Annotated in this window: 107 protein-coding genes, 3 tRNA genes, 1 other RNA gene and 2 pseudogenes (2 of these 113 only partly in view); 78 read left to right on the forward strand and 35 right to left on the reverse strand. The window is 60.6% G+C overall.

Features of this window, described 5'->3' with window-relative positions; all coding sequences use genetic code 11:
* The 3 genes in view from ACLF6L_RS06820 to ACLF6L_RS06830 are tightly spaced (each overlapping or abutting the next) and all read left to right on the forward strand, a layout consistent with a single transcriptional unit that may run on beyond the window.
* Positions 1 to 957: the 3' portion of an RNA-guided endonuclease InsQ/TnpB family protein gene (locus ACLF6L_RS06820; protein ID WP_412852634.1), read on the forward strand. The gene continues 186 nt to the left of window position 1, outside the view; only the last 957 of its 1143 coding nucleotides appear in the window; its start codon lies beyond the left edge, outside the window; it ends in the stop codon at positions 955 to 957.
* Positions 938 to 1327: a carboxymuconolactone decarboxylase family protein gene (locus ACLF6L_RS06825; RefSeq protein WP_412852635.1), complete on the forward strand. Its 390-nt coding sequence runs from the start codon at positions 938 to 940 to the stop codon at positions 1325 to 1327. The genes ACLF6L_RS06820 and ACLF6L_RS06825 overlap by 20 nt, the downstream gene beginning before the upstream one ends.
* On the forward strand, positions 1324 to 1518 hold the full coding sequence (locus tag ACLF6L_RS06830; RefSeq protein WP_412852636.1) for a hypothetical protein: 195 nt from the start codon (positions 1324 to 1326) through the stop codon (positions 1516 to 1518). The genes ACLF6L_RS06825 and ACLF6L_RS06830 overlap by 4 nt, the downstream gene beginning before the upstream one ends.
* A gap of 45 nt (positions 1519 to 1563) precedes the next feature.
* Here the strand turns inward: ACLF6L_RS06830 and ACLF6L_RS06835 are convergent, their stop codons facing one another.
* The 4 genes and pseudogenes from ACLF6L_RS06835 to ACLF6L_RS06850 form a co-directional block, all read right to left on the reverse strand.
* On the reverse strand, positions 1564 to 2793 hold the full coding sequence (locus tag ACLF6L_RS06835; RefSeq protein ID WP_412852637.1) for an NnrS family protein: 1230 nt from the start codon (positions 2791 to 2793) through the stop codon (positions 1564 to 1566).
* Between the two features lie 31 nt (positions 2794 to 2824).
* Entirely contained in the window at positions 2825 to 3199 is a 375-nt protein-coding gene (locus ACLF6L_RS06840; protein WP_238618246.1) for a SirB2 family protein, read from the reverse strand.
* A gap of 166 nt (positions 3200 to 3365) precedes the next feature.
* Positions 3366 to 3461 (reverse strand): annotated as a pseudogene (locus ACLF6L_RS06845) (hypothetical protein); the annotation flags it as partial.
* Positions 3462 to 3533: 72 nt separating this feature from the next.
* On the reverse strand, positions 3534 to 3659 hold the full coding sequence (locus ACLF6L_RS06850) for a hypothetical protein (protein WP_276315724.1): 126 nt from the start codon (positions 3657 to 3659) through the stop codon (positions 3534 to 3536).
* 264 nt (positions 3660 to 3923) lie between these two features.
* Here ACLF6L_RS06850 and ACLF6L_RS06855 point away from each other — a divergent pair, with 264 nt between their 5' ends.
* Positions 3924 to 4889, forward strand: a complete 966-nt coding sequence (locus tag ACLF6L_RS06855; RefSeq protein WP_412852638.1) for an Rpn family recombination-promoting nuclease/putative transposase — start codon at positions 3924 to 3926, stop codon at positions 4887 to 4889.
* A gap of 188 nt (positions 4890 to 5077) precedes the next feature.
* Here ACLF6L_RS06855 and ACLF6L_RS06860 read toward each other — a convergent pair.
* Positions 5078 to 5152, reverse strand: a tRNA-Val gene (locus tag ACLF6L_RS06860).
* A gap of 65 nt (positions 5153 to 5217) precedes the next feature.
* Positions 5218 to 6132 (reverse strand): LysR substrate-binding domain-containing protein, encoded by a 915-nt coding sequence (locus tag ACLF6L_RS06865; protein WP_412852639.1) that lies wholly within the window; start codon positions 6130 to 6132, stop codon positions 5218 to 5220.
* A gap of 169 nt (positions 6133 to 6301) precedes the next feature.
* Between ACLF6L_RS06865 and ACLF6L_RS06870 the strand changes: the two genes are divergently transcribed.
* Positions 6302 to 7777, forward strand: coding sequence for a carboxysome shell carbonic anhydrase (locus ACLF6L_RS06870; protein ID WP_412852640.1), 1476 nt, complete (start codon positions 6302 to 6304; stop codon positions 7775 to 7777).
* On the opposite strand, the gene motB is transcribed toward ACLF6L_RS06870, so the two are convergent.
* Together motB and motA are read right to left on the reverse strand one after the other, a co-directional pair.
* Positions 7767 to 8627, reverse strand: a complete 861-nt coding sequence (gene motB / locus ACLF6L_RS06875; RefSeq protein WP_412852641.1) for a flagellar motor protein MotB — start codon at positions 8625 to 8627, stop codon at positions 7767 to 7769. The genes ACLF6L_RS06870 and motB overlap by 11 nt on opposite strands.
* Before the next feature lie 5 nt (positions 8628 to 8632).
* The gene (motA, locus tag ACLF6L_RS06880) at positions 8633 to 9490 is read right to left on the reverse strand and encodes a flagellar motor stator protein MotA (RefSeq protein WP_238618251.1); all 858 of its coding nucleotides are present in this window, start codon (positions 9488 to 9490) and stop codon (positions 8633 to 8635) included.
* Positions 9491 to 9605: 115 nt separating this feature from the next.
* Here motA and ACLF6L_RS06885 point away from each other — a divergent pair, with 115 nt between their 5' ends.
* Positions 9606 to 11084, forward strand: coding sequence for an HDOD domain-containing protein (locus ACLF6L_RS06885; RefSeq protein WP_238618252.1), 1479 nt, complete (start codon positions 9606 to 9608; stop codon positions 11082 to 11084).
* Here ACLF6L_RS06885 and ispG read toward each other — a convergent pair whose 3' ends face one another.
* Positions 11085 to 12317 carry a flavodoxin-dependent (E)-4-hydroxy-3-methylbut-2-enyl-diphosphate synthase gene (gene ispG, locus ACLF6L_RS06890; RefSeq protein WP_238618253.1) on the reverse strand — a complete coding sequence of 411 codons (1233 nt, stop codon included), beginning with the start codon at positions 12315 to 12317 and terminating at the stop codon, positions 11085 to 11087.
* Positions 12318 to 12460: 143 nt separating this feature from the next.
* On the opposite strand from ispG, the gene ffs reads away from it, so the two are divergent.
* The 3 genes from ffs (at position 12461) to purU (ending at position 14327) form a co-directional block, all read left to right on the forward strand.
* Positions 12461 to 12557: signal recognition particle sRNA small type (gene ffs, locus ACLF6L_RS06895), an RNA gene on the forward strand.
* Positions 12558 to 12671: 114 nt separating this feature from the next.
* Positions 12672 to 13448: an FKBP-type peptidyl-prolyl cis-trans isomerase gene (locus tag ACLF6L_RS06900; protein ID WP_412852642.1), complete on the forward strand. Its 777-nt coding sequence runs from the start codon at positions 12672 to 12674 to the stop codon at positions 13446 to 13448.
* A 21-nt stretch (positions 13449 to 13469) separates the two neighbouring features.
* Complete coding sequence (gene purU / locus ACLF6L_RS06905) at positions 13470 to 14327, forward strand: formyltetrahydrofolate deformylase (RefSeq protein ID WP_238618255.1); 858 nt, start codon at positions 13470 to 13472, stop codon at positions 14325 to 14327.
* A gap of 57 nt (positions 14328 to 14384) precedes the next feature.
* On the opposite strand, the gene ACLF6L_RS06910 is transcribed toward purU, so the two are convergent.
* The 4 genes from ACLF6L_RS06910 to ACLF6L_RS06925 all read right to left on the reverse strand — a co-directional run bounded on the left by ACLF6L_RS06910 (position 14385) and on the right by ACLF6L_RS06925 (position 17049).
* Positions 14385 to 14475: transfer RNA gene (locus ACLF6L_RS06910), tRNA-Ser, on the reverse strand.
* A gap of 118 nt (positions 14476 to 14593) precedes the next feature.
* On the reverse strand, positions 14594 to 14938 hold the full coding sequence (locus ACLF6L_RS06915; protein ID WP_008932988.1) for a DUF1820 family protein: 345 nt from the start codon (positions 14936 to 14938) through the stop codon (positions 14594 to 14596).
* A gap of 225 nt (positions 14939 to 15163) precedes the next feature.
* Entirely contained in the window at positions 15164 to 16600 is a 1437-nt protein-coding gene (locus tag ACLF6L_RS06920) for a sodium:solute symporter family protein (protein WP_238618256.1), read from the reverse strand.
* On the reverse strand, positions 16597 to 17049 hold the full coding sequence (locus ACLF6L_RS06925) for a hypothetical protein (RefSeq protein WP_412852643.1): 453 nt from the start codon (positions 17047 to 17049) through the stop codon (positions 16597 to 16599). Before ACLF6L_RS06925 ends, ACLF6L_RS06920 begins: the two co-directional genes overlap by 4 nt.
* Before the next feature lie 163 nt (positions 17050 to 17212).
* Between ACLF6L_RS06925 and ACLF6L_RS06930 the strand changes: the two genes are divergently transcribed.
* The 10 genes from ACLF6L_RS06930 to ACLF6L_RS06975 all read left to right on the forward strand — a co-directional run bounded on the left by ACLF6L_RS06930 (position 17213) and on the right by ACLF6L_RS06975 (position 29058).
* Positions 17213 to 18664 carry a TrkH family potassium uptake protein gene (locus ACLF6L_RS06930; protein ID WP_238618258.1) on the forward strand — a complete coding sequence of 484 codons (1452 nt, stop codon included), beginning with the start codon at positions 17213 to 17215 and terminating at the stop codon, positions 18662 to 18664.
* 18 nt (positions 18665 to 18682) lie between these two features.
* A complete protein-coding gene (gene hypF, locus ACLF6L_RS06935) occupies positions 18683 to 20998 on the forward strand; it encodes a carbamoyltransferase HypF (protein WP_412852644.1) in 2316 nt (771 codons plus the stop codon).
* Between the two features lie 44 nt (positions 20999 to 21042).
* On the forward strand, positions 21043 to 21795 hold the full coding sequence (locus ACLF6L_RS06940; RefSeq protein WP_412852645.1) for a lysophospholipid acyltransferase family protein: 753 nt from the start codon (positions 21043 to 21045) through the stop codon (positions 21793 to 21795).
* An 87-nt stretch (positions 21796 to 21882) separates the two neighbouring features.
* Positions 21883 to 22587 (forward strand): metal-dependent hydrolase, encoded by a 705-nt coding sequence (locus ACLF6L_RS06945; protein ID WP_238618261.1) that lies wholly within the window; start codon positions 21883 to 21885, stop codon positions 22585 to 22587.
* Between the two features lie 106 nt (positions 22588 to 22693).
* Positions 22694 to 23878, forward strand: a complete 1185-nt coding sequence (locus ACLF6L_RS06950; RefSeq protein ID WP_238618262.1) for a substrate-binding domain-containing protein — start codon at positions 22694 to 22696, stop codon at positions 23876 to 23878.
* 17 nt (positions 23879 to 23895) lie between these two features.
* Positions 23896 to 26664 carry a putative bifunctional diguanylate cyclase/phosphodiesterase gene (locus ACLF6L_RS06955; protein ID WP_412852646.1) on the forward strand — a complete coding sequence of 923 codons (2769 nt, stop codon included), beginning with the start codon at positions 23896 to 23898 and terminating at the stop codon, positions 26662 to 26664.
* 366 nt (positions 26665 to 27030) lie between these two features.
* A complete protein-coding gene (locus ACLF6L_RS06960; protein ID WP_238618264.1) occupies positions 27031 to 27465 on the forward strand; it encodes a DUF3617 domain-containing protein in 435 nt (144 codons plus the stop codon).
* A 102-nt stretch (positions 27466 to 27567) separates the two neighbouring features.
* Entirely contained in the window at positions 27568 to 27924 is a 357-nt protein-coding gene (locus ACLF6L_RS06965) for a CidA/LrgA family protein (RefSeq protein ID WP_238618265.1), read from the forward strand.
* The gene (locus ACLF6L_RS06970; RefSeq protein ID WP_238618266.1) at positions 27921 to 28640 is read left to right on the forward strand and encodes an LrgB family protein; all 720 of its coding nucleotides are present in this window, start codon (positions 27921 to 27923) and stop codon (positions 28638 to 28640) included. Before ACLF6L_RS06965 ends, ACLF6L_RS06970 begins: the two co-directional genes overlap by 4 nt.
* Before the next feature lie 49 nt (positions 28641 to 28689).
* Positions 28690 to 29058, forward strand: a complete 369-nt coding sequence (locus ACLF6L_RS06975) for a hypothetical protein (RefSeq protein ID WP_238618267.1) — start codon at positions 28690 to 28692, stop codon at positions 29056 to 29058.
* 124 nt (positions 29059 to 29182) lie between these two features.
* Here ACLF6L_RS06975 and pufB read toward each other — a convergent pair whose 3' ends face one another.
* Both pufB and pufA read right to left on the reverse strand, forming a co-directional pair.
* Positions 29183 to 29320 (reverse strand): light-harvesting antenna LH1, beta subunit, encoded by a 138-nt coding sequence (gene pufB, locus ACLF6L_RS06980; protein ID WP_238618268.1) that lies wholly within the window; start codon positions 29318 to 29320, stop codon positions 29183 to 29185.
* 15 nt (positions 29321 to 29335) lie between these two features.
* Positions 29336 to 29521 carry a light-harvesting antenna LH1, alpha subunit gene (gene pufA, locus ACLF6L_RS06985; protein ID WP_238618269.1) on the reverse strand — a complete coding sequence of 62 codons (186 nt, stop codon included), beginning with the start codon at positions 29519 to 29521 and terminating at the stop codon, positions 29336 to 29338.
* Between the two features lie 450 nt (positions 29522 to 29971).
* Between pufA and ACLF6L_RS06990 the strand changes: the two genes are divergently transcribed.
* Complete coding sequence (locus ACLF6L_RS06990; RefSeq protein WP_412852647.1) at positions 29972 to 32296, forward strand: Tex family protein; 2325 nt, start codon at positions 29972 to 29974, stop codon at positions 32294 to 32296.
* A gap of 46 nt (positions 32297 to 32342) precedes the next feature.
* Here the strand turns inward: ACLF6L_RS06990 and metK are convergent, their stop codons facing one another.
* The 4 genes from metK to ACLF6L_RS07010 all read right to left on the reverse strand — a co-directional run bounded on the left by metK (position 32343) and on the right by ACLF6L_RS07010 (position 35814).
* Positions 32343 to 33500, reverse strand: coding sequence for a methionine adenosyltransferase (gene metK / locus ACLF6L_RS06995; protein WP_238618271.1), 1158 nt, complete (start codon positions 33498 to 33500; stop codon positions 32343 to 32345).
* Between the two features lie 44 nt (positions 33501 to 33544).
* Positions 33545 to 34381: an SAM-dependent methyltransferase gene (locus tag ACLF6L_RS07000; RefSeq protein WP_412852648.1), complete on the reverse strand. Its 837-nt coding sequence runs from the start codon at positions 34379 to 34381 to the stop codon at positions 33545 to 33547.
* Positions 34378 to 35190: a class I SAM-dependent methyltransferase gene (locus ACLF6L_RS07005; RefSeq protein ID WP_238618273.1), complete on the reverse strand. Its 813-nt coding sequence runs from the start codon at positions 35188 to 35190 to the stop codon at positions 34378 to 34380. Before ACLF6L_RS07005 ends, ACLF6L_RS07000 begins: the two co-directional genes overlap by 4 nt.
* 429 nt (positions 35191 to 35619) lie before the next feature.
* Positions 35620 to 35814 (reverse strand): hypothetical protein, encoded by a 195-nt coding sequence (locus ACLF6L_RS07010; RefSeq protein ID WP_238618274.1) that lies wholly within the window; start codon positions 35812 to 35814, stop codon positions 35620 to 35622.
* Between the two features lie 51 nt (positions 35815 to 35865).
* Between ACLF6L_RS07010 and ACLF6L_RS07015 the strand changes: the two genes are divergently transcribed.
* The 11 genes from ACLF6L_RS07015 to ispF all read left to right on the forward strand — a co-directional run bounded on the left by ACLF6L_RS07015 (position 35866) and on the right by ispF (position 44524).
* On the forward strand, positions 35866 to 36408 hold the full coding sequence (locus ACLF6L_RS07015) for a flavodoxin (RefSeq protein ID WP_238618275.1): 543 nt from the start codon (positions 35866 to 35868) through the stop codon (positions 36406 to 36408).
* A gap of 284 nt (positions 36409 to 36692) precedes the next feature.
* Entirely contained in the window at positions 36693 to 37388 is a 696-nt protein-coding gene (locus ACLF6L_RS07020; protein WP_412852757.1) for a MotA/TolQ/ExbB proton channel family protein, read from the forward strand.
* Positions 37378 to 37773, forward strand: coding sequence for an ExbD/TolR family protein (locus tag ACLF6L_RS07025; protein WP_238618277.1), 396 nt, complete (start codon positions 37378 to 37380; stop codon positions 37771 to 37773). Before ACLF6L_RS07020 ends, ACLF6L_RS07025 begins: the two co-directional genes overlap by 11 nt.
* A 6-nt stretch (positions 37774 to 37779) precedes the next feature.
* Positions 37780 to 38205 (forward strand): ExbD/TolR family protein, encoded by a 426-nt coding sequence (locus ACLF6L_RS07030; protein ID WP_008933026.1) that lies wholly within the window; start codon positions 37780 to 37782, stop codon positions 38203 to 38205.
* Positions 38205 to 38948 (forward strand): energy transducer TonB, encoded by a 744-nt coding sequence (locus tag ACLF6L_RS07035; RefSeq protein ID WP_412852649.1) that lies wholly within the window; start codon positions 38205 to 38207, stop codon positions 38946 to 38948. Before ACLF6L_RS07030 ends, ACLF6L_RS07035 begins: the two co-directional genes overlap by 1 nt.
* A gap of 116 nt (positions 38949 to 39064) precedes the next feature.
* Complete coding sequence (locus tag ACLF6L_RS07040; RefSeq protein WP_238618280.1) at positions 39065 to 40717, forward strand: CTP synthase; 1653 nt, start codon at positions 39065 to 39067, stop codon at positions 40715 to 40717.
* Positions 40714 to 41553, forward strand: a complete 840-nt coding sequence (kdsA, locus tag ACLF6L_RS07045) for a 3-deoxy-8-phosphooctulonate synthase (protein ID WP_412852650.1) — start codon at positions 40714 to 40716, stop codon at positions 41551 to 41553. The genes ACLF6L_RS07040 and kdsA overlap by 4 nt, the downstream gene beginning before the upstream one ends.
* Before the next feature lie 20 nt (positions 41554 to 41573).
* Positions 41574 to 42854, forward strand: a complete 1281-nt coding sequence (gene eno / locus ACLF6L_RS07050) for a phosphopyruvate hydratase (protein ID WP_412852651.1) — start codon at positions 41574 to 41576, stop codon at positions 42852 to 42854.
* A 101-nt stretch (positions 42855 to 42955) separates the two neighbouring features.
* Positions 42956 to 43249: a cell division protein FtsB gene (gene ftsB / locus ACLF6L_RS07055; protein ID WP_238618283.1), complete on the forward strand. Its 294-nt coding sequence runs from the start codon at positions 42956 to 42958 to the stop codon at positions 43247 to 43249.
* On the forward strand, positions 43246 to 43944 hold the full coding sequence (gene ispD, locus ACLF6L_RS07060) for a 2-C-methyl-D-erythritol 4-phosphate cytidylyltransferase (RefSeq protein WP_040405936.1): 699 nt from the start codon (positions 43246 to 43248) through the stop codon (positions 43942 to 43944). The genes ftsB and ispD overlap by 4 nt, the downstream gene beginning before the upstream one ends.
* Before the next feature lie 100 nt (positions 43945 to 44044).
* The gene (gene ispF, locus ACLF6L_RS07065; RefSeq protein WP_200176694.1) at positions 44045 to 44524 is read left to right on the forward strand and encodes a 2-C-methyl-D-erythritol 2,4-cyclodiphosphate synthase; all 480 of its coding nucleotides are present in this window, start codon (positions 44045 to 44047) and stop codon (positions 44522 to 44524) included.
* Positions 44525 to 44538: 14 nt separating this feature from the next.
* On the opposite strand, the gene fdxA is transcribed toward ispF, so the two are convergent.
* Both fdxA and mutS read right to left on the reverse strand, forming a co-directional pair.
* The gene (fdxA, locus tag ACLF6L_RS07070; protein WP_238618284.1) at positions 44539 to 44862 is read right to left on the reverse strand and encodes a ferredoxin FdxA; all 324 of its coding nucleotides are present in this window, start codon (positions 44860 to 44862) and stop codon (positions 44539 to 44541) included.
* Between the two features lie 101 nt (positions 44863 to 44963).
* Entirely contained in the window at positions 44964 to 47573 is a 2610-nt protein-coding gene (mutS, locus tag ACLF6L_RS07075; RefSeq protein ID WP_238618285.1) for a DNA mismatch repair protein MutS, read from the reverse strand.
* 179 nt (positions 47574 to 47752) lie between these two features.
* Between mutS and ACLF6L_RS07080 the strand changes: the two genes are divergently transcribed.
* On the forward strand, positions 47753 to 48187 hold the full coding sequence (locus tag ACLF6L_RS07080) for a host attachment protein (protein ID WP_238618286.1): 435 nt from the start codon (positions 47753 to 47755) through the stop codon (positions 48185 to 48187).
* 24 nt (positions 48188 to 48211) lie between these two features.
* Here the strand turns inward: ACLF6L_RS07080 and ACLF6L_RS07085 are convergent, their stop codons facing one another.
* Positions 48212 to 48901 (reverse strand): protein-L-isoaspartate(D-aspartate) O-methyltransferase, encoded by a 690-nt coding sequence (locus ACLF6L_RS07085; protein WP_412852652.1) that lies wholly within the window; start codon positions 48899 to 48901, stop codon positions 48212 to 48214.
* A gap of 149 nt (positions 48902 to 49050) precedes the next feature.
* Here ACLF6L_RS07085 and ACLF6L_RS07090 point away from each other — a divergent pair, with 149 nt between their 5' ends.
* The 9 genes from ACLF6L_RS07090 to ACLF6L_RS07130 all read left to right on the forward strand — a co-directional run bounded on the left by ACLF6L_RS07090 (position 49051) and on the right by ACLF6L_RS07130 (position 57793).
* Positions 49051 to 49347 carry a PilZ domain-containing protein gene (locus ACLF6L_RS07090; RefSeq protein ID WP_238618288.1) on the forward strand — a complete coding sequence of 99 codons (297 nt, stop codon included), beginning with the start codon at positions 49051 to 49053 and terminating at the stop codon, positions 49345 to 49347.
* Positions 49347 to 49841: a CinA family protein gene (locus tag ACLF6L_RS07095; RefSeq protein WP_412852653.1), complete on the forward strand. Its 495-nt coding sequence runs from the start codon at positions 49347 to 49349 to the stop codon at positions 49839 to 49841. The genes ACLF6L_RS07090 and ACLF6L_RS07095 overlap by 1 nt, the downstream gene beginning before the upstream one ends.
* A gap of 132 nt (positions 49842 to 49973) precedes the next feature.
* Positions 49974 to 51008 carry a recombinase RecA gene (gene recA, locus ACLF6L_RS07100; RefSeq protein WP_238618290.1) on the forward strand — a complete coding sequence of 345 codons (1035 nt, stop codon included), beginning with the start codon at positions 49974 to 49976 and terminating at the stop codon, positions 51006 to 51008.
* On the forward strand, positions 50980 to 51453 hold the full coding sequence (locus ACLF6L_RS07105) for a regulatory protein RecX (protein ID WP_412852654.1): 474 nt from the start codon (positions 50980 to 50982) through the stop codon (positions 51451 to 51453). Before recA ends, ACLF6L_RS07105 begins: the two co-directional genes overlap by 29 nt.
* The gene (alaS, locus tag ACLF6L_RS07110) at positions 51450 to 54068 is read left to right on the forward strand and encodes an alanine--tRNA ligase (RefSeq protein WP_412852655.1); all 2619 of its coding nucleotides are present in this window, start codon (positions 51450 to 51452) and stop codon (positions 54066 to 54068) included. The genes ACLF6L_RS07105 and alaS overlap by 4 nt, the downstream gene beginning before the upstream one ends.
* Positions 54069 to 54160: 92 nt before the next feature.
* Positions 54161 to 55390: an aspartate kinase gene (locus ACLF6L_RS07115; RefSeq protein ID WP_238618293.1), complete on the forward strand. Its 1230-nt coding sequence runs from the start codon at positions 54161 to 54163 to the stop codon at positions 55388 to 55390.
* 157 nt (positions 55391 to 55547) lie between these two features.
* Positions 55548 to 55733 carry a carbon storage regulator CsrA gene (csrA, locus tag ACLF6L_RS07120; protein WP_040405939.1) on the forward strand — a complete coding sequence of 62 codons (186 nt, stop codon included), beginning with the start codon at positions 55548 to 55550 and terminating at the stop codon, positions 55731 to 55733.
* Between the two features lie 114 nt (positions 55734 to 55847).
* Positions 55848 to 55938, forward strand: a tRNA-Ser gene (locus ACLF6L_RS07125).
* 232 nt (positions 55939 to 56170) lie between these two features.
* Positions 56171 to 57793, forward strand: a complete 1623-nt coding sequence (locus ACLF6L_RS07130; protein ID WP_412852656.1) for a methyl-accepting chemotaxis protein — start codon at positions 56171 to 56173, stop codon at positions 57791 to 57793.
* A gap of 248 nt (positions 57794 to 58041) precedes the next feature.
* On the opposite strand, the gene ACLF6L_RS07135 is transcribed toward ACLF6L_RS07130, so the two are convergent.
* On the reverse strand, positions 58042 to 58788 hold the full coding sequence (locus tag ACLF6L_RS07135; RefSeq protein WP_412852657.1) for a transposase: 747 nt from the start codon (positions 58786 to 58788) through the stop codon (positions 58042 to 58044).
* Between the two features lie 92 nt (positions 58789 to 58880).
* Between ACLF6L_RS07135 and tnpA (ACLF6L_RS07140) the strand changes: the two genes are divergently transcribed.
* The 3 genes from tnpA (ACLF6L_RS07140) to tnpC (ACLF6L_RS07150) are packed head-to-tail and all read left to right on the forward strand — an operon-like array spanning position 58881 to position 61320.
* Positions 58881 to 59261 carry an IS66 family insertion sequence element accessory protein TnpA gene (tnpA, locus tag ACLF6L_RS07140; RefSeq protein ID WP_412851408.1) on the forward strand — a complete coding sequence of 127 codons (381 nt, stop codon included), beginning with the start codon at positions 58881 to 58883 and terminating at the stop codon, positions 59259 to 59261.
* Entirely contained in the window at positions 59258 to 59620 is a 363-nt protein-coding gene (gene tnpB, locus ACLF6L_RS07145) for an IS66 family insertion sequence element accessory protein TnpB (RefSeq protein WP_090209625.1), read from the forward strand. Before tnpA (ACLF6L_RS07140) ends, tnpB (ACLF6L_RS07145) begins: the two co-directional genes overlap by 4 nt.
* 59 nt (positions 59621 to 59679) lie before the next feature.
* Positions 59680 to 61320 carry an IS66 family transposase gene (tnpC, locus tag ACLF6L_RS07150; protein ID WP_412851407.1) on the forward strand — a complete coding sequence of 547 codons (1641 nt, stop codon included), beginning with the start codon at positions 59680 to 59682 and terminating at the stop codon, positions 61318 to 61320.
* A gap of 32 nt (positions 61321 to 61352) precedes the next feature.
* Here tnpC (ACLF6L_RS07150) and ACLF6L_RS07155 read toward each other — a convergent pair.
* Positions 61353 to 61727, reverse strand: a pseudogene (locus tag ACLF6L_RS07155) (hypothetical protein); the annotation flags it as partial.
* 161 nt (positions 61728 to 61888) lie between these two features.
* Here ACLF6L_RS07155 and ACLF6L_RS07160 point away from each other — a divergent pair.
* The 26 genes from ACLF6L_RS07160 (at position 61889) to ACLF6L_RS07285 (ending at position 97478) form a co-directional block, all read left to right on the forward strand.
* Positions 61889 to 63451: an ATP-binding protein gene (locus ACLF6L_RS07160; protein ID WP_412852658.1), complete on the forward strand. Its 1563-nt coding sequence runs from the start codon at positions 61889 to 61891 to the stop codon at positions 63449 to 63451.
* A gap of 575 nt (positions 63452 to 64026) precedes the next feature.
* Complete coding sequence (locus ACLF6L_RS07165; RefSeq protein WP_412852659.1) at positions 64027 to 65589, forward strand: ATP-binding protein; 1563 nt, start codon at positions 64027 to 64029, stop codon at positions 65587 to 65589.
* Between the two features lie 575 nt (positions 65590 to 66164).
* Complete coding sequence (locus tag ACLF6L_RS07170) at positions 66165 to 67721, forward strand: ATP-binding protein (RefSeq protein WP_412852660.1); 1557 nt, start codon at positions 66165 to 66167, stop codon at positions 67719 to 67721.
* 492 nt (positions 67722 to 68213) lie between these two features.
* Positions 68214 to 69767 (forward strand): ATP-binding protein, encoded by a 1554-nt coding sequence (locus ACLF6L_RS07175; RefSeq protein ID WP_412852661.1) that lies wholly within the window; start codon positions 68214 to 68216, stop codon positions 69765 to 69767.
* Between the two features lie 565 nt (positions 69768 to 70332).
* Entirely contained in the window at positions 70333 to 71892 is a 1560-nt protein-coding gene (locus ACLF6L_RS07180; protein ID WP_412852662.1) for an ATP-binding protein, read from the forward strand.
* Positions 71893 to 72457: 565 nt separating this feature from the next.
* On the forward strand, positions 72458 to 74017 hold the full coding sequence (locus ACLF6L_RS07185; RefSeq protein WP_412852663.1) for an ATP-binding protein: 1560 nt from the start codon (positions 72458 to 72460) through the stop codon (positions 74015 to 74017).
* A 547-nt stretch (positions 74018 to 74564) separates the two neighbouring features.
* Positions 74565 to 76121, forward strand: a complete 1557-nt coding sequence (locus ACLF6L_RS07190; protein WP_412852664.1) for an ATP-binding protein — start codon at positions 74565 to 74567, stop codon at positions 76119 to 76121.
* Between the two features lie 124 nt (positions 76122 to 76245).
* Positions 76246 to 77247: an Rpn family recombination-promoting nuclease/putative transposase gene (locus ACLF6L_RS07195; RefSeq protein ID WP_412852665.1), complete on the forward strand. Its 1002-nt coding sequence runs from the start codon at positions 76246 to 76248 to the stop codon at positions 77245 to 77247.
* Between the two features lie 326 nt (positions 77248 to 77573).
* On the forward strand, positions 77574 to 79130 hold the full coding sequence (locus tag ACLF6L_RS07200) for an ATP-binding protein (RefSeq protein WP_412852666.1): 1557 nt from the start codon (positions 77574 to 77576) through the stop codon (positions 79128 to 79130).
* 292 nt (positions 79131 to 79422) lie between these two features.
* Complete coding sequence (locus ACLF6L_RS07205; RefSeq protein WP_412852667.1) at positions 79423 to 80979, forward strand: ATP-binding protein; 1557 nt, start codon at positions 79423 to 79425, stop codon at positions 80977 to 80979.
* A 124-nt stretch (positions 80980 to 81103) separates the two neighbouring features.
* Complete coding sequence (locus ACLF6L_RS07210) at positions 81104 to 82093, forward strand: Rpn family recombination-promoting nuclease/putative transposase (protein ID WP_412852668.1); 990 nt, start codon at positions 81104 to 81106, stop codon at positions 82091 to 82093.
* A 326-nt stretch (positions 82094 to 82419) separates the two neighbouring features.
* Positions 82420 to 83976 carry an ATP-binding protein gene (locus ACLF6L_RS07215; RefSeq protein WP_412852669.1) on the forward strand — a complete coding sequence of 519 codons (1557 nt, stop codon included), beginning with the start codon at positions 82420 to 82422 and terminating at the stop codon, positions 83974 to 83976.
* A gap of 197 nt (positions 83977 to 84173) precedes the next feature.
* A complete protein-coding gene (gene pseB, locus ACLF6L_RS07220) occupies positions 84174 to 85172 on the forward strand; it encodes a UDP-N-acetylglucosamine 4,6-dehydratase (inverting) (protein WP_412852670.1) in 999 nt (332 codons plus the stop codon).
* A complete protein-coding gene (gene pseC / locus ACLF6L_RS07225) occupies positions 85172 to 86332 on the forward strand; it encodes a UDP-4-amino-4,6-dideoxy-N-acetyl-beta-L-altrosamine transaminase (RefSeq protein WP_412852758.1) in 1161 nt (386 codons plus the stop codon). Before pseB ends, pseC begins: the two co-directional genes overlap by 1 nt.
* Positions 86329 to 87189 carry an aldo/keto reductase gene (locus tag ACLF6L_RS07230; RefSeq protein WP_412852671.1) on the forward strand — a complete coding sequence of 287 codons (861 nt, stop codon included), beginning with the start codon at positions 86329 to 86331 and terminating at the stop codon, positions 87187 to 87189. Before pseC ends, ACLF6L_RS07230 begins: the two co-directional genes overlap by 4 nt.
* A complete protein-coding gene (locus ACLF6L_RS07235; RefSeq protein ID WP_412852672.1) occupies positions 87186 to 88091 on the forward strand; it encodes a Gfo/Idh/MocA family protein in 906 nt (301 codons plus the stop codon). The genes ACLF6L_RS07230 and ACLF6L_RS07235 overlap by 4 nt, the downstream gene beginning before the upstream one ends.
* Positions 88088 to 88843, forward strand: coding sequence for an SDR family oxidoreductase (locus ACLF6L_RS07240; protein WP_412852673.1), 756 nt, complete (start codon positions 88088 to 88090; stop codon positions 88841 to 88843). The genes ACLF6L_RS07235 and ACLF6L_RS07240 overlap by 4 nt, the downstream gene beginning before the upstream one ends.
* Positions 88837 to 89532, forward strand: a complete 696-nt coding sequence (locus ACLF6L_RS07245) for a cytidylyltransferase domain-containing protein (protein WP_412852674.1) — start codon at positions 88837 to 88839, stop codon at positions 89530 to 89532. Before ACLF6L_RS07240 ends, ACLF6L_RS07245 begins: the two co-directional genes overlap by 7 nt.
* A gap of 20 nt (positions 89533 to 89552) precedes the next feature.
* Complete coding sequence (gene pseG / locus ACLF6L_RS07250) at positions 89553 to 90653, forward strand: UDP-2,4-diacetamido-2,4,6-trideoxy-beta-L-altropyranose hydrolase (RefSeq protein WP_412852675.1); 1101 nt, start codon at positions 89553 to 89555, stop codon at positions 90651 to 90653.
* Between the two features lie 29 nt (positions 90654 to 90682).
* Complete coding sequence (pseH, locus tag ACLF6L_RS07255; protein ID WP_412852676.1) at positions 90683 to 91183, forward strand: UDP-4-amino-4,6-dideoxy-N-acetyl-beta-L-altrosamine N-acetyltransferase; 501 nt, start codon at positions 90683 to 90685, stop codon at positions 91181 to 91183.
* A complete protein-coding gene (locus ACLF6L_RS07260; RefSeq protein ID WP_412852677.1) occupies positions 91173 to 91910 on the forward strand; it encodes a hypothetical protein in 738 nt (245 codons plus the stop codon). Before pseH ends, ACLF6L_RS07260 begins: the two co-directional genes overlap by 11 nt.
* Positions 91907 to 92953 (forward strand): pseudaminic acid synthase, encoded by a 1047-nt coding sequence (pseI, locus tag ACLF6L_RS07265; RefSeq protein WP_412852678.1) that lies wholly within the window; start codon positions 91907 to 91909, stop codon positions 92951 to 92953. The genes ACLF6L_RS07260 and pseI overlap by 4 nt, the downstream gene beginning before the upstream one ends.
* Complete coding sequence (locus ACLF6L_RS07270) at positions 92946 to 93617, forward strand: PIG-L deacetylase family protein (protein ID WP_412852679.1); 672 nt, start codon at positions 92946 to 92948, stop codon at positions 93615 to 93617. Before pseI ends, ACLF6L_RS07270 begins: the two co-directional genes overlap by 8 nt.
* 542 nt (positions 93618 to 94159) lie before the next feature.
* Positions 94160 to 94975: a flagellin gene (locus ACLF6L_RS07275; RefSeq protein ID WP_412852680.1), complete on the forward strand. Its 816-nt coding sequence runs from the start codon at positions 94160 to 94162 to the stop codon at positions 94973 to 94975.
* A gap of 197 nt (positions 94976 to 95172) precedes the next feature.
* Positions 95173 to 95574, forward strand: coding sequence for a hypothetical protein (locus ACLF6L_RS07280; protein WP_412852681.1), 402 nt, complete (start codon positions 95173 to 95175; stop codon positions 95572 to 95574).
* A gap of 11 nt (positions 95575 to 95585) precedes the next feature.
* The gene (locus tag ACLF6L_RS07285) at positions 95586 to 97478 is read left to right on the forward strand and encodes a 6-hydroxymethylpterin diphosphokinase MptE-like protein (RefSeq protein ID WP_412852682.1); all 1893 of its coding nucleotides are present in this window, start codon (positions 95586 to 95588) and stop codon (positions 97476 to 97478) included.
* A 113-nt stretch (positions 97479 to 97591) separates the two neighbouring features.
* Here the strand turns inward: ACLF6L_RS07285 and ACLF6L_RS07290 are convergent, their stop codons facing one another.
* From ACLF6L_RS07290 to tnpA (ACLF6L_RS07310), 5 genes are all read right to left on the reverse strand, one after another.
* On the reverse strand, positions 97592 to 98107 hold the full coding sequence (locus tag ACLF6L_RS07290) for an IS66 family transposase (RefSeq protein ID WP_412852683.1): 516 nt from the start codon (positions 98105 to 98107) through the stop codon (positions 97592 to 97594).
* A gap of 72 nt (positions 98108 to 98179) precedes the next feature.
* The gene (locus ACLF6L_RS07295; RefSeq protein ID WP_412852684.1) at positions 98180 to 99376 is read right to left on the reverse strand and encodes an IS4 family transposase; all 1197 of its coding nucleotides are present in this window, start codon (positions 99374 to 99376) and stop codon (positions 98180 to 98182) included.
* Positions 99377 to 99468: 92 nt separating this feature from the next.
* Positions 99469 to 100590: an IS66 family transposase gene (gene tnpC, locus ACLF6L_RS07300; protein WP_412852685.1), complete on the reverse strand. Its 1122-nt coding sequence runs from the start codon at positions 100588 to 100590 to the stop codon at positions 99469 to 99471.
* Between the two features lie 59 nt (positions 100591 to 100649).
* Entirely contained in the window at positions 100650 to 101015 is a 366-nt protein-coding gene (gene tnpB, locus ACLF6L_RS07305; RefSeq protein ID WP_412852686.1) for an IS66 family insertion sequence element accessory protein TnpB, read from the reverse strand.
* Complete coding sequence (gene tnpA, locus ACLF6L_RS07310; RefSeq protein WP_412852687.1) at positions 101012 to 101392, reverse strand: IS66 family insertion sequence element accessory protein TnpA; 381 nt, start codon at positions 101390 to 101392, stop codon at positions 101012 to 101014. Before tnpA (ACLF6L_RS07310) ends, tnpB (ACLF6L_RS07305) begins: the two co-directional genes overlap by 4 nt.
* Before the next feature lie 544 nt (positions 101393 to 101936).
* Between tnpA (ACLF6L_RS07310) and ACLF6L_RS07315 the strand changes: the two genes are divergently transcribed.
* The 5 genes from ACLF6L_RS07315 to ACLF6L_RS07335 all read left to right on the forward strand — a co-directional run bounded on the left by ACLF6L_RS07315 (position 101937) and on the right by ACLF6L_RS07335 (position 105668).
* Complete coding sequence (locus ACLF6L_RS07315; RefSeq protein ID WP_412852688.1) at positions 101937 to 102746, forward strand: flagellin; 810 nt, start codon at positions 101937 to 101939, stop codon at positions 102744 to 102746.
* Positions 102747 to 102835: 89 nt separating this feature from the next.
* Positions 102836 to 103252, forward strand: a complete 417-nt coding sequence (locus ACLF6L_RS07320; RefSeq protein WP_412852689.1) for a flagellar protein FlaG — start codon at positions 102836 to 102838, stop codon at positions 103250 to 103252.
* 132 nt (positions 103253 to 103384) lie between these two features.
* Entirely contained in the window at positions 103385 to 104797 is a 1413-nt protein-coding gene (gene fliD / locus ACLF6L_RS07325; RefSeq protein ID WP_412852690.1) for a flagellar filament capping protein FliD, read from the forward strand.
* A gap of 110 nt (positions 104798 to 104907) precedes the next feature.
* On the forward strand, positions 104908 to 105330 hold the full coding sequence (gene fliS / locus ACLF6L_RS07330) for a flagellar export chaperone FliS (RefSeq protein WP_412852691.1): 423 nt from the start codon (positions 104908 to 104910) through the stop codon (positions 105328 to 105330).
* Positions 105330 to 105668, forward strand: a complete 339-nt coding sequence (locus ACLF6L_RS07335) for a flagellar protein FliT (RefSeq protein ID WP_412852692.1) — start codon at positions 105330 to 105332, stop codon at positions 105666 to 105668. The genes fliS and ACLF6L_RS07335 overlap by 1 nt, the downstream gene beginning before the upstream one ends.
* Before the next feature lie 129 nt (positions 105669 to 105797).
* Here ACLF6L_RS07335 and ACLF6L_RS07340 read toward each other — a convergent pair whose 3' ends face one another.
* From ACLF6L_RS07340 to dusA, 4 genes are read right to left on the reverse strand one after another with little or no spacing between them, the layout of a single operon-like run.
* Positions 105798 to 107240: an NAD(P)H-binding protein gene (locus ACLF6L_RS07340; RefSeq protein WP_412852693.1), complete on the reverse strand. Its 1443-nt coding sequence runs from the start codon at positions 107238 to 107240 to the stop codon at positions 105798 to 105800.
* Between the two features lie 6 nt (positions 107241 to 107246).
* Positions 107247 to 107741, reverse strand: a complete 495-nt coding sequence (locus tag ACLF6L_RS07345; protein WP_412852759.1) for a hypothetical protein — start codon at positions 107739 to 107741, stop codon at positions 107247 to 107249.
* A gap of 2 nt (positions 107742 to 107743) precedes the next feature.
* On the reverse strand, positions 107744 to 108043 hold the full coding sequence (locus tag ACLF6L_RS07350; RefSeq protein ID WP_238629784.1) for a nucleotidyltransferase domain-containing protein: 300 nt from the start codon (positions 108041 to 108043) through the stop codon (positions 107744 to 107746).
* Positions 108044 to 108103: 60 nt separating this feature from the next.
* Positions 108104 to 109045, reverse strand: coding sequence for a tRNA dihydrouridine(20/20a) synthase DusA (gene dusA, locus ACLF6L_RS07355; RefSeq protein ID WP_412852694.1), 942 nt, complete (start codon positions 109043 to 109045; stop codon positions 108104 to 108106).
* 535 nt (positions 109046 to 109580) lie between these two features.
* Here dusA and ACLF6L_RS07360 point away from each other — a divergent pair.
* On the forward strand, positions 109581 to 109850 hold the full coding sequence (locus tag ACLF6L_RS07360) for a BrnT family toxin (RefSeq protein ID WP_200176555.1): 270 nt from the start codon (positions 109581 to 109583) through the stop codon (positions 109848 to 109850).
* Positions 109834 to 110115 carry a BrnA antitoxin family protein gene (locus tag ACLF6L_RS07365; protein ID WP_200176556.1) on the forward strand — a complete coding sequence of 94 codons (282 nt, stop codon included), beginning with the start codon at positions 109834 to 109836 and terminating at the stop codon, positions 110113 to 110115. The genes ACLF6L_RS07360 and ACLF6L_RS07365 overlap by 17 nt, the downstream gene beginning before the upstream one ends.
* Before the next feature lie 103 nt (positions 110116 to 110218).
* Here the strand turns inward: ACLF6L_RS07365 and tnpA (ACLF6L_RS07370) are convergent, their stop codons facing one another.
* Positions 110219 to 110659 (reverse strand): IS200/IS605 family transposase, encoded by a 441-nt coding sequence (gene tnpA / locus ACLF6L_RS07370; RefSeq protein ID WP_338031799.1) that lies wholly within the window; start codon positions 110657 to 110659, stop codon positions 110219 to 110221.
* On the opposite strand from tnpA (ACLF6L_RS07370), the gene ACLF6L_RS07375 reads away from it, so the two are divergent.
* Positions 110658 to 111932 carry an RNA-guided endonuclease InsQ/TnpB family protein gene (locus ACLF6L_RS07375; RefSeq protein ID WP_200176557.1) on the forward strand — a complete coding sequence of 425 codons (1275 nt, stop codon included), beginning with the start codon at positions 110658 to 110660 and terminating at the stop codon, positions 111930 to 111932. The genes tnpA (ACLF6L_RS07370) and ACLF6L_RS07375 overlap by 2 nt on opposite strands.
* 61 nt (positions 111933 to 111993) lie before the next feature.
* On the opposite strand, the gene purB is transcribed toward ACLF6L_RS07375, so the two are convergent.
* A protein-coding gene (gene purB / locus ACLF6L_RS07380; protein WP_412852695.1) for an adenylosuccinate lyase crosses the window boundary here: on the reverse strand, positions 111994 to 113094 show its 3' portion. Its footprint extends 267 nt past the window's final position; the window shows 1101 of its 1368 coding nt (coding positions 268–1368); its start codon lies off the right edge, out of view; the stop codon is at positions 111994 to 111996.

Genomic DNA, 113094 nt, shown 5'->3' on the forward strand with positions numbered 1-113094 from the left:
GGCAGCCAGATGTGCTGCAACGTCATCTTCTCGGTGTGCAAGGCCTACAAGGCGCAAAAGGAACTCGGGCGCATCAGGAAAGATGAGCCGATCCCGGAAATCCGCTTCGACCGCCCCAGCGTGCACTTCGACAAACGCACCTACACCCTCAAGAACGATGCTGTCACGCTCTACACGCTTGATGGCCGTATCAAGGTCGCAATGCGTCCCGGCGAACATCAGCGCCGCATCCTTAAATCCGGCCAGCCGAAGGAGGCGGAGCTGGTATTGCGCAAAGGGCAGTGGTTTTTCAACCTTGTCGTCGAGTCCTGCGACGCGGAACCTGTGGCATCCGGCCCTGTGATGGGTGTGGATGTCGGAGAAAACAACCTCGCCGCCCATAGCTTGGGCAAGGTCTTCGGCGGCGAGCCACTGCGCGATAAGCGCGACCGTTACCTTGCCCTGCGCCGTCGCCTCCAGTCCAACGGCAGTCAGAGCGCCAAACAAAAGCTCCGGCAGGTCTCCGGCAAGGAGGCGCGGCGTGTGAAGCACATCAATCACGAAACGAGCAAGGCCATCGTCCAGACAGCCATCCAGGCTGGTGTCGCCAAGATCACGATGGAAGACCTGACGCACATTCGCTCCCGCATCAAGGCGGGCAAGCGCATGCGTGGCCGCCTGCACCGCTGGGCATGGCGGCAGCTTCAGAGCTTCGTCGAATACAAGGCGAAAGCGGCGGGTATTGCGGTCGAATACGTGAACCCGGCCTATACCAGCCAGACCTGCTCCGACTGCGGAAGCATCGGCAAGCGCAGCAAACATCGTTTCGTGTGCGAACACTGTGGTCTCCGGGCGCACAGCGACTTGAATGCGAGTCGAAATCTTGCCCGGATCGGCAGCGGTGCCCCGCTGTCGAGGGCGGCTGTAAATACGCCTGATGTTGGAAATGGGATCAACCATGCTCTCGTTTCACAATAAAGCCTTCGACTTCAGTCGAGGGTTATTTACTCGCTGGTTTCTGGGCCGTCAGCGGCGGGTGCACGGCGCTGTGCTGGCCCCATCCTGGCTATGGGGCCGTCTGCCCGGCGCCTTTATCGGCATGCTGGTGTTGCTGGCGGCGTTTCAGCGCCGGTCCTATCCGATAGACACCGCGTTGCGTTCCCTGGTCTCGATTCGCATTGCCCAGCTCAACGGCTGTCGGTTCTGCGTGGATCTCAACGCGCACAACTTCCTGAAGGCGCGCGGGGAGGAATCGAAGGCAAACGCAGTGGCGCAGTGGCGCAGTGGCGCGACAGCGAATTGTTTTCCGCTCGCGAACGGGCCGCGCTTGGCTGGGCAGAAGCGGTGACCCTGACCTGCGCCGACATCGAAAGCGACGCGGTTGACCGGCTCCGCGACGAATTCAGCGAGAACGAGATCACGGCGCTGACCGCCTGGATCGGTTTTCAGAACATGAGCGCGAAGTTCAATGCTGCGCTGGGCGCCGAGGAGCACGGCTTCTGCGCGCTACCTGGGAAGGACGATCAGCAGGGCGCGTGACACGCACCCGACTTGCGGTCATGTGTCCCACCCGTCCGACACCGCTCAAGGCCCTGTCCTGCCATCAACGCGGGGGCGCCAGAGCATGGGGCCGTAGTAGAGCACCCAGGGGGTGATGAAGGCCAGCCAGATCAGTGCGGTGGTCAGGTTCAATGGTCCCGTGTATCCCCCCGGCAGCCAGGGCACATCGGCCGCCACACGGGTGAGGGTGGCTCCCGAGAGGGACAGGAAGCAGGCCCAGGTGAATCCGTTGACCTGAAGGGCACGTCCCGAGTGCCCCAGCGTGACCCGGGTGGCCATGCCCAGGGTCATGGTGGTGATGAAGCCCAGGGCAAGGACGTGCTGAGGTGCGTGTGCGAACCACCAGTGTCCGGTCGTCATCAGGATCAGGCTCTGCACCCCGTGCAGGAGCATGCCTGCGGCAAACCAGGCCCAGGCGATGTGCAGCACGGCCAGCAGACGGTGGGCGAGGGCGCGGCGAAAACCCCAGTGCCAGGCGTGATGCAGCGCCAGGAAAGCGAGGGCAAAGTCGGCGATGAATAGCCATTGCCAATGCCCCGTCAAGGACAGCACCACATGACCGGTCACGGCGACCGCCATCAGTGGTATCGACCAGCGTGGTTGCACCAGGGTGTAGGGGCGAAGCACGCAACTGGAGAAGAACGGGATCATCCGGTGAGCGACGATCACCAGCACCGGGATCAGGAACAACCAGAATCCGGCCTTCAGGGAGAAGGCATACCAGAAGGTGGGGGCGCCCAGGCGCCACCCCAGCCAGGCAGCCGCCCCCAGCCATCCCATCACCAGGACTGTGTTGAGCCAGGTTTCGTAGTAACGGTCGGCGGCGGGGGCGCCACGATACACCGCCCACAGCGCCGCCAGCGCCCAGGCCCAGCCGGCCAGAAACAGCACAAGCCCCAGGATGACCCAGATGGGCTGACTGAACAGGCCTATGTAGAACAGCCCCATGCCGACGGTGAGGCCGACCCAGGCCGGCACATAGCGGGACCGGGGGATCTCGGTCGTGTTCATCCAGCGGGGATAGGTGGTCATGAGAAATCCGAACATGAAGAACGGAAAGACCCCATAGAGCATCAGGAATGGATGAAGGGCAAAGCCCGGTACGTTCAGCGAGAGAGGAGACCATAGGGTGGTGTACCGCCCCGTCAGTTCGATGCCCCAGTAGATCACGACCAGCAGCAGCTGGATCATGCCGGGAAGGAACATGAGTCGATGGGGCGCGGCGCTGTACTGATTCCAGGTCTTTGTTGCCAAGTTGAGCATAGGGGCACCGTGGGCGGGGAAATCAGAAGGGGACGGCCTGTTTGGTATGAGCCACCAGTAGCATGTAGCCGAACGCGAGGATGGCCAGCAACCAGGCGGCGGCCCGGCCGGCATCATGTCGGGCGAAGCGGAAGGCGATCATTCCCAGCACGATATATGCCAGCAGGGCGGTGAGCTTGGCCACCAGCCAGGGCTGAAGCACCACGTGCATCTGCCACACCCAGGCCAGCCACAGCCCGGTGAGCAGAAGACAGGTGTCCACCACATGAGGGGCAACGCGCACGAAACGGTGCCTGACCCTGGGTGAGTGGCACAGGTGCAGCAGGCCGCGGACGATGAACCCGGAGATGGAGATCAGTGCCAGCGTAACGTGAAGGTGTTTGATGGTCAGGTACATGGGGGGATTGTCGCGAGTGTGCGACCAGTGGCCCCTTGATCTTGATCAAGCGGTACCGGGTGTGGAATTTCGGAGCGTAGCAGCCGCGGAAACAACGGTAAGGATGCTGCACCCGTTCCAGATCCTGGCGCAGCCAGTCGTACTGGAAGCGGATGCGGGCATCGGGGTTGGCGTGGCGCTCGGCCGCATCAATCAGGGGCGCCAGGGCCGCCAATTCCGCGGCCAGTCGGGCCAGATGCGCCCGATACCCTATCCCCTGCACCTGATGGGCTTCGTCACCTTGTGCTGACTTGCCCGGGGACTGCGCCTTCTATGCGATTTACTCCCCCCATCCCTAGGGCTCGCCCCGGGCGATCAACAGCCAGAACAGCACCGAGGCCACCGCCGCGATCAGACGGCTGATCAGGCCCTGCTGGGCCGGATGCCGGGGCGGGGTGGTCTGCTGCCGGGCGGTGCTCACGGCTCGCCGACTTCAGCCGGGATCGCGCCCTCTAGCGATGACGGCCGTGGGGACAGCGCGGGCCCGGAAGGTTGGGGTGGCGACAATGGAAAACGGTTTTTTGGGCGGGGGGTGGTTTTTCAGAGCCCTCTGTCCACGGGAGCGTGTCGTGGTCCCCCAGCGCATCCCGGCCAGGTCAGTCGGTGGTTTACCCCAGGGTGGAGGACCGGCCAAGCCAGGGGCGGGTATGGCACACTACGGACGGATCTTCACCCAGGACAGCGCATGGTCAACCACCACGACACGGGCTACAAGGAACTGTTCAGCTATCCGGAACTGGTCCGACAGCTGATGGAGGGATTTGCCCCGCCGGAGGTGTCGGCGATGATGGATTTCTCCACCCTGACGGACCACAGCGGGAACTACATCACGCCCCTGTTCAATGAAAAGTTTGAAGACAAGGTCTGGTCGGTGGAGGTGGACTGGGAGGGTGTCAGGCAGCGGGTATTTGTCTACCTGCTGCTGGAATTCCAGTCCACGGTGGATCATCGCCTGCCGATCCGGATGTTGCATTACGTGGCCTGCTTCTACGACCACTTGATCAAGACGAAGGTCACGACGGCCCGCAAGGGGATGCCGCCGATCTTTCCGGTGGTACTGTACAACGGCTCGAAGCGCTGGACGGCGCGGGAGGACATCTACCGAATGGTCCGGCCGGAACCGCCGATGTTCCTGCGGGTCTATCAGCCTCACCTGCGCTACTATCTGGTGAACGAATCGGCCTTCACCGAGGACGAACTGGCGAAGCGGGATACGCCGCTGAGCGGGATTTTTGAGGTGGAGAAGGCATCGAAGGACGTGGAGGCCCTGCAGGGCGCGGTGAAACGGCTGGCGGCGCGCATCCGGGCACACCCGGAAAAAGCCCGGCTGGACGAGGTGATCACCCGTTGGCTCAAGCGTCACCTCAGGCGGCTGGGTACCGAGGCGGAGCAGGCGCTGGAACAGATCAACAGTTTGGTGGAGGACCATGCGATGCTGGCGGAAAATCTTCAGACGTGGGCGGAAAAGGAGCGGCAGAAGGGACGACAGGAAGGACGACAGGAAGGGCGGCTGGAAGGGCGGCTGGAAGGTCAGCGCTTGGCAGCCATGAACCTGCTCAAGCTGGGTTTGCTGACCGACGAGCAGATTGCCCAGACCACGGGTCTGTCCCTGACCGAGGTGATTGCCCTGCGCTCGGGTCAGGCTCACTGAAACGGCGCGAGACTTTTTTCGGGATTCGTCACGGCGTTTCCGGGCTTCCTTCAGGGAAGTCTCGGGGTAAGCCCCAAGGGATACAGGCTGTCAAAGGATCTCATGGGTTTTCACGGGACGAGCGGAAACAAAAAAGCCCCCGTTTCCGGGGGCTTAGAGATCTTCTTGGTACTGCTTGTACTTCAATTTGGTGGGCGGTAGTGGGATCGAACCACTGACCCCTGCCGTGTGAAGGCAGTGCTCTACCGCTGAGCTAACCGCCCAAGTGCGAAGAAGGCGTGATTATAGGGAGGCACCCCGGGGCTGTCAACACGCCTGCCGGGGTTTTTTAATTCCGCCATTCGGGTGTTTTGAGCAGGTGTCCGGCTCCCTCCAGGGTGAACTTCATGAAGGCCTGGGCCACGCCGGAAAAACGCTTGCCCCGGGGGTGGACCACATACCATTGGCGCTGGATGGGGAAACCTTCCACGTCCAGCACCACCAAGCGTTTCAGAATCAGTTCCATCTCCAGGGTGTGCAGGGACAGCAGGCCCAGGCCCAGCCCGGCTTCCACCGCCTGCTTGATGGCCTCGCTGCTGTGCATCTGCTGGGTGGCTTGCAGGGTGATGCCGTGGGTCTCGAAAAAACGTTCCGCGGCGCCCCGGGTGCCGGAGCCTTCTTCGCGCACCACGAAATGTTCCGTGGCCAGACGGGAGACCGGGATGTTGCTTTCCCGCGCCAGCGGGTGATCCGGCGGAGCGATGATCACCAGAGGATTCTCCAGGAAGGGGTGGGCGGCCGGCTCGCCCGAGGGGGGTTGGCCCATGATGGCCAGATCCATTGCATTCATGTCCAGCAGCTTGAGCAGGGATTCCCGGTTGGTGACCTCCAGGGTCACGGAGATATCCTGATGACGTCGATGGAACGCCGCAATCAGCCGGGGGACAAAGTAGTTGGCCGTACTGGCAACGGCGATGTTCAGGTGCCCGCGCCGCAGGCCCTTCATCTCGTTGAGCACCATTTCCACTTCCGCCAGCTGATTGGCAATCGCGCAGCTGTAGTGATAAAGCTCCTTGCCCGCATCGGTAAGATAGATCCGTTTGCCGATCTGCTCGAACAGGGGCAGGCCCACATGTTCTTCCAGCTGCTTGATCTGCATGGAAACGGCCGGTTGCGTAAGATGCAGTTCTTCCGAGGCTCTGGTATAGCTCAGATTTCGGGCGACCGCCTCGAAGGCCTTGAGTTGTCGGAAGGTGAAGTTCATGTGCCTTGCCTCCATGGGGCAGGATTATCCTCGGCCAGACGGAGGCGCTGGCTCCGTGTCTGGTCACAGCCACATCATATGAGTATTGCCTAATGGGAACAGGAATAAAAATCGAGTATTCCAGTCGAATTTTCACGGGCCTGACCGTACAACGAGAGGTTGATCAGGCGTGAGCGAGCAGGACATGACCATGGCCCCGGATCCGAAGACCCGGATTTCATCCGACAGGATGCATCATCCCCTGGCCGCGTCGGCCAACCACGGCAGACTGCATGCCTTCGAGAAGGTGTTCGAAGCCAAGCTGGAAGCCCTGATCCCAGCGCTTCGGGAGATGCAGTACCAGGCCATGGGCCCCGACCACGCTCGTAGGATCCAGGCCATGGCCCAGGATCGGTTGGGTTTTTCATGGCCGGATGAAGTGGTCGAGCGCTCCTGGGTCGGTGGACTGGATGTGCGCCGGCTGTATGCCCACGGCATCTTTCGCATCCTGTCGCAGATGGTGGAAGGGGCCTGGAGCGACTGCCCCGCCCCGATGATGGATGTGGAAACGGTGCTTGGGGAGCTGCTGGACTGTGATGTCCACGCCATGGTGGCGAGTGCCTGTCCGGATGGTCGTCTGATGGGGCTCAAGCGCTTGATCCTGCGCCTGCCGGGCCTGCAGGTTCGGCCCTGTGCCCGCGTGGGTGGGTTCTTCGACGTGGACAGCCAGGTGGAGCACTGGCGTTACTGTGAACTGCTGCGGCATCTGGAAGGGGTGCCCGTTCCGGCCAACGTCCCGTCCCGCTACCTGAAGGTTTGCGTCTATCACTTCCGGTCCACCCAGGCTGCGCAGCCTTGCTGTGAGGCCGAGGGCAATGTCGAAACCCTTGCGGCTTCGTTACTGGAGCGCCTCCACTGTTTCAGGGAGTCCCTGGGCAACGGCCTGTCCCGCCCCCCGCCGGTGGATACCCTGTTGATCGGCGTGGACACGGACACCGACGGGATCCGGATCCATGTGCCCGACGCCCATGGCCGGATGCGCACGGATGTCTTCGTCGACAGTGCCGTTTTATATCGTCAGACCCTGTCCCTGGAGCCTCGCGTGGCTTCCCTGCGGCTGTATCAGAGCATTCATCAGGCGGTGCGTGATCTGGGAGGCGAGGGCGGGGGAGGGGAGCCGCCCCGGGAGGGGCTGGTGCGCCTGATCGCCCGTTTGTTGCAGGGTAATCTGTCCCAGCTGGACTACCTGCGTCTGTATCGTGATGGCCGGCATGCCCAGGGGGAGCGGACGGAACGACTGATCATCGTCGGCGACGCCCTGGATGAGGTGCAGTGGCGCAATCTGGCCTGGTGCGTGGGGGCCGCGCCCATGGAGGTGATGGGGGAGGCCCTGGACATCGGCGTGCAGGGCGTGCTCAAGGGGGAGGCCGCACGACTTGGCTTGCCGGTGCCGGTGCTGGTCCACCGACTCTACGATGCCCATGTGCCGGGAAGCAGGGAGCGTGAAGCCGAGCGCTGTCTTGCCCTGTGTCAGGCCATCGAGGATCGCCATGCCGCCCTGGTACTCAAGGGCGGCATGGTCTGCCAGGGGGTATTGCGGGCCCGTGACGCCGGTGGGGCGTTGGAGTTTTTGGGCCCGCGGAGCCTGGAACCACTCAGGGCGTGAATGGCAGGGGCTGATCGCCCTGGTATTCCACCGAGGCCTCCTTGAGGATGGAGGCTTCCGTCGCCTGGTTCATCACGATGATGCTGATGCGCCGGTTGATGGGGTTTTCCGGGTTCTCTTTGTCAAACAGCACCGTGGAACCCAGCCCGATCACCCGGCCCACCTTACCTTCCTCCATGCCTCCCGCCAGCATGGCGCGTCGAGCCGCGTTGGCCCGGTCGGCGGACAGTTCCCAGTTGCTGTAATTGGCCCGGATGAAGGGGCGAGCATCGGTGTGTCCGGTAATGCTGATCTTGTTGGGAACCTGATTGATGATGGCACCCAGTTCACGCAGGATGGCCGTGGAATAGTTCATGAGCTGGGAACTGCCCAGGTCGAACATGGGGCGATTTTCCCTGTCGACGATCTGGATACGCAAACCCTCCGGTGTGATGTCCAGCAGTAACTGATCCTTGAAGGGCTCCAGTGCCTGGCTCTGCTCCATGGCTTCTTCCAGCACTTCCTTGAGGTTTTCCAGTCGCTGGCGATCCAGTTCCTGGGCCATTTCTTCGGCCCGTTCCATGTCGATGGCGCCCTCGAAATCGATGATGGAGGGGGAGGCACCATCACCTTCGGTCGGATGGGGCGGGGTGGGACTGATCCCCATGGCGGCGGAGGGATCCTGAAAATATTGGGAGATCGCTGCCTTCTGCACATCATCCGTGACCGATAGAATCCACAAAAGCAGAAAGAAGGCCATCATGGCGATGGCGAAATCCGCGAATGCAATCTTCCAGGCACCACCATGGTGGCCGCCTTTCTTGATGATCCGCTTGATGACGATCGGCTGTTTTTTCTCCTCCATCGCCAAGGCTGCTACTCCTTGTTGCCGCGCAGATGCTGTTCCAGCTCAATGAAGCTGGGGCGCATGTTGGAAGTCATCGCTTTGCGCCCGAACTCAACAGCCACCTGTGGACTGTAACCCTGGACATTGGCGAGGATGCAGGCCTTGAGGACCGCCAGATACTTGCTTTCTTCGTCGGCACGGCGTTCAAGGGCATTGCTCAATGGACCCACGAAACCGTAGGCCAGGAGGATACCGGTAAAAGTACCCACCAGCGCCGCGGCCACCAGGCCGCCGATCTTATCGATGGGACCATCCAGGGCACTCATGGTATTTACGATGCCCAGCACCGCCGCGACGATACCGAAGGCGGGCAGGCCATCGGCCACCCGGCTCACTGCATGGGCGGGTTCTGCCGCCTCGTGGTGGTGGGTTTCGATATCGATGTCCATGAGGTTGTCCAGCTCGAAGGAGTTCATGCTGCCGCTGACCACCAGGCGCATGTAATCCGAGATGAATTCCACAGCGTGGTGATTTTTCAGTACCCGCGGATATTTTTCGAACAGTGGGCTGTTTTCAGGTTCTTCAATATCTCCCTCGATACCCATCAGCCCTTCCTTGCGCGCCTTGGTGAAGAGGTCATACATCAGGCCCAGCAGTTCCATGTAATCGTCTTTTTTGTAGACTGGGCCGGCCATCATCTTGGGAATGAGGGTGATGACCTTGAGGATGGTCTTCATCGGGTTGGCGATCACGAAAGCTCCCAGCGCCGCCCCGAGGATGATGATGAACTCATAGGGCTGCCAGATCAGGATGAGCTGTCCGCCATGGAGGGCCCATCCGCCCAATACGGCCACGGTAACGATGATTGAGCCTAAGATCAGATTCACGGGCCGTATTCCTCCGGGTGCCTGGCTGGGGCATTGGGCTGGCTAGGATGTGAGAATGCGAGCCATAATAACCGAATCTATCCGTGTGAAGCACTGCTCAATCTGAAGAGGCGAAATGATGGGCAAGAACGTACTGGATGAGTGGGTCAGTGCTTTCGGCGCACGGGGCCTGCCACTGTTGCCGGGAACTCGTGAGTTGCTGGCGAATCTGGACTCGGATGAGTGTTCCAGCATGCGTCTGGTGGCCCGTCTGATCCAACGGGATCCTGGATTGGCGCTCAATGTCGTTCGCATGGCCAATGCGGTGCCCCATCGGCATTTCCGTACCGAAGTGGTGTCCCTGGACGAAGCCGTCATGATGATCGGCATTCAGGGCATTTTGCGCTGCCTGGAGCAGGTCGTGCCCCTGGATCAGCTGCTGGAAGATCCCGAGGCACGGACCCGCTATGCCCAGGTGGCCGCGCGTTCCGCCTATTCCGCCTTGTTGACGGAGGTCTGGGGTGACATCCGTCACGACATGGTTCCCGGCGAGGTTTCCCTGGCCGGCCTGTTTTACAACCTGGGCGAGCTGCTTCTGGCCGCCCATGAGGAACGCCGGATCCATCGCTACCTCACCCTGATGAGCGATGGTTCCGTCCTTCCCCATGAGGCCGAATATGTGGCACTGGATCTGAACCTGCGTGCCGTCGGCCACCGACTGGCCGAGCACTGGCAGCTACCGGACATGGTGCGACATTGCATGTGCCCTTCCAATGCCCGCCATCTTCGCACTCTGGGCGTCATGCTTGCGGCCAAGTTGACCCGCGAGGCCATGCGGGGTTGGTGCACGGCGGGTCTGGCCAGGGATCTGCGGCTGGCAGCGGATTATCTGGAACTGGAGCCGGCGGCAGTGGTGGCCCAGCTGAATCGCGTGTCCGAAGAATTCAATCTGCAGGTGGATCTTTACGGCGTGGCGCCCGTTGCGGAACTGAAGATCGAGGATATCGACGCACGGGTTCAGGAAGGCGGGATATCACCCGCGCCGGCCTTCTGCCTGGCGCCTCGTTTCAATCAGCTTGTCCAGGCGGAAGCGCGCCTGCAAGCTGCCGATCTTATTGATGAGAATGAGGTGCTCTCGGTGTTGCTGACCGGGTTGCACCATGGTCTTGGACTGAACAGAGTGCTCTTCGCGCGTCTGGATGAGGAGAGTGGGCGGCTGGTGCCGGTCTGTATGGAGGGCACCGACTATGAACCCGACTTCAACCGCATGACCATTGACGTCGGTGGACGGCATCTACTGGCGGTGCTGATGAAACGGCCCACCTCGTTCTGGCTCAACCCGGGCAACGTGGACGGGATGTGGTCGCAGGTGCCGGAGCCGCTCAGGGAAGCCATTGGTGTCAGGGAATTTTTCGTGCATTCCCTGTTTGTCGGGGAACGTCCGATGGGGATGGTTTATGCCGACCGACGTTCCCAGGCCTGTGCCCTGGACAAGCAGGCACAGACCGGATTCAATCGCCTGGTGGGGCTGGCGCAGGCCGAGTTGCTGCGGCTGGAACAGGCAGCCGGCGCCAGGCCACGTCCCCGGATCGAGCCGATCAGGACACTGCGTTGATCAGCCCTTGCCGTAGCGGCGTTCGATGTACTGTTCCACCAGTTGCTGGAATTCCTCGGCGATGTGGTCGCCCTTGAGTGTGACGGTCTTTTCCCCATCCTCGTAGACCGGGGCCACCGGCATCTCGCCGGTGCCCGGCAGGCTGATGCCGATGTTGGCATGCTTGCTTTCGCCGGGGCCGTTGACCACACAACCCATCACCGCCACGGTCATCTCCTCGACACCCGGATAGCGTTTGCGCCACTCGGGCATGTTGTGGCGGATGTGGTTCTGGATATCCTGGGCCAGATGCTGGAAATAATCGCTGGAGGTGCGACCGCAGCCAGGGCAGGCCACCACCGCCGGACTGAACCGGCGTAGTTCCAGACTCTGCAGGATCTCCTGGGCCACAATCACTTCCTTGACCCGGTCTGCACCCGGCTCCGGCGTGAGGGAGACGCGGATGGTATCCCCGATGCCCTGCTGCAGCAGCACCGCCAGGGCGGCGGTGGAGGCCACGATGCCCTTCACGCCCATGCCCGCCTCGGTCAGCCCCAGGTGCAGGGGGTAGTCGCAGCGGGCGGCCAGTTCCGTGTAGACGCGGATCAGCGGCTGCACCCCGCTGACCTTGCAGGACAGCAGGATGCGGTCGTGGGGCAGGCCGATCTCCTCGGCGCGCCGGGCGCTACTCAGGGCGGATTCGATCAGCGCCTCGCGGTTGATGTCCTGGATGTCCAGGGGCTGATCCCGGCGGGCGTTCTCGTCCATCATGCGGGCCAGCAGTTCCTGATCCAGGCTGCCCCAGTTGACGCCGATGCGCACTGGCTTGTCGTAGCGGCAGGCCATCTCGATCATCTGGGCGAACTGAGTGTCGCGCCGGGCGCCCCGGCCCACATTGCCCGGGTTGATGCGCAGCTTGGCCAGGGCTTCGGCGCAGGCCGGATACTTGCTGAGCAGGCGATGCCCGTTGAAATGAAAATCCCCCACCAGAGGTACATTCAGGCCCATGGCATCGAGGCCTTCGCGGATGCGGGGGACGGCAGCGGCGGCTTCTTCGGTATTGACCGTGATGCGCACCACTTCCGACCCGCCCCGGGCCAGGTCGGCCACCTGGCGTGTGGTGCTTTCCACGTCGGCGGTATCGGTGTTGGTCATGGACTGCACCACCACCGGGGCATCACCGCCGACCACCACATGGCCGACGCGGACGGGGACGGTGACATGGCGACGATAACCTGGGATATTGGAAGTCATCAGTTTGCGCCTTCAAGCGTCTGGATCGTGAGAGTGCGCCATCTTATCAGGATTTGGGTGGAGGGTGGTCCCGCGCCCGCCAGGTTGACGGTTCTTGCCGCTCACCCCATAATCCCCAGCCTTATCCGAGCAATGGTGACCTGCACCGGTCCCCTCGCGACAATAAGCTGTGAACCCCGCCAGGCCCGGAAGGGAGCAACGGTAACAGTGGACTTGGGCGCCGGGGTGTGGCTGGTGTGGGTTGCCACCCCCCTTCAAGTAACGTATGCGTGCAGGTTTTCCGGCAGGGCTGGTCTTGTCGCCCCCGGGGCCGCTACCATGGCGCGATTCGAAGTGTCGTCCACGGAGTGCGCCATGACTCAGCCACGTTTCATTCTTCTTGCCGCCCTTGCCTTGATCTGCCTGGGGTGGTTTGCCCAGGCGGGTGCCGCCGAACTCCAGATCCGCGATCTTGAAGTCGGCGACGGTCCACGGGCCGATCGTCACCATGCCTTGCAGGTGCATTACACCGGCTGGCTGGAAGACGGTACCCGCTTTGATTCCAGCCATGAACGGGGCGAGCCTCTGAGCCTGATCCTGGGGCAGGGGCAGGTCATCCCCGGCTGGGAGATGGGGCTTGTGGGCATGCAGGCCGGCGGCAAGCGGGAACTGATCATCCCGCCTCAACTGGCCTACGGTGAGCGCGGCGCCGGTCGGGTGATCCCACCCAATGCCACCCTGCGTTTCGAACTGGAACTGGTGGCGGTGGAGCCGCCGCCCTTCACCAACGTGAGCAATGACGAACTGGCCGAACTGATTGCCGCCGGGGTCAAGGTCATCGACATCCGGCGTCCGGAGGAATGGCGCGAAACCGGGGTGGTGGAAGGCAGCTACCTGATCACCGCCTTTGACGCCAATGGCCGCTTCGTGCGCAGTTTCCCCCGACATCTGACCCGGGTGGTGGAGCGGGATGAGCCCTTCGTGCTCATCTGCCGGGTGGGTAACCGCACCGGGGTGTTGGCCCGGTTCATGGTGGAAGAGGCGGCTTACACCCGGGTGATGAATGTGACCGACGGCATCCTGGGCTGGTTGGGGGAGGGGCGCACTGTCAGCAGCGACTGCCCCAGCCTGCAGTCCGGTCAGCGTTGCTGAGCGCGGAAGGGATCCCGGTTCATGTCACCGCATCGTTATCGTTTGATCATTTCCTGTCCTGACCGGGTGGGCATCGTTGCCGCCGTGAGCGGCTTTCTGGCCAGTCACGGCGGTTCCATCACCGAGGCCAGCCAGCACTCGGATGCCTCCACCGGCTGGTTCTTCATGCGTTACGAGATCGATGCCGGCACGTTGCCCTTCGACCTCGACGGTTTCTGTCGGGCCTTCGAACCCATCGCCGGGGAGTTCGCCATGCAGTGGCACGTCACCGACGCCCGTCTGCCCCGGCGCGTGGTGCCCCTGGTGAGCAAACTGGATCACTGTCTGACGGATCTGCTCTATCGCTGGCGCTCAGGGGATCTGCCCATGGACATCCCCTGCGTGATTTCCAACCACGAGGACATGCGGGACTATGTGGAGTGGCACGGGATTCCTTATCACCATGTCCCGGTGGACCGGCAGGACAAGGCATCGGCCTTTGGCCGGGTTTCTCAACTGGTGGACGAGGCCCGCGCGGACGTGGTGGTGCTGGCCCGCTACATGCAGATCCTGCCCCCGGACATGTGTGCCCGTTATGCCGGGCGCGTGATCAATATCCACCACAGCTTCCTGCCGTCCTTTGTCGGCGCCAGGCCCTATCATCGGGCTTTCGACCGGGGCGTGAAGCTCATCGGTGCCACCTGTCATTATGTGACCGATCAACTGGACGAGGGGCCGATCATCGAACAGGATGTGATCCGGGTCCGTCACGACGACACGGTGGACGATCTGGTGCGACTGGGGCGCGACGTGGAGCGGGCCGTGCTGGCCCGGGGGCTGCGTTACCATCTGGAAGACCGGGTGCTGGTGCACGGCAACAAGACGGTGGTGTTTGATTAAACACCGGGCCGATAGCAAAAAAGCCACCGTTTCCGGTGGCTTTTTTGTACTTTTGTATGGCGGAGAGGGAGGGATTCGAACCCTCGATACGGGGTTACCGTATACACACTTTCCAGGCGTGCGCCTTCGACCGCTCGGCCACCTCTCCGCTGATTGTTTCGCCGCGCAGTGGCAGCGATTGATCCGGTGGGCCTGGCCCGTCCCGATCAAGGTGCCGAAAGATACCTGAATCTTTCTGGTTTGGCAAATCCCTTTGCCGATTTTTTCTAGCCATCCTTGCGCGGAGGGGTCCCACCCTGGGGCAGGTAGCTGGCGGGGAAGGCGGTGACGTTGGCGCCCAGCTCGCTGATCTTGGCCACACCTTCCTTTTCCACCTCATCGATGCGGATGATGGCATGCATCGGGATCAGGCTGCGGGTGACGGATGCAAACTCGGTCTTGAGCTTCTCCTCGCCCGGGTCCACCACGATGGCGCTGCGCTCGCCGAAGATCAACTCTTCCACCACCACGAAACCATACATCTCACTCTGGTACACCTGGCGGGCGAAGACCTCGTACACCTTGCCCTGATTGATGAAACAGACTCGATAGATATGCTTGGAACTGGCCATGTCGCCTCTGCAAAGGGGATGACGGAATACCGCCGCCCCCGGATGGGGGCGGGCAGGGCATTCTATCAGAGCGGACCGATGCGCCCGCGTCTACCACAGGGTCCCGTTGCGCCAGTCCCGGATCACCAACCCCAGCAGTACCAGGATGCACAGGGTCGTGATGACGGTGGAGGTGACGATCAGCACGGTCAGGAATTCAACGGATGCCATGGCATGCTCCCGGGTTCAATGTCTGGGCGGCGGTTCCTTGAGGGTTTCCCAGTCAAAGGACTGGGGCCACAGCCAGGTGGTCAGCAGCACGATCACCATGGACACGGCCGCACCCACCAGGGCACCCACGTAGAAACCGATCAGGAAATAGGCGCTGATCCCCGCCAGGCTACCCAGTACCATGGCCAGGGAAGCACCGATGCGGTTGGTCCGACGCCAGTACAGCCCGGCGGCGATGGGCCAGATTGTGCTGGCCACGAAGGCCCCGGTGAAATGCAGCAGTTCCGCCAGGGTGGTGATGCGCGGCAGGCAGAGCAGCCAGGCAATGACCCCCAGCAGCAGAATGGTGACCTTGGTGGCGGTACGCAGATGGGCCGCCGTGGCCTGGGGGCGCAGGTGCCGGTAGTAGATGTCCCGCACCACCAGCATGGCCGTGGCCGCCAGCAGGGAGTCCAGGCTGGAGGCCAGGGCGGCGAACACCATCACCAGCACGATGATGGCCCCCGCCAGCCCCAGCAGTTCCGAGGCGACGATGGGACCCACCATGTCGGCGGCGGGAATGTTCACCCCCAGTGCCGGTGCGGCCAGGGCGATGAAACCGGCGACGATGGGGATTGGCGCCCAGAAGATGCCTGCCAGCAGGTAGGCCCACATGCCCACCCCCTCGCGGAAGGAATAGGCCCGGGTCCACCACACGTTGGAATGGAAGATCTCCCCCATGCCGAACAGCAGGTTGTTGAACAGGAACATGATCGCCGCCGGCATCAGCAGGGTGAGCAGTTCCGGTCGTTCCAGCCGCAGACTGAGGTGAATCTCGTCAAAGCCGATGCGACCGATCACCAGCCAGGCGATGGCCACCAGGCCGACCAGGATCAGGATCGACTGGATGAAGTCGGTGCCGATGACGGCGCGAAAGCCGCCGATCAGGGTGTAGGCCACGCAGGCCGCCAGGATCACCGTCATGCCCTGCCAGTAGGGGATGCCGGAGAGGGCATGGGTGAGCACGCCGCCGGCCATGCCCAGGCTCACCAGCCAGCCGAAGCTGTAGAAGATGGAAATGGCCAGGAAGATCCGCCAAGCGAGATGGCCGTAGCGCAGACGGACGAAGTCGCCGCTGGTATAGCCGTGGGGCATGAGCAGCCGAATGCGCTTGGCCAGCGGGGCGAACAGCAGCAGACCCACGGAACCCAGGGCATAGCCGATCATGCCCCATAGACCGATCTGATAGGCCAGCTGCGGGGCCATCATGGTGGTGTTGCTGGTGACCCACGTGGCCATGGCGGTAGCGGTCCCCACCGCCAGTCCCACCTTGCGTCCGGCCAACACGAACTGATCCAGTTCCTTGTCCCGGCGACCGAAGTACCAGCCAAGACCCACGTACAGGGCGGTGAACAGGGCGATCAGCAGCCAGGCCAGCCCCGGTTCCAGAATGGCGGTTTCCTGAATGCTCATCGGATTCTCCTGCCGGTGACGATCAGGGCGATGGTGGCCAGGAAGACAACGGCGCCCACGCCAAAGAGGGTCAGGGCCTGATGGAGTGCGTGATGCCTGACCTCGATGGTCAGGGGCGGACTCCAGTCGGAACGGGAATCGTCGGCCAGGGTGGCCTGGACCCGATAGTGAAAGGTGCCGTCACCGCGGCCGCTGATCACGGTGGCCCGGTCGGCGCCTTCGTAGAGAACCCGTGCCTCCCGGAAGTCGGTGGCGCGGGATTCTTCCAGGCGGTAAATGGCGCCGTCGGCCCCTTCCAGGCCCCAGCGGAGCTGGTAATAACCGGCACGGGCGGTCTGGGTGGTGGCATCCAGCGTGGGCACGCCCTGGGCGAGGACGGACGTCGGCATCAGCAGGATGATGCTCAGTGCGAATGCCCACAGGGCATGGGGTGCATGACGATGTGGCATGGCGGTCTCCGCTCGCAACGGGCTTTCTTCCTCGTTTTTTTACCCTAGACCCCCGGGAAACCCGGGTCAAGGCCGCTTCTGTGCCTTAAAACCCCCAAATTGTTTGCACCATCCACCTCCTGTGGCCTAATTTATGCGCCCCTGGACTCCCCTGGAATCACTCATGTACTGGTCTTCGGTGCTCCGTGTCGTCGGGCTGCTGCTGATGCTGTTCAGCGTCACCATGCTGCCGCCGGCACTGGTGGCGATCATTTACGACGACGAGGGGTTGGTGCCGTTTCTGGTGTCCTTCGGGGTGATCCTGATCGTCGGTACCCTGATCTGGTTACCGGTGTGCCGTCACCGTCAGGAACTGCGCACCCGTGACGGCTTCCTGGTGGTGGTGCTGTTCTGGACCGTGCTGGGCCTGTCCGGCGCCCTGCCGTTGACCCTCTCTCATGCCCCCAGCATCTCCATCACCGATGCCGCCTTTGAAAGCATGTCCGGGCTCACCACCACCGGGGCCACGGTGCTTACCGGGATCGACGATCTGCCGGAGTCCATCCGCTTCTATCGCCAGCAGCTGCAGTGGCTGGGCGGCATGGGCATCATCGTGCTGGCGGTGGCCATCCTGCCCATGCTGGGGGTCGGGGGCATGCAGCTTTATCGGGCCGAGACTCCGGGGCCGGTGAAGGACTCCAAGCTTACCCCCCGCATTGCCGAAACCGCCAAGGCCCTGTGGTACATCTATCTCACCCTGACCATCGCCTGTGCCACCGCCTACTGGGCGGCGGGGATGAGCTGGTTCGATGCCATCGGCCACAGTTTCTCCACCGTGGCCATCGGCGGTTTCTCCACCTACGACGCCAGCATCGGTCATTTCGACAGTCCACTGATTTCCATGATCTGTGTGGTCTTCATGCTCATCGCCGGCATCAATTTCGCCATGCATTTTCTGGCCTGGCGAACCCGTTCCTTCCGGCACTATCTGCGAGAACCGGAGGTGCGCTGGTTCATCGGCATCATGGTGACCACGGGGATCGTGGTCACGACCACCCTGATGCTGACCCGGCACTACGGCGGTTGGGGCGACACCCTGCACCAGGCCATCTTTCATACCGTCTCCATCGGCGTCACGGCGGGTTTCGTCACCGACAGCGTTGACCAGTGGCCCCTGTTCCTGCCGGTTCTGCTGGTGCTGGTGGCCTTCATCGGCGGCTGTGCCATGTCCACCGGCGGGGGGATCAAGGTGATCCGGTTCATGCTGCTGATCAAGCAGGGGTATCGGGAGGTGATCCGACTGGTGCACCCCCAGGCCCAAGTGATCATCAAGGTCGGCGGCAAGCCGGTGCCCGACCGGGTGGTGGATGCGGTGTGGGGGTTTTTTGCCACTTATGTGGCGTTGTTCGGTCTGATGATGATGATCCTGATGGCCACGGGGCTGGATCAGGTGACGGCATTTTCCGCGGTGGCGGCCAATATCACCAATCTGGGGCCGGGCCTGGGTAGCGTGGCTGAAAATTACAGCAGCATCAGTGATCTGGCCAAGTGGGTGCTGATGTTTGCCATGCTGTTGGGGCGATTGGAGGTCTTCACCCTGCTGGTGCTGTTCACCCCGGCTTTCTGGCGCCACTGATCCGATAAGATTTTCCTTATGTCAAAGAAACATCCCATCATCATTTGTCTGCGTGTCTGGGTTCGCGGCCAGGTTCAGGGGGTCGGGTTCCGGCCCTTCATTCATGGGCTTGCCACGGAGCTGGGGCTGTCCGGCTGGGTGCGCAATGATCCCGCCGGCGTCGAGCTCATGATTCAGGGACCACGGCCGGCGGTGGACCAGTTCCTGCATCGGCTGGCTCATCATCCGCCGCCCCTGGCCCGCGTGGATGTGGTCGAAACCAATCCGCTCGAACCCATTCCGCAAATGTGCGGCTTTGCCATCGTGCCCAGCGTGGGCGGCGCCATTGCCACCGGCATGACTCCTGATGCCGCCGTCTGTCCTCAGTGCCTTGAAGAGCTTTTCGACCCGGGCAATCGCCGCTACCGCGATGCCTTCATCGGGTGTGCCCATTGCGGTCCTCGCTACACGGCCATGACGGCCATCCCCTATGACCGCGCCCATACCAGCATGGCCTCCTTTACCATGTGCGCCGCCTGTCACCGGGAATACCAGGACCCTGGTCAGCGCCGTTTTCACTCCCAGCTCAATGCCTGTCCCGAGTGCGGTCCCCGGCTGAGCCTGCTGGACCCCGGCGGCATGCCGTTGCCGGTGGATGACGTCATCCGGGCGGCACTGCAACAGATCCGGGAAGGCAAGATTCTGGCGGTCAAGGGCCTGGGGGGCTTTCACCTCATGTGCGATGCCCGCAACGAGGACACCGTCGCCCGGCTGCGGGCGCGCAAGCAGCGGGAGGAAAAGCCCTTTGCCATCATGGCCGCCAACCTGGCCTCGATCCGGGATCTGGTGCACTTGTTGCCGGAAGAGACACACCTGCTCAAGGGCTATGCGCGGCCCATTGTCCTGCTGCGCCGAAGGCCCGACAGCCGTCCCACCCTGGAAGGGGTGGCCCCGGGGATGCAGCGCCTGGGCGTGATGCTTCCCTATACCCCCCTGCAGTATCTGCTGTTCCACGAGGCCGCCGGACGGCCCGACGGCACTCGCTGGGTGCAGGAAGAACCCCAGTCCCTGCTGCTGGTCTGCACCTCGGCCAATCCCTTCGGCGAGCCGGTCATCATCACCAACCAGGGCGCGGTGGACCGGCTGGGGCATATCGCCGATGCTCTGCTGGTACATAACCGGGACATCCGGGTGCGCTGTGACGACAGCGTGGTCCGCATGACGGCGACCGGTCCGGGCTTTCTGCGGCGGGGGAGGGGCTTCACGCCGGAGCCGGTGCGCATGCCTCGGACCGGCCCCTGTGTTCTGGGCACCGGGGCCTGGTATAACAACACCGCCTGCATCACCCGCGGGCAGCAGGCCTTTTTGTCCCAGCATGTGGGGGATCTGGACAGTCCCGCCAGTTGCCGAGCCCTGGACGAGACCGTGGAGCACTTGATGCTGCTGCTGCGCATTCGCCCCGAGCGCATCGCCTGTGACCTGCATCCGGATTACTACAGCACCCGCCTTGCCATGCGTCTGGCCAAGGTGCTGGATGTGCCATTGCTGCGGATCCAGCATCATCATGCCCATCTGGCGGCGGTCCAGGCGGAGCACCAGCTGGACCGTCCCGTGCTGGGGCTGGCCCTGGACGGTTACGGCCTGGGGGATGACGGTACCGCCTGGGGTGGGGAGCTGCTGCGAATCGACGGCGCCCGTTACCAGCGTCTGGGGCATTTGCGTCCCTTGTTGTTGCCCGGTGGCGACCAGGCCACCCGTGAACCCTGGCGCATGGCTGCCGCGGTCCTGCATGCCCTCGGACGGGCAGACGAGATCCCTGATCGGTATCAGGTCTTTGCCGCCGCCCAGGGCTTGCCCAAGCAGATGGACACCGAACGCAATCCCCACCTCACCACCAGTCTGGGGCGCCTGTTCGATGCGGCGTCCGCCTTGCTGCGGGTGAAATGGGTGGCCCGTTTCGAGGGGCAGGCCCCCATGCTGCTGGAAGGGCTGGCCGCCCGCCACGGCCCGGAAGTTCCCCTGTCCGGGGGGTGGGTGATGGAGCAGGGGGTGCTGGATTTCATGCCCTTGCTGGCCCGACTTGCCGACGGCATGGATCCGGGGGCGGGCGCCGGCGTCTTTCATGCCACCGTGGCCCAGGGCCTGGCTTGCTGGCTGATCGAGGCGGCCAAGGCTCAAGGCATTCGTGACCTGGTGCTGGGTGGCGGCTGCTGTCTCAACCAGGTGTTGATGCAGGATCTGGTGGAGCGGCTGACCGGTGCCGGTTTCCGGGTCTATAAGCCGCAATGGTCGCCGCCCAACGACGGCGGTCTGAGTCTGGGGCAGGCCTGGATCGCCATGCAGGCCCCGATCTGATCACCACCCGAACCATGAATTCGAGTCTGTCTGGAGTCTCAACCATGCCACAACCCCGGCCCGATCTGGATATCCGGCTGCGCAGCTGGCTGTTTTTCCTGCTTTACAACCTCATGGGCATCGTTCACAGCGTGCTGTGTCTGCTGGTGGCGCCGTTCCAGAGCTTTGAGCAACGCTATCGGTTCGTCAATCTGTGGACCCGCGCCACCCTATGGTTGCTACGCACCCTCAACGGGATTGATGTCCGCGTGGAGGGGCTCGAACACATCCCCCGGGATGAGCCGGTCGTGATCATGTCCAATCATCAGAGCGAGTGGGAGACCTTTTACCTGCAGTTACTGGTGTCGCCCCAGGCCACGGTGGTCAAGCGCGAGCTGCTCGGCATTCCCTTCTTCGGTTGGGGGCTGGCGTTGCTTAAACCGATTGCCATTGATCGCGGCAGTCCGACCGCCGCCCTGAAGACCATCCTCAAGACGGGCAAGGAACGGCTGGACGAGGGCATCAGTGTGGTGATCTATCCGGAAGGCGCCCGTCAGCTCCCCGGCCAACTGGGTCGCTTCAATGCCGGTGGCGCGATGCTCGCCTGTCGCGCCGGCAGGCGAGTGCTGCCCGTGGCCCACAATGCCGGTGATTGCTGGCCACACAGATCTTTGCTGCGCCATCCAGGCACCATCCATCTGCGGATCGGGCCGCCCATGGCCTGCGAGGATGGCGATGTCAAGGCGCTCAATGCCCGGGTCGAGCAGTGGATTCGGGAGAATGCCGCCGAACTCATGCAACCTCGTCCGGGCAAATGATCCACTCGGGCAGGTGTACTGTCCATTCATTCAGCCATAATGCTAAGATATCGTGATTGTTAATGTTTTAGGTAATAACAATCAATTATGGCCAACTTTTCAACCCATGTGGCAGTTGCCGGCATGGCTGCCACGGGCATGGCCTCGGGGATTGCCGTCACCGGCATGCTCTCCTGGCCGGACAGCCTGGTCCTGGGTGTGTTCCTGGTGGCGGGTACCCTGTTGCCCGACATTGACGTGGATGGCGGCCGGCCCCAGCGTTGGCTGTTTTCCCTGCTGGCGCTGGCGGCGGCCATCGTTGCCTCCAGCCTGACGATCCAGATGCAGACCACGCCCCTGTTCACCCTGCCCGGGCAGACCGTTTCCTGTGAAGCCATCGCCGTGGGGTTTCTGGTCTGGTTGCTGATCCGCTATCCCGCCGCCTTCCTGTTCCAGAAACTCACCCGTCACCGGGGGTTGTGTCATAGCCTGGTGGTGGGCGGTCTGTGGGGACTGGGCTGGATCTGGCTGGGACTCCATTGCCTGGCGGCCGAACCCCTGCTCATCTGGCTGCAGGGGATCGCACTCTTCATCGGGTTTTTGATTCATCTCGTACTGGATGAACTCTACAGCGTGGACATCAACAACGCCCGGATCAAGCGATCCTTCGGATCCGCCCTTAAAATCTGGGAACCGGCCTTTCCCTCCGGTTCCCTGCTGGCCACGGCGGCCCTCGTGACCCTGGTGTGGTTGCTGCCCTATCCGGGGGAGCTGATTCACTGGCTGCGTGGCGGCATGCTGTTGCTGGGCTAGTTCGGGAACAGTATGCCGTGGGCCGCCAAGGCGCGATTCCGGGGGTATGCGGGTGCCCGGCTCTGCTATGCTTGGCCGATCGACCGGTGAGGAACCCGCCCGCTCCATGAACCGTCGCTCTTGTCTTTTCAGCCTGAGCCTGCTGCTCCTGCTTTTGGGTCCTGGCCCGCAGGCGAATGATTTGCCCCATTACTGGGACATGGATAGCTACCTGGCACGCTACCCGCTGCAGAAGGTGCTGTTCCACGACTTCGCCCAGCGGGTCGGAAGCGCTCCTTCGCCGCCACCGGCCGATGTTGGTGAACGGCCTGTCGCCAGGGTGGCCGTGCTGTATCCCGGTCTGCAGGCCTCCGACTACTGGCGGCGTAACCTGATGGCCTTCAGTCGCCGTGCACACGCCCTGGGGCTTGATCTCTCCATTGCGGTCCATTCCAGTCAGCCCGGCGACACCGACCCCGTGCTGCAGGCGGAGCAGCTGCGTCAGGTGCTGGCCGGGCAGCCCGATTATCTTGTCTATACACTGGATACGCCCATTCATCATCGCCTGACCGAGCGGTTGTTGGCCATGTCCTCCGCGGGTGGAACCGGACCGAAGATCATCCTCCAGAACATCACCACCCCCGTGCGGGCCTGGGACGGCATGCAGCCGTTCCTGTATGTGGGTTTTGATCATGTCGAAGGCTCGCGCATGCTGGCCCGCCACCTGATCAAGGTCACCGGAGGAAAGGGGGACGTGGTGGTGCTCTTCGCGGGTGAAGGCTACATCAGCCAGGCCCGGGGAGGCACCTTCATCCGGGAAATCGCCGCCTTCCCTGACCTCCGGCTCCGGAACACCTACCTGACCCATCTTCGGATGGATGTGGCCCGCCGGGCGACCGAGGATGCCTTGGAGCGTTATCCGGATCTGGTCCTGATCTATGCCTGCGCCACCGATATCGCTCTCGGCGCCGCCGCGGCCGCGGCAAGCGCAGATCTTCAAGGAGGGCTGCTGATCAATGGCTGGGGCGGTGGTATCGAAGAACTTTCCCTGATCGCTAGCGGGGCGCTGGCGGCCACTGTCATGCGTATGAATGATGATGCCGGGGTGGCCATGGCCGAGGCCATTGCGATGGATCTGCGGGGGCAGGGCCATCGGGTACCTCAAGTATTTTCCGGGGAAATGGTGCTGGTGACCCGTGACATGGATGCCGCCGTCATCGACAATCTCAAGCAGCGAGCCTTTCGCTATTCCGGTCCGCCATCGGAGTCGACTGAACCATCCAGCCTTTCGCTACATGTCTCCGAACGGTAACCGGGAACACCCTGCCCATGGCCAGACGCACACTGATCACCACGATCGTTGCCGCCCTGGGCGGCGGCATGGTGCTGTTCAGTGTGCTGGCCGTGGTGTTGACCATCCAGGGGACACGTCAGGCCACGCTGGCGGAACTGCAGCGCGGCTTTGACCGTAGTGCGGCCCTGGCAACCCTGATCCTGGATCAGGAAATCGAAGGCATCCAGCGCATGAGCCATGAAATCATGCGTCTACGTCCCTTGCAGCAGGCGGTTCTGGAAGGACGCCAGGATCTGGCGGAGCATCTGTTGTTACGTCAGGCGCAGTTTGATCTGCAGGGTGTCTTTGATGGTCTGATCATCAGTCGCGAAGACCAAGCCCGCTGGGTGGCGGGGGGATTTGCCGTCTACCGTCGGGAAGCCCTGTTGGAGTGGTTGTCCCGTCAGCATGAGCATCAGGGCGGGCTGTCGGATGCCCGGTTGCATGCGATGGTGGATGAGGATGGACGCCCCCATCTGGTGCTGGTGGTGTCCCGACATTTTCGTGATCCGGATACCGGTCGCCGGTTGGGCAGTCTCAAGGGCGCCGTGATCCTTTCCGACCGCCTGAGCCTGTTCAATCGGGTCAGGCAGGCGGCCGGCCTGGAGGGATTGGGCTGGATGGTTGATGGCCAGCTCTTTGTCGGCCCCCTGCCGGCCGATGCCCTGCTGTCGGGAGCCTGGCCCCGGCTGCCGCCGGCCGGTCAGGCCGGTGACGAGTTCATTCGCGAGGCCTCCGTTCATATCGCCCGGCGTTCCTTGAGCCTGGCGACCCTCGATCAGACGCCGGTCATGGTCATGAGCGTGGCGGATCCGCGCGATGAAGCCAGAATCCTGATTACCGTGATGACCCTGCTGGTGACGGTCATCGTCATCGTCATGTCGGTTCTGCTGCTGTTTTTGACCCGCTTTGTCGCCTTGCCCCTGCGGCGCCTGGCCGAGCAGGCGCGACTGTTGCCGGTGGGGCCGTTGCGGCCCCTGAGCATGCCCCGTTTCCATGCCGACGATGAGTTGGGTCAGTTGGTGAATGCCTTCAATGACCTTATTCGTCGCATCTCGATTCACCAGCATGAACTGGACCGGATGGCCCACTACGACATCCTGACGGGTGTGCCCAACCGTCGATTGCTGGCCGACCGTATCTCCCAGGCCATCGCCCGCGCGCGCAGGAACCTCTCGCCGATGGCGATCTGTTATCTGGATCTGGATGGCTTCAAGCCCATCAACGACCGCTTTGGCCATGCCATGGGGGATCGTTTGCTGCTGGTTATCGCAGAGCGTCTCAAGACCCTGCTGCGTGCCGATGACACCCTGGCCAGGCTGGGAGGGGACGAGTTCGTGCTCCTGTTCAATCATCTGGATGATGCGGACGAGGCGCACCGTCTTTTCGAGCGCATGCTCACCGCCGTGGCCGAGCCGGCGATCCTGGACGGTGTCTGCGTGCGGCTGTCCGCCAGCATGGGGGTGACCTTCTTCCCCCGCGACGACCATGACGCCGATACCCTGATCCGACACGCGGATCAGGCCATGTACCAGGCCAAGGAGGCCGGCAAGAACCGCTATGCCGTCTTTGACTTGGACCAGAGTCGCCGCCAGCAGACTCGGATGGAGTTCATCAGGTCCATGGCCACCGGTCTACGGGAAGGGCAGTTCCTTTTGCATTACCAGCCCCGGGTGGATCTGGTCAGCGGTCGGGTGACCGGAGCCGAGGCCCTGTTGCGCTGGCGGCATCCGAAACGGGGATTACTCATGCCCGCTAGCTTTCTTGATGACCTGAGCGGCAGCGAGCTGGAACCCGAGATGGGCCGCTGGGTCATCGAGCAGGCCCTGCAGCAGTTGGCCCGTTGGCAGGCTCAGGGGCTGCGTCTGCATATCAGCGTCAACGTCAGTGCCGATCATCTTCTGGAACCGGGCTTTGCCGATTACCTGGAGGCGGCGCTGGCGCGTCATCCCCAGTTATCGCGGGAGTCCCTGGAATGTGAAATCCTGGAAACCGCCACCTTCAGCGATCTCTACCAGGCGGGCAGTGTCATTGCCCGCTGCAAGACGCTGGGGGTCCGGTTTGCGCTGGATGATTTCGGCACGGGCTATTCTTCCCTGGCCTATTTTCGCAGCCTGCCGGTGGATGTGCTCAAGATTGATCGCAGCTTCGTCATGGACATGCTGGAAGACCCCAATGATCTGGATATCGTCGAAAGCATCGTGGGGTTGGCCGCCACCTTCAACAAGGAGATCATCGCCGAAGGGGTGGAGAGCATGGAGCAGGCGGCCTATCTCATCCGCCTGGGGTGTCGCCATGGCCAGGGGTACGGCATTGCCCGTCCCATGCTCCCGGAGGCGCTGCCTGCCTGGATTCGGCAATGGTCGCAACGGCGTCCGGCATTGGCGATCCATCTTGGCGAGGGGCTGACGGGTGACCTGAACATATCGGTGGCGGTGCGCGGCTATCAGCGCTGGTTCGAGGGAATGATGCTCAGCCTCCATGAAGAGCCCCATCAGCCTCCGGATGATCTGTTCAATACCCGCTTTGTCCGCTGGTACAACGGCAGTGGATCAGCCCGTTACGGCATGCATGAGGCCTTTGCGGATCTTTGGGGCGCCCATCTCAGGGTGCATGAGCTGCTTTTGTCCCTGGGTGAGCGGAAAAAGGCAGGCGCGTCGCCGCGGCAACTGCACGTATTGCAGTCCGAACTCCTGATGGCCCGGGATGCCATGCTGGCATGCTTTGCCCAGCTGGAACGTCGCGAGGCCTTGGTAGGCAGATAGCGGACTTACCTCAAGTGCTTTCCCGCTGAAGGGGGCTAAGTCATCCGCCTGCAACGAGAAACCGCTGCTATCCACAGAAGCTGTGGGTAAGTGTGTGGATACCATGTCCGGAAACGACGCCAGGCCCCGTCCTTCCGGCGCTTGTCTTAAATTGGTCATGAAGTGATCAATTTTATTAAATCAAAATAAATCATAGAGTTATTGGTTTTTGGTGTTTTTTCATGGCAGTGGTTGACAGTCGTTGATCAGATGGTTTATGGCATCTTGAGTCTGTGCATAACATCACCTGCATTTATGCGGTTGTGGCCACTGCAGGGGTCGGGCTGCTACCATGATCCATCCTGTCCGTTCCTTCTGGAGTCATGCATGATGCGTGTCCTGCGTCCGGCCTTCATTGCCGGCTCCCTCTTGTTGCTCTCCCACAGTGCCCTGGCGGTGGATCTGAACATTCAGCCGGGCGATTGGGAATTCACCAATGTCACCCGCATTCTGGGGAACACCGCCTTTCCCGAGCACACCACGACCAACCGCCAGTGCATCACCGCGGACGATGTTGCCCGGGGGCCGGAATTCATGGATCTGAGTGAACATTGCGACCTGTCCAATCTTCAGGTCACTGCCGACACCATGCGCTATGACATGACCTGCCGGGAAAACGGCATGGAAGTTCAGATGACGGCCGACATGCGGTTCCAGGGCGACCGCCTCAGTGGCCAGGTCAATGCCGAACTGGAAGGCCCCATGGGCACAATGCCCATGCAGACGGATATCACGGCCCGCCGGATGGGGGAGTGTCCCTGAACGGCTGAACGACATGGTGCCGCCGGCTCCGCTGCATGATGTTCCGGGATTACCGGAACTGGCGCGGGGTTTGGGTGGCGGCATCACGGCTGCCGTGTGATCATGCTGCAAGCCATTATCATCATCCTGCTGTGCCAACTGGTGGGTGAGGTCACCGTGCTGGTGCTGGACCTGCCTTTCCCGGGGCCCGTACTGGGAATGTTGCTTTTGTTTGCCGGACTCGTGATCCGCGGCGAAACACCCCCGGCACTCAAGGCCTTCAGCGATACCTTGTTGCGCTATCTGGCCCTGCTGTTCGTGCCCGCGGGCGTCGGCCTGATGGTGCACTTCGGTCTGGTGGCCCGGGACTGGCTGCCCATCCTGGCGGCGCTGCTGGTGAGTACCGTTTTGGCGCTGGTGGTTACCATGCTGGTGCTCAGCGGGCTGATCCGGTTGCGGGCTCGGCGTCATGAATCATGAATGAAGACTTCACCGACATCTGGGCCTTTCTCGCCGCCAGTCCGCTGCTCTGGCTTACCACGACCCTGGTGGTGTTCCAGTTCAGCCTCTGGCTCAACCGGCGCTTGGGCGGCGGCATGGTCCTGCATCCGGTATTGCTGTCCATGGGGCTGTTGATCGGCATCCTGCTGTTGACGGGTACGGATTATGACACCTACTTTGACGGTGCCCAGTTCATTCACTTCATGCTGGGGCCCGCCACGGTGGCCTTGGCCATCCCGCTTTATGAGAACCGTCACCAGATCCGGCAGTTGATGCTGCCCCTGCTGGTGGCCGGGCTCACCGGCGCCTGTGTGGCCGCGGTGAGCGCGGTCATGGTGGCCGCCGCCCTCGGAGCGGATCGTATTACCCTGTTGTCCCTGGCACCCAAGTCGGTGACGTCGCCGATTGCCATGGGGATCACCGAAAAGCTGGGCGGCCTGCCATCCCTGACGGCGGCGCTGGTGCTGCTGACGGGAGCCATCGGTTGCCTGTTGTCACCCCTGCTCATTCGTCTGCTGCGTATCCAGGACGATCGGGTGAAGGGCTTTGCCCTGGGCTTGTCCGCCCATGGTTTCGGCACCGCCCAGGCCTTCGGCATCAGCGCCACCGCGGGTGCCTTTGCCGGGCTTGGTCTGAGCTTGGCGGGCATCATGACCGCCTTTCTGCTGCCGGGCATCGCCCCTTGGCTGCTGTAAAGCGCCTATAATCACTTCATGTTTGAACGACGGGAAATCCGGGACAGCAATGGAAAACCAGCCGGCAGCAGAAACCGTGATGGAGGTTTACGTCACCAAATGGGCGCTGACCAAGGGCATCGTCAAGGTCGGCGCCCACTATACCTCCGAAGATCGCAAAACCGTTTGCTTTCGTCTGTTTTTCGACGATCTGGGCAAGATATTCACATTGCCGGAATATGCCCACAGTGGTGAATGGTTTCACTCCCTGGAGGAGGCGAGGGCAGAGGTGGAGAAAATGCGTGCCAAGGAAATTGCCATGCATCGGCAGGCCATCGAGGAACTCAAGGCGAGGAAGATTCCCGTGATCGCCGCCAGTAAGGGCATGAAGGGCAGGGGCGGCATGGCCAGGATCAGGGAAGAGCTGCTGAGCGACTGAAGCCGCCATATGTCGTGATGTGCGGCATCAATCACGATGTGTTGGAAGAAAACGAAAAAGGGCAGAGATGAAATCATCTCTGCCCCTGTCGTGCTACTTCAGCACGGCGAACCTGCGGGCCTTCTTAGTAGAAGGGTCTCCACATGTACACCAGGAAGTGAGCAACGGCAGCCAGGACCATGAACACGGTGAAGGTGGTCTTGAACTGCTCGTGGAATTCTTTTGCCTGTTCTTCGGTCAGGCCGGAGATGCTGTTTTCCATGATCAAGATCCTCGATTACTCGGAAACGGTGTAGGTGAGCGGATTGTAGTTGTCGTTGCTGTACACGACAGCGTGGACAGCCAGCGCAACCACCAGGACAGCCATCAGGATCGGCATCAGCCAAGTGCCGGGATTGACAACCAGCCACAGTTTCCAGTCGTCGCGGGGATTGCTGGGACTGCTGGGTCTGTACTCACTCATTGTTATAACGCCCTCTGAAGATGATTAAACCGGGTCTTGCGTGAAGACCGGGCCGCTCAATGCCGACATGACCACTGACGCGGAAACAGTCAGCTTAAAAACATCACCCTGTTTTCAGATGCGGCACTCGGCGATCCACGGAGGTGGAGAGGTGAGTCCGATCCTGAAAACCTCAATTTGCTCCATCTCGACCGAATACCGATGATATTCGGCCGATTCGAGCATGGTTGTCAGTCTACGTTGACAGCATGGGATGTCAAGTGGGGGAGACAGACGGGTATGTGATAAAAACTGCAAACATTCAAAATCCTTGAGCGGGGTCAAAAGTACACGACTTCCTGATTCCGCTGTGATCCACCCGGCTGCCTGTTCCCGCCCGGGACGTCCACAGGCCGTCAATGCTGATATCCTCTGCCCATTCCGACTTCTTTCCCTGGATGTGTTGATTCCATGACTGACATCTCCCACCGCATCGCCCAGGAACTGGGCGTCCGTTCCGATCAGGTCAAGGCCACCGTGGAACTGCTGGACAGCGGCGCCACGGTGCCGTTCGTGGCCCGTTACCGCAAGGAGGCCACCGGCGGCCTGGATGATGCCCAACTGCGCAGCCTGGAGGAGCGTCTGGGGTATCTGCGGGAGCTGGATGCCCGCCGGGAGGTGGTGCTCAAGGCCATCGAGGAGCAAGGCAAACTCACCGACTCCCTGGCGGCGGCCATCCGCGAGGCGGATACCAAGACCCGCCTGGAGGATCTGTACCGCCCGTATGTGAAAAAGCGCCGTACCAAGGCCCAGATTGCCAGGGAAAACGGCCTGGAGCCGTTGCTGGATACCCTGCTGGCGGACCCCGGCCAGGTACCGGAGGCGGTGGCCGCCGGTTATACCACCGAGGAGATCAACGTGGAGGCCGCCCTGGAAGGGGCGGGGCACATCTTCATGGAGCGCATCGCCGAGGAAGCGGACCTGATCGAAGAACTGCGTAACCACGGCTGGGAGCGGGGCTTTCTGGTCAGCAAGGTGGTGCCGGGCAAGGAGCAGGAGGGGGCCCGATTCCGTGACTATTTCGATCACGTGGAGCCCTTGAGCAAGGTGCCTTCCCATCGGGCCCTGGCCATGTTCCGGGGGCAGGCGGAGGAGTGCCTTCGGCTTGAGGTGGCCTGGACCGAGGCCCAGGCCCGGGGTGAGGAAGACACTGTTGCCTCGCCCGGAGAGGCGGCCATTGCCCGGCGCTTCCAACTGTCGGATCGGGGGCGGCCGGCGGATGCCTGGCTGGCCCGACATGCCCGCCTGGCCTGGCGGGCCAAGCTGTCCATCCATCTGGACGTGGCCCTCAAGCGACGGCTGAGGGATCTGGCGGACGAGGAGGCCATCCGGGTGTTCGGCGCCAACCTGCAGGACGTGTTGCTGGCCGCTCCGGCCGGTTCCCGTACCACCATGGGGCTGGACCCGGGGGTGCGCACCGGGGTCAAGGTGGCGGTGATCAACGGCCAGGGGGCAGTGGTGGAGACGACCACGGTCTATCCCTTTCCACCCCGGAATCAGGTGCGGGAAACCCTGGAAACCCTCTCCGCCCTGGCCCGCAAGCACCAGGTGGACCTGGTGGCCATTGGCAACGGGACCCATTCCCGGGAGACGGACGCCCTGGTGGGGGAGTTGATGCGCCTGAACCCCAAGCTGGGGCTGACCAAGGTGGTGATTTCCGAGGCGGGCGCCTCGGTCTATTCCGCCTCGGCCCTGGCTTCGGCGGAGCTGCCGGATCTGGATGTGTCCCTGCGTGGGGCGGTGTCCATCGCCCGTCGTCTGCAGGATCCGTTGGCGGAGTTGGTGAAGATCGAACCCAAGGCCATCGGCGTGGGCCAGTATCAGCATGACGTCAATCAGGCTCAGCTGGCCCGCAAGCTGGATGCGGTGGTGGAGGACTGCGTGAATGCGGTGGGGGTGGATGTGAACACCGCCTCCGCGCCCCTGCTGGCCCGGGTGTCGGGCTTGGGCACCACGCTGGCGGAGAATATCGTGGCCTTTCGTACCGAACAGGGGCCCTTTGCCAGCCGTGCCGCCCTCAAGAAAGTGCCCCGTCTGGGGGCCAAGGCCTTTGAACAGGCGGCGGGCTTTTTGCGCATCCCCCGGGGCAAGGATCCGCTGGATGCCTCGGCGGTGCATCCGGAGGCCTATCCGGTAGTGCGGCGGATCGTGGCCGAGACGGGTCGGGACGTGCGTGAGCTGATTGGCGACGAGGCCTTCCTCAAGCGGCTGGACCCGTCCCGGTTCACGGACGAGACCTTTGGCGAGCCCACGGTGCGGGACATCCTGGCCGAGTTGGCCAAGCCGGGTCGGGATCCGCGGCCGGAGTTCCGTACCGCGGCCTTCAAGGAGGGGGTGGAGCGACTGCAGGACCTGCAGCCGGGCATGGTGCTGGAGGGCACGGTGACCAACGTGGCCAACTTCGGCGCCTTTGTGGATATCGGGGTGCATCAGGACGGGCTGGTGCACATCTCCGCCCTGTCGGACCGTTTCATCAAGGATCCGCGGGATGTGGTGCGGGCCGGTGACGTGGTCAAGGTGAAGGTGATGGAAGTGGATCTCGAGCGCAAGCGGATTGCCCTGAGCATGCGTCTGGACGATGAGCCGGGAAGGGAGGCGAACGGCCGTCCGACCCGGGAGTCTCGGAGTGGTCAGGGACGCAAGGGCAATCAGGGGCGAGGGGATACGGCACGTGCCGAACCCCAACCGGAAGGCGCACTGGCGGCGGCGCTCAAGGCGGCGGTGGGCCGCAAGTAGGGTGGCGGGGTCCTGCTCCCCTCATGGGGAGCAGGATGACACGGCATCAGCCTGCCGCCGCCCGGAGCGCCTCGGCCCGATCGGTCCTCTCCCAGGTCACGTCCAGGTCCTCCCGGCCGAAGTGACCGTAGGCCGCGGTGGGCCGGTAGACCGGCTGTTCCAGATTGAGCATGGTGAGAATGCCGTAGGGCCGCAGGTCGAAGTGCTCCCGCACCAGTTCCGTCAGCCGCTGCTCATCGATCCTGCCGGTGCCGAAGGTTTCCACGGCGATGGAGGTGGGTTCGGCCACCCCGATGGCGTAGGAAACCTGGACCTCGCAACGTTCCGCCAGGCCGGCGGCGACGATATTCTTGGCCACATAGCGGCAGGCATAGGCGGCGGAACGGTCCACCTTGGACGGATCCTTGCCGGAGAAGGCGCCGCCGCCGTGACGAGCCATGCCGCCGTAGGTGTCGACGATGATTTTGCGGCCGGTGAGGCCGCAGTCCCCCAGGGGGCCGCCGGTGACGAAGCGGCCGGTGGGGTTGATGTGGAAACGGGTGGCCTTGTGCAGCCACCGGGCGCCCAGTACCGGTTTGATGATCTCTTCCATCACCGCTTCGTGCAGGTCCTGCTGGGAGATATCCGGGGCGTGCTGGGTGGAGAGCACCACCGCTTCGGCAGAGACCGCCTTGCCGCCCTCGTAGCGGAAGGTGACCTGACTCTTGGCGTCGGGACGCAGCCAGGGCAGGGTGCCGTTTTTGCGCACTTCGGCCTGACGACGGACCAACTGGTGGGCGAAGTGGATGGGAGCCGGCATGAGGACATCGGTCTCGCTGCAGGCGTAGCCGAACATCAGGCCCTGGTCGCCGGCTCCCTGGTCTTCCGGTCGGCTGCGGTCCACGCCTTGGTTGATATCCATGGACTGGGCGCCCAGGGTGTTGAGGACGGCGCAGGTGTGGCCGTCAAATCCCTTGTCGGAGTGATCATAGCCGATGTCCAGCACCACCTGGCGTACCAGCCTTTCCAGATCGATGGTGGCGGTGGACTTGACCTCGCCCCCCACCAGCACCATGCCGGTCTGGGCAAAGGTCTCGGCGGCGACACGGGCCTTGGGATCCTGCGCCAGATAGGCGTCCAGGATGGCGTCGGAGACCTGATCGCAGAGCTTGTCCGGATGGCCTTCGGAGACGGATTCGGAAGTGAACAGGTAGGTCTTGTTCATGGGAATGCCTGTGAGTTGTTCTTGGAACGGATGGATGGAAGGGTTCAGGCCTTGCGGAAACGGAAGATGCCCCAGCACAGGTGCCCGGCGTGACCACCGTCGATCCAGTGCTTCAGACCCTTCTTCATGCGCGCCAGATAGTCCGGCGAGATGCTGTCGGCCAGATCCGCTTCCCGGGCCTCGGTCTCCTGTAGCACCCGAGCATAATGTCGCGGCAATTGATGGCTGTGATCCTCAAGGCCGATCTCTTGAAGTCCATGTTGCCCGGCAGTTTCCCGGTAGAAGCCGGGGCAGCCCAGGGTTTCCAGGTGGATGCGATCCAGGATGGGTTGCAGGACCCCGTCGTGGCAGTCGTCGGTGGCCATGGGGTCGGTGAAGATGAATACCCCGCCGGGCTTGAGAACCCTGGCGGCTTCCGCCAGCACCCTGGCCCTTCGGCCGCTGTGCAGGATGGCATCCTGGGACCAGACCACGTCGAACCGGCCGTCGGGGCAGGGGATGTCCTCAAAGCTGCCGTCCACCACGTCAATGCGATCGTCCAGCTTCTGCGCCTGGTTGATCTGGCGGTTGCGGGTGTTTTCCACCTCGCTCAGGTTCAGGGCGGTGACACGGCAGCCGAAGTTACCGGCCAGATAGCGGGCGGCTCCGCCGTAGCCGGCGCCCAGGTCCAGGATCCGGTGCTCGGGGGTGAGTTCTCCCAGCATATCGCCCATGTGGGCCACCGTGCGGCGGCTGGCGTCGCTGATGGGTTCGTCCTCGGTTTCGTAAAGGCCGATGTGGATATCCTCGCCACCCCAGACCCGGTGGTAGAAGGTATCGGCATCATCGCTGTTGTAGTAGTCGCGGGCGGTGGCGACGGCGCCTTCATAGTGATGGCTCATGCCGGATCTCCCGTGTAGCGTTTGTCGGCGACATGGATGAAGAAATCCGGTTCCTGTTCGTGATAGGTCTCCTTGAAGTCGCCGAGGGTCTCGATCTGCTGGAAACCCACCTCCCGCATCAGGCGCCGCACATAGGCCCTGCGCAGAGGGTACATGTTCAGGTGATAGACCGACTGGTCGGGAAAGGCGTAGCGGAAGCGAGTCAGGCCCGGGTCCACGTGCTCGGGGTAGACCGAGACGTTGTCGCCGCAGTAGTAGAAGGTATGGGTACTGGAATAGCCGTGATCCAGGATGGCGTCGTAGTTGCGCTGATCCAGGATCAGCACCCCGTCGTGGTTGAGGGCCGAATAGAACTCGGCCAGGGCCTTGCGGCGGTCGTTTTCATTGAACAGATGGGTGAAGGAGTTGCCCAGGCAGACCACGGCATCGTAGCGGCCGTAGATGTCCCGGTTCAGTTCCCGCCAGTCCGCCTGAGTGGTGCGCAGGATGTGGCCCCGCTTGCGACCGTTATCGAAGGCCTTGGCCAGCATTTGGGCGCTGCCGTCCACGCTGACCACGTCAAATCCCGCTTCCCGCAGCAGGATGGAGTGAAAGCCGGTGCCGGTGGCCACGTCCAGGACCCGTTTTGCACCCCGCTCCTTGAGTACTCGAATGAAGAAATCCCCTTCGCTGGCAGCCCGGCTGTCCCAGTCGATGAGCTCGTCCCATTTGTCCACGAAGGGTTCCACGTATTCACGGACGTAGTTGTCCGTCTCCCGGCGTTCCACCGGTCTGGTTCCGAAATCCTGTTTGGTCATGGTGATTGACATCGAGGTCTCCCCGCCATCCGTCTGGATGGACGCTAGAAACGCGGGGCGCAGGTGCACCCGCACGATGTGGATGACAGACGCAGCCGAAAACCCGAAGCGGGTGGTGCGCCGTCCGGCCAGTGCTGGGCCGTTGATGGTGTCCGCGAGGCCTTTGCAGCGCCTCGGGACCATGAGGTGGTCGTCGTGACGACCATGGTTTGCCGGGCTGGTGTGATCAAGCTCCGACAGGCAAGGGACGCGGTCCGTCATTCCCGCGCAAGCGGGAATCCAACGACGGACTCAAATCCCTGGACTCCCGCCTTCGCGGGCGTGACCGCGAGGTAGGTTCAACCCTTCACGGGCCGCCGCATCCAGGCGCTACCTGTCGCTTCGGTGCATCTTTTTACCTTGAGCAGGTTGGATCAGAATTTCAAGGGTTTATCCCGTATTTCAATCAATGCCCATCGGGATTAAGGGTTCAGGCCGGGTCTCAGGTTTGTCGTATATGCGCTTTTCTTGTCGCAAAGTCGACAACGAAAGCAGGTGAGAACGACGGATACGGGATGGCTTGATAACCCCTTTAAACAGCAGGTTAAAACGATTTTCGGGGAAGCCAATCTGGCTGGCACCGGATTTGCTTTGCATGATGCAAAGGCTGTTCCGAATCAGTCATCTTCACTTAAAGAGGGCATTTCCATGGCGCGCATTGGGATCTTTTTCGGCACCACCACCGGCAATACCCGCAAGGTGGCCAAGATGATCAAGAAAAAATACGACGATGAGACCATGGCCAAGCCGCAGAACGTGAACAAGGCCAGCGCCGATGAAATTGCAGGGTATGATTATCTGATCTTCGGCACGCCCACCATGGGCTCCGGCCAGTTGCCCGGTCTGTCTGCCGATTGCGAGGAAGAGAGCTGGGAGGAGTTCCTGCCCAACCTGGAAGCGGTGGACTTCACCGGCAAGACCGTGGCCCTGTATGGACTGGGGGACCAGGTGGGCTATCCCAACGAATTCGTCGATGCCATGATCGAGCTTTATGATCTGGTCACCGGCCGTGGTGGTCGCGTGGTGGGGGCCTGGCCGACCGAGGGCTACGAATTCGAGTCTTCCCAGGCCGTGGTGGACGGCAAATTCGTCGGGCTGGTGCTGGACCAGGACAATCAGAGCCAGTTGACCGATGAACGCCTTGAGGCCTGGCTGGCCCAGATCGCTCCGGAGTTTGGATTACCCGCGTGAATCCGGCGCCGGAGTGGAAGCTCCGGCGCTTTTTATTTCTGAGCGTTGATAATGATTTGCAATACTACTAACATGAGCGACCATTGACGCAACCTTATTGTGGATAGCCTCCAAGGAGCTGTTTCATGAGTTCACCAGACGCCGCAGAAGCCGGCATTGCCGAATCCGGTCCCGCCGGGCAGGCGCCCGTGGAATCCGGCCTTGTGGATACCGGTCTGGGGGAAACGGGGGTGACGCAGGCCGATGTCGCGGACACGACGGGGATCGTGCACGCCCTGCAGGGAATGATCGATCTGGGCGGTCCGGTGGTGGCCATCCTGCTGATCATGTCCGTGGTGGCCCTCACCATCATCCTGGTCAAGATCGGTCAGTTCCTGTGGTGGCGGCTGGGTGATGAGCGCAGTCTGAAGACGGCCCTGGAACACTGGTGCGACGGCCGGGTGGAGCCGGCTCTGGAAACCCTCTCCCGCAGCCGCAGCCCCGCTGCACGGGTGATGGAGGTGGCGATCCAGGGGCGGCGTGACAATGCCCGTCCCGAACCGTTGGTGCGCGAAGAGGCCACCCGGGTGGCAGTGAACTGGCTGGAGCGTCTGCGGGGTCAGTTCCGCATGCTGGAAGTGATCGGCACCCTGGCGCCGCTGCTGGGTCTGCTGGGTACGGTACTGGGCATGATCGCCGCCTTCCAGCAGCTGGAGGCGGCCGGCAACCGAGTGGACCCATCCATTCTTTCCGGCGGCATCTGGGTGGCGCTTCTGACCACGGCGGTGGGTCTGGCGGTGGCCATCCCGGTGGTGGCGGTGCTCAACGGCCTGGAGCGCTGGGTGGAGCGTTTTCGTCATCGGATGCAGGATGCCCTGACCCAGGTTTTTACTCTGCCGCCGCCGGCGGCTGAGCGGCAGCAGGAACCCACGCCCATCAAGTCGGCGCAGAAAGCCCATATCAAGGTCTGGAAGGACCGGGCGGCAGGCGATGCACATTGAGGCACCGGCCCCCCGTCGACGGGCGCTCATCAGTCTCACGCCCCTGATCGACGTGGTGTTCATCCTGCTGATCTTTTTCATGCTGGCCAGCAGCTTTCTGGACTGGAGCGCGGTGACCCTGAGTACCCCTTCCTCCCAGTCCAGCGCCACCGAGGACCAGCCGCCCCTGGCGGTGCAGATCCTTCCGGGGGGGGAACTGCGGCTAGCGGGTGAACCGGTGTCGGTGGAGCGGCTGGTCATTGCCCTGCGTGAGCAACTGGCCATGGAGCCCGCCCGTACGGTGGTGGTCCAGCCGGCGGGGGAGGTTCCCCTGCAGACCGTGGTCAATGTCCTGGACCGGGTGCGGGAGGCAGAGCCCGTGTCCTTGCGTCTGTCACGGGAGTAAGGTCCCATGCAGTTACCCGAGTATTCCGGCAAGCCCCCGGAAGAGAATCTGATCCCGCTGATCAACATCGTCTTTCTGCTGCTGATCTTCTTCATGGTGGCCGGTGCCCTGACCGCCCAGGATGTCTTTGAAGTGGAAGCGCCTGATTCCCGCCACGAGGCCGGCGTCGATGATGAAGGCTGGCTGGTGCTACTGGGCCGGGATGGCCGGCTGGCTTTGGACGATGAGGAGATGGATGCCGATACCCTGAAAGGACGCCTGCAGGCGGAGATGGAGGCACGCCGGGACGCTCCGGCAAAAGCGGAGCCGCTGGTGCGCATCAAGGCGGATCAGGCGGCCTCCACCGATGAACTCATGGACCTGATGGAACTGCTTCGCGCCGCGGGGGTGGAAGAGGTGCGCCTGCTGACGGTCCTGGCGGGGGATCGTTGATGCCTCTGAGAAGCATGGGCTGGGTGTTGGCCCTGACGCTGGCCGTGGGACTGCATCTGTCGGTGTTCTGGTGGCTGGCCCGCAGCGACGACGTGGTCACGGAGGGGGCTCAGGCCCCTGGCGAAGCCGGGGTGGTGATCGGTCTTGGGCCTGCCGGGCAGCCTGCGGGACAGCCCGAACCGGTGGCAGAGCCGGTGTCGGAACCCGAACCCGAGCCCGAACCAAGCCCGCGGCCTGAACCTGAACCCAAACCCAAGCCCGAGCCAAAGCCGGAACCCAAGCCTGAGCCCAAGCCTGAGCCCAAGCCCAAACCGGAGCCGGTGGCCGAGCCCACGCCTGCTCCCGTGGCCCAGCCTCGAGCCGAGCCCCAGGGACAGTCGAGGGAGGACTCCCGCGAAAGCGCGTCCAACCAGTCGGGTCGACAGGCGGGGCAGGCCGCCGGCGGTGACCCGGCGGCCACTCAGGATTATCTGCAGGTAGTGCGTGCCTGGCTGGAGCGGCACAAGGAATATCCCCGTCAGGCACAGCTGCGTCGCCAGGAGGGCGTGGTCTATGTGCGTTTTGTGATGAACCGAAATGGTGAAGTGCTGTCACACAGCATTGAACGCAGTTCCGGGCACACGCTGCTGGATCGGGAAGTGACCAGCATGCTGCAGCGGGCACAACCCTTGCCCGTAATGCCGCCGGAACTGCCTCAGCACAGACTGGAAGTGGTCCTGCCGGTGGCCTTCAATCTGCGTTGAGTCTCCGTTCACACGCTCAGCATGGCTGTGATTGAGGGGGGATACCCCCCTCTGGTATCCTCTCCTCCCGTCCGGCGCCGTTGGCGCACTCATTCTCCAATCCCGACGAAAATCTCATGACGCGATACGTGTTCATTACAGGGGGCGTGGTGTCTTCCCTGGGTAAAGGCATTGCTGCTGCTTCCCTGGGGACGATCCTTGAGGCCCGTGGTCTCAAGGTCACCATGCTCAAGCTGGATCCCTACATCAACGTGGACCCCGGCACCATGAGCCCGTTCCAGCACGGCGAGGTCTTCGTCACCGAGGACGGCGCGGAAACCGACCTGGACCTGGGCCACTACGAGCGGTTCGTGCGCATCAGGACCAGCCGGCGCAACAACTTCACCACCGGTCAGATCTACGAGAACGTCATCCGCAAGGAGCGTCGGGGTGACTACCTGGGTGGCACCGTGCAGGTCATTCCCCACATCACCGACGAGATCAAGCGCTCGGTGCGGGCCGGGGCCGAAGGGGCCGACATCGCCCTGGTGGAAATCGGCGGCACCGTGGGCGACATCGAATCCCTGCCGTTTCTGGAAGCCATCCGCCAGATGGGGGTGGAACTGGGCAGCGAGAATGTCCTGTACATCCACCTGACCCTGGTGCCCTACATCGCCGCCGCCGGCGAGATCAAGACCAAGCCGACCCAGCACTCGGTGAAGGAACTGCGTTCCATCGGCATCCAGCCCCATATCCTGCTGTGCCGTTCCACCCATCCGCTGCCGGAGGGGGAGCGTCGCAAGATCGCCCTGTTCACCAACGTGGAGGAAAAGGCGGTCATCTCCTCCGTGGACGTGGACAACATCTACAAGATTCCCCTGTGGCTGCATTCCCAGAAGCTGGACGAGATCGTCCTGCGCAAGCTGCATGTGGAGGCCCCGCCGGCGGATCTGTCCGACTGGAAGCACGTGGTCAACGCCATGGAGTTTCCCGAGGCCGAGGTCACCATCGGCATGGTGGGCAAGTACGTGGAACTCACCGAGTCCTACAAGTCCCTCAACGAGGCCCTGACCCACGCCGGCATCCACACCGCCACCAAGGTGAACATCCGCTATATCGACTCCGAACGCCTGGAGACCGCGGGCACCGACTGCCTGGCCGAGGTGGATGCCATCCTGGTGCCCGGCGGCTTCGGCGAGCGGGGTGTGGAGGGCAAGATCGCCGCGGTGCGTCATGCCCGCGAGCACAAGATGCCTTACCTGGGCATCTGCCTGGGGATGCAGGTGGCGGTGATCGAATATGCCCGCAACGTGGCCGGCCTGGAACAGGCCCACAGCACCGAGTTCCGTCCCGAGACGCCCCACCCGGTGATCGCCCTGATCACCGAGTGGCAGGATCGGGAAGGCCGGGTGGAACAGCGCAGCAGCGATGACGACCTGGGCGGTACCATGCGCCTGGGCGGCCAGCAGGCCCGTCTGGCCCCGGATTCCCTGGCCCGGCGCGTCTATGGTGCCGAGGTGATCAGTGAGCGTCATCGTCACCGCTATGAATTCAACAACCAGTATCTGGAGACGCTGCAGGCGGCCGGACTGGTGATCTCGGGCAAGTCCATGGATGGGGCGCTGGTGGAAATGGTGGAGCTGAACGACCATCCCTGGTTCCTGGCCTGTCAGTTCCACCCGGAATTCACCTCCACCCCCCGGGATGGCCATCCGCTGTTCGCCGGTTTCGTCAAGGCAGCCCGGCTGCAGCATGAAAAGATGCTCAACCAGAGTGAAGAACCCCGATGAAACTCTGTCATTTCCAGGCGGGTCTGGACCAGCCGGTATTCCTGATCTCCGGCCCCTGCGTCATCGAGAGTGAACAGCTGGCCCTGGACACGGCGGGTCTGCTCAAGGAAATGACCGATCGCCTGGGCATCCCCTTCATCTACAAGTCCTCTTTCGACAAGGCCAACCGGTCTTCCAGTCGAAGCTTTCGTGGTCCCGGCCTGGAGAAGGGGTTGCAGATTCTGGAGACGGTGAAGCGCGTGATCGGCGTGCCGGTGCTGACCGACGTGCATGAAGACACCCCGCTGGCCGAGGTGGCCGCCGTGGTGGACGTGCTGCAGACCCCGGCCTTTCTCTGCCGCCAGACCAACTTCATCCGCAACGTGGCGGCCCAGGGTCTGCCGGTGAACATCAAGAAGGGCCAGTTCCTGGCCCCCTGGGACATGAAACACGTGGTGGACAAGGCCCGCGAGACCGGCAACACGCAGATCATGGTCTGCGAACGGGGCGTGTCCTTTGGTTACAACACCTTGGTTTCCGACATGCGCGGCCTGGCCGTGATGCGGGAGACCGGGTGTCCGGTGGTATTCGATGCCACCCATTCCGTGCAACAACCCGGCGGCCGGGGCGCCAGCTCCGGTGGCCAGCGGGAATTCGTGCCGGTCCTGGCACGGGCCGCCGTGGCCTCCGGGGTGGCGGGTCTTTTCATGGAGACCCACCCGGACCCGGACAAGGCCCTGTCCGACGGACCCAATGCCTGGCCCTTGCCCCATCTGGAGGCATTGCTGAACACCCTCAAGGCCCTTGACGATGTGGTCAAGGCCCAGGGGTTTATCGAACAACAGTTCTTGAATTGAGCAACAGGGGATCATGACCCATGACCGAGATCGTTGATATTCTGGCCCGCGAGGTGGTGGACTCCCGCGGCAATCCCACCGTCGAAGCCGATGTGAAACTGGGCTCCGGCGCGGTGGGACGTGCCGCGGTACCCTCCGGCGCCTCCACCGGCTCCCGCGAGGCACTGGAACTGCGGGACGGTGACGCGCGCTACCTGGGCAAGGGCGTGCGCAAGGCCGTGGCCAACGTGAACGGCGAGATCCGCGAGGCCCTGCTGGGCCTCAAGGCCTCCGATCAGGAGGCCATCGACCGGCGCATGATCGAGCTGGACGGCACCCCCAACAAGGGTCGCCTGGGCGCCAATGCCCTGCTGGCGGTGTCCATGGCCCTGGCCCACGCCAATGCCCGTGATACCGGCCTGCCCCTGTACCGTCACCTGGGCGGTGAGGGGGCCACCCTGCTGCCGGTGCCGATGATGAACATCATCAACGGCGGCGCCCACGCCGACAACAGCGTCGACATGCAGGAATTCATGATCCTGCCGGTGGGCGCCGGCAGCGTCGCCGATGCCATCCGCTACGGTGCCGAGGTCTTCCATGCCTTGAAGAAGGTGCTGCATGGCCGCGGACTGTCCACCGCCGTGGGTGACGAGGGTGGTTTCGCCCCGGACCTGCCCTCCAACGAGGCGGCCATCGAGGCCATCCTGGAGGCCATTCATCAGGCTGGCTTCACCCCGGGCAAGGACATCTTCCTGGGTCTGGACTGTGCCGCGTCCGAGTTCTACAAGGACGGCGCCTACGTGCTGGCCTCCGAAGGCAAGCGCCTGGATGCCGCCGGCATGGTGGAATTTTTGGCGAACTGGGTGAAGCAGTACCCCATCATCACCATCGAGGACGGCATGGACGAGGGCGACTGGGACGGCTGGAAGCTGCTCACCGAGCGTCTGGGTGACCAGGTGCAGCTGGTGGGTGACGATCTGTTCGTCACCAACACCGAGATCCTGCGCGAGGGCATCGACAAGGGGATCGGCAACTCCATCCTCATCAAGCTCAACCAGATCGGTACCCTCACCGAGACCCTGGAAGCCATCCGCATGGCCCACGACGCCGGCTATACCGCGGTGATTTCCCACCGCTCCGGCGAGACCGAGGATGTCACCATCGCCGATCTGTCCGTGGCCACGGGGGCCGGTCAGATCAAGACCGGTTCCCTGTCCCGTTCCGACCGGGTGGCCAAGTACAACCAGCTGATTCGCATCGAGGAAATGCTGGGGGCTTCCGCCCGCTATGCCGGCAAGGCGGCATTCAAGCGTCTGGGCTGATCCACAGCGTCCGGCCTGGCCCGCCTTCCTCCGGGTAGGGGAAGGTGGTCCAGGCCCGGGCATGGTGACTTCCCTCGACCCTACGCGCTGGACTCCCCCGGATGAAATGGCTCATCACCCTGTTGCTGGCACTGTTCCTGGGGCTCCAGTACAAACTCTGGTTCGGTGAAGGCAGCCTGATGGAGGTCTGGCAGTTGCGTCAGGAACTGGAGACCCAGCGCGCGCAGAATCAGGAACTGCGAGGCCGTAACGAGGCGCTGGAAGCGGAGGTGATCGATCTCAAGACCGGCCTGGAAGCCATTGAGGAACGGGCCAGACGGGAACTGGGAATGATTGCCGAGGACGAGATCTTTTTCCAGGTGGTGGATCGCCACCGCTTTGGCGGACAACGATGACGAAAACTCCCGGATTCTGGGCGGTGATTCCCGCCGCCGGTGTCGGCAGCCGCATGCGCGCCGACCGTCCCAAGCAGTACCTGCCCCTGGCCGGGCGCACGGTACTGGAACATACCCTGGACATCTTTTTCCGGCACCCGCGCATCAGCGGCGTGGTGTTGGTGATCAGTGCCGATGATGGCTGGTTCGGGGATCTGGATATCAGGACCGACAAGCCCCTGTGGGTGGTGGACGGTGGCGCCGAGCGCTGTCATTCCGTGCTCAATGGTCTCAAGGCCCTCATGACCCACGCCGATCCCCGGGACTGGGTGCTGGTCCATGACGCGGCGCGGCCCTGTCTGAGCGACGGGGACCTGGATCAGTTGCTCGATACCCTGCGGGACGATCCGGTGGGCGGCATCCTGGCCACGCCGGTACGGGATACCAAGAAGCGGGCCGGCCCCGATGGCCGCATTTCCGCCACCGTGGACCGAGGGGCCATGTGGCGGGCCTTCACGCCGCAGATGTTTCGTCTGGCGGCCCTTGAGGCGGCCCTGGAGCGGGCCCTGGCCGAGGGTTTTCTGGTGACCGACGAAGCCTCGGCCATGGAGCACGCCGGACAGGCGCCCCTGCTGGTGGAGGGCAGTGCCCGCAACATCAAGATCACCCAGCCGGAAGACCTGTCCCTGGCGGAGTTCTATCTGTCCCGGCGATGACTTGCCGGATGCGGGAGCGGGGGATCTTTCCCCTGAACTTTCTTTCCTGCCCCACGGGTGTCTCACCTCGGGGGCTCTCTTCGGACCAGAAGGAGCGGCAATGAAGTTTCGTATCGGTCACGGGTATGACGTCCATGCCTTCATGGAGGGCGATCACCTCATCATCGGCGGCGTGCAGGTGCCTCATCACAAGGCCTTCAAGGCCCATTCCGACGGAGATGTGCTGATGCATGCCGTCTCCGACGCCATCCTGGGGGCCGCGGCCCTGGGGGACATCGGCCGTCATTTCCCGGACACGGATCCCGCCTACAAGGGGGCCGACAGCCGCGTGCTGCTGCGGGAGGTCCTGGCCAAGGTACAGGCCCTGGGCTGGCAGGTCGGCAATCTGGATGCCACCCTCGTTGCCCAGGCCCCCAAGATGTCCCCCCACGTGGAACAGATGCGGGCCAACCTGGCGGCGGATCTGCAGATCGATCTTGCCCAGGTGAACGTGAAGGCGACCACCACCGAGCGACTGGGGTTTGCCGGGCGGGAAGAGGGTATCGCCGCCCACGCGGTGGTCATGCTGGTGTCCGCATAATCCGGCGTAGCCTGCTACTTTTCCAGGTGCTTGAGCTTGTCCGGCTGCCCGTTCCAGGACTCGGCATCCGGCAGGGGATCCTTGCGCCGGGTGATCACCGGCCATTGCCGGGACAGTGCCGCGTTGAGCTCGATGAAGTGCTCCTGACCTTCGGGCACCTCGTCCTCCGGCACGATGGCCTGTGCCGGACACTCGGGTTCACACAGGGAACAGTCGATGCACTCATCCGGGTCGATCACCAGAAAGTTGGGACCCTCGTGGAAACAGTCCACGGGGCAGACCTCCACGCAGTCGGTGTATTTGCAGCGAATGCAGTTCTCAAGAACGACGAATGCCATGGGTGTCTCCCTATGGTTGGATCAGTGACGCCTCCCTGATGACATCATACCCGGCATTCACATTCCGCCAAACGCCTTGAAAAACAGGGTTTCTGCCGGCGCTACTCCCGCAGCAGCGCCGCCAGTTCCTTGAGCCGGTACAGGGCCACCAGGGCCTCGCGGGGTGTCATCCCGTCCGGGTCCAGTTCATCCACCGCCGTACGCAGGGCCTGGCTGGTGGTGTCGGGGCCGTCCTCGGGTGGCGCGGGCGCTTCCTCCTCCGGTAGCGGCGCGGCGAACAGACTCATCTGCGGGCCCTGTCCCGGTCCCGCCAGGCTCTGCTGCTCCAGGGCATTGAGGCGCTGACGGGCACGCCGGATCACCGCCTTGGGGACGCCCGCCAGGGCGGCCACGTGCAGGCCGTAACTCTGATTCGCCGGTCCTTCCTTGACCGCGTGCAGGAACACGATCCGGTCCCCGTGTTCCACCGCGTCGATATGGACGTTGGCAATGGTGGGGTACTGGTCCGGCAGGGCGGTCAATTCGAAATAATGGGTGGCAAACAGGCAGAAGGCCCGGTTGCGGGTGGCCAGGTGTTCGGCGCAGGCAAAAGCCAGGGACAGGCCATCGAACGTGCTGGTGCCCCGACCGATCTCGTCCATCAGCACCAGGCTGTGCTCGGTGGCGTGGTTGAGGATGTTGGCCGCCTCGGTCATCTCCACCATGAAGGTGGAACGGCCGGAGGCCAGGTCGTCACTGGCACCGATACGGGTGAAGATCCGGTCCACCGGTCCGATCAGGGCCCGCCGCGCCGGCACGAAGCTGCCCACGTGGGCCATGAGCACGATCAGGGCCGCCTGGCGCATGTAGGTGGACTTGCCCCCCATGTTGGGGCCGGTGATCACCAGCATGCGGCGCTTGGGGTCCAGCGTCAGGTCATTGGGAACGAAGGGTTCGTCCAGCACCCGCTCCACCACCGGATGGCGCCCGTCCTCGATGCGCACACCCGGCTGGTCGGTCAGCTCCGGTGCGGTGAGATCGAGGCTGTCCGCCCGTTCCGCCAGATTGGCCAGGACATCCAGTTCCGCCAGGGCCTCGGCGCTGCGGCGCAGGTCGGGCAGAGGAGCGTGGAGTTGGGTCAGCAGGGCTTCATAAAGTTGCTTTTCCCTCGCCAGGGCGCGTTCCCTGGCGGAGAGGACTTTGTCTTCAAAGCGCTTGAGCTCGGGGGTGATGAATCGCTCCGCCCCCTTGAGGGTCTGGCGCCGGGTGTAATCGTCCGGGGCCCGATCCGACTGACCGCGGCTGATCTCGATGTAATAGCCATGCACCCGGTTGTAGGCCACCTTGAGATTATGGATGCCGGTGCGTTCCCGTTCCCGTTGCTCCAGGTCCAGCAGGAACTGATCGGCGTTTTCCGACAGGGCGCGCAGCTCGTCCAGTTCGGCATCGTAACCCTGGGCGATCACCCCGCCGTCGCGGATGAGGACCGGTGGCTGATCGATCACCGCCCGGCGCAGCAGATCCACCACCCGCGGGTGCTCGCCGATGCCCTCGGCCAGTTCCCGCAGTCTCACCGCTCGCAGCGGGTGCAGGGTCTGCTGCAGGGCGGGCAGTTCGGCCAGGGAGTCCCTCAGGGTGGTCAGGTCCCGGGGGCGGGCGGAGCCCAGGGCGATTCGGGTGAGGATCCGTTCCAGATCGCCGATGCCCCGCAACTGGGGCTGGATCTGCTCGAAGGCCCGGGTATCCAGCAGGGCGCTGATGGCACCGTGGCGTCCCTTGAGGATCCGGCGATCCCGCAGGGGCTGGTGCAGCCAGCGGGCCAGCAGGCGGCTGCCCATGGCGGTGGCGGCCTGATCCAGGACGTGGGCCAGGGTATTGTCGCGTCCGCCGGACAGGTTGGTGGTCAGTTCCAGGTTCCGGCGGGTGGCCGCGTCCAGGATGATGCCGTCGTCCCGACGCTGTACGCTCAGGCCGTCGATATGGGGCAGGGCGGTCTTCTGGGTCTCCTGGGCATATTGCAGCAGAGCGCCGGCGGCGCCGATGGCCAGGGGCATGTGATCACAGCCGAACCCGGCCAGGTCCCGGGTGCCGAACTGGCGGGTGAGCAGGGTGCGGGCGGCCTCGGTCTCGAAGTGCCAGGGGGCACGGCGTTTGACACCGCCCCGTTCCGGACCCGGCAGGCGCATGTCTTCGGGGATCAGGATCTCGGCGGGTTGTAGCCGTTCCAGTTCCCCCAGTAGGGGTTCCTCGCCCTTGAGTTCCTGGACCTGGAAGCGACCCGATGCCAGATCCAGGATGGCCAGCCCGGTCTGTTCACCCCGGGCCTTGAGGCAGACCAGCAGATTTTCCCGGCGCTCCTCCAGCAGGGCCTCGTCGGTGACGGTGCCCGGCGTGACGATCCGCACCACCTTGCGCTCCACCGGCCCCTTGGCGGCCGCGGGGTCTCCCACCTGCTCGCAGATGGCCACCGACTCGCCCAGTCTCAGCAGACGGGCCAGATAGGACTCCGCCGCGTGCACCGGGACGCCGGCCATGGGGATGGGCTCCCCGGCGGACTGACCGCGGCGGGTGAGGGTGATGTCCAGCAGGCGGGCGGCCCGGGTGGCGTCCTGGAAGAACAGCTCGTAGAAGTCGCCCATGCGGTAGAACAGCAGGATATCCGGATGATCGGCCTTGATTTTCAGGTACTGCTGCATCATCGGGGTGTGGGAGGACAGGTCGCTGGTGGTCATCAATCGTCTGTTGCATCCATTGTTCAAGCGGCGAAGATTACCATGACCGGATCATGGGAACCTCCCGGGCGGAAATCGTCTAAGCTTAAAGAAAGCGTCAGGGAATTTTACAGACGGTGAGTTGTTCACCGCCGGACTTGGTTCCGGCTTTCCTTGCAATGCAGATAGGAGGTTCGTCTATGACAACATGGGTCATTGTTGCGGATGCGAGTCGGGCCAGAGTGTTCAGCGCCGAAAAGTCTTTCAGTCCCCTGGTGGAGGTGGAAGATCTCACGCATCCGGAGGCCCGCTTGCATGAGCAGGACCTGCAGTCGGACCGCATGGGGAGGGTGTTCGACAGTACCGGAGATGGGCGCCACGCCATGGGCAAGGAAACACCGCCGAAAAAGCATGAAGCACAGCGCTTTGCCCGCACCTTGTGCGACCGGCTGAACAATGCCCGGGCCACCGGCCAGTTCAGCAAGCTCTATATCATTGCCGCGCCGGCATTCCTGGGCGCGCTGAGAAACTGCATGGATGCGGTCACCCAGAAGTCCGTCGCCGGCGAGATCGACAAGAACCTCACCACCCATGATCCCATGGATATCCGCCGACAGTTGCCCCAGTTCCTCTGAGGCCGCCCGAGGAAGGGATCGGAGCTAACCCGTCCCTTCCTCCTTCGCATTCACTAACGGCACGAACCGTACCGCCAGCACACGCCGCGTGTCCAGTTCGCCGTTTTCCTGCTTCTCCCCCACCACCAGCATCTGTGCATCCCAGCCGGTATCCAGCGGAATCACCATGTGTCCTCCGACGGCAAGCTGTTCCACCAGGGGCGCCGGCATGCGGTCGGCGGCGGCGGTGACGATGATGCCGTCAAACGGTGCCGCCTCCGGCCAGCCGGCATGGCCATCCCCGGTGCGTGTGTGAACCTTGCTGTAACCCAGGGCGTGGAGTCGTTCGTGCGCGGTGCGGGCCAGTTCGGGGATGACCTCAATGCTGTATACATCAACAGGAAGCTCTGCCAGAATGGCTGTCTGATAGCCGCAGCCGGTTCCCACCTCAAGCACCTTCGCACCAGGCCGAAGTGCCAGCAGGTCCGTCATCAGGGCCACGACGAAGGGCTGGGAAATGGTCTGCCGGTAGCCGATGGGCAACGCTGTGTTATCCCAGGCACGGGAACGGCCGGCAGCCGGCACGAACCGGTCCCTGGGAACCCGTTCGATGGCCGCAAGGACCGCGGGATTGGGGATGGAAAGGCCGGTGGTGTCGGCGGTGGCCGCATAGTCGGCGCGGATCTCCGCGAGCAACTTTTGCGTCTCGGTCTGTCCTGAATGGGAGGATGCCATGGCGTTTTTCCCGCGGGTGGTGGATGGATTGAGGCTAGCTCAACCTGCCTGTACGTGATAGCGGGGGGTTGACGAATCCTTCCGAAAAGGTCATATCCGACAGTCATGCAAGTCATGTGCTGACGACCGACCCATTGCGGGGGGAGTAGATGAGCCTGGATTTTGATGAAAGACGGGATTTCCAGCGTCTGCAACTGGACCATCCCATGAAGATAACGGAGCAGGCCACCGGCCGGGAGCACCGGGGGTTGGGGCGGGATCTGAGTGCCATTGGTCTGTCCTTTCACCTGAACACCGCCCTGCCCGTGGGCACGTTGCTCACTGTCGCCATTGATCCCGCTGGACAGTCCGCCGTCCTGCCCTTCAGGGCGGAAGCGGAAGTGCATCGCGTGGAAGCAGAGGGCGGGGGTTACCTGGTGGCCGCCAGGATCCTGCGCATGCTGTGATGATGGTTCCGTCCGACGCCGAACTGGAAGCCCTGGCTCGCCGACTGGGGGAGCAGTTGCGGAGTCATGGCGAGACACTGGTGCTGGCGGAATCCTGTACCGGTGGATGGATTGCCAAGGTCGTCACGGACCTGCCCGGCTCGTCGACCTGGTTCGATCGGGGTTTTGTCACCTACAGCAATCGGGCGAAAATTCGTCAGCTGGGGGTGGATCCCGGTCTGATCGATGCGTTCGGCGCGGTCAGCGAGCAGACGGTAACGGCCATGGCCATCGGTGCGCTGAACCACAGTGATGCCCGGTTGGCCGTTGCCGTCAGCGGTATCGCCGGTCCCGGAGGGGGGACGCCGGACAAGCCGGTGGGAACTCTCTGGCTGGCCTGGGCACGGCCAGGGCGGGATGTTCAGGTGCGGCATCATTGCCTGGCGGGTGATCGCGAGGCCATCCGTCGTCAGGGGGTCGCCCTGGCCCTGACGGGTGCGATCCATTGTTTTTGACTCCGGCGTTTTGCCGGGTTCGAATACGATCTGGAATTGGCAAGAAAGCGGCCATGTATGGGATAATCCCACGTTTACCACGGGGCGGAGCCCTCGCAGGCGGTTTCATGGACGATCAAAAGGGGTTTTGAAGTGGACGAGAATCGCAAGAAGGCACTATCCGCGGCACTGGGTCAGATCGAGCGTCAGTTCGGTAAGGGCGCCGTCATGCGCATGGGGGATTCCACCGCCGTGCGCGATGTGGCGGTGGTCTCCACCGGTTCCCTGGCGCTGGATATCGCGCTGGGCATCGGCGGCCTGCCCAAGGGGCGGGTGGTGGAAATCTTCGGCCCGGAGTCCTCGGGAAAGACGACCCTGACCCTGCAGGTGATCGCCGAGTGTCAGAAGCAGGGCGGCACCGCGGCCTTCGTGGATGCCGAGCATGCCCTGGACCCCACCTATGCCGAGAAGCTGGGTGTGGACGTGGACAACCTGCTGGTGTCCCAGCCGGATACCGGTGAGCAGGCCCTGGAGATCGCCGACATGCTGGTGCGTTCCGGCGCCGTGGACGTGGTGGTAGTGGACTCCGTGGCCGCCCTGACCCCCAAGGCCGAGATCGAGGGTGAGATGGGAGACGCCCATGTGGGTCTGCAGGCCCGGCTCATGTCCCAGGCCTTGCGCAAGCTCACGGCCAACATCAAGCGTTCCAACACTTTGGTGATCTTCATCAACCAGATCCGCATGAAGATCGGCGTCATGTTCGGCAATCCGGAAACCACCACCGGCGGCAACGCTCTCAAGTTCTATTCTTCCGTGCGACTGGATATCCGCCGCACCGGCGCCATCAAGAAGGGCGACGAGGTGATCGGCAACGAGACCCGGGTCAAGGTGGTCAAGAACAAAATGGCCCCGCCGTTCAGGGAAGCCAATTTCGAGATCCTCTACGGCGAGGGCATCTCCCGTCTGGGCGAGGTGATCGACATGGGCGTCAAGGACGGCATCGTGGACAAGGCGGGTGCCTGGTACAGTTACAAGGGCGAGCGCATCGGGCAGGGCAAGGACAATGCCCGCAACTTCCTCAAGGAACGCCCGGAGATTGCCGCCGATATCGAGGCCCAGATTCGGGAAAAGTATCTGCCCAAGCGTGGGGCGGTAGAGAGTGAGCCTGAAGTCCCGGCGGAAGACTGACGCCGAGTCGGCGGACGATGCCGCCATTCGCCTGCTGGCCCGTCGGGAGCATTCGCGTGGTGAACTGAGGTCCAAGCTGACGGAACGGGGTCTGGAGCAGGCCGCCGTCGAGGTCGCCCTGGACCGACTGGAATCCCGGGGCCTGCTCAGCGATGCCCGTTTCACGGAAAGTTTCGTCAGACATCGCGTCGGGCAGGGTCACGGCCCGACGCGTATCCGTGCGGACCTGCGGCAACGGGGTGTTGCCGACTCCCTGGTGCAGGCCGTCCTGGACGAGGCGGAGGCCGACTGGGAAGCCCTGGCCCGCGATGTCCGGATCCGCCGTTTTGGTCCGGCGCTTCCCGCTGATTACCGGGAACACAGCAAGCAGATGCGGTTTTTGCAATATCGAGGATTCCCCACGGACATCATACGCCGTGTCATGACCGACGAAGACAAGACATGAAAAGCGCCGACATACGAAGCAGTTTCCTCGAGTACTTCCGCTCCAAGGGACATGAAATCGTCTCCTCGAGTCCGCTGGTACCCGGGAACGATCCCACCCTGCTGTTTACCAACGCGGGGATGGTCCAGTTCAAGGATGTGTTCCTGGGGCGCGAGCATCGTCCCTATGGTCGCGCCACCACCTCCCAGCGCTGCGTGCGGGCCGGTGGCAAGCACAACGACCTGGAAAACGTCGGTTACACCGCCCGTCATCACACCTTCTTCGAGATGCTGGGCAACTTCAGCTTCGGCGACTACTTCAAGCGTGACGCCATCCACTATGCCTGGGAATACCTCACCGTCGTCCTGAAGATGCCGGCCGAGCGCCTGTGGGTCACGGTCTACCAGACCGATGACGAGGCCTATGACATCTGGACCCGGGAGATCGGCATTCCCCTCAATCGCATCACCCGCATCGGCGACAAGCCCGGTGGTGGTTCCGATAATTTCTGGCAGATGGGGGACACCGGTCCCTGCGGTCCCTGCACCGAAATCTTCTATGATCACGGTCCCCATGTCTGGGGCGGTCCGCCCGGTTCCCCCGAGGAGGACGGCGACCGCTACATCGAGATCTGGAACCTGGTCTTCATGCAGTATGACCGGGACAAGGACGGCAACCTCAACCCTCTGCCCAAGCCCTCGGTGGACACCGGCATGGGTCTGGAGCGCCTGGCGGCGGTGATGCAGGGGGTGCATTCCAACTACGAGATCGACCTGTTCCAGCACCTGCTGGCGGCGGTCGGGCGCCTGGTAGGGACCCACGATACCCATGCCCCGTCCTTCAAGGTTATCGCCGACCACATCCGCTCCTGCAGCTTCCTGATCACCGACGGCGTGATGCCCGCCAATGACGGCAGAGGCTATGTACTGCGCCGGATCATTCGCCGCGCCGCCCGTCACGGCCACAAACTGGGTCTGAGCGAACCCTTCTTCCACAAGCTGGTTGCCCCGCTGGTGCAGGTGATGGGGGATGCCTACCCGGAACTGGTGAAGGCTCAGGGCCAGGTGGAACAGGTCCTGTTGCTGGAGGAGCAGCGTTTCCAGGAAACCCTGGAGCACGGCCTCAAGCATCTGGAGGAAGGCCTCGGCCGCATTGCCGACAAGACCATCCCCGGCGGCCTGGTATTCAAGCTTTACGACACCTACGGCTTCCCGGTGGACCTGACCGGCGACATCGCCCGGGAAAAGGGTCTGGAACTGGACATGGCCGGGTTCGAGCACGAAATGGAACAGCAGCGCGACCGCGCCCGTGCCGCCAGCACCTTCAAGATGGCCGATGCCGGCGCCATGGCCGTGGGGGTGGCGGATTCGGACTTCGTCGGTTACGAGGCCGTGGCCGGCGACGCCCGGGTGGTGCGCCTGGCCGCCGGCCCTGATCGGCTGGGCTGTGAAACCCTCAATGAATCTGAAGAGGGCAGTGTGGTGCTGGACACCACCCCCTTCTATGCCGAGTCCGGTGGCCAGGTGGGCGATACCGGCGTGATCGAGGGTCCCGAGGGCGAGTTCCAGGTCACCGACACCGTCAAGCAGGGCGGGGTCTTCATTCACCACGGCCTGATGTTGCGGGGGTGTCTGAAGACGGGTGATCCGGTCCATACCCGGGTCAACGAGGACCGCCGCCAGGCCGTGGTCCTGAACCATTCCGCCACCCACCTGCTGCATGCCGCCCTGCGGGAAGTCCTCGGGGAGCATGTGCAGCAGAAAGGGTCCCTGGTGGCACCGGACCGGCTGCGGTTCGACTTCTCTCACTTCGAACCCGTCACCCAGGATCAGATCGAGCGTCTGGAGGTCATGGTCAACCGCGCCATTCGGGCCAATGTGGCGGCGGAAGCGCGCATCATGCCCATCAAGGAGGCCCTGGCCGCCGGTGCCATGGCCCTGTTCGGCGAAAAATACGGCGACGAGGTGCGGGTGCTTTCCCTGGGCGGATTCTCCACCGAACTGTGTGGCGGCATCCATGTGCAGCGCACCGGTGACATCGGGGTATTCAAGATCATCTCCGAAGGCGGCGTGGCCTCGGGCATCCGTCGGATCGAGGCGGTGACCGGGGAAAACGCGCTCCAGCACATCGGCGAAACCGAGCAGCAGCTCTCCCGTGCGGCGGAATTGCTGCGGGCCAGTCGCGGCGACCTGGCGGACAAGGTGCAGCAGGTGCTGGACCGGGCCCGCGCCCTGGAAAAGGAACTGGAGGCCATCAAGGCCAGGCTGGCCTCCCAGGCCGGCTCCAGCCTGTCGGATCAGGCCGTGGAGATCAACGGCGTCAAGGTCCTGGCCGCGCGCCTCGATGGCGCGGATCCCAAGTCCCTGCGGGATACCGTGGATCAGCTCAAGAACAAGCTGGGCGAGGCGGTGATCGTGCTTGCCACTGTGCAGGACGACAAGGTCAGCCTGGTGGCGGGAGTCACCAAGGGGCATGTCGGCAGTATCAAGGCCGGTGAGCTGGTGAATCAGGTGGCTCAGCAGGTGGGCGGTCGCGGCGGCGGTCGTCCGGACATGGCCATGGCCGGGGGTACCCGACCCGAAGGGCTGGATCAAGCCCTCGCCTCGGTCACGGAATGGGTCCAGGCCCGTCTTTGAATGCATGGGTGGTACCCGGTGTTCGATGAACGGTTCTTCCACATGGCAAGGCAGTATTGTCTAATGACAAGCCTATATCCAAGTAAAAGAATATGTCTTTAATCGTCCAAAAATACGGCGGTACCTCGGTCGGCAGCATTGAGCGCATTCAGAACGTGGCCGATAAGGTCATGGCGGCGCGTCGGCAGGGGCATGAAGTGGTGGTGGTGGTCTCCGCCATGAGCGGCGAGACCGACCGGCTGCTGGGACTGGCCAGAAGCATTCGCTCCAACATTGATGGTCGCGAGCTGGATGTCCTGCTCTCCACCGGAGAGCAGGTCACCATCGCCCTGTTGGCCATGGCCCTGGAAGCCAAGGGATGTCCGGCCCGTTCCTATACCGGCGCCCAGGTCCAGATCCTCACCGACAGCGCCCATAACAAGGCCCGTATCCGTGACATCGACGGCGCTCGCGTGCGACGTGATCTGGCTGACGGCAAGGTGGTGGTGGTGGCCGGATTCCAGGGGGTGGACGAGCTGGGCAATATCACTACCTTGGGGCGTGGCGGTTCCGACACCACGGCCGTGGCGCTGGCGGCAGCGCTCAAGGCCGATGAATGCCAGATCTTCACCGATGTGGACGGGGTGTACACCACTGATCCCCGCGTCGTTCCCAAGGCCCGGCGGCTGAGCCGCATCACCTTCGAGGAGATGCTGGAAATGGCCAGCCTGGGGTCCAAGGTTCTGCAGATACGCGCCGTCGAATTCGCCGGCAAATACAATGTACCGTTGCGTGTTCTATCCTCTTTTCAGGAAGGGGAAGGCACGCTCATTACTTTTGAGGAAGAGAGCATGGAGCAGGCGCTCATTTCCGGGATCGCCTTTAACCAGAACGAAGCCCAGTTGACCGTTGCCGGTGTGCCCGATCAGCCCGGTGTGGCCTATCGACTGCTGGGTGCTGTGGCAGATGCCAACATCGAAGTGGACATGATCGTCCAGAACGTGGGAGCCGACGGCACCACGGACTTTACTTTCACCGTCCATCGCAATGATTTTGAAAAGGCTCTTGGGATCGTCCGTTCCCGTGCCGAGGCCTTGGGTGCCCGTCAAGTGACCGGTGACGACAAGATCGTCAAGATCTCCATTGTCGGCGTTGGCATGCGGTCTCATGCCGGCATCGCCAGCAAGATGTTCGAGGCCCTGGCGGCCGAGGGCATCAACATTCGCATGATTTCCACTTCCGAGATCAAGATCTCAGTGGTGGTGGATGAAAAGTATCTGGAACTGGGCGTGCGTGCCCTGCATGATGCCTTCGAGTTGGAGCATGCCCAGTCCGGCAAGTGATCAGGCGCCCGCAAGTGAGTGCAGGTGCCCTGATGGGCGGACCTGGATCCGGTCCGCCCTTGGAAGCAAAGAACCGGCATCAAGCCGGTCGAATACCGGACCGCAGAGTCCGGACTATAAAACACAAGGTGATTGAATCCAGTCTGGAGAAAGGAATATGCTTATTTTAACTCGCAGGGTTGGTGAAACCCTCATGATCGGTGACGAAGTCACGGTCACGGTTTTGGGCGTGAAGGGCAACCAGGTACGTGTAGGTATCAATGCGCCCAAGGATGTTGCCGTGCATCGTGAAGAGATTTACGAGCGCATCCAGCGCGAGCAGGAAACGGAAGGCAACGCCTGATTTTTGCCTTTAAGGACTTTACGTAAGCTCATCATTTGGGTAGTATATCGGCTTGCCGTCGGAGTTAAGGACGGCGTGGCGGCAAGCTAAATAAGATCAGCCAGCCAGAATACCGGAGAGATGGCCGAGTGGTCGAAGGCGCTCCCCTGCTAAGGGAGTATGGGTCAAAAGCCCATCGAGGGTTCGAATCCCTCTCTCTCCGCCATATGCCATGCAAAAGCCCCTGAAATCAGGGGCTTTTTGCTTTCTAGGCATCCGATAGCCATACCCTATTCCACAGCCCGATAGGGCAACGCGCAAAGCACTTCTTCCTCTTGACCGCTGGCTGACGCCTCGTGCCTGAGTTAGGCTCGTGGCCGAGTGGTCAAGAACCACTTGGTAATGCCGATAAGAAAACAATGAAGTACGCTTGGCGTACGCCACAGAATCCCAGAGCCATGTTGTCCTCCCTGACCATTGGCCGCAAGCTGGCCGCCTCTTTCAGCATTGTCCTCGTGATACTGCTGGTGATTGCCCTGATTGGCTGGAATGGCCTGAGTCGGATGGGTGATGCGCAGGAGCGTGTGGCGGAGATCTACGAGCAGGCCATCTTTCAGGTGCAAAAAGAGGTGGATCACTTGGTCTGGGTGAACAATCTGGCCAATGTCTTTGTGCTCGGAACCGAGTTCCGGGGTCAATTGGACTATACCCGGTGTGACTTCGGACAGTGGTACTACGGTTTTCGTGGCAGCGATGCCTATCAACTGGCGCCCGCGGATTTCCGGCGTACTTTTGATGCCATTGAGCAGCCGCACCGGGAATTGCATCAGACAGCCATTCGTATCCTGCGTGCCATGGAAAATGGCAATCGGGGTCAGGGACTGGAGATCTACCAAGGGCAGACCTTGGGTCACCTTAACACTCTCCGGGGGTTGCTGGATGAACTGGGTGCCGGGCTCAGTGAGCAACGGGAGGTCGTGAAGGCGCAAGCAGAGCGCACCGCCATGGCTTCCGCCACCACCATGAGCATCACCGTCTTGACGGCGGTGGGTCTGGCCGTGCTGTTGGGTTGGCTGCTCACCCGGGTCATCGTCACCCCCTTGAGAACCACCACGGCACATCTGCAATCCATCGCCGAGGGTGACGGAGATCTTACGCGGCGCCTGCCGGTGCAGGGGCGGGATGAGGTGGCAGATCTGTCCCGGGCCTTCAACGGCTTTGCGGATCGTGTCCACGGTCTGGTGAAGCAGGTGGTGGGGGCTTCTGCGCAATTGGCGGCTGCCGCGGAGGAACTCTCCGCCACCAGTGGAGAAATGCGTCAGCAGGTACGGCGCCAGCAATCGGAGGTGGAGCAGGTGGCCACCGCCATGAATGAGATGGCGGCCACGGTCCAGGAAGTGGCGCGCAATGCCACCGAGGCGGCGAGCACCACGCGCAGCACCGATGATCAGTCCAGGGAAGGGACCCGGGAGGTTGAGCGGACTATCGACACCATCCGGGCCCTGGCTCGGCAGGTGGAGGAATCCGCCGAGGTCATCGGTACCGTGTCGGCGGACAGCGACGAGATCGGCAAGGTGCTGGATGTGATCCGCGGCATCGCCGAGCAAACCAACCTGCTGGCCCTGAACGCAGCCATCGAGGCAGCCCGGGCTGGAGAACAGGGTAGGGGATTTGCGGTGGTGGCCGACGAGGTGCGTACGCTGGCGTCCCGCACCCAATCTTCTACCAATGAAGTGCAGGAGATGATCGAGCGCCTGCAGTCTGGTGCCGCGAAGGCGGTCAAGTCCATGGGCGAAGGACGCACCAAGGCTCATGCGGGTGTGGAGCAGGCGGCGCGTACGGGAGAATCCCTGCTGGTGATCAATCGTTCCATCGGGACCATCAATGACATGAATGCCCAAATTGCCAGTGCTGCCGAGGAGCAGTCCGCGGTGGCCGAAGAGGTCAACCGCAACGTGATCAACATCAATGAAGGTGTTGAACAGACGGCGGCGGGTGCCGACCAGATCACTGCCGCCAGCGAGGAGTTGGCGCGCCTTGCCGCCGATCTGCAAGATCGCGTGGGACGGTTTAAGGTGTGACCACTGTTCCCTAAAAAGTTATTTATAAACAGATAATTACTTATTATTTCTAATCTATTTTGAAGTTTTATTTTTGAAAAATAAACTCTTACATTGGTTTTTTAAATTATTTTCTAAGGTAGATGGAAAATTTCATTGAAAACAGATGGATGGAGTTCCAACTGATTTTCCGTGTGTGAAGTGTCACGTGGAACATGCGCTGATTTTTTGGGGGGGAAGGAGCCGGCCAGTGGCTGGTTTGATGATGATCAGGCGGCTTTTCGGTTGAAGATGGCCCTGGAAACTCGGATACCTCGCACTCTCTGTTTTCTTTTTCTGGCGGCCAACTCGCAAAGTGAATCAGGGGCGCCGATGACGGGGCCGAAGGACTTGAGCATGCTGGCCGACTGAGCGACGAAAGCCTCAGTTTCCATGCCCAGGCGTAACAGAAGGCGAGGTGTCCTTTCCGGGATGAGGCCGCGTTTCATGGGGTGTATACAGCGCCCCAGGGTGTCAACCAACTCCAGGTAATCCTCGAAGGCAAAAGGAATGGCGATTTCAAAGCGTGTCGCCGGATCGAACGGTATCAAGGGGGCTGGTTGCAGTGATTTGAGATGCTGCTCCGAGCGCAGTTTCCCCGTTTCGGAGGCATGGTCTGCGCTGGTACTGGACCGTGAGCGTGAGACATGGCAGGTGACCCTGCTGCTGTCGGCCGGCTTTCTTCGTTGCGCTTGAGTTCTGGCGACATTTCGGATGCGGCGAGCTATGCCGGTGAACTCGCATCCCTGTAGATCCTGTGCGATTCCGGCACGGACAGGGTTTAGATCCACATAAGCCATGGCGGCCAGTAACGCCTGTTCATCCAGTAGGGCCTGACTTTTAAAACGCCCTTCCCAGAAACGCCCTTTCACGCCATCTTCCTGATTGGCTTGACGGGCGATGGACTCATTAAGAACCCGCATGAACCAGGAGAGGTCGTGCAGCCTGGCGCGATACAGTTCCGCGTGCTCTTCCACTTGGTATCCGTCCGGTAGCCCCCGTATTCCATAGTCCCCACTGATCCTCCATCGTCACCGGTACGATCTCAAGCAATAAGGGGATGTGGCGGATGAGCAGAGGTATCCAACAGCGCAAGCGCGCTTTCTGGAAGGATCTGGTCCAGCAGTGGGCGGCCTCAGGCCAGAGCAAGGCGGCCTTCGCCCGTCAGCATGGGGTCACGCCCCGCCAGTTATCGCAATGGGCGGCGCGGTACCCGGAGTGGGTGCTGGGCGAGGCTGAGCCAGGGCGCGCGCCTTCGAAGCCGACAGCCGTGCCGCAGCGGTTTTTGGCGGTCCGCACGGTGGAGGACAAGCCCGATCCCGTGGCCCTGTCGCTGCAGCCCGGGGTTGGACCGGTGGTCGTGGCATTGGGCAATGGCCGACGGTTGGAACTGTATCCGGGGTTCTGCGCGCAGACCTTGAAACGGGCCATGCAGGTGCTGGAGGCATGATCGGCTGGCCCACGGGGATGGCCATCCATCTGGCAGTGGCGCCGGTGGATTTCCGCAAGGCCTTCGATGGCTTGTGTATCGAGATTGTTGAGGTGCTGGAGCGGGATCCACTCAGCGGCGAGCTGTTCGTCTTCCGCAACCGGGCCGGAGACAAGCTCAAGGCCCTGTACTGGGATGGTCAGGGCTTCGTGATGATCTACAAGCGCCTGGAGAAGGGGCGCTTCAAGTGGCCCCATCACGCCGAGGGTGATGCAGAGGAGGTTCGGCTCTCCCGCAGCCAGTTGCAGGCTTTGTTCGAGGGCATCGACTGGCGGCGCCTGGAAATGCCCCCACGATGCCTTGCCACCGCCACCGGTTAATAGATAATTATTATCTATAAGTCAGCCACTTAGCGCGCCATGAATGGTAAAATGCGGGCATGTCGAACACCGCTGCACAAGGCCTGCCGACGCCCCCTCCCAACCTGCGCGAGTCTCAACTTCGCGCCGCCGTGGCAGAGCGCGATGAGGTCATCGCGCAGCAGTCCCAGCAGCTCGTTCAGCTGCAGTCCACGGTCAATGAACTGAGCGAACAACTGCAGCGCCTCAAGGACCAGGTCCTTGAAGCACAGCGCAAACGCTTCGGGCAAAGCTCTGAACGCGGCCGTTACCTCCAGGAGGATCTATTCCATCCGCTGGAGGCACCCATCCCCGAGCAGGACGAAGAAGAGGCCGCCGCCCAGGCGCCCACGAAACGGCGCAAGACCCAACCGCCCCGGGGCCGCCGTGCCCTGCCACCGGAACTGCCCCGGGAGACGATGCGCTACGACTACGACGATGAAACCCGGGCCCAGCTGGAGGCACAGAACGGTGGCCCGCTGGAAGAGATCGGCGTCGATGTGACCGAGACCCTCGAGTACGCCCCCGGGCATCTGTACGTCAAGCGCCATGAAGTGCCCAAGTATGCAATCCGGGGTGATCAGGGGGAGCGCACCATCGTCTCCCCACCACGCCCCTCGCCGCCGATCCCCGGCGCTCAGGTGGGTGCCAGCCTGCTGGCCCATACCGTGATCAGCAAGTTCGCGGATCACCTGCCGCTCAACCGCATCAGTCAGCAGCTGGCCCGGGATGGTTATGACGTTCCCCGCCAGCGGCTGTGCGATTACGTGCTGCTGTCCGCCTCGGTCCTGGCCCCGCTGGCCGACCTCATCCGCCAGGATGCCCTGGCCAGTCCGGTGTTGCACAGTGACGACACCACGGTGCCGCAACTGGAGAAGGGTCGACGACAAACCCGAACCTGCCGCCTGTGGCTCTACCTGGGCCGCGGGCGGGAAGACGGCATCATCCCGGTGTTCTACGACTACACCACCAACCGATCCCAGGAAGGTCCACTGGCACACCTGCGTGACTACCAGGGATATCTGCAAGCCGATGCCTATGCGGGCTACCTCAATGCCGAACGGATCCAGGCGGCGCTGGTCTGGTGTGCCTGCTGGTCCCATGCCCGGCGCCCGTTCGAAAAGATCGCCCGCAAACACAAGCAGCGCGGCCGCGTGCATCTCATCATGAAGCTGATCACCGCGATCTACCAGGTGGAATCGCGCCTGCGAAGGCAAGGGATCAATGATCCCGAGCTGATCCGGCAGGAACGCCAGCGGCGCACGGTGCCGATCCTTAAGCGCCTGCGTCGGCTGCTGGACCGCATCCTGCCCAGCCTGCCTCCCCGGGGGGAGTTCGCCGGGGCGATCCGCTACACCCTCAACCACTGGCAGGCCCTGCTGCGCTTCACCGAGGATGGCCGCCTGGAGCCCGACAACAACCGCGGCGAACGTGCCCTGCGCGGCGTATGCGTGAGTCGCAAGAACTGGAACTTCACCGGCTCGGAGAATGGCGGTCACGCCCTGGCCATCCTGCTCACCCTCCTGGAGACCTGCAAGCAGAACGGGGTGAACCCCCGTCACTATCTGATCGATGTGCTTGAGCGCATCCAGGATCATCCCGCCAATCGCCTCCACGAACTGCTGCCCTATCACTGGGCACCGCTGGCCCAGAGTTGCGGGGAGCATGCCAGCCCCGACTGACGGCTGGCTATACGGGGGCTACCGGACGGATACTCCACTTGGGTGGCCTCTGCCGCTGAAAGCCGTTCCGGACCTTCTGAAAGGTAGCGCTGCACGGAGGAGGGGCCATTGAACAACTGTGTCCAGCGTTTCAATACCTCATCCGTTCCCCAGTCCATGCCACGTCCGGCATCGACACGCAGCACAATGTGATAGTGATTGGACATGACCGCGTAGGCGGCAATGTCGATGGCGAAGATGTTGGACAGAGCCAACATGCGTTCCTCGATCCAACCCCGCCGATGCTCGTAGTTCATGCCGGTGAACTGATCGCGGCCACACAAAAAAGCACGCCTTACGCATCGGCTGACCACGTGGTACGAGGGCGTTTCAGAAAGCGAGACTTGTTCGTGACGAGGTTGAGCCATGAAAGCATCATAGCGCATTCCTTAAAGGGTTTCAATAAAGTGGGTGTCCAAATAAAAATTGAAGCTAAACAAAAATCGAAACAAAACAACTCCAAAAAGACAGGCAGCAGCTTCATGGTATTCTGCCCCGACAATGAACCTCCAGGAGCCGAGTTCCTTCCATGGCTACCCAGCTCAATCTCCCCATCGGAGTGCAATCCCTCGCCGAGATCATCAAAGAGGGTTACTACTACGTGGACAAGACCCCCTGGCTGCATCGGCTGATCAAGGAAGGGAAGTATTACTTCCTCTCCCGGCCCCGCCGCTTCGGCAAGAGCCTGCTGCTGGACACCCTCAAGGAACTGTTTGAGGCCAACGAGCCCCTGTTCCGCGGCCTGTATATCCATGACCGCTGGGATTGGCAGACCCGTCATCCGGTCGTCCGGATCAGTTTTGCCGATGGGGTCATGCAGAGCCGGGACACCCTGGATGCCCGTATCCGGCACCTGCTGACACTCAACCGAAAGCGCCTGAATATCGACCACAGCGGTGCGCCGGACATTGCGGGTGAGTTTTCCGATCTGATCCGCATGGCCCATCAGCAGCACGGGCAGCGGGTGGTGGTCCTGATCGACGAATACGACAAGCCCATCCTGGACAACATCACCGATGCCGATGTGGCCCGCGAACTGCGGGAAGGGCTGAAAAACCTGTATTCCGTCCTCAAGGATGCCGATCCCCATCTGAAATTCTGCCTGCTCACCGGTGTGTCCAAGTTCAGCAAGGTCAGCCTGTTCTCGGGGCTGAACAACCTCAACGACATCACCCTGGACAAGCCCTTTGCCCCCATCTGCGGCTACACCGACGAGGACATCGATACCGTCTTTGCCCCCGAGTTACCGGGCCTGGACCGGGACCAGATCCGGCAGTGGTACAACGGCTATCGCTGGGGAGATGAGACAACGCCGGCGGTCTATAACCCGTTTGATGTGTTGCTGCTGTTCCAGAAACGGGAGTTCCGGCCCTACTGGTTTGAAAGTGCCACGCCCTCATTTCTGGTCAAGCTCTTGTCTGAGCGAGGCGTTTTCACCCCCCGTCTGGACCGTCTGCAGACCAAGGCCAGTCTGTTGGGCCGCTTCGACGTAGACGAGATTGCCACCGAGGCGCTCTTGTTCCAGACCGGCTACCTCACCGTGCACAAGGTGGAGGAACCCATCACCGGTTACTGGCTCTATACCCTGGGTTACCCCAACCGGGAAGTGGAGGCCAGCCTGAACGAATCCCTGCTGCCGGCCCTGGGTCTGGAGGCCTCACGGGCGCAGGAGTCCCAGATGCAGGCGCTCATGGCCCTGCGCAATCATGACCTGCCGGCCCTGGAAACCCACTTCAAGGCCTTGTTTGCCGGTCTGCCCCACGACTGGTATCGCAACAACCCCATTGCCCAGTATGAAGGCCATTACGCCAGCGTGTTCTACAGCCACCTGGCCGCCCTGGGGCTGGCCATCACCGTGGAAGATGCCGGCAACACCGGCCGGGTGGACATGACGGTGGATTTCAATGGCCACATCTATCTGTTCGAGTTCAAGGTGGTGGAGCAGGTGCCGGAGGGCAGGGCGTTGCGGCAGCTCCAGGACAAGGGCTACGCCGACAAGTACCGGGGGCAGGGCAAGCCCATCCACCTTATCGGGGTGGAGTTCTCCAGGGAACAGCGGCAGATCATCGCCTTTGACGTGCTGAGCCTTTGATCCGACCGGGCCTGTGAATCGTGGCCGTGGGAGCGGGCCTGCCCGTGAAAACGGTTGTGAAAACGGTGCGGAATACCGAACACGCCCTTTTCTTCACTTCCGCGCTCTTTCGTCACTCCCGCGAAAGCGGGAGTCCAGGATCCTTCAGTCCATTCCCGGCCGATGGATTCCCGCTTGCGCGGGAATGACGCAGATTTATCCGGCGCGGATTTATTCAGCGTGGCAATGGCCCTCGGCCACGGGTCAATCCGCTACACACAACGCACAAAGTAAAGCCCCGTCACTGTCCATGTGACGGGGCTTTGTGTCGCGCGGCCGGGCCATCCCTGGAATCTTCCGTGAGCCTGAGAGTTCATCCGTGAGCGCCGATACATGGCGACGGGATCAAAATCCCATACCTCCAAGATGGATACAACCGCTTGGCGTCAAAAATGAGAAATGGTTCATATTTTCTTTTGTCGTTATCCAGGGGGGGGAACGCCTTTGGGTGCGCACCCGCGCTCACGACCAAAGGCCAGCCCCGGCTTCGTGGTATTCTGCCCCGACAGTGAACCTCCAGGAGCCGAGTTCCTTCCATGGCTACCCAGCTCAATCTCCCCATCGGCGTACAGGCGTTCGGCAAAATCCGCACCGGCGGGTTCTACTATGTGGATAAAACCCCTTACCTTCATCAGCTGATCGATGAAGGCAGCTATTACTTCCTCTCCCGCCCCCGCCGCTTCGGCAAGAGCCTGCTGCTGGACACCCTCAAGGAACTGTTTGAGGCCAACGAGCCCCTGTTCCGGGGCCTGTACATCCATGACCGCTGGGACTGGCAGACCCGCCATCCGGTCATCCGGATCAGTTTTGCCGATGGGGTGATGGTCAATCGGTCGGCACTGGATACCCGCATCCGGCACCTGCTGCAATCCAACCGGGAACGCCTGGGCATCGAACACAGCGGCGCCCAGGACATCGCTGGCGAATTTTCCGATCTGATCCGCATGACCCATCAGCAGCACGGGCAGCGAGTGGTGGTCCTGATCGACGAATACGACAAGCCCATCCTGGACAACATCACCGATGCCGATGTGGCTCGTGAACTGCGGGAGGGGCTGAAAAACCTGTATTCCGTCCTCAAAGACGCCGATCCCCACCTGAAATTCTGCCTGCTTACCGGTGTCTCCAAGTTCAGCAAGGTCAGTTTGTTCTCCGGACTGAACAACCTGCGTGACATCACCCTCTCCCGGGATTACGGCGCCATCTGCGGCTACACCGACGAGGACATCGATGCCGTCTTTGCGCCGGAACTACCGGGCCTGGATCGGGATCAGATCCGCCATTGGTACAACGGTTATCGCTGGGGGGATGAGCGGTTGCCCTCGGTCTACAACCCCTTTGACGTACTGTTGCTGTTCCAGGAGCGGGAGTTCCGGCCCTACTGGTTTGAGAGTGCCACGCCTACATTCCTGGTCAAGCTGCTTTCCGAGAGAGGTGTCTTCACCCCCCGTCTGGACCGTCTGCAGACCAAGGCCAGTCTGTTGGGCCGCTTCGACGTGGACGAGATTGCCACCGAGGCCCTGTTGTTCCAGACCGGCTATCTCACCGTGCACAAAGTGGAGGAACCCATCACCGGTTACTGGCTCTATACCCTGGGTTACCCCAACCGGGAAGTGGAGGCCAGCCTGAACGAATCCCTGCTGCCGGCCCTGGGTTTGGAGGCCTCACGGGCGCAGGAGTCCCAGATGCAGGCGTTCATGGCCCTGCGCAATCATGACCTGCCGGCCCTGGAAACCCACTTCAAGGCCTTGTTTGCCGGTCTGCCCCACGACTGGTACCGCAACAACCCCATTGCCCAGTATGAAGGCCATTACGCCAGCGTATTCTACAGTCACCTGGCCGCCCTGGGGCTGGCCATCACCGTGGAAGATGCCGGCAACACCGGCCGGGTGGACATGACGGTGGATTTCAATGGCCACATCTACCTGTTCGAGTTCAAGGTGGTGGAGCAGGTGCCGGAGGGCAGGGCGTTGCGGCAGCTCCAGGACAAGGGCTACGCCGACAAGTACCGGGGGCAGGGCAAGCCCATCCACCTTATCGGGGTGGAGTTCTCCAGGGAACAGCGGCAGATCATCGCCTTTGACGTGCTGAGCCTTTGATCCGACCGGGCCTGTGAATCGTGGCCGTGGGAGCGGGCCTGCCCGTGAAAACGGTTGTGAAAACGGTGCGGAATACCGAACACGCCCTTTTCTTCACTTCCGCGCTCTTTCGTCACTCCCGCGAAAGCGGGAGTCCAGGATCCTTCAGTCCATTCCCGGCCGATGGATTCCCGCTTGCGCGGGAATGACGCAGATTTATCCGGCGCGGATTTATTCAGCGTGGCAATGGCCCTCGGCCACGGGTCAATCCGCTACACACAACGCACAAAGTAAAGCCCCGTCACTGTCCATGTGACGGGGCTTTGTGTCGCGCGGCCGGGCCATCCCTGGAATCTTCCGTGAGCCTGAGAGTTCATCCGTGAGCGCCGATACATGGCGACGGGATCAAAATCCCATACCTCCAAGATGGATACAACCGCTTGGCGTCAAAAATGAGAAATGGTTCATATTTTCTTTTGTCGCCCAGGGGGAGGGAATATCTTTGCGCTCGCAACCAAAGGCCGCTCCCGCAAGGCCAGCCCAGGCTTCGTGGTATTCTGCCCCGACAGTGAACCTCCAGGAGCCGAGTTCCTTCCATGGCTACCCAGCTCAATCTACCTATTGGCGTACAGGCGTTCGGCAAAATCCGCACCGGCGGGTTCTACTATGTGGATAAAACCGCCTACCTTCATCAACTGATCGATGAAGGCAGCTATTATTTCCTCTCCCGACCCCGCCGCTTCGGCAAAAGCCTGCTGCTGGACACCCTCAAGGAACTGTTTGAGGCCAACGAGCCCCTGTTCCGCGGCCTGTATATCCACGACCGCTGGGATTGGCAGATCCGCCATCCGGTCGTCCGGATCAGTTTTGCCGATGGGGTGATGGTCAATCGGTCGGCACTGGACACCCGCATCCGGCACCTGCTGCAATCCAACCGGGAACGCCTGGGCATCGAACACAGCGGCGCCCAGGACATCGCGGGCGAATTTTCCGATCTGATCCGCATGGCCCACCATCAGCACGGCCAGCGGGTGGTGGTCCTGATCGACGAATACGACAAGCCCATCCTGGACAACATCACCGATGCCGACGCGGCCCGCGAACTGCGGGAGGGGCTGAAAAACCTGTATTCCGTCCTCAAGGACGCCGATCCCCATCTGAAATTCTGCCTGCTCACCGGTGTGTCCAAGTTCAGCAAGGTCAGTTTGTTCTCCGGACTGAACAACCTCAACGACATCACCCTGGACAAGCCCTTTGCGCCCATCTGCGGCTATACCGACGAGGACATCGATACCGTCTTTGCGCCGGAACTACCGGGCCTGGACCGGGAGCAGATCCGACAGTGGTACAACGGCTATCGTTGGGGAGATGAGACAACGCCGGCGGTCTATAACCCGTTCGATGTGTTGCTGCTGTTCCAGAAACGGGAATTCCGGCCCTACTGGTTCGAAAGTGCCACGCCCACCTTCCTGGTGAAGCTCCTCGCCGAACGCGGTCTTTACACCCCGCGGCTGGATACCCTGGAAACGGAGGCCGCACTTCTGGGCCGCTTCGACGTGGACGAGATTGCCACCGAGGCCCTGTTGTTCCAGACCGGCTATCTCACCGTGCACAAGGTGGAGCAGCCCATGACCGGTTACTGGCTCTACACCCTGGGCTATCCCAACCGGGAAGTGGAGGCCAGTCTCAACCAGGCCTTGCTCCCGGCCCTGGGCATGCCCAGGGCGGCCCAGCAGCGCATCAGTCTGTTTCGTGCCCTGCAGGCCCACGACCTGCCGGCCCTGGAAACCCACTTCAAGGCCCTGTTTGCCGGCCTGCCCCACGACTGGTATCGCAACAACCCCATTGCCCAGTATGAAGGCCATTACGCCAGCGTGTTCTACAGCCACCTGGCCGCCCTGGGGCTGGCCATCACCGTGGAAGATGCCGGCAACACCGGCCGGGTGGACATGACCGTGGATTTCAATGGCCACATCTACCTGTTCGAGTTCAAGGTGGTGGAGCAGGTGCCGGAGGGCAGGGCGCTGCGGCAGCTTCAGGACAAGGGTTATGCCGACAAGTACCGGGGGCAGGGCAAGCCCATCCACCTCATCGGCGTGGAGTTCTCCAGGGAACAGCGGCAGATCATCGCTTTTGATGTGTTGAGCCTTTGATCTGGATACCAAACATGCCCTTTTCGTTACTCTCTCGCTCTTTCGTCACTCCCGCGAATGCGGGAGTCCAGGATCCTTCAGTCCATTCCCGGCCGATGGATTCCCGCTTGCGCGGGAATGACGCAGATTTATCCTGCATGGCAACGGACCTCGGCCACGGGTCAATTACACACAACGCACAAAGTAAAGCCCCGTCACTGTCCATGTGACGGGGCTTTGTGTCGCGCGGCCGGGCCAATCCCTGGAATCTTCCGTGAGCCTGAGAGTTCATCCGTGAGCGCCGATACATGGCGACGGGATCAAAATCCCATACCTCCAAGATGGATACAACCGCTTGGCGTCAAAAATGAGAAATGGTTCATATTTTCTTTTGTCGTTATCCAGGGGAGGGGAACGCCTTTGGGTGCGCACCCGCACTCACGACCAAAGGGCAGCTCCGGCTTCGTGGTATTCTGCCCTGACAGTAAATCTCCAGGAGCCGAGTTTCATTCCATGGCGACCCAGCTCAATCTCCCCATCGGCGTACAGGCGTTCGGCAAAATCCGCACCGGTGGATTCTACTATGTGGATAAAACCCCCTACCTTCATCAGCTGATCGATGAAGGCAGCTATTACTTCCTCTCCCGGCCCCGTCGCTTCGGCAAGAGCCTGCTGCTGGACACCCTCAAGGAGCTGTTTGAGGCCAACGAGCCCCTGTTCCGCGGCCTGTATATCCACGACCGCTGGGATTGGCAGACCCGTCATCCGGTCATTCGACTGAGTTTTGCCGATGGGGTCATGGGCAGTCGTCAGGCATTGGACCAGCACATTGAAGAGCTGTTGCGTGAACACTCGGAAAGGCTGGGTATTACCCTGAGCAATGAAAGTATTCAGGGGCGGTTCCGGGAATTAATCACTGGGGCCCACCATCAGCACGGCCAGCGGGTGGTGGTCCTGATCGACGAATACGACAAGCCCATCCTGGACAACATCACCGATGCCGACGCGGCCCGCGAACTGCGGGAAGGGCTGAAAAACCTGTATTCCGTCCTCAAGGACGCCGACCCCCATCTGAAATTCTGCCTGCTCACCGGTGTCTCCAAGTTCAGCAAGGTCAGTCTGTTCTCCGGACTGAACAACCTCCGTGACATCACCCTCTCCCGGGATTACGGCGCCATCTGCGGCTACACCGATGAGGACATCGATACCGTCTTTGCGCCGGAACTACCGGGCCTGGATCGGGATCAGATCCGCCATTGGTACAATGGTTATCGCTGGGGGGATGAGCGGTTGCCCTCAGTCTACAACCCCTTTGACGTACTGTTGCTGTTCCAGGAGCGGGAATTCCGGCCCTACTGGTTTGAGAGTGCCACGCCTACGTTCCTGGTCAAGCTCCTCGCCGAACGCGGTCTTTACACCCCGCGGCTGGACACCCTGGAAACGGAGGCCGCACTTCTGGGCCGCTTCGACGTGGACGAGATTGCCACCGAGGCCCTGTTGTTCCAGACCGGGTATCTCACCGTGAACAAGGTCGAGCAGCCCATGACCGGTTACTGGCTTTACACCCTGGGCTATCCCAACCGGGAAGTGGAGGCCAGTCTCAACCAGGCCTTGCTCCCGGCCTTGGGCATGCCCAGGGCGGCCCAGCAGCGCATCAGTCTGTTTCGCGCCCTGCAGGCCCATGACCTGCCGGCCCTGGAAACCCACTTCAAGGCCTTGTTTGCCGGTCTGCCCCACGACTGGTACCGCAACAACCCCATTGCCCAGTATGAAGGCCATTACGCCAGCGTATTCTACAGCCACCTGGCCGCCCTGGGGCTGGCCATCACCGTGGAAGACGCCGGCAACACCGGCCGGGTGGACATGACGGTGGATTTCAATGGGCACATCTACCTGTTCGAGTTCAAGGTGGTGGAGCAGGTGCCGGAGGGCAGGGCGTTGCGGCAGCTTCAGGACAAGGGTTACGCCGACAAGTACCGGGGGCAGGGCAAGCCCATCCACCTCATCGGCGTGGAGTTCTCCAGGGAACAGCGACAGATCATCGCCTTTGACGTGCTGGGCCTATGATTCGACCGGGCTTGTGAGTCGTGGGCGTGGGAGCGGGCCTGCCCGTGAAAACGGTGCGGAATACCGGACACGCCCTTTTCTTCACTTCCGCGCTTTTTCGTCACTCCCGCGAAAGCGGGAGCCCAAGATCTTGAGTCCGTTACCGGCCGATGGATTCCCGCTTGCGCGGGAATGACGCAGATTTATCCGGCGCGGATTTATCCAGCGTGGCAATGGCCCTTGTCCACGGGTCAATCCGCTACACACAACGCACAAAGTAAAGCCCCGTCACTATCCATGTGACGGGGCTTTGTGTCGCGCGGCCGGGCCAATCCCTGGAATCTTCCGTGAGCCTGAGAGTTCATCCGTGAGCGCCGATACATGGCGACGGGGTCAAAATCCCATACCTCCAGGATGGATACAACTGCTTGGCGTCAAAAGTGCGAAATGGTTCATATTTTCTTTTGTCGTTATCCAGGGGAGGGAACGCCCTTGCGCTCGCAACCAAAGGCCGCTCCCGCAAGGCCAGCCCCGGCTTCGTGGTATTCTGCCCCGACAGTGAACCTCCAGGAGCCGAGTTCCTTCCATGACTACCCAGCTCAATCTCCCCATCGGCGTACAGGCGTTCGGCAAAATCCGCACCGGCGGGTTCTACTATGTGGATAAAACCCCTTACCTTCATCAGCTGATCGATGAAGGCAGCTATTACTTCCTCTCCCGCCCCCGCCGCTTCGGCAAGAGCCTGCTGCTGGACACCCTCAAGGAACTGTTCGAGGCCAACGAGCCTCTGTTCCGCGGCCTGTATATCCACGACCGCTGGGATTGGCAGACCCGTCATCCGGTCATTCGACTGAGTTTTGCCGATGGGGTCATGGGCAGTCGTCAGGCATTGGACCAGCACATTGAAGAGCTGTTGCGTGAACACTCGGAAAGGCTGGGTATTACCCTGAGCAATGAAAGTATTCAGGGGCGGTTCCGGGAATTAATCACTGGGGCCCATCAGCAGCACGGGCAGCGGGTGGTGGTCCTGATCGACGAATACGACAAGCCCATCCTGGACAACATCACCGATGCCGTCGTGGCCCGCGAACTGCGGGAAGGGCTGAAAAACCTGTATTCCGTCCTCAAGGACGCCGATCCCCATCTGAAATTCTGCCTGCTCACCGGGGTCTCCAAGTTCAGCAAGGTCAGTTTGTTCTCCGGACTGAACAACCTCCGTGACATCACCCTCTCCCGGGATTACGGCGCCATCTGCGGCTACACCGACGAGGACATCGATGCCGTCTTTGCGCCGGAACTACCGGGCCTGGATCGGGATCAGATCCGCCATTGGTACAACGGTTATCGCTGGGGGGATGAGCGGTTGCCCTCGGTCTACAACCCCTTTGACGTACTGTTGCTGTTCCAGGAGCGGGAGTTCCGGCCCTACTGGTTTGAAAGTGCCACGCCCTCATTTTTGGTCAAGCTCTTGTCGGAGCGAGGCGTTTTCACCCCCCGTCTGGACCGTCTGCAGACCAAGGCCAGCCTGTTGGGCCGCTTCGACGTGGACGAGATTGCCACCGAGGCGCTCTTGTTCCAGACCGGCTACCTCACCGTGCACAAGGTGGAAGAACCCATCACCGGTTACTGGCTCTATACCCTGGGTTACCCCAACCGGGAAGTGGAGGCCAGCCTGAACGAATCCCTGCTGCCGGCCCTGGGTCTGGAGGCCTCACGGGCGCAGGAGTCCCAGATGCAGGCGCTCATGGCCCTGCGCAATCATGACCTGCCGGCCCTGGAAACCCACTTCAAGGCCCTGTTTGCCGGACTGCCCCACGACTGGTACCGCAACAACCCCATCGCCCAGTATGAAGGCCATTATGCCAGCGTGTTCTACAGCCACCTGGCCGCCCTGGGACTGGCCATCACCGTGGAAGACGCCGGCAACACCGGCCGGGTGGACATGACCGTGGATTTCAATGGCCACATCTATCTGTTCGAGTTCAAGGTGGTGGAGCAGGTGCCGGAGGGCAAGGCGCTGCGGCAGCTCCAGGACAAGGGCTACGCTGACAAGTACCGGGGGCAGGGCAAGCCCATTCATCTTATCGGGGTGGAGTTTTCCAGGGAACAGCGGCAGATCATCGCTTTTGATGTGCTGAGCCTTTGATCCGACCGGGCCCGTGAATCGTGGCCGTGGGAGCGGGCCTGCCCGTGAAAACGGTGCGGAATACCGAACACGCCCTTTTCTTCACTTCCGCGCTCTTTCGTCACTCCCGCGAAAGCGGGAGTCCAGGATCCTTCAGTCCATTCCCGGCCGATGGATTCCCGCTTGCGCGGGAATGACGCAGATTTATCCGGCGCGGATTTATTCAGCGTGGCAATGGCCCTCAGCCACGGGTCAATCCGCTACACACAACGCATAAAGTAAAGCCCCGTCACTGTCCATGTGACGGGGCTTTGTGTCGCGCGACCGGGCCAATCCCTGGAATCTTCCGTGAGCCTGAGAGTTCATCCGTGAGCGCCGATACATGGCGACGGGGTCAAAATCCCATACCTCCAGGATGGATACAACTGATTGGCGTCAAAAGTGCGAAATGGTTCATATTTTCTTTTGTCGTTATCCAGGGGAGGGGAACGCCTTTGGGTGCGCACCCGCGCTCACGACCAAAGGGTAGCTCAGGCTTCGTGGTATTCTGCCCCGACAGTGAACCTCCAGGAGCCGAGTTCCTTCCATGGCTACCCAGCTCAATCTCCCCATCGGCGTACAGGCGTTCGGCAAAATCCGCACCGGCGGGTTCTACTATGTGGATAAAACCCCTTACCTTCATCAGCTGATCGATGAAGGCAGCTATTACTTCCTCTCCCGCCCCCGCCGCTTCGGCAAGAGCCTGCTGCTGGACACCCTCAAGGAACTGTTCGAGGCCAACGAGCCCCTGTTCCGTGGCCTGTACATCCACGACCGCTGGGATTGGCAGACCCGTCATCCGGTCATTCGACTGAGTTTTGCCGATGGGGTCATGGGCAGTCGTCAGGCATTGGACCAGCACATTGAAGAGCTGTTGCGTGAACACTCGGAAAGGCTGGGTATTACCCTGAGCAATGAAAGTATTCAGGGGCGGTTCCGGGAATTAATCACTGGGACCCATCAGCAGCACGGGCAGCGAGTGGTGGTCCTGATCGACGAATACGACAAGCCCATCCTGGACAACATCACCGATGCCGATGTGGCTCGTGAACTGAGAGAGGGGCTGAAAAACCTGTATTCCGTCCTCAAGGACGCCGACCCCCATCTGAAATTCTGCCTGCTCACCGGTGTGTCCAAGTTCAGCAAGGTCAGTCTGTTCTCCGGACTGAACAACCTCCGTGACATCACCCTCTCCCGGGATTACGGCGCCATCTGCGGCTACACCGACGAGGACATCGATACCGTCTTTGCCCCCGAGTTACCGGGCCTGGACCGGGACCAGATCCGGCAGTGGTACAACGGCTATCGCTGGGGCGATGAGACAACGCCGGCGGTCTATAACCCGTTTGATGTGTTGCTGCTGTTCCAGAAACGGGAGTTCCGGCCCTACTGGTTTGAAAGTGCCACGCCCTCATTTCTGGTCAAGCTCTTGTCTGAGCGAGGCGTTTTCACCCCCCGTCTGGACCGTCTGCAGACCAAGGCCAGTCTGTTGGGCCGCTTCGACGTAGACGAGATTGCCACCGAGGCCCTGTTGTTCCAGACCGGCTATCTCACCGTGCACAAAGTGGAAGAACCCATCACCGGTTACTGGCTCTATACCCTGGGTTACCCCAACCGGGAAGTGGAGGCCAGCCTGAACGAATCCCTACTGCCGGCCCTGGGTCTGGAGGCCTCACGGGCGCAGGAGTCCCAGATGCAGGCGCTCATGGCCCTGCGCAATCATGACCTGCCGGCTCTGGAAACCCACTTCAAGGCCCTGTTTGCCGGCCTGCCCCACGACTGGTACCGCAACAACCCCATTGCCCAGTATGAAGGCCATTACGCCAGCGTGTTCTACAGCCACCTGGCCGCCCTGGGGCTGGCCATCACCGTGGAAGATGCCGGCAACACCGGCCGGGTGGACATGACGGTGGATTTCAATGGCCACATCTATCTGTTCGAGTTCAAGGTGGTGGAGCAGGTGCCGGAGGGCAGGGCGTTGCGGCAGCTCCAGGACAAGGGCTACGCCGACAAGTACCGGGGGCAGGGCAAGCCCATCCACCTCATCGGGGTGGAGTTCTCCAGGGAACAGCGCCAGATCATCGCTTTTGATGTGCTGAGCCTTTGATCCGACCGGGCCTGTGAATCGTGGCCGTGGGAGCGGGCCTGCCCGTGAAAACGGTGCGGAATACCGAACACGCCCTTTTCTTCACTTCCGCGCTCTTTCGTCACTCCCGCGAAAGCGGGAGTCCAGGGTCCTTCCCTCTGTTACCGGCTGATGGATTCCCGCTTGCGCGGGAATGACGCAGATTTATCCTGCATGGCAACGGACCTCGGCCACGGGTCAATTACACACAACGCACAAAGTAAAGCCCCGTCACTGTCCATGTGACGGGGCTTTGTGTCGCGCGGCCGGGCCAATCCCTGGAATCTTCCGTGAGCCTGAGAGTTCATCCGTGAGCGCCGATACATGGCGACGGGGTCAAAATCCCATACCTCCAAGATGGATACAACCGCTTGGCGTCAAAAATGAGAAATGGTTCATATTTTCTTTTGTCGTTATCCAGGGGAGGGGAACGCCTTTGGGTGCGCACCCGCACTCACGACCAAAGGGCAGCCCCGGCTTCGTGGTATTCTGCCCCGACAGTAAATCTCCAGGAGCCGAGTTTCATTCCATGGCGACCCAGCTCAATCTCCCCATCGGCGTACAGGCTTTCGCTAAAATCCGCACCGGTGGATTCTACTATGTGGATAAAACCCCCTACCTTCATCAGCTGATCGATGAAGGCAGCTATTACTTCCTCTCCCGCCCCCGCCGCTTCGGCAAGAGCCTGCTGCTGGACACCCTCAAGGAGCTGTTTGAGGCCAACGAGCCCCTGTTCCGTGGTCTGTACATCCACGACCGCTGGGATTGGCAGATCCACCATCCGGTCATCCGGATCAGTTTTGCCGATGGGGTGATGGTCAATCGGTCGGCACTGGATACCCGCATCCGGCACCTGCTGCAATCCAACCGGGAACGCCTGGGCATCGAACACAGCGGCGCCCAGGACATCGCTGGCGAATTTTCCGATCTGATCCGCATGACCCATCAGCAGCACGGCCAGCGGGTGGTGGTCCTGATCGACGAATACGACAAGCCCATCCTGGACAACATCACCGATGCCGATGTGGCTCGTGAACTGCGGGAGGGCCTGAAAAACCTGTATTCCGTCCTCAAGGACGCCGACCCCCATCTGAAATTCTGCCTGCTCACCGGTGTCTCCAAGTTCAGCAAGGTCAGTTTGTTCTCCGGACTGAACAACCTGCGTGACATCACCCTCTCCCGGGATTACGGCGCCATCTGCGGCTACACCGACGAGGACATCGATACCGTCTTTGCCCCCGAGTTACCGGGCCTGGATCGGGATCAGATCCGCCATTGGTACAACGGTTATCGCTGGGGGGATGAGCGGTTGCCCTCAGTCTACAACCCCTTTGACGTACTGTTGCTGTTCCAGGAGCGGGAGTTCCGGCCCTACTGGTTTGAGAGTGCCACGCCTACGTTCCTGGTCAAGCTCCTCGCCGAACGCGGTCTTTACACCCCGCGGCTGGACACCCTGGAAACGGAGGCCGCACTTCTGGGCCGCTTCGATGTGGACGAGATTGCCACCGAGGCTCTCTTGTTCCAGACCGGCTATCTCACCGTGCACAAGGTCGAGCAGCCCATGACCGGTTACTGGCTTTACACCCTGGGCTATCCCAACCGGGAAGTGGAGGCCAGTCTCAACCAGGCCTTGCTCCCGGCCTTGGGCATGCCCAGGGCGGCCCAGCAGCGCATCAGTCTGTTTCGCGCCCTGCAGGCCCACGACCTGCCGGCCCTGGAAACCCACTTCAAGGCCCTGTTTGCCGGCCTGCCCCACGACTGGTATCGCAACAACCCCATTGCCCAGTATGAAGGCCATTACGCCAGCGTATTCTACAGCCACCTGGCCGCCCTGGGGCTGGCCATCACCGTGGAAGACGCCGGCAACACCGGCCGGGTGGACATGACGGTGGATTTCAATGGCCACATCTACCTGTTCGAGTTCAAGGTAGTGGAGCAGGTGCCGGAGGGCAGGGCGCTGCGGCAGCTCCAGGACAAGGGCTATGCCGACAAGTATCGGGGGCAGGGCAAGCCCATTCACCTCATCGGCGTGGAGTTCTCCAGGGAACAGCGGCAGATCATCGCTTTTGATGTGCTGAGCCTGTAAAAGCGATCAACCGCCCTGGGCAATGGCTTCCACAATGAGGCGTGCCCAGGTCGTTGCAGGTGAGGAATTCTTCTGGCCAGCTGTTGTGGCACACTGGCGACCAGGTCTTCACCCAGGACAGCGCATGGTCAACCACCACGACACGGGCTACAAGGAACTGTTCAGCTATCCGGAACTGGTCCGGCAGCTGATGGAGGGATTTGCCCCGCCGGAGGTGTCGGCGATGATGGATTTCTCCACCCTGACGGACCACAGCGGCAACTACATCACGCCCCTGTTCAATGAAAAGTTTGAAGACAAGGTTTGGTCGGTGGAGGTGGACTGGGAGGGTGTCAGGCAGCGGGTATTTGTCTACCTGCTGCTGGAATTCCAGTCCACGGTGGATCATCGCCTGCCGATCCGGATGTTGCATTACGTGGCCTGCTTCTACGACCACCTGATCAAGACGAAGGTCACGACGGCCCGCAAGGGGATGCCGCCGATCTTCCCGGTGGTACTGTACAACGGCTCGAAGCGCTGGACGGCGAGGGAGGACATCTACCGAATGGTCCGGCCGGAACCGCCGATGTTCCTGCGGGTCTATCAGCCGCACCTGCGCTACTATCTGGTGAACGAATCGGCCTTCACCGAGGACGAGCTGGCGGCGCGGGACACCCCGCTGAGCGGGATTTTTGAGGTGGAGAAGGCGTCGAAGGACGTGGAGGCCCTGCAAGGTGCGGTGAAACGTCTGGCGGCCCGCATCCGGGCCCATCCGGAGAAGGCGCGACTGGACGAGGTGATCACCCGTTGGCTCAAGCGTCACCTCAAACGTCTGGGTGCCGAGGCGGAGCAGGCGCTGGAAGAGATCAACAGTTTGGTGGAGGACCATGCAATGCTGGCGGAAAATCTTCAGACATGGGCGGAAAAGGAGCGACAAAAGGGGCGACAGGAGGGCCGACAGGAGGGACGGCAGGAGGGACGGCAGGAGGGCGAGGAAATCGGCCTGCAGAAGGGGCTTCGAGAGGGTCGGCGCCTGGCGGCCATGAACCTGCTCAAGCTGGGTTTGTTGACCGACGAGCAGATTGCTCAGACCACGGGTCTGTCCCTGACCGAGGTGATTGCCTTGCGCTCGGGGCAGTCTCACTGAGACGGTGCGGGGTTTTCCCTCGTCGTTTTCCCTCTTCTCCCGGCGCATGCAGACTGCCGTCACTCCCGCGAAAGCGGGAGTCCAGGATCCATCAGCCCATTACCGGCCGATGGATTCCCGCTTGCGCTGGAATGACGCAGATTCATGGCGCGATTCTGATTTTTGCTGACCGGATTCTCCTGGGGCGGGACTGCCCCCATTCAGAGCTTATTGAATGGTAACGGCCTTGGCATGCGTTCGCGGCCAAGGGTTGCTACCACAAGGCCGGCCCCGGCTTCGTGATATTCTGCCCTGACAGTAAACCCTCCAGGAGCCGAGTTCCTTCCATGGCTACCCAGCTCAATCTCCCCATCGGAGTGCAATCCCTCGCCGAGATCATCAACGAGGGTTACTACTACGTGGACAAGACCCCCTGGCTGCATCGGCTGATCAAGGAAGGGAAGTATTACTTCCTCTCCCGGCCCCGCCGCTTCGGCAAGAGCCTGCTGCTGGACACCCTCAAGGAACTGTTTGAGGCCAACGAGCCCCTGTTCCGCGGCCTGTATATCCATGACCGCTGGGATTGGCAGACCCGTCATCCGGTCGTCCGGATCAGTTTTGCCGATGGGGTCATGCAGAGCCGAGACACCCTGGATGCCCGTATCCGGCACCTGCTGGCACTCAACCGAAAGCGCCTGAATATCGACCACAGCGGTGCGCCGGACATTGCGGGTGAGTTTTCCGATCTGATCCGCATGGCCCATCAGCAGCACGGGCAGCGGGTGGTGGTCCTGATCGACGAATACGACAAGCCCATCCTGGACAACATCACCGATGCCGACGTGGCCCGCGAACTGCGGGAGGGGCTGAAAAACCTCTATTCCGTCCTCAAGGACGCCGATCCCCATCTGAAATTCTGCCTGCTCACCGGTGTGTCCAAGTTCAGCAAGGTCAGTTTGTTCTCCGGACTGAACAACCTCAACGACATCACCCTGGACAAGCCCTTTGCGCCCATCTGCGGCTATACCGACGAGGACATCGATACCGTCTTTGCGCCGGAACTACCGGGCCTGGACCGGGAGCAGATCCGACAGTGGTACAACGGCTATCGTTGGGGAGATGAGACAACGCCGGCGGTCTATAACCCGTTCGATGTGTTGCTGCTGTTCCAGAAACGGGAATTCCGGCCCTACTGGTTCGAAAGTGCCACGCCCACCTTCCTGGTGAAGCTCCTCGCCGAACGCGGTCTTTACACCCCGCGGCTGGATACCCTGGAAACGGAGGCCGCACTTCTGGGCCGCTTCGACGTGGACGAGATTGCCACCGAGGCCCTGTTGTTCCAGACCGGCTATCTCACCGTGCACAAGGTGGAGCAGCCCATGACCGGTTACTGGCTCTACACCCTGGGCTATCCCAACCGGGAAGTGGAGGCCAGTCTCAACCAGGCCTTGCTCCCGGCCCTGGGCATGCCCAGGGCGGCCCAGCAGCGCATCAGTCTGTTTCGTGCCCTGCAGGCCCACGACCTGCCGGCCCTGGAAACCCACTTCAAGGCCCTGTTTGCCGGCCTGCCCCACGACTGGTATCGCAACAACCCCATTGCCCAGTATGAAGGCCATTACGCCAGCGTGTTCTACAGCCACCTGGCCGCCCTGGGGCTGACCATCACCGTGGAAGATGCCGGCAACACCGGTCGGGTGGACATGACGGTGGATTTCAATGGCCACATCTATCTGTTCGAGTTCAAGGTGGTGGAGCAGGTGCCGGAGGGCAGGGCGCTGCGGCAGCTCCAGGACAAGGGCTATGCCGACAAGTACCGGGGGCAGGGCAAGCCCATCCACCTCATCGGGGTGGAGTTTTCCAGGGAACAGCGGCGGATCATCGCCTTTGACGTGCTGAGCCTTTGATCCGGATACCGAACATGCCCTTTTCGTCACTCCCGCGAAAGCGGGAGTCAAGGGTCCTTCCCTCTGTTACCGGCCGATGGATTCCCGCTTGCGCGGGAATGACGCAGATTCATGGGCGATTCTGATTTTTGCTGACCGGATTCTCCTTGGGCGGGACTGCCCCCATTCAGAGCCTATTGAATGGTAACGGCCTTGGCATGCGTTCGCGGCCAAGGGTTGCTACCACAAAGCCGGCCCCGGCTTCATGATATTCTGCCCTGACAGTAAACCATCCAGGAGCCGAGTTCCTTCCATGGCTACCCAGCTCAATCTCCCCATCGGAGTGCAATCCCTCGCCGAGATCATCAACGAGGGTTACTACTACGTGGACAAGACCCCCTGGCTGCATCGGCTGATCAAGGAGGGGAAATACTACTTCCTCTCCCGCCCCCGCCGCTTCGGCAAGAGCCTGCTGCTGGACACCCTCAAGGAACTGTTTGAGGCCAACGAGCCCCTGTTCCGGGGCCTGTACATCCATGACCGCTGGGACTGGCAGACTCCTCATCCAGTCATTCGGCTGAGTTTTGCCGATGGGGTGATGGTCAATCGGTCGGCACTGGATACCCGCATCCGGCACCTGCTGCAATCCAACCGGGAACGCCTGGGCATCGAACACAGCGGCGCCCAGGACATCGCGGGCGAGTTTTCCGATCTGATCCGCATGACCCATCAGCAGCACGGCCAGCGGGTGGTGGTCCTGATCGACGAATACGACAAGCCCATCCTGGACAACATCACCGATGCCGACGTGGCTCGTGAACTGCGGGAAGGGCTGAAAAACCTGTATTCCGTCCTCAAGGACGCCGACCCCCATCTGAAATTCTGCCTGCTCACCGGTGTCTCCAAGTTCAGCAAGGTCAGTTTGTTCTCCGGACTGAACAACCTGCGTGACATCACCCTCTCCCGGGATTACGGCGCCATCTGCGGCTACACCGACGAGGACATCGATACCGTCTTTGCCCCCGAGTTACCGGGCCTGGATCGGGATCAGATCCGCCATTGGTACAACGGTTATCGCTGGGGGGATGAGCGGTTGCCCTCAGTCTACAACCCCTTTGACGTACTGTTGCTGTTCCAGGAGCGGGAGTTCCGGCCCTACTGGTTTGAGAGTGCCACGCCTACGTTCCTGGTCAAGCTCCTCGCCGAACGCGGTCTTTACACCCCGCGCCTGGACACCCTGGAAACGGAGGCCGCACTTCTGGGCCGCTTCGACGTGGACGAGATTGCCACCGAGGCTCTCTTGTTCCAGACCGGCTATCTCACCGTGCACAAGGTCGAGCAGCCCATGACCGGTTACTGGCTTTACACCCTGGGCTATCCCAACCGGGAAGTGGAGGCCAGTCTCAACCAGGCCTTGCTCCCGGCCCTGGGCATGCCCAGGGCGGCCCAGCAGCGCATCAGTCTGTTTCGCGCCCTGCAGGCCCATGACCTGTCGGCACTGGAAACCCACTTCAAGGCCCTGTTTGCCGGACTGCCCCACGACTGGTACCGCAACAACCCCATTGCCCAGTATGAAGGCCATTACGCCAGCGTATTCTACAGCCACCTGGCCGCCCTGGGCCTGGCCATCACCGTGGAAGATGCCGGCAACACCGGCCGGGTGGACATGACCGTGGATTTCAATGGCCACATCTATCTGTTCGAGTTCAAGGTGGTGGAGCAGGTGCCGGAGGGCAAGGCGCTGCGGCAGCTCCAGGACAAGGGCTACGCTGACAAGTACCGGGGGCAGGGCAAGCCCATCCACCTCATCGGCGTGGAGTTCTCCAGGGAACAGCGCCGGATCATCGCTTTTGATGTGCTGAGCCTGTAAAAGCGATCAACCGCCCTGGGCAATGGCTTCCACAATGAGGCGTGCCCAGGTCGTTGCAGGTGAGGAATTCTTCTGGCCAGCTGTTGTGGCACACTGGCGACCAGGTCTTCACCCAGGACAGCGCATGGTCAACCACCACGACACGGGCTACAAGGAACTGTTCAGCTATCCGGAACTGGTCCGGCAGCTGATGGAGGGATTTGCCCCGCCGGAGGTGTCGGCGATGATGGATTTCTCCACCCTGACGGACCACAGCGGCAACTACATCACGCCCCTGTTCAATGAAAAGTTTGAAGACAAGGTTTGGTCGGTGGAGGTGGACTGGGAGGGTGTCAGGCAGCGGGTATTTGTCTACCTGCTGCTGGAATTCCAGTCCACGGTGGATCATCGCCTGCCGATCCGGATGTTGCATTACGTGGCCTGCTTCTACGACCACCTGATCAAGACGAAGGTCACGACGGCCCGCAAGGGGATGCCGCCGATCTTCCCGGTGGTACTGTACAACGGCTCGAAGCGCTGGACGGCGAGGGAGGACATCTACCGAATGGTCCGGCCGGAACCGCCGATGTTCCTGCGGGTCTATCAGCCGCACCTGCGCTACTATCTGGTGAACGAATCGGCCTTCACCGAGGACGAGCTGGCGGCGCGGGACACCCCGCTGAGCGGGATTTTTGAGGTGGAGAAGGCGTCGAAGGACGTGGAGGCCCTGCAAGGTGCGGTGAAACGTCTGGCGGCCCGCATCCGGGCCCATCCGGAGAAGGCGCGACTGGACGAGGTGATCACCCGTTGGCTCAAGCGTCACCTCAAACGTCTGGGTGCCGAGGCGGAGCAGGCGCTGGAAGAGATCAACAGTTTGGTGGAGGACCATGCAATGCTGGCGGAAAATCTTCAGACATGGGCGGAAAAGGAGCGACAAAAGGGGCGACAGGAGGGCCGACAGGAGGGACGGCAGGAGGGCGAGGAAATCGGCCTGCAAAAGGGGCTTCGAGAGGGTCGGCGCCTGGCGGCCATGAACCTGCTCAAGCTGGGTTTGTTGACCGACGAGCAGATTGCTCAGACCACGGGTCTGTCCCTGACCGAGGTGATTGCCTTGCGCTCGGGGCAGTCTCACTGAGACGGTGCGGGGTTTTCCCTCGTCGTTTTCCCTCTTCTCCCGGCGCATGCAGACTGCCGTCACTCCCGCGAAAGCGGGAGTCCAGGATCCATCAGCCCATTACCGGCCGATGGATTCCCGCTTGCGCTGGAATGACGCAGATTCATGGCGCGATTCTGATTTTTGCTGACCGGATTCTCCTGGGGCGGGACTGCCCCCATTCAGAGCTTATTGAATGGTAACGGCCTTGGCATGCGTTCGCGGCCAAGGGTTGCTACCACAAGGCCGGCCCCGGCTTCGTGATATTCTGCCCTGACAGTAAACCCTCCAGGAGCCGAGTTCCTTCCATGGCTACCCAGCTCAATCTCCCCATCGGAGTGCAATCCCTCGCCGAGATCATCAACGAGGGTTACTACTACGTGGACAAGACCCCCTGGCTGCATCGGCTGATCAAGGAAGGGAAGTATTACTTCCTCTCCCGGCCCCGCCGCTTCGGCAAGAGCCTGCTGCTGGACACCCTCAAGGAACTGTTTGAGGCCAACGAGCCCCTGTTCCGCGGCCTGTATATCCATGACCGCTGGGATTGGCAGATCCGCCATCCGGTCGTCCGGATCAGTTTTGCCGATGGGGTCATGCAGAGCCGAGACACCCTGGATGCGCGCATCGAGGAAATGCTCTCCCAGCAGGCTGAAGCATTACAGGTCCGTCTGGAAAATCGCAGCATTGCCGGACGATTCGGTGAACTGATCCGTCGCGCCCATCAGCAGCACGGGCAGCGGGTAGTGGTCCTGATCGACGAATACGACAAGCCCATCCTGGACAACATCACCGATGCCGACGTGGCCCGCGAACTGAGGGAAGGACTGAAAAATCTGTATTCCGTCCTCAAGGACGCCGATCCCCATCTGAAATTCTGCCTGCTCACCGGGGTCTCCAAGTTCAGCAAGGTCAGTCTGTTCTCGGGGCTGAACAACCTCAACGACATCACCCTGGACAAGCCCTTTGCGCCCATCTGCGGCTACACCGACGAGGACATCGATACCGTCTTTGCGCCGGAACTACCGGGTCTGGACCGGGAGCAGATCCGACAGTGGTACAACGGCTATCGTTGGGGAGATGAGACAACGCCGGCGGTCTATAACCCGTTCGATGTGTTGCTGCTGTTCCAGAAACGGGAGTTCCGGCCCTACTGGTTCGAAAGTGCCACGCCCACCTTCCTGGTCAAGCTCCTCGCCGAACGCGGTCTTTACACCCCGCGGCTGGACACTCTGGAAACGGAGGCCGCACTTCTGGGCCGCTTCGACGTGGACGAGATTGCCACCGAGGCCCTGTTGTTCCAGACCGGCTATCTCACCGTGCACAAGGTGGAGCAGCCCATGACCGGTTACTGGCTTTACACCCTGGGCTATCCCAGCCGGGAAGTGGAGGCCAGTCTCAACCAGGCCTTGCTCCCGGCCTTGGGCATGCCCAGGGCGACCCAGCAACGCATCAGTCTGTTTCGCGCCCTGCAGGCCCACGACCTGCCGGCCCTGGAAACCCACTTCAAGGCCCTGTTTGCCGGCCTGCCCCACGACTGGTACCGCAACAACCCCATCGCCCAGTATGAAGGCCATTACGCCAGCGTATTCTACAGCCACCTGGCCGCCCTGGGGCTGGCCATCACCGTGGAAGACGCCGGCAACACCGGCCGGGTGGACATGACGGTGGATTTCAATGGCCACATCTATCTGTTCGAGTTCAAGGTGGTGGAGCAGGTGCCGGAGGGCAGGGCGCTGCGGCAGCTCCAGGACAAAGGCTATGCCGACAAGTATCGGGGGCAGGGCAAGCCCATTCACCTCATCGGCGTGGAATTCTCCAGGGAGCAGCGGCAGATTGTGGCATTTGATGTCGAAAATACGATGTGAACCTGATACTTAAGTATTTTACGCCCATTCGGCCATCGACTCCCGCCTGTGCGGGTGGTACATAGCATCTATTGTTATTTTACGAAGCGAAGCGCCTTGACCAGATGAAGCTCTGGTTTGAGCAGATCACATATTAAAGCCCTCGGCTGCGCCGGGAGATACTTAACTAAACGAGGCTTTGCTATCAAGTGAATAAAATGTTTAACAATGAATCCATTTTGGTTACCGGCGGTACCGGCTCATTCGGTCACGCCTTTGTGCCCATGCTCCTAACTCGCTTCAATCCCAAAAAAGTGATCATCTTCTCTCGGGATGAGATGAAGCAATGGGAGATGGCCAAGCTATTTGAGGGAGATAGCCGAGTACGATTTTTTATTGGAGATGTGCGAGACCGGGAGCGTCTTTATCGCGCTTTGGATGGTGTAGATTATGTCGTTCATGCGGCGGCCACAAAAATTGTACCTACGGCGGAATATAATCCATTTGAATGCGTGAAAACCAATGTGATTGGCGCCATGAATATGGTGGATGCCTGCATTGATAAAGGGATCAAGAAATGCGTGGCGCTTTCCACAGATAAAGCCAGTAGTCCCATCAATTTGTATGGTGCCACAAAATTAACATCTGACAAGTTGTTTGTGGCAGGCAATCATTATGCGGGGAATAATAATACTCGTTTCTCCGTCGTGCGCTATGGTAATGTGATGGGTTCTCGTGGCTCAGTGATCCCTTTCTTTATGTCAATTAAGGATAAAGGTGTCCTGCCCATCACTGATGAGAGAATGACGCGCTTCATGATTTCTCTGGAGCAGGGGGTGGAGCTGGTCTTGCATGCTTTTGAAGATATGGAAGGCGGGGAAATATATGTTAGGAAAATTCCCTCCATGAAAGTGATTGATCTGGCTCGGGTCATTGCTCCTGATGCGCGTCATGAAATCGTCGGTATTCGGCCGGGTGAAAAAATTCATGAGCAAATGATTGGTGCTGAAGATTCCTATTTTACCTATGAATATCCAGAGTATTTTAAAATTTTGCCCAAAATCAATAACTGGGATAAGTGTACAAATAGAATTAAAGATGGTGTAAAGGTGTCTGAGGGTTTTGTTTATTCCAGCGATAATAATGCCGTATGGATGAAAGATGATGAACTGCGGGCATGGATCAACGCCAACCGGGAAAAGATTGGAGCCATTTAATGATCCCCTATGGACGCCAGGATATACAGCAGACTGACATCGACGCCGTGCTGGAGGTGCTGCAGTCGGACTTCCTGACTCAGGGTCCAGTGGTGCCTCGTTTCGAACAGGCCGTGGCCGGGAAGGTGGGTGCCCGGCATACGCTGGCAGTTAACAGCGCTACCTCGGCACTGCACATTGCCTGCCTGGCTCTTGATCTCGGTCCCGGCGACTGGCTCTGGACTTCGCCAATTACCTTCGTGGCTTCTGCCAACTGTGGTCGCTATTGCGGTGCACAGGTCGATTTCGTGGATATCGACCCACGCACCTATAACCTCTGCCCGGAAGCCCTTGCCGCTAAACTTAAGCAGGCCGAGGTGGAAGGGCGCTTGCCTAAGGTAGTGGTGGCGGTGCATCTGTGCGGTCATCCCTGCGATATGCAGGCCATCCATGCCCTTGGCCAGCGCTACGGTTTCCGGATTATCGAAGATGCTTCCCATGCCATCGGTGGCCGCTACCAAGGTGAATACATTGGCAATTGTCGCTACAGTGATATCACCGTATTCAGCTTCCACCCGGTCAAGATCATCACCACCGCTGAAGGTGGCATGGCGCTGACTAATGACGATGCTCTGGCTCGCCGCATGGACTTGCTACGCAGTCATGGCGTAACCCGCGATCCGGCGTTGATGACCCATGAGCCCGATGGACCCTGGTACTACCAACAGATCGATCTCGGCTACAACTACCGCATGACTGAGCTACAGGCGGCCTTGGGGCTATCCCAACTGGAACGTCTGGACGACTACGTGGCACGGCGCAACGCCTTGGCCGAGCGCTACGATGCGGCCTTGGCCGAGCTGCCCTTGACCACGCCCTGGCAGCACCCGGACAGTTATTCGGGCCGTCACCTCTACGTCATCCGCATCAAGCGCGACCAGATTGCCCTCACCCACCGCCAAGTCTTCGAGCGCCTGCGCGAGCAGGGCATCGGTGTGAATCTGCACTATATCCCGGTGCACACTCAGCCCTACTTCCAAAATATGGGCTTGAAGCAAGGCGATTTTCCTGAGGCAGAGCGCTACTACAGTGAAGCCATTAGTTTGCCAATGTATCAAGGGCTGACTGATGAGCAGCAGGATATGGTCGTAAATTGTCTGTATAGGGTTTTTGAGAAATGAAAATTGCTTTAGGTACAGCACAGTTTGGCTTGGACTACGGTATTGCAAATAACACGGGTCGTGTATCTAACCTTAGTGTCAAAAAAATTCTTGAGATCGCTCGTTCCTTAGGTGTTGATGTGCTGGATACCGCAGCTGCCTACGGTTGTAGTGAACATGTTCTCGGTAATAATGGTGTGGATGCATTCAAGGTAATCACGAAACTGCCACCAATCGCTAATAGTAACCACGACCTTGCTTCTTGGGTGAGTCGTTGTGTTAACCAATCACTTGCTAACCTTAAGTCCGACTCTCTCTATGGATTGTTACTGCACCGTCCGCTAGAGTTAAAAAATTCTAACGGGCGAGCGCTTTATCACGCTTTAGTCGATCTCAAAAAGCAGGGGGCTGTTCAGAAAATAGGCATTTCGGTATATGGTCCAGAAGATCTTGCACAGCTATCCAATTTTGAATTTGATGTAGTCCAAGCACCTATGAATGTCCTTGATCAGCGAATTAAGGATGCAGGCTGGTTAACTAGGTTGAAAGAAAATGGAGTTGAGATTCATATCAGGTCGGCGTTTCTTCAAGGCTTGCTACTGATGGCTGACGAGCAGCGACCTGAATACTTCAAACCTTGGCTACCCTTGTTGTCAACTTATGATGCATGGGTTCAAGAGCAGCGGTTAACACCCTTACAGGCTTGCCTTGGTTTTTTAAACGGCCATACGGAAATCGATAAAATCGTGGTTGGTGTTAATACCTCTCAGCAACTTCAGGACATCATCTCAGCATCCACTACGCAAGTTCCCCCTATTCCTGAAAGTATTAAGGCAACTGATTTGAAACTAATTAACCCGGCTTTGTGGGTATTATGAAACTTAAACTAGGAATTCTTGGCCTTTCAGATGGCAATGGTCACCCCTATTCGTGGAGTGCAATTTTTAATGGCTATGAGCCTGAAGCCATGGAAAAGTGTGGCTTCCCAGTGATTCCGCGATATCTTGAACAGCAACGCTGGCCGGAAGCTCGTATCAGTAGTGCTGAAGTAGTGGCTGTCTGGACTCAGGACAAGGCACTTTCTCAGAAAGTAGCTAAGGCTGCAAAAATCTCAAAAGTGGCTGATCATCCTGAGGATATGATTGGTGAAATTGATGCTGTCATGTTGGCAAGAGATGATGCTGAAAACCACCTTGAGTTGGCAACACCCTTCCTTAAAGCTGGTTTGCCTATTTATATTGATAAACCAATCTCTCTGTCAGTTTCAGAACTGAACAAGATGTATGACTTAGAACAGTATCCTGGGCAAATTTTTACCTGCTCAGCCCTCAGGTACAGCCATGAGCTGGCTTTGTCCGAAGAGGATCGGACTAAACTCGGTACAATTCGTCAGATTGTTGCCTTCACACCTAAGTCTTGGAGCAAGTACGCCGTACACATTATTGAGCCAGTACTTAACATGCTCAAATCAACAGATGAACCTCTGAGTTTCAGTAGCGGCAGACTCAATCGATTCACAGGCGATACGGCGGGCTCCCTTCTTGTGGGCTGGCGTAGTGGAGTTCTAACCTGTTTCTTTGCGACTGGAGACGGTGTTTCACCAATTACTGTTCGCATAATAGGTACACAGGGTTTCAAAGACCTATGCTTTACTGATTCGTTTTCAGCTTTCAAACGAGCTTTGGAAGCTTTTATTGAAGGAGCCAGGAATCGAACAGTCATCTCGCCTAAGAGCTTTAATCAACGGGTAGTTCAGTTGCTGGAAAGGGGAATGCAATGAGCCAGACTATTCTGATCACAGGTGGAACAGGAAAATTTGGTCGTAAGTTTGTGGAGCACTTCTTAGAAAAAAATTGGCAAATCCTGTTTACTACAACTTCTAAAGAGCGCGGTGAAAATCTTATTAAAGATTTCAGCGAACCCGATAATTTGCACCCAATAGTTTCTGATCTCACTAGCCCTGCCGCCGTAAGTGAGCTTTTGGAACATCTTAGAATGCATGGCTTTTGCGTTAATCATCTAGTCAATAATGCCCGTAGTCTGGATTTACTTAGAACCAATGCCTTGGGTCAAACAAGTCGTGAAGATTTCATGGCTGAATATTTGCTGGATGTAGTGGTTCCTTATGAACTGTCTATGGCACTTTTCAACACCCAGCCAGAAGCGTTAAAAACAATCACCAATATAGGCTCTCAGTATGGTGTTGTGGCGGCCAACCCTCACCTGTATGACGACTACCCCAAACAGTCACCAATTCAGTATGGCGTAGCCAAAGCAGCACTGAGCCATCTGACAAAAGAACTAGCTGTTCGTATGGCAAGCAGTGAGATTAGAGTTAATTGCATTGCTTACGGCGGCGTAGAAGGGCGCGCAGATGATGCTTTCAAGGCAAGGTATGCAAAGCTAACCCCTTCAGCGCGTATGCTTAAAGAAGAAGAGGTAGTTGGTCCTTTAGACTTCCTGCTGGGGGCATCCAGTAGCGCGGTTTCGGGGCAAACCTTGATAGCCGATGGTGGCTGGTCGATATGGTAAAGCGTCGCATAGCTATCATACCTGCGCGAGGTGGCTCCAAACGCATTCCTCATAAAAATATCATCGACTTTTGTGGAAAGCCGATGATCGCCTGGACCATTCAAGCTGCAAAACAAACAGAATTGTTTGACCGGATAATTGTTTCGACCGATGATCCAAAAATCGCAGAAGTCTCTATAGCGTGGGGCGCAGAAGTACCTTTTTTAAGAAGCAAGTATGCTGATGACTTTACTGCTGTGAGTGAAGCAACTTCCTCTGCTTTGCAACAAGCAAGAAGCTACTGGGATGAAAGTTATAGCTCAGTCACTCAGTTGATGGCTAATTGTCCACTGCGAACTGCAGATGATATTAATCATGCGATTAGCCGCTTCGAGACATTGAATAGAGCTTTCCAAATTAGCTGCTTTAAATACGGATGGATGAACCCTTGGTGGTCAGTAAAGCTCGATGTAGCGGGGCATCCTGAACGATTATTTCCGGAAGCCGCTAGCCAGCGTTCACAAGACTTACCAGAGCTTTTTTGTCCGACTGGAGCCATCTGGGTTGCTAATGCTGACGATCTTATGAAGTCAAAAACATTCTATGGACCGAACCATGTATTTGAACCAATTTCATGGGAAAGTGCGATTGATATTGATGATTACGATGACTTGAGGCTGGCTGAAGCATTGTGTCTACGAGTTTTGTAAGCGCAATGAGTAAAGAATCAATGCAAATCGTGTTCCGTACGGATGCTTCTATCCAGATCGGCACTGGTCATGTGATGCGTTGCTTAACCTTGGCTGATGCGTTAGCTCAGCTGGGTTATCATTGTGAGTTTATCTGTCGTGCCCATTTTTGGCATTTAGGTGAGTTGATTCAGTCAAAAGGCTATACCCTCCATCTGTTGTCTCTAACAGATCTGAGTGCAACAGCAGTACAAGAGCTGAATTGGAATGCCCATGCACCTTGGCTAGGCACAACCTGGCAGCAGGATGCAGATCTAACTCTTGCTCTACTTAAACAGCAAAAAGTGGATTGGCTGGTTGTTGATCATTATGCCTTAGATCAGCACTGGGAGCGGCGGATTTACTCTGGGTTTGATCGCCTGATGGTGATCGACGACCTTGCAGACCGGCCCCACGCCTGCGATCTACTCCTCGACCAAACCTTTGGCCGGAATGAGGCAGACTATCGCCCCCTGGTGCCGGCTCACTGCCAGCTGCTCTGCGGCTCACAATACGCCCTGCTGCGCCCCGAGTTCGCCGCACTGCGTCCCTACAGCCTGCAGCGCCGCGCCCAGCCTGTTTTGCGCGAGTTGCTGATCACCATGGGCGGTGTCGACAAGGACAACGCCACCGGGCAGGTGCTACAAGCGCTACGCACTTGCGCGTTGTCTCCTGACTGCCGGATCACAGTGGTCTTGGGCGCGACGGCGCCATGGCTGGACGAGGTGCGCAAACAGGCGCAGGACATGCCCTGGTCGACCCGAGTGCTGGTCGGCGTCAGTGACATGGCGCAACTGATGGCCGACAGTGATCTGGCGATCGGAGCGGCGGGAGCCACATCATGGGAGCGATGCTGCCTGGGTTTGCCCACGATCATGCTCGTGCTGGCAGAGAACCAGCGCAAGATTGCACAGGAGTTGCAACAGGCTGGCGCGGCGGCACTTGTTACCTCCGTGCCAAACGTTGTGTATCAACTTGCTGAGATGCTCGGCGGATTGGCTTCCAGCCCCCAGAAACTGCACGACATGAGCAAATCATCTGCGGGCATTGTTGATGGCACTGGCACCCATTCGGTAACCGCCCTGTTGGAAGCCATAAGGTGAGCAGATACACTTCCATGACGGCTCGAAGGATGAGCGAGAACGACCTCGAATACGTTTTAAGGTGGCGTAACCATCCTGACATACGGCGGTTCATGCTGTCACAGCACGAAATTACGCTTGCCGAACATCAGGCTTGGTTCGGTCGTGCCTCCAGAGATGAGGCGCGCGCGCTGTTGGTCATCGAGGAACACGGACAACCGCGTGGCTGCGTCATATTTTCGGGCGTCCACAAAAATGCAACTGCAGAGTGGAGCTTTTATTCCGCTCCTGGAAATCCTGCTGGTACGGGTACACGGATTTGCGCCGAGGCACTTAATTTTGCTTTTAATGAGCTAGATGTTCATAAAGTCGCGGGTAAAGTTCTTGACTTTAATCATCCGTCGATTCGCGTTCATCAGCGCCTTGGATTTACGCAAGAAGGAAATCTTCGGGAACATAGTCTGATCAACGGCACGCATCACAACCTGCTGTGCTTTGGTATTTTATCTGGCGAGTGGTTATCCCTTAATAAAAACATGAATGACCAATAAACATATGCAAGACAATGAAAATTCAAGCCTCAAGCCAGCCTACATTTTCGCTAGCTGTAAGCCATGGCATCGAGCTTTATTCGATCACATAAGCAATGAAAATAACGCAAACTGGTGCTACGTTTCCAACACTAGTGAACTCGAGGAAGCTCTTTCAAAAACCAAGCCGAGATACATCTTCTTTCTCCACTGGAACTGGATCGTACCTGAGGCCATCTGGAAGGAATACGAATGCGTATGCTTCCACATGACCGACGTTCCATACGGACGAGGAGGTAGCCCTCTCCAGAACCTGATTCTCGCAGGCCATACTCAGACCATGCTAACTGCGCTAAGAATGGAAAAAGAGATGGATGCAGGCCCTGTGTATGCCAAAAGACCTCTAAGTCTCGATGGCTTTGCTCAGGAAATATATCTCCGCACTGGAAAGCTAAGCGTTGAAATTATTCACTGGATGATTGAGCACAACCCACAACCAGCGCCACAAGAAGGCGAAGTGGTCACATTCAAACGTCGTAAACCCGAACAAAGCAGTCTACCGAGCAATGGCAGTTTGAGAAACGCGTATGATTTCATTCGAATGCTCGATGCAGACGGGTATCCAAATGCTTTCGTCGAGCATGGCGACTATAGAATAAATTTCAGAAATGCAAGGCTTGACAGTGATCGCATCATCGCAGAAGTAGAAATTAAACTTCAAAATAAAACCGATCGAGATCAAGAATGAATATCAAAATAAATGGGCGAGAAATCGGCGCGAACAGCCCGCCTTACATAATCGCCGAACTTTCCGCAAACCATAATGGAAACATCGAGCGTGCATTTGAAACAATCAAAGCTGCGCATGATCAAGGTGCGCACGCCATAAAGATTCAGACCTACACAGCAGACACGATGACGATCGACTGCGATAGCGAAGAGTTCATGATTCGTGGTGGCTTGTGGGATGGATATAAGCTGTACGACTTGTACAAGTGGGCTGAAACCCCGTTTGAGTGGCATAAGGCGCTTTTTGATTACGCTGCAAGTATCGGCATCACGATATTCTCGACACCGTTTGATGAAACGGCGGTTGACCTACTTGAATCCCTCAACACACCGGCGTACAAAATCGCTTCATTTGAAGCAACTGATTTGCCACTGATTCGCTATGTCGCAAGCAAAGGCAAACCGATCATCATGTCCACCGGCATGTGCTCGGAGGAAGAAATCGCGGAAGCAGTTGACATCGCACGCGAGGCCGGCTGCAAGGAACTCGTTCTGCTTCACTGCATCAGCAGTTATCCCGCCCCAATTGATCAAGCAAACTTGAGGCAAATGCCAAACCTAGCTACCAGATTTAACAGTCTCCCCGGTCTTTCTGATCACACCATAGGGACAACAGCGTCCGTCGCTGCGGTGGCGCTTGGTGCATGTGTCATCGAGAAGCACTTCACGCTTAGCCGCCAGGATAAGGGGCCCGACAGCGAATTCTCGATCGAACCTGAAGAGTTGAAGCGTTTGTGTCAGGACACGCTGGCTGCATGGTCCGCACTTGGCCGTGCTGGCTTCGAGCGCCAACAAGCCGAAGAGGCGAGCAAGCGCTACCGACGTTCTGTCTATTTTGTGCAGGATATGAAGGCTGGGCAGCGAATTTCTGCGACTGACATCCGCAGGATCCGGCCCGGCTATGGGCTACCCCCCAAGCACTTTGACGAGTTGCTTGGCCGGAAAGTCCGTGAAGACGTGACCCGCGGAACAGCGGTCCAGTGGGAGCTTATCAATGACTAAAACCGTCCTGATCGTCGCCGCCCACACCGACGACGAAGTCCTTGGATGCGGCGGCACAATTGCCCGACACGTTGCCGAAGGCGACGTTGTGTATGCCGTTTTCATGGCGGACGGTGTCAGCTCGCGCGCCCAAGCGGATCAGGATGACTTGGAAAACCGTAATGCTGCCGCTGAGCGCGCACGGGAAATCCTCGGTATCCGCGAAAACATCTACTTGGGTTTGCCCGACAACCGCCTCGACAGCTTTCCGCTCATTGAGGTCGTCCAGCGTCTTGAATCGATCATCCTTAAACTGCAGCCGCACATCATCTACACGCATCACCATGGCGACCTGAACGTCGACCATCGGATCACCCACCAAGCGGTTCTGACCGCTTGCCGGCCAATGCCGGGCAGCCATGTTCAAGCGATCTACGCTTTCGAAGTCATGTCGAGCACCGAGTGGGCGACGCCGATTGCGGAGCCGTTCATACCAAACCATTACGTGGATATCAGCGACCAACTCAATACGAAAATGGACGCTCTCGGAGCCTATCAGTTGGAGATGCGTGAAGCACCCCACTCGCGCAGCCTGGAGCACGTGACATACCTTGTACATCACCGCGGCCACACCGTGGGCGTGGTGGCGGCAGAGGCGTTTGTCACGGTCAGAACGGTTCGATAGTCGCAAGCCTGCGCACAACAAGGAACAACTGAAGCGTAAGCGCCCGAGAATCAGCACCTATGTTGTTTCCCACCCCCAATCGCTGATCACCGCCTGATCTGAAGCGGATTATTTCCTCGTTGATAGGGCCCGAGTGGTGGCAGAGTGTGAGTCGGGTGTGAGGCGAGTTGCCCGGATTCTGGGCGCTTACAATCCGCTGGCTCCTATTCCGGCAGCAAGGGAGGAAAAGGCGGCAGTAATTTGCCGGGTGGGCAATTGAATGCCATCGTATCCCTTTTGCATTGACCAAAACTTTCAAGTGAGTGTGCGGTATTTATAAAGCCCAAAATCATAAAAAATTATTATTTTTCAATGATTTATTTTTTTTGGTTGGGTGATAAAGTCTCCGTTTTAATTTTGGCTCGGGTTTTGCATTTGAAAGGGCATGAGCTAGATCGGAGGGTCTCGGATCTGATCTGGTCTCTTACCCGCTGCTAGCCGAATCGGCATTAGTGGGCGAGCATCAAAAAAGATCATTTAAAGTCCCTAAAGGAGTGATCGACATGTCCCAGGTTATCAATACCAACATCGCCTCTCTGAATGCCCAGAGGAATCTGAGCAACACTCAAAAGCAGCTGCAGGTCGCATTGGAGCGGCTTTCGTCGGGACTCCGTATCAACGGGGCGAAGGATGATGCGGCGGGCCTGGCAATCTCAGAGCGTATGACATCCCAGATCAAAGGGCTTAATCAGGCAGCCCGGAATGCCAATGATGGCATTTCCTTGGTGCAGACGCTGGAAGGTGCTCTGGATGAAATTACAAATAATCTTCAGAGAATGCGCGAGCTCGCTATTCAAGCGGCTAACGATACCTATGGGCCAGAGGACAGGGGTATCATCCAGCTTGAAATAAATCAGTTGCTGGCTGAAATTACTCGTGTCGCGCAGCAAACCACCTTTAATGATATTGCTTATCTGAATGGAAGTGGTGAGACTGATTTCAGGCTCCAGGTTGGACCTAATCAAAATAATATAATTTCACTGGATTTTGGTTCCGCCTATATTTTTACTGCCAGTAAGTTAGGTGTTTCTAGTTTGCCATTGGCAAGTTCTGGGCTTGCAGCCATTGATGCCGCCATCATGACCGTGGCAGAGGCAAGAGCAAATCTCGGCGCCATCCAGAATCGCCTGGAATCCGCAATCAAGAGCGTCATGAATACGGCCGAGAACTTGTCCGCCTCCCGCTCACGCATCCAGGATGCTGATTTTGCAGCGGAAACCGCCGCACTGACCCGGGGGCAGATTCTGCAGCAGGCGGGTACCACGGTGCTTGCACAGGCGAATCAGGCGCCACAGAGTGTGTTGCAGCTGTTGCAGTAACGTGATCGGCTCATTTGCCTGCCGCCGGGTGAGACGCCCGGCTGGAGCTTGAGTCCGACCAATCTCGGGTATGAAGCCAGAAACCCAGGATCGACCGCGCATGGTTTTGACAGTACACTGTAAAAACGCTCTGCCAAGCCGTTACGAGTCCTTAATCCTTAAGGACCGTCGCTAGATCATGCACCCAAAGGACCACCATGAAACCTGAAGATGCTCGTGTCCTGCTGGAAAGCAGCAAGGAGGTTCAAGATTATCTGCAGCGTGCCATCCCTGCACTGGAGGGTCTGGTCGAGCCATTGCGAGGCGGCAGCAGTGGCCAACCCTTATTGATCCTGGCCTCTGCCGCGGATGGCTTGGATGGTTTGGCGCAGTATGTGGCATCCGTGCAGATGTTGGTTTCGGTTGGGACGCCCCAGCTTGCGGAGAACATGGCGGGGCTTGAGCAGCGCTTTGCGAAAGCCATCGGACCCATGGTGTCCGGCATGGAGTCCCAGGACTCACTATTGGTCGCAGATGTACTCGAATATGAGCTGATTCCAGTCCTTCAGGAGCTTGAGTCGGTCGTCGATGGACTGTTGTCGCAATCAAATTCCCACTGAGAGCGATGGTGATGATCGCTGACGTATCTGAAAATGCTTCGTTTTTTTCCAGAAACCTTGAAGCTCTGGAACGCCGCAATCCGGCTTTAGCGGAGTTGCTGCGCTGTGATTCGACCGTTCCGAATGATATCTGGGTGGAGTCGGGCCGAACCGGACTTCCCACCCTCAAGGCCCAGGATACCCAGGGAGCATACTATCTGCACAGTTTGTATGACCCGGTGCGTGAAGCCAAGGGACTCGTAGACAAAGAGCTATCCAAGGAGGGACTGGAGGTGGTGGTGGTTCTCGGTGCTGGTCTGGGCTATCACCTGGAGGCGGTTCTTGATAAGGTCGAAAAGGATGTCAGTGTGGTAGTAGTGGAGCCAGATCCAGCGGCCTTGCGTCTTGCCATGCACCACAGGGATTTGACCCGCATTCTGGAAAGCGATTCCGTAATCTGGGTGGTTGACGCCAGACCTCAGGTTGCGGTGGAACGGGTTGTGCAGGCGCTGGATGCGGTGACAATCCGTGCATGGGCGGCACTTTTATCCCCGCCGTTATCTCGCCGCTACATGGCATTTGCCAAGCCTTTTGTGCTGGTACTCGGATCGAGTTTAAATACCTTGAGGCTGAATCTAAACACTCAAATCAAAGCCGCTGATCTTTTCATGGGAAATGCCTTTCGTAATCTTCCCTACTTGGCAGGGTCACCCGGTGTTTTGCACTTGCGAGATGCCTGGAAAGAACGGCCGGTTCTGGTAATTGCGGCGGGTCCCTCCCTCAATCAGCACCTAGATTTGCTCAAGTCCCATCAGGACAGGATCCTGATGATTGCTGTTGGGCAGGCTTGGCGCACCCTTCGAGGTGCCGGTATAGAGCCGCATTTTGTGGCTACGGTTGATCCATTCGATGCGAATTTGGCGCATTTTGAGGGAATGGTTTCTCGCGGTGCCCGTCTGCTGGCGGATGCTGGCACGCACCCGGGGGTTGTCGCCGGATTTAATGGTCCCAGGGTATTCTGCTACGCCCGTTATTCCGTGGATATCCTGATTTCCCGTATTTGCGGTTTTCGAGGGGTGCTACAGTCGGGCGGGTCCGTAGCCAATACCGCCTTTTCCTTTGCTTGGAATCTTGGAGCCTCGCCTGTGATTCTGGTTGGGCAGGATCTCGCATTCACCGGTGGAGTGACCCATGCCGCTGGCAATGCCTATCGGACAAAGCTGGAGGATATCGAAGAATCCTGTAGGCGCCACTGGCGAGAAGTGCCCGGCTACTATGGCGACACGGTCACGACCAACGCGCAGATGGATGTGTACCGGCACTGGTTCGAGCGCGTGATAGTCAGTCAGGGAACGAGCATGCGAGTCATCAATGCCACCGAAGGTGGTGCACGTATCGAGGGTGCAGAGCAAATGCCCTTAGCGCAGGCGCTGTCGGAGTGGGCATCTAAAGAGCCTATTGACCCGCAATCCTTGACACCTGACGGCTTTACTCCCTGTGACGCTGCTGATTTACTCAAGGGATTGCACTCCGTGCGACGAGAACTCATTGATTTCAAACGACTATCGGAAGACGTTTCGAGACTTTCCGGCGAGCTGCGCAAGCTGGGTGATATCAGCGAAGTTATTAATGGAGTGCCGGGTACCTCCAAAATCAATAGCCGTCTGAAGACCCGTTTCCGGAAGTTCCGGCGTTTGAAGACGCCAACCCGTGTATTGCTTGATGCTTTCACTGCACCTTCCCGGATAGGGGCATACCGCGTGATAGAAGAAAAGGGCGTGGAATTGGACCAACCTCGTGCTCTGGATATTACTCATGCCTTTTATTCTGATGTGGGCCGAGGTTGTGAGCGTGCCATTGATCTGCTTGACCAGACCTTGAAAAGTATTTCCGATCGACAAGCTGTACCGGATACGGATCAGTAACCCCCTCCCCGAGGCAGGCCTCGCATTGGTCTGTGGATATAGATAGACACATGGTTTGTGTGGCTTTCCTTTGAATCTCCGTATCCGTCCGGTAGCCCCCGTATAGCCAGCCGTCAGTCGGGGCTGGCATGCTCCCCGCAACTCTGGGCCAGCGGTGCCCAGTGATAGGGCAGCAGTTCTTGGAGGCGATTGGCGGGATGATCCTGGATGCGCTCAAGCACATCGATCAGATAGTGACGGGGGTTCACCCCGTTCTGCTTGCAGGTCTCCAGGAGGGTGAGCAGGATGGCCAGGGCGTGACCGCCATTCTCCGAGCCGGTGAAGTTCCAGTTCTTGCGACTCACGCATACGCCGCGCAGTGCACGTTCGCCGCGGTTGTTGTCGGGCTCCAGGCGGCCATCCTCGGTGAAGCGCAGCAGGGCCTGCCAGTGGTTGAGGGTGTAGCGGATCGCCCCGGCGAACTCCCCCCGGGGAGGCAGGCTGGGCAGGATGCGGTCCAGCAGCCGACGCAGGCGCTTAAGGATCGGCACCGTGCGCCGCTGGCGTTCCTGCCGGATCAGCTCGGGATCATTGATCCCTTGCCTTCGCAGGCGCGATTCCACCTGGTAGATCGCGGTGATCAGCTTCATGATGAGATGCACGCGGCCGCGCTGCTTGTGTTTGCGGGCGATCTGTTCGAACGCTGGAGTATCCCCACGAAATCATGCAGGGATCCCGGCGGCAAACACGGATTGTATGGCCGATCTGATGCGGTGTAAGGTGTCGTCGAGGATGTTGGCGGATTCTCGCCGCAATACCCTCAAGCCCAGGAAAAAATGGGATAGCACCCGTCGCTTGGCAGTGTTCGGTTGGTAATGGCGATGGCGCCCCTCATGCTCTGCTGCCAGACCCACCAACCAGGCCGCGAAGCTGGCCAGGGCAGCAATCAGCAGCAGCACGTCAAATCGTTGCACAGAGCGGGAACGGGAACGATTCACGCCAAGTCCATAATGCTCGTTCTTGTTGGATCTGAAATCCTCCTCAATCTGCATCCTCAACGAATAGAGCTCTGTCACCCGTTCGGTGATCTTCGACCCTCCCGGCAGGGAGGTGGCAATCACCCAGGGTTCCCGTTTGCCAGCGGCATGCGCACGACTTTTACTGCTCTGGGACCGCTGGCCAGACCGGGTCGCATGAATACGCCCCTGGAGAGTCTTGCGCAGGCCATACACCTGGCACACCAGCGAATCGTTGCGGGTCATGGCAAAGGCACCCATGAAGGTCGGCTGATTCTCATCCAGCAAGCTCCCCAGCTGGCGGGTATTGAGCCAAGTATCCTCGCCCGGCCGCGTCATCTGGACCAAGCCTCGCGCTCGGCCCACCCAGTCCCAGCCCAAGGCTTCCACGGCGCGAAACCAGGGTTTCTTGAAACCGGCGTCCGTGACGATCACCGGGCAGACTCCGGTGGGCAAAACCTCCGAGAGGCGCTTCAAAAAGTCCTCCTGGATCTCGCGGTTAGCGTACTTGGCCTGAGGGTGACACTCCTGGTACAGGGTTCTTCCCTGGCCGCCCACGGGCAGCGATGCGCGCAGCACGTGAATGCTCTCATTCACCGCCACCGACGACCAATCCACCAGAATCACCGGGCGCTCTTCCTGCCCCACCAGCCAGTGGGTCATGGCCTGATAAACCGTCGTTGCCTCCCGGTGCATCCTGGGGTTACCGACAAGCCGATCCATCTGCTTGATGTTCGCCTTTTCGGTGATCTGCCGCCGCGATGCCCGGCCAAGACCGGTGACCGAGGTGGTCTGCCCGTCCAAGGCCGCCGCCATTGCGACCAGCAGCGCGTTGAAGCGGGTGCGGTGAATGGATTGACAAGCAACCCCCAAGTTTGCGTGAATCAGGTCCGTGGCGTGCATCGGTTTTTTCGTGGCTCTTTTTCGGCTTAGTCACCTTAAGAATCACGATCTTGCCGGTGCATGTCCACCCCACCTTCCATTATCCCACTGTTTTAACAGGAAATTTGCCTGCGAAAACGTGGGGATACTCCAGGTTCGAACGGGCGCCGGGCATGGGACCAGCAGGCACACCAGATCAGCGCCGCCTGGGTCCGTTCGGCATTGAGGTAGCCCGCATAGGCATCGGCTTGCAGATATCCCTGGTAGTCACGCAGGTGTTCCAGTGGACCTTCCTGGGATCGGTTGGTGGTGTAGTCGTAGAACACCGGGATGATGCCGTCCTCCCGCCCGCGACCCAGGTAGAGCCACAGGCGACAGGTTCGGGTTTGTCGTCGACCCTTCTCCAGTTGCGGCACCGTGGTGTCGTCGCTGTGCAACACCGGACTGGCCAGGGCATCCTGGCGGATGAGGTCGGCCAGCGGGGCCAGGACCGAGGCGGACAGCAGCACGTAATCGCACAGCCGCTGGCGGGGAACGTCATAACCATCCCGGGCCAGCTGCTGACTGATGCGGTTGAGCGGCAGGTGATCCGCGAACTTGCTGATCACGGTATGGGCCAGCAGGCTGGCCCCCACCTGAGCGCCGGGGATCGGCGGCGATGGCCGAGGTGGGGAGACGATGGTGCGCTCCCCCTGATCACCCCGGATTGCATACTTGGGTACTTCATGGCGCTTGACGTACAGATGCCCGGGGGCGTACTCGAGGGTCTCGGTCACCTCGACGCCGATCTCTTCCAGCGGGCCACCGTTCTGTGCCTCCAGCCGGGCCCGGGTTTCATCGTCGTAGTCGTAGCGCATCGTCTCCCGGGGCAGTTCCGGTGGCAGGGCACGGCGGCCCCGGGGCGGTTGGGTCTTGCGCCGTTTCGTGGGCGCCTGGGCGGCGGCCTCTTCTTCGTCCTGCTCGGGGATGGGTGCCTCCAGCGGATGGAATAGATCCTCCTGGAGGTAACGGCCGCGTTCGGAGCTTTGCCCGAAGCGTTTGCGCTGTGCTTCAAGGACCTGGTCCTTGAGGCGCTGCAGTTGTTCGCTCAGTTCATTGACCGTGGACTGCAGCTGAACGAGCTGCTGGGACTGCTGCGTGATGACCTCATCGCGCTCTGCCACGGCGGCGCGAAGTTGAGACTCGCGCAGGTTGGGAGGGGGCGTCGGCAGGCCTTGTGCAGCAGTGTTCGACATGCCCGCATTTTACCATTCATGGCGCGCTAAGCGGCTGACTTATAGATAATAATTATCTATTAACCGGTGGCGGTGGCAAGGCATCGTGGGGGCATTTCCAGGCGCCGCCAGTCGATGCCCTCGAACAAAGCCTGCAACTGGCTGCGGGAGAGCCGAACCTCCCCCTCTGCAGCACCATCGGCGTGATGGGGCCACTTGAAGCGCCCCTTCTCCAGGCGCTTGTAGATCATCACGAAGCCCTGACCATCCCAGTACAGGGCCTTGAGCTTGTCTCCGGCCCGGTTGCGGAAGACGAACAGCTCGCCGCTGAGCGGATCCCGCTCCAGCACCTCAACAATCTCGATACACAGGCCATCGAAGGCCTTGCGGAAATCCACCGGCGCCACTGCCAGGTGGATGGCCATCCCCGTGGGCCAGCCGATCATGCCTCCAGCACCTGTATGGCCCGTTTCAAGGTCTGCGCGCAGAACCCCGGATACAGTTCCAACCGGCGGCCATTGCCCAATGCCACGACCACCGGTCCAACCCCGGGCTGCAGCGACAGGGCCACGGGATCGGGCTTGTCCTCCACCGTGCGGACCGCCAAAAACCGCTGCGGCACGGCTGTCGGCTTCGAAGGCGCGCGCCCTGGCTCAGCCTCGCCCAGCACCCACTCCGGGTACCGCGCCGCCCATTGCGATAACTGGCGGGGCGTGACCCCATGCTGACGGGCGAAGGCCGCCTTGCTCTGGCCTGAGGCCGCCCACTGCTGGACCAGATCCTTCCAGAAAGTGCGCTTGCGCTGTCGGATACCTCTGCTCATCCGCCACATCCCCTTATTGCTTGAGATCGTACCGGTGACGATGGAGGATCAGTGGGGACTATGGAATACGGGGGCTACCGGACAGGTACTCTCATTTTCAGTAATTTTCCCATTTTTCTCTCTCTTGATTCTGTATGAATAACCAGTTTGGCCACCTGATGGCGTGGCCTCTGAGTGCTGGACGTGATTCGTGCATCCTTTTCGTTGCGGAACGAAACCTGCGGTGATGCGGGTGGAGGGATACCGCTCGGCGGCATTTTTTTGCCGGTCATACCAGGTTGTAGGCGTGGTCATGGATTTCCTGGTAAATCAATAAAACTTTGAAAAAATTGATATTTTTTTGATATTAAGGTGGTTTTACCATTAGTGCAGCGCATTCAGCCGGCAAGCAATCGGAAATTTTTATCCGTTTGCGGCTAAAGCTTGCCGCTTGGGGGCCGATAACGGGTTTGAAGGGAGAGTGCAGCGGCAATGAATGACCTCCCTCGGAGCTTTCTAACTCTTGGTTCGATATCGGACCTGATACTGCCTAAGGAGAACGGCCATGGCACAGGTAATCAATACCAACGTTTCCTCGCTGAACGCCCAGCGGAATCTGAACGCAACTCAAGGCCAACTGCAGACGACTCTGCAGAGGCTGTCTTCCGGTATGCGCATTAACAGCGCCAAGGATGATGCGGCAGGCTTGGCTATTTCCGAGCGTTTCACCGCACAGATTCGCGGCCTGAATCAAGCTGCGCGCAATGCCAATGATGGGATTTCTCTGGTTCAAACCGCTGAGGGTGGTTTGTCCGAGATGAGCAATAACCTGCAGCGAATGAGAGAACTCGCTGTTCAGGCTGCATCTGGCACTTATACGGATGCCGAAGACAGGGCTGCGATGGATGCGGAATACCAGGCTCTGGCTTCAGAAATCAGCAGGATCGCGAATGATGTGACATTCAACGATATCAACTTGTTTACTGGAAGTCTTGATGTTGAGATTCAGGTTGGTGCAATGGCGAGTCAGACTATTGACATAGTAATGAGCACTAGTTTTACCAGCATGGCTGTTGGCGATATTTCAACTGATGCCAATGCCCAAACCGCCATTGCCGCGTTGGATGGATTTATTAATGACGTTGCTAGTGCCCGCGCTGACCTCGGTGCCATCCAGAACCGTCTGGAATCTTCAGTCGCGACGTTGAACAATACTTCCGAAAACCTTTCCGCCGCCCGATCCCGCATCATGGATGCCGACTTTGCCAAGGAAACCGCCGAGTTGACACGGACCCAGATCCTGCAGCAGGCTGGTGTCTCGGTACTGGCTCAGGCCAATACGGCGCCCCAGAGTGTCCTGGCACTGCTGCAGTAACGCCCGGGGGTTGATGTGAACACGACGGCCCGGGTGACGATGGTCACCCGGGCTTTCGTTCTCCCCGCCATCGGGGGAGGAGATGGCAGATGGAAACACGATTCAACGTCATACCCTTGAATACAGGCACTCCCAGGCCCTCGGTTTCCGCCGAGGCGACGGGCAATCGCCTGCCTTCCGAGTCCGTGTCCGGCGGCAAGGATGTGCCGGCAGTTACCGAAAAGTCGGAAGCACTGGGTCCCCTCAAGGTTTCCCCTGCCGGATCTTTGGATGATGCTCGACTGGCGGATCAGGTTGACGACGCAGTCAACCGCATCAATGACTTTGTGCAGGTGGTGCAGCGCAATCTGCAGTTCACGATTGATGATTCCACCGGAAAGACAGTGGTCAAGGTCTTTGATTCGGAAAGTGAAGAACTAATCCGGCAGTTGCCTCCCGACGAGATCTTGGCGGTCGCCGCCTATCTGGACGAGGTGAGAGGTTTGCTCGTCAAGGAAAAGGCTTAGGAAATGGCCCGTTATTTGCGTGTGTTTTCTGTTGTTCGCAGAGCAAATGATGTGGCATTTGACGGACGGCAAGGCAGGCTGTAGGCACGCCCGGCGTCCGTCACCGTTTTTTTCAGTTCTCGGGAGGTCGTCATGAGTACGATCAGTGCAATGGGAGTGGGTTCGGGCATCGATGTCCGGGGTCTGGTGGATCAGTTGGTTGCCGCGGAGCGACAGCCTCAGGAACAGCGCATTGCGCGCCAGGAGAAACAGGCCAAGGACCAGGTCTCCGCGTTGGGTCGTCTGAAAAGCGCCCTGGCCGATCTTGGCAAAGCCATGGAGAAGATCAAGGACCCGGCCTCGTTCCGTGCCTTTGATGTGCGGGTGCTGAATGAAAGCATTGTGTCGGCTTCCGTGCGCGGTAATGCACCGCCCGGCTCCTATGAGGTGGAAGTCCAGCAACTTGCCCAGTCCCAGCGGCTTGCAACCAATGCCGGCCTGTTCGGCGCCGGCTTTACGGCCACTAATCAGCTCGGTGCCGGTGATGTCACCATCACCCTCAAGGATGGTTCCACCGAGACCTTCACCCTGGCGGACGGGGCTTCATCCCTGCAGGATCTGCAAGCCCAGATCAATGCCAATTCCAGCAACGTGCGCGCCTCTGTCATCAATGACGGCCAGGGGCCACGTCTGACCTTTACGTCGGTCGATACCGGTGAGGCGAATGGCATTGATGCCATCTCGGTGTCCGGGGCCGCGGGTGGCGCATTGTTGAATGGACTTGCGTTCGACTCATCGACCATGGATGGGGCCGGCGTCAGTGGCGGGTTTACCCAGTTGCGCGCCGCTCAGGATGCAATCCTGAGCGTTGACGGTCTGACTATCACGCGAACCAGCAACCAGGTGAACGATGTCATTGAAGGTGTTGACCTGACCCTGACTGAGGAAGGCACCACCCGCGTGGGTGTCACCGAGAAGGAGGAAACCGCCCGGGAAGCCGTACAGGCCTTCGTGGATGCCTACAATGCCCTGCGTCGGCAGACCAACCAGTTGGGTGCCTTTGATGTGACTGCCGGTACGAGTGCTGCCCTCAATGGTGACTCCACGCTGCGAGGCGTACAGTCCCAGATGGGACGGCTGCTGGGCAATCCGGTTGCCGGCATGGATGGCTCCGTGAGAATTCTGGCGGATCTGGGGATTTCCACCCAGCGTGACGGGACCCTGAGCGTGGATCAAGCGCGGCTTGATGCACGGCTTGCGGAAGACCCGGACGAGGTGATTCGCCTGTTCACGGACAAGGATGACGGCATCGTTGCCCGAATGGAAGGTATGGTGGAGCAGTACACGGGCAGGGATAATGTTCTCGATACCCGTACCAAAGGCCTGGAACGGAATCTTCGCGGGCTGGAGGAGCAGCGGGATCGTCTGGATTACCGGATGGAACGGGTGGAGGCACGCCTGATTGCCCAATTCTCTGCCATGGATATCATGGTGGCCCAAATGAATCAGACCAGCCAGTTTTTGGATAACCAGCTGGGGATGATTTCCAATATGAACAAGAAGTGAGAGTGAGTGTGAATGACGGCACTCTCAAGTTTTTCCCCGCATGACCGCTAGAGTATTCAGAGCAGGGTTTCATTTTTCAGCGTCAGGGGCATCTTATGAGCTATGCAGCCATGCATAAGGGAATTAACCAGTATCAGCAGGTTGGTGCCGCCGATGCGCCCTTTGCCGATCGCCATCGCCTGATCGAGATGCTGATGGATGGCGGTATGGATCGTCTGGCCCAGGCCCGTGGCGCGGTGATCCGGGGAGACCGGCCGGCCAAGATCAAGTTCATCGGCAAGGCCTTTGATATCATCGGCGGCTTGCGTGGTGGTCTGGATCTGGACAAGGGCGGGGACATCGCCCGTAACCTGGACGAGCTCTATGACTACATGCAACGCCGCTTGGTCAGTGCGAATGCCCGGGATGACGTGACAGTGCTGGATGAGGTGAGCACCTTGTTGGGGGAGATTCGGGAAGCCTGGAAGGAGATCCCTAAGGAGGTCAGATTGAATCCCGAGGCAGCGGCCAGATCGGTGAATTCGGAGACGTGATGTCGGTACACTCTACGGAGTCGGTGCTTGAAGCGGCGGCGGCGCTGGAAACGCTTTCCAGCCGCCGTCTTGCGTTGGCCCGGGACGGCCAATGGAAGGCATTGATCGAGACGGAAGACGAGCGTACCCGACTGGCCGCTGGAATCCAGGTGGATAATCTGCCCGCCGAAGTGGTGGAAAAGTCGGACCTGGCTGAGCGGCTGACCCGCATCCGGGATCTTGATCAGGCCCTGCTGCCGTTGCTGAAGCAGGCTCGGGACGCACTTGGGAAGGAACTTCGCCAGGTGCAGAAGGGTGTGGCGGGGGCGCGGGCATATGAGAAAGTGGGGGATTTTTAGGGTCATTCCCGCGAGAGCGGTAATCCAGTGGTGGGTTTATAGGATGCTGTGGCCTGGGCTCCCGCTTTCGCGGGAGTGACAGTTAAAAATGACGGGAGTGACGTATTAACCGCATTTTTACCTTGCTTTTCACCGCGCCAGCCTCGCCAGATGCCGCTGATAGCGGCGCATGACCAGCAGGTGGGCCACGGCTTGGCTCCACAGGTATAGATACCAGGGCAGTGACGGCGCAAAGTCGTGAATGGCCGCCATGGTGTAGCGTCCGCCCAGGACGCTCTGAAACTCGAATCTCCCCCGTTGTGCTTCCTTTCTTGCCAGCAGGCCGCCGGTGATGCGGTGGATCTGTCGATCCTTGGTACCGGCCTGGCTGTCCCGTTCCAGTTGTAGCAGCAGGTGTCCGCCGGGGCGTAGGTGGACCTGGTAGCCGGTATCTTCGTCGGTGTGCGGGTCTGTGAGGACCGCGGTCTTCACGAAGGGTCGGCAGCAGTCGCCCAGCCAGCGGAAGTAGTTGCCGGCCACCCAGGCGGCGTCCTGGCCGGGGGGCTGGATGATGCGCTGGATGGAGCGTACCCGGCTGGCCCGTCTGAGTTCGGCCCGGGTCTTTTGGTGGATGGGTTGCCGGGGGTTGGGCAGCAGGCGTTTGCGTCGGTGGTCCAGGGCGTCGTTCAGGGCCTGTTCGAAGGGGATGGCATTTTGGTCGATGAACCGTTGCAGGGGATTGTCCTTGAGCCGGGTGGCCCGTGGCAGACTTTCCATGACGGGGGCCACCAGGGCGGTGGGGGTGCCGGTGATCCAGCGGGCGCCTAGGGCGACGATCCGGCTGGGCAGCCAGGGCAGGGTGAGGAAGCGGCGTTTGAGGCCCAGCAGCCTTGCCGTGGTCCGGAGCATGTCTTCGTAGCTGATGCAGTCGGGGCCGCCGAGGTCGTAGTGGCCTCGGAACTGTTCCGGTTTGCCCAGGGTGTGACGGATGGCCCGAATAAGGTCCGCAAGGGCGATGGGCCGGGTGCGGGTGCGGGCGTTGGGGGGCAGGGTGATGATGCCGATCCGGCGCACCAGTTCCACCATGAGTCGGCAGGCGGAGCCGCCGGGGCCGACCACGAGGCCGGCGCGCAGGATGGTGACGGGGACGCCGTGGGCGGTGAGGGCCAGTTCCACTTCCCGGCGGCTCCAGAGCAGGGTGGAGATGCGGAATGTGTCGGGCATGAGGCCGCTGACGAAGAGGATCTGTCTGACGCCGTTGGCGGCGGCGGCGCGGGCGAAGTTGTCGGCCAGGATCAGGTCCATGTCCCGGGGGGCGGCCTGGGTGAGGCGTGATGAGGGGGCGAGGGAGTGGACCAGGTAGACGGCGTAGTCGCAGCCCTTGAGGGCGTGGGTGAGTTCGGCCAGGTCGTAGAGATCGCAGTGCCGCCAGGTGATCCGGCTGTCGGGATCGGGGGTTTGGGCGCGGGCCTGGGATCGGGTGAGGGCGGTGACCGGATAGTCCCGGGCCAGTTCACGGCACAGGGCGGTGCCGATGAAGCCGCTGGCACCGGCGATGGTGATGCGGGGGGCGTGTTCCGTGTCCGGCAACATGATGCTTTACGCTTTTTTTGGAGTCAGCCAACCCCGAGTCAGCATGTCGTCAAGGAGTGTTTGTGTCACCTCCAGCAGCACGGGGACGAAATGATGGCCGGTTTCCAGGGCATTGACCAATATTTCGGGATCTTCGATGTACTCATGGATCATCTGGTTGCGAAGTTTGCGCACGGTAAGCCAGGTATCCGAGGACGGAATCACGCCCAGGCGTTCCGCCTTGTCCAGATTGTCGATGGCGGCGCCGGTCTTTTCTCCCAGACCACGCAGATACAGAGGGATCAGTTTATCGCCGAGGCTATCCTGGAGTCGGCCGAAGCGAGCGACAAAGGCGTCGGCACGTTCGGCTTGGTCGGTGTCGTTTTCAAGTTGCCGCGCCCTTTGCAGGCTGAAGGGGTGTGCAAAGAATCGCTGGTCGGTGATCCGCAAGTGTCGTGCCTCCTTTTCCACGATGCGGGCGAGGAATTGCAGGCGTGCCTTGTCTTTCTCTTCAAGGGCGATATTCAAAGCATGATCCCTTCGCGGCGGGCAATGTCGTGAATGGGAAGCCGGATCAGATTGGGCGCGCTGATAAGAACATCCACCCTGCGCCCGTCCATTTGGCGGCTGATTCTGGCTGAGAGGGTGGCGGAGAGCCAGGCGGGATTGTCGGCCGGCTCGGTCAGTTCCACCAGCAGGTCCACGTCCCCCCCTTTTTTGTGGTCATCCAGGCGTGACCCGAACAGGCGCACCGTGGCCTTCGGGCCTGTCAGTTCGGTGACGATCCGGCGGATGGCGGTTTGTTGGTCCGGGGTCAGACGCATGCGCCAAGATTACTACATTTGGGCGTCGCCGAGGGGTGAGGGGAAAGGCCCGGCAGAGGATCAGCCCTGGGCGGGAACCTTGGCCGCCGCCTGTCGGATGATGTCCGGGCCGGCACCGGGGCGGTGGGCGTTTTCGCTCAGGTGACGGCGCCAGGCGCGGGCACCGGGGCGGGCCTGGAACAGGCCGAGAATGTGACGGGTCATGGCCTGCAGGGGGACACCTTCCGACAGACGCGCCTCCACATAGGGCAAAAACTGTTCGATGACTTCATGGGGGGATTGCGCCGGGGCCGATTCACCGTACAGTTCCGGGTCCACGCCGGCCAGGAGCCAGGGGTTGTGGTAGGCCTCTCGGCCCAGCATGACCCCGTCCACATGCGCCAGCTGCGTCCGGCAGTCTTCCAGACGGGCGAGGCCGCCGTTGATGATGATCTCCAGATGGGGAAAGGCCTGTTTGAGGCGGTGAACCCGGTCGTAACACAGGGGCGGGATTTCCCGGTTCTGTTTGGGGCTCAGACCCTGCAGCCAGGCCTTGCGGGCGTGGACGATGAAGCGGGTACAGCCGGCACCCGCAACCGTCTCCACAAACCGGTGAAGATGGGCTTCGCTGTCCAGGTGGTCGATACCGATGCGGTGCTTGACGGTGACGGGGATGTCCACCGCGGCCTGCATGGCGGCCACGCAGTCGGCCACGAGCGCCGGCTCGGCCATGAGGCAGGCACCGAAGCGCCCGGAACTCACCCGGTCCGAGGGGCAGCCCACGTTGAGGTTGATCTCGTCGTAACCCGCCTCGGCCCCCATGCGGGCGCAGGAGGCCAGGGCCTGGGGGTCCGAGCCCCCCAGTTGCAGGGCGATCGGGTGCTCCGCCGGATCAAAGCCCAGCAGGTAGTCCCGATCGCCGTGGAGCAGAGCGCCGGTGGTGACCATCTCCGTGTAGAGGAAGGCGCGGCGGGAGATAAGACGCAGGAAGTAGCGGCAATGCCGGTCAGTCCAGTCCATCATCGGCGCCACGCAGAAGCGGTGAAGCCCGTTTTTCCTTGCTCCGCAAATGCTTAGGTCTGATTCTGCGCTGTTTTTCGCTGCCTGTTCCTGCGTCATTTTTGCCTGTTTTCGGGGGGGCGTTGGTTCAGTGCTACAACCGGTGCTACAAAATCCGCCTTGTAGCAACTGGACTCGGGGTGGGGAGTGGCCACTATCGTAGCACGCAGGGGGAAAGGCGGAACGCGCTACATGGCGCAGATCCGCATCAAGCGGGGCGGCGTGTCGCACACGGAGTCTCGCACGCTATCATCCGCTCGGTGTGGGAAACCAGCAAATTACACGGGCAGAACCCCTTCGAAGTCCTGCGAGTGGCTGCGACAGCCTGAACAGCTACGTTTACGCAACCAAACGCTGCCCTGAGTGCGACCCCCACCGGGATTGTGACTACCATGGGGCGGCTCCACCCTGCGGGCACGCCGAGGGGGCGTGACGCCTCTGCACTGGCGGCAGGCCGCAACAAATTGCCGCCAAGCTGGTCTGTACATACAATCGCGGCATGATGATTGAGTACGATGCCGACAAGGATGCCGCCAACCGCGCCAAGCACGGCGTGTCACTGGCCGAGGCCAAGGCGCTGGAGTGGGATACGTTGCTGGCGATGGAGGATCGTCGCCGGGACTACGGCGAGCGCCGCATGATCGGCTATGCCCTGATGGGTGCTCGGCTGTTCTGCGTGGTGTTTGTCGATCGCGGTGAGGCGCGCCGGATCATCAGCCTGAGAAAAGCCAACACCAGAGAGGTGAAGCGCTATGTTGCGAGCAGCTAAATCCGGTCGAAAGGTGTACGTGCCGACCGAGGCCGAAGACGCGGCCATTGCCGCCGGCGTGGCTCAGGACCCGGATACCTTTGAGCCGACCGATGCCGAGTTTGCCGCCATGCGAAGGGTGGCGCCGACCAAGGAACGCATCACCATTCGCTTGTCCCCCGATGTGGTGGCACGCTTTCGCGCCACCGGCCCCGGTTGGCAGACACGCATGGATGCCGCGTTGAAGGACTGGCTGCGGGATCACTCCCCTGAGCGCCTGGGCTAGTCGGGGGAGCGGATGGCGGTCTGCCAAATTGCGCCGCAGTGCTCCGCCTATGGCCGCGCAGCGGCTTAGGGGGTGGTGAAGCGGCGCATGGCGCGTAGCGCCATCACTCCGGTGCTTCCTGCTGTTCGATGTATTGCTTCAGGACCGAGAGCGGCGCACCGCCGACGCTGATGATGCAGTAGCTGCGAGACCAGAACACCGGCTTGTGCCAGTAGTAGCGCCGTATGTGTTCCCCGTACTCCTTGCGGATCAGTCGCGAGGTGACGGTCTTGAGATTATTCACGAACGCAGATGGCGCGGTGCGCGGCGTCAGCTCCAGGAGCAGATGCACATGATCCGATTCGCCGTTGAACTCCAGAACCTCGCCTTCCCACCTTTTGGTGGTGGCACGGACGATTTCTTCCAGGCGAGAAAGCATTGCTCTCGTGATGCACTTGCGCCGGTACTTGGTGACGATAACCAAATGATACTGGAGCCGATATGTGCAATGGTAGAGCCGTTTTAGCGGTTGTGAGTCCATAATAACCAAGTATACTTTCAGCATGGTCCAGCGCAAGGTCACATATCGGCTTTACCCCACGGCGGCCCAGCTTGCCGCCTTGGAGCACCAACGCTGGGTCCACTGCCTGTTGTGGAACGAGGGTCTGGCCGAACGACGCCAGGCTTGGAGCGAGCGGCAGGAGTCGTTGGGCTTCTCGGCCCAGTGCAAGCGGCTGACCGAGTGGCGCACCCAATCGAAGCTCCTGCGCGATATCAACGCCCAGTCCGAACAGGTCACCCTCAAGCGTCTGGATCTGGCGTTCCAGCACTTCTTTCGCCGTATCAAAAACGGCGAAACGCCCGGTTTTCCCCGCTTCAAGCCGCTGCACCGTTTCAAGGGTTGGGGCTATAAGACCCACGGTGACGGCTGGCGTCTGGTGACCAACGAGCGGATGAAACACGGGACACTGAGGCTCAGTGGAATCGGCAAGGTTGCCATCCGGGGTAAACCCCGCACCCCAGGCACGCCGAAGACCTGCGAGCTGTTTTGTCGCAACGGGCGCTGGTACGCATCGGTGACGCTGAACTGCGAGCCTGCGCGTCAACGCGGCGACACACTGGGCGGTCTGGATTGGGGGCTGGAAACCTTCGCCACCGTGGCCACGCCAGCAGGGACCGAGACCATCGATAACCCGCGCTACCTGGCCAGGACACTGGACGAAATCCGCCGGGTCCAGCGCGATATTTCCCGCAAGGAGGAGGCGGCCAGGAAAGCGTCCGGGAAGACGCGCCGTTTTCCCGTTTCCAACCGTCTCCAGAGGGCATACGAGCATTTGCGTCGCCTCCACCGCAAGGTGGCGAACCAGCGCCACGATTTTCAGCATCAGACGACAGCGCGGCTTGTTGGGCAATTCGCTGTCCTGGGCCTGGAGGCACTGAACATCCGCACCATGACCGCTTCGGGCGGTCAGTACAAAAAGGGCTTGAACCGCAGCATCCTCGATGCCGCTGGCGGGGCCTTTCATCAATTGCTCGGGTACAAAGCGGAAGAGGCTGGGACCTGGGCGATGGAGGCTCCGACGCGGCATCTCAAGCCCTCGCAGACCTGCCACGCCTGCGGGCGGCAGGAGAAGAAGTCGCTCGGCCAGCGGCGTCATGAGTGCCCCTGTGGCGCGTCCTGCTCGCGGGACGAAAACGCCGCTCGGGTCTTGATGAACTGGGCCAAGCAGCAGTTATCCGGTCGGGAACCTGGCCGATGCGTGGAGGGCGGTAAGACCGAATCATCCCCGGATGATCCGGCACGCCCCGTGAAGCGCGAAACTCACGCCATAGCCTGAAAGGCTTGGCGGGAGTAGTTCATGATCCTTTCCTGCTGCATGTTGGCCTCACGAAAATCCTTTAGATCCTTCGCGCCTGCTGGGCGGCGTTGCCGGTGTAGCCGCCGGGGGTGAGGGCCTTGAGCTGGTCCCTGGCCACCTGGGGAATCTCCAGGGTGTCGATGAAGGCGCGCAGGCGGGGGCCGTCCACCCGTTGACCGCGGGTGAGTTCCTTGAGCTTCTCGTAGGGCTTTTCCACCCCGTAGCGGCGCATGACGGTCTGGATGGGCTCGGCCAGGACTTCCCAGTTGGCCTCCAGGTCGGCATCCAGGCGGGCGGTGTCCACTTCCAGCTTGCCGATGCCCTTGCTGACGGCCTGATAGGCAATCACGGACCAGGCGAAGCCCATGCCGATGTTGCGCAGCACGGTGGAATCGGTCAGGTCCCGCTGCCAGCGGGAGACGGGCAGCTTGCCGGCCAGGTGTTCAAAGACCGCATTGGCCAGGCCCAGATTGCCCTCGGCGTTTTCAAAATCAATGGGATTGACCTTGTGGGGCATGGTGGAGGAGCCCACTTCGCCGGCGATCACCTTCTGCCGGAAGTAGCCCAGGGAGATGTAGCCCCAGACGTCGCGGGAGAAGTCGGTGAGGATGGTGTTGAAGCGGCACAGGCCGTGGAACAGTTCGGCCATGTAGTCATGGGGTTCGATCTGGATGGTGTAGGGGTTCATCTCCAGGCCCAGGCCGTCGATGAATTCCCGCGCCAGGGTTTCCCAGTCCACGTCCGGGTAGGCGCTCAGGTGGGCGTTGTAGTTGCCCACGGCACCATTGATCTTGCCCAGCATGATCACGTTGGCCACCTGGTTGCGGGTGGTCTTGAGGCGATGCACCACGTTGGCCATTTCCTTGCCCAGGGTGGTGGGGGAAGCGGGCTGGCCGTGGGTGCGGGAGAGCATGGGCTGATCGGCGTGCTTGTGGGCCAGATCGCGAATGGCGTGAATGACCTCGTCCATCAGCGGCAGCATGGCCTGGCCCCGGGCCTCCTTGAGCATGAGGGCATAGGCCAGGTTGTTGATGTCCTCGGAGGTGCAGGCGAAGTGGAAAAACTCACTGATGGCGGCCAGTTCCGCGTTGCCGATGACCTTTTCCTTGAGGAAGTACTCCACCGCCTTGACGTCGTGGTT

This window comes from Ectothiorhodospira shaposhnikovii (assembly GCF_047222355.1).
Lineage (GTDB): Bacteria > Pseudomonadota > Gammaproteobacteria > Ectothiorhodospirales > Ectothiorhodospiraceae > Ectothiorhodospira.

Bases quoted from the DNA above. Each gene is read 5' to 3' on its own strand.
- ACLF6L_RS06825 (WP_412852635.1), top strand. From the start codon at position 938: ATGCTCTCGTTTCACAATAAAGCCTTCGACTTCAGTCGAGGGTTATTT.
- ACLF6L_RS06840 (WP_238618246.1), bottom strand. From the start codon at position 3,199: ATGTACCTGACCATCAAACACCTTCACGTTACGCTGGCACTGATCTCC.
- ACLF6L_RS06855 (WP_412852638.1), top strand. From the start codon at position 3,924: ATGGTCAACCACCACGACACGGGCTACAAGGAACTGTTCAGCTATCCG.
- ACLF6L_RS06865 (WP_412852639.1), bottom strand. From the start codon at position 6,132: ATGAACTTCACCTTCCGACAACTCAAGGCCTTCGAGGCGGTCGCCCGA.
- ACLF6L_RS06885 (WP_238618252.1), top strand. From the start codon at position 9,606: ATGATGGGCAAGAACGTACTGGATGAGTGGGTCAGTGCTTTCGGCGCA.
- ispG (WP_238618253.1), bottom strand. From the start codon at position 12,317: ATGACTTCCAATATCCCAGGTTATCGTCGCCATGTCACCGTCCCCGTC.
- ACLF6L_RS06900 (WP_412852642.1), top strand. From the start codon at position 12,672: ATGACTCAGCCACGTTTCATTCTTCTTGCCGCCCTTGCCTTGATCTGC.
- purU (WP_238618255.1), top strand. From the start codon at position 13,470: ATGTCACCGCATCGTTATCGTTTGATCATTTCCTGTCCTGACCGGGTG.
- ACLF6L_RS06915 (WP_008932988.1), bottom strand. From the start codon at position 14,938: ATGGCCAGTTCCAAGCATATCTATCGAGTCTGTTTCATCAATCAGGGC.
- ACLF6L_RS06920 (WP_238618256.1), bottom strand. From the start codon at position 16,600: ATGAGCATTCAGGAAACCGCCATTCTGGAACCGGGGCTGGCCTGGCTG.
- ACLF6L_RS06925 (WP_412852643.1), bottom strand. From the start codon at position 17,049: ATGCCACATCGTCATGCACCCCATGCCCTGTGGGCATTCGCACTGAGC.
- ACLF6L_RS06930 (WP_238618258.1), top strand. From the start codon at position 17,213: ATGTACTGGTCTTCGGTGCTCCGTGTCGTCGGGCTGCTGCTGATGCTG.
- hypF (WP_412852644.1), top strand. From the start codon at position 18,683: ATGTCAAAGAAACATCCCATCATCATTTGTCTGCGTGTCTGGGTTCGC.
- ACLF6L_RS06940 (WP_412852645.1), top strand. From the start codon at position 21,043: ATGCCACAACCCCGGCCCGATCTGGATATCCGGCTGCGCAGCTGGCTG.
- ACLF6L_RS06945 (WP_238618261.1), top strand. From the start codon at position 21,883: ATGGCCAACTTTTCAACCCATGTGGCAGTTGCCGGCATGGCTGCCACG.
- ACLF6L_RS06950 (WP_238618262.1), top strand. From the start codon at position 22,694: ATGAACCGTCGCTCTTGTCTTTTCAGCCTGAGCCTGCTGCTCCTGCTT.
- ACLF6L_RS06955 (WP_412852646.1), top strand. From the start codon at position 23,896: ATGGCCAGACGCACACTGATCACCACGATCGTTGCCGCCCTGGGCGGC.
- ACLF6L_RS06960 (WP_238618264.1), top strand. From the start codon at position 27,031: ATGATGCGTGTCCTGCGTCCGGCCTTCATTGCCGGCTCCCTCTTGTTG.
- ACLF6L_RS06965 (WP_238618265.1), top strand. From the start codon at position 27,568: ATGCTGCAAGCCATTATCATCATCCTGCTGTGCCAACTGGTGGGTGAG.
- ACLF6L_RS06970 (WP_238618266.1), top strand. From the start codon at position 27,921: ATGAATGAAGACTTCACCGACATCTGGGCCTTTCTCGCCGCCAGTCCG.
- ACLF6L_RS06975 (WP_238618267.1), top strand. From the start codon at position 28,690: ATGGAAAACCAGCCGGCAGCAGAAACCGTGATGGAGGTTTACGTCACC.
- pufB (WP_238618268.1), bottom strand. From the start codon at position 29,320: ATGGAAAACAGCATCTCCGGCCTGACCGAAGAACAGGCAAAAGAATTC.
- pufA (WP_238618269.1), bottom strand. From the start codon at position 29,521: ATGAGTGAGTACAGACCCAGCAGTCCCAGCAATCCCCGCGACGACTGG.
- ACLF6L_RS06990 (WP_412852647.1), top strand. From the start codon at position 29,972: ATGACTGACATCTCCCACCGCATCGCCCAGGAACTGGGCGTCCGTTCC.
- metK (WP_238618271.1), bottom strand. From the start codon at position 33,500: ATGAACAAGACCTACCTGTTCACTTCCGAATCCGTCTCCGAAGGCCAT.
- ACLF6L_RS07000 (WP_412852648.1), bottom strand. From the start codon at position 34,381: ATGAGCCATCACTATGAAGGCGCCGTCGCCACCGCCCGCGACTACTAC.
- ACLF6L_RS07005 (WP_238618273.1), bottom strand. From the start codon at position 35,190: ATGTCAATCACCATGACCAAACAGGATTTCGGAACCAGACCGGTGGAA.
- ACLF6L_RS07010 (WP_238618274.1), bottom strand. From the start codon at position 35,814: ATGCAAAGCAAATCCGGTGCCAGCCAGATTGGCTTCCCCGAAAATCGT.
- ACLF6L_RS07015 (WP_238618275.1), top strand. From the start codon at position 35,866: ATGGCGCGCATTGGGATCTTTTTCGGCACCACCACCGGCAATACCCGC.
- ACLF6L_RS07020 (WP_412852757.1), top strand. From the start codon at position 36,693: ATGATCGATCTGGGCGGTCCGGTGGTGGCCATCCTGCTGATCATGTCC.
- ACLF6L_RS07025 (WP_238618277.1), top strand. From the start codon at position 37,378: ATGCACATTGAGGCACCGGCCCCCCGTCGACGGGCGCTCATCAGTCTC.
- ACLF6L_RS07030 (WP_008933026.1), top strand. From the start codon at position 37,780: ATGCAGTTACCCGAGTATTCCGGCAAGCCCCCGGAAGAGAATCTGATC.
- ACLF6L_RS07035 (WP_412852649.1), top strand. From the start codon at position 38,205: ATGCCTCTGAGAAGCATGGGCTGGGTGTTGGCCCTGACGCTGGCCGTG.
- ACLF6L_RS07040 (WP_238618280.1), top strand. From the start codon at position 39,065: ATGACGCGATACGTGTTCATTACAGGGGGCGTGGTGTCTTCCCTGGGT.
- kdsA (WP_412852650.1), top strand. From the start codon at position 40,714: ATGAAACTCTGTCATTTCCAGGCGGGTCTGGACCAGCCGGTATTCCTG.
- eno (WP_412852651.1), top strand. From the start codon at position 41,574: ATGACCGAGATCGTTGATATTCTGGCCCGCGAGGTGGTGGACTCCCGC.
- ftsB (WP_238618283.1), top strand. From the start codon at position 42,956: ATGAAATGGCTCATCACCCTGTTGCTGGCACTGTTCCTGGGGCTCCAG.
- ispD (WP_040405936.1), top strand. From the start codon at position 43,246: ATGACGAAAACTCCCGGATTCTGGGCGGTGATTCCCGCCGCCGGTGTC.
- ispF (WP_200176694.1), top strand. From the start codon at position 44,045: ATGAAGTTTCGTATCGGTCACGGGTATGACGTCCATGCCTTCATGGAG.
- fdxA (WP_238618284.1), bottom strand. From the start codon at position 44,862: ATGGCATTCGTCGTTCTTGAGAACTGCATTCGCTGCAAATACACCGAC.
- mutS (WP_238618285.1), bottom strand. From the start codon at position 47,573: ATGACCACCAGCGACCTGTCCTCCCACACCCCGATGATGCAGCAGTAC.
- ACLF6L_RS07080 (WP_238618286.1), top strand. From the start codon at position 47,753: ATGACAACATGGGTCATTGTTGCGGATGCGAGTCGGGCCAGAGTGTTC.
- ACLF6L_RS07085 (WP_412852652.1), bottom strand. From the start codon at position 48,901: ATGGCATCCTCCCATTCAGGACAGACCGAGACGCAAAAGTTGCTCGCG.
- ACLF6L_RS07090 (WP_238618288.1), top strand. From the start codon at position 49,051: ATGAGCCTGGATTTTGATGAAAGACGGGATTTCCAGCGTCTGCAACTG.
- ACLF6L_RS07095 (WP_412852653.1), top strand. From the start codon at position 49,347: ATGATGGTTCCGTCCGACGCCGAACTGGAAGCCCTGGCTCGCCGACTG.
- alaS (WP_412852655.1), top strand. From the start codon at position 51,450: ATGAAAAGCGCCGACATACGAAGCAGTTTCCTCGAGTACTTCCGCTCC.
- ACLF6L_RS07115 (WP_238618293.1), top strand. From the start codon at position 54,161: ATGTCTTTAATCGTCCAAAAATACGGCGGTACCTCGGTCGGCAGCATT.
- csrA (WP_040405939.1), top strand. From the start codon at position 55,548: ATGCTTATTTTAACTCGCAGGGTTGGTGAAACCCTCATGATCGGTGAC.
- ACLF6L_RS07130 (WP_412852656.1), top strand. From the start codon at position 56,171: ATGTTGTCCTCCCTGACCATTGGCCGCAAGCTGGCCGCCTCTTTCAGC.
- tnpA (WP_412851408.1), top strand. From the start codon at position 58,881: ATGAGCAGAGGTATCCAACAGCGCAAGCGCGCTTTCTGGAAGGATCTG.
- tnpB (WP_090209625.1), top strand. From the start codon at position 59,258: ATGATCGGCTGGCCCACGGGGATGGCCATCCATCTGGCAGTGGCGCCG.
- tnpC (WP_412851407.1), top strand. From the start codon at position 59,680: ATGTCGAACACCGCTGCACAAGGCCTGCCGACGCCCCCTCCCAACCTG.
- ACLF6L_RS07160 (WP_412852658.1), top strand. From the start codon at position 61,889: ATGGCTACCCAGCTCAATCTCCCCATCGGAGTGCAATCCCTCGCCGAG.
- ACLF6L_RS07165 (WP_412852659.1), top strand. From the start codon at position 64,027: ATGGCTACCCAGCTCAATCTCCCCATCGGCGTACAGGCGTTCGGCAAA.
- ACLF6L_RS07170 (WP_412852660.1), top strand. From the start codon at position 66,165: ATGGCTACCCAGCTCAATCTACCTATTGGCGTACAGGCGTTCGGCAAA.
- ACLF6L_RS07175 (WP_412852661.1), top strand. From the start codon at position 68,214: ATGGCGACCCAGCTCAATCTCCCCATCGGCGTACAGGCGTTCGGCAAA.
- ACLF6L_RS07180 (WP_412852662.1), top strand. From the start codon at position 70,333: ATGACTACCCAGCTCAATCTCCCCATCGGCGTACAGGCGTTCGGCAAA.
- ACLF6L_RS07185 (WP_412852663.1), top strand. From the start codon at position 72,458: ATGGCTACCCAGCTCAATCTCCCCATCGGCGTACAGGCGTTCGGCAAA.
- ACLF6L_RS07190 (WP_412852664.1), top strand. From the start codon at position 74,565: ATGGCGACCCAGCTCAATCTCCCCATCGGCGTACAGGCTTTCGCTAAA.
- ACLF6L_RS07195 (WP_412852665.1), top strand. From the start codon at position 76,246: ATGGTCAACCACCACGACACGGGCTACAAGGAACTGTTCAGCTATCCG.
- ACLF6L_RS07200 (WP_412852666.1), top strand. From the start codon at position 77,574: ATGGCTACCCAGCTCAATCTCCCCATCGGAGTGCAATCCCTCGCCGAG.
- ACLF6L_RS07205 (WP_412852667.1), top strand. From the start codon at position 79,423: ATGGCTACCCAGCTCAATCTCCCCATCGGAGTGCAATCCCTCGCCGAG.
- ACLF6L_RS07210 (WP_412852668.1), top strand. From the start codon at position 81,104: ATGGTCAACCACCACGACACGGGCTACAAGGAACTGTTCAGCTATCCG.
- ACLF6L_RS07215 (WP_412852669.1), top strand. From the start codon at position 82,420: ATGGCTACCCAGCTCAATCTCCCCATCGGAGTGCAATCCCTCGCCGAG.
- pseB (WP_412852670.1), top strand. From the start codon at position 84,174: ATGTTTAACAATGAATCCATTTTGGTTACCGGCGGTACCGGCTCATTC.
- pseC (WP_412852758.1), top strand. From the start codon at position 85,172: ATGATCCCCTATGGACGCCAGGATATACAGCAGACTGACATCGACGCC.
- ACLF6L_RS07230 (WP_412852671.1), top strand. From the start codon at position 86,329: ATGAAAATTGCTTTAGGTACAGCACAGTTTGGCTTGGACTACGGTATT.
- ACLF6L_RS07235 (WP_412852672.1), top strand. From the start codon at position 87,186: ATGAAACTTAAACTAGGAATTCTTGGCCTTTCAGATGGCAATGGTCAC.
- ACLF6L_RS07240 (WP_412852673.1), top strand. From the start codon at position 88,088: ATGAGCCAGACTATTCTGATCACAGGTGGAACAGGAAAATTTGGTCGT.
- ACLF6L_RS07245 (WP_412852674.1), top strand. From the start codon at position 88,837: ATGGTAAAGCGTCGCATAGCTATCATACCTGCGCGAGGTGGCTCCAAA.
- pseG (WP_412852675.1), top strand. From the start codon at position 89,553: ATGCAAATCGTGTTCCGTACGGATGCTTCTATCCAGATCGGCACTGGT.
- pseH (WP_412852676.1), top strand. From the start codon at position 90,683: ATGAGCGAGAACGACCTCGAATACGTTTTAAGGTGGCGTAACCATCCT.
- ACLF6L_RS07260 (WP_412852677.1), top strand. From the start codon at position 91,173: ATGACCAATAAACATATGCAAGACAATGAAAATTCAAGCCTCAAGCCA.
- pseI (WP_412852678.1), top strand. From the start codon at position 91,907: ATGAATATCAAAATAAATGGGCGAGAAATCGGCGCGAACAGCCCGCCT.
- ACLF6L_RS07270 (WP_412852679.1), top strand. From the start codon at position 92,946: ATGACTAAAACCGTCCTGATCGTCGCCGCCCACACCGACGACGAAGTC.
- ACLF6L_RS07275 (WP_412852680.1), top strand. From the start codon at position 94,160: ATGTCCCAGGTTATCAATACCAACATCGCCTCTCTGAATGCCCAGAGG.
- ACLF6L_RS07280 (WP_412852681.1), top strand. From the start codon at position 95,173: ATGAAACCTGAAGATGCTCGTGTCCTGCTGGAAAGCAGCAAGGAGGTT.
- ACLF6L_RS07285 (WP_412852682.1), top strand. From the start codon at position 95,586: ATGATCGCTGACGTATCTGAAAATGCTTCGTTTTTTTCCAGAAACCTT.
- ACLF6L_RS07290 (WP_412852683.1), bottom strand. From the start codon at position 98,107: ATGAAGCTGATCACCGCGATCTACCAGGTGGAATCGCGCCTGCGAAGG.
- ACLF6L_RS07295 (WP_412852684.1), bottom strand. From the start codon at position 99,376: ATGCACGCCACGGACCTGATTCACGCAAACTTGGGGGTTGCTTGTCAA.
- tnpC (WP_412852685.1), bottom strand. From the start codon at position 100,590: ATGTCGAACACTGCTGCACAAGGCCTGCCGACGCCCCCTCCCAACCTG.
- tnpB (WP_412852686.1), bottom strand. From the start codon at position 101,015: ATGATCGGCTGGCCCACGGGGATGGCCATCCACCTGGCAGTGGCGCCG.
- tnpA (WP_412852687.1), bottom strand. From the start codon at position 101,392: ATGAGCAGAGGTATCCGACAGCGCAAGCGCACTTTCTGGAAGGATCTG.
- ACLF6L_RS07315 (WP_412852688.1), top strand. From the start codon at position 101,937: ATGGCACAGGTAATCAATACCAACGTTTCCTCGCTGAACGCCCAGCGG.
- ACLF6L_RS07320 (WP_412852689.1), top strand. From the start codon at position 102,836: ATGGAAACACGATTCAACGTCATACCCTTGAATACAGGCACTCCCAGG.
- fliD (WP_412852690.1), top strand. From the start codon at position 103,385: ATGAGTACGATCAGTGCAATGGGAGTGGGTTCGGGCATCGATGTCCGG.
- fliS (WP_412852691.1), top strand. From the start codon at position 104,908: ATGCATAAGGGAATTAACCAGTATCAGCAGGTTGGTGCCGCCGATGCG.
- ACLF6L_RS07335 (WP_412852692.1), top strand. From the start codon at position 105,330: ATGTCGGTACACTCTACGGAGTCGGTGCTTGAAGCGGCGGCGGCGCTG.
- ACLF6L_RS07340 (WP_412852693.1), bottom strand. From the start codon at position 107,240: ATGTTGCCGGACACGGAACACGCCCCCCGCATCACCATCGCCGGTGCC.
- ACLF6L_RS07350 (WP_238629784.1), bottom strand. From the start codon at position 108,043: ATGCGTCTGACCCCGGACCAACAAACCGCCATCCGCCGGATCGTCACC.
- dusA (WP_412852694.1), bottom strand. From the start codon at position 109,045: ATGATGGACTGGACTGACCGGCATTGCCGCTACTTCCTGCGTCTTATC.
- ACLF6L_RS07360 (WP_200176555.1), top strand. From the start codon at position 109,581: ATGATGATTGAGTACGATGCCGACAAGGATGCCGCCAACCGCGCCAAG.
- ACLF6L_RS07365 (WP_200176556.1), top strand. From the start codon at position 109,834: ATGTTGCGAGCAGCTAAATCCGGTCGAAAGGTGTACGTGCCGACCGAG.
- ACLF6L_RS07375 (WP_200176557.1), top strand. From the start codon at position 110,658: ATGGTCCAGCGCAAGGTCACATATCGGCTTTACCCCACGGCGGCCCAG.
- tnpA (WP_338031799.1), bottom strand. From the start codon at position 110,659: ATGCTGAAAGTATACTTGGTTATTATGGACTCACAACCGCTAAAACGG.